Source organism: Pseudomonas sp. AP42, assembly GCF_001728935.1.
Taxonomy (GTDB): Bacteria; Pseudomonadota; Gammaproteobacteria; order Pseudomonadales; family Pseudomonadaceae; genus Aquipseudomonas; species Aquipseudomonas lactis.
Genome location: NZ_LYSO01000004.1, coordinates 1 through 114,092, shown reverse-complemented (window position 1 = coordinate 114,092; position 114,092 = coordinate 1). Strand labels below are relative to the sequence as shown.

At 61.1% G+C, this 114,092-nt stretch carries 103 protein-coding genes (1 of these 103 running past the window's edge); 47 read left to right on the top strand and 56 right to left on the bottom strand.

Features of this window, described 5'->3' with window-relative positions:
- Positions 1-568 carry the 3' portion of a restriction endonuclease gene (locus tag A7K61_RS03025; protein WP_060764093.1) on the top strand. It extends 368 nt beyond the left edge of the window, so the window shows 568 of its 936 coding nt (coding positions 369-936); the start codon falls outside the window, past its left edge; the stop codon is at positions 566-568.
- Positions 569-787: 219 nt separating this feature from the next.
- Here A7K61_RS03025 and A7K61_RS03020 read toward each other — a convergent pair whose 3' ends face one another.
- Positions 788-1,747: a DMT family transporter gene (locus tag A7K61_RS03020; RefSeq protein WP_069556921.1), complete on the bottom strand. Its 960-nt coding sequence runs from the start codon at positions 1,745-1,747 to the stop codon at positions 788-790.
- A gap of 34 nt (positions 1,748-1,781) precedes the next feature.
- Positions 1,782-2,705, bottom strand: a complete 924-nt coding sequence (locus A7K61_RS03015) for a phytanoyl-CoA dioxygenase family protein (RefSeq protein WP_069556920.1) — start codon at positions 2,703-2,705, stop codon at positions 1,782-1,784.
- A 312-nt stretch (positions 2,706-3,017) separates the two neighbouring features.
- Between A7K61_RS03015 and A7K61_RS03010 the strand changes: the two genes are divergently transcribed.
- From A7K61_RS03010 to A7K61_RS02995, 4 genes are all read left to right on the top strand, one after another.
- Complete coding sequence (locus A7K61_RS03010) at positions 3,018-3,536, top strand: cysteine hydrolase family protein (protein WP_069556919.1); 519 nt, start codon at positions 3,018-3,020, stop codon at positions 3,534-3,536.
- Between the two features lie 614 nt (positions 3,537-4,150).
- On the top strand, positions 4,151-4,405 hold the full coding sequence (locus A7K61_RS03005; RefSeq protein WP_069556918.1) for a DUF6124 family protein: 255 nt from the start codon (positions 4,151-4,153) through the stop codon (positions 4,403-4,405).
- A 106-nt stretch (positions 4,406-4,511) separates the two neighbouring features.
- Positions 4,512-5,537: a hypothetical protein gene (locus A7K61_RS03000; protein WP_069556917.1), complete on the top strand. Its 1,026-nt coding sequence runs from the start codon at positions 4,512-4,514 to the stop codon at positions 5,535-5,537.
- A gap of 115 nt (positions 5,538-5,652) precedes the next feature.
- Positions 5,653-7,086: a glycosyltransferase family 39 protein gene (locus A7K61_RS02995; RefSeq protein WP_044268749.1), complete on the top strand. Its 1,434-nt coding sequence runs from the start codon at positions 5,653-5,655 to the stop codon at positions 7,084-7,086.
- Between the two features lie 15 nt (positions 7,087-7,101).
- Here A7K61_RS02995 and A7K61_RS02990 read toward each other — a convergent pair whose 3' ends face one another.
- Positions 7,102-7,590: a TIGR00645 family protein gene (locus A7K61_RS02990; RefSeq protein ID WP_003194267.1), complete on the bottom strand. Its 489-nt coding sequence runs from the start codon at positions 7,588-7,590 to the stop codon at positions 7,102-7,104.
- 162 nt (positions 7,591-7,752) lie between these two features.
- Here A7K61_RS02990 and A7K61_RS02985 point away from each other — a divergent pair, with 162 nt between their 5' ends.
- The gene (locus A7K61_RS02985) at positions 7,753-9,576 is read left to right on the top strand and encodes a hypothetical protein (RefSeq protein WP_083263035.1); all 1,824 of its coding nucleotides are present in this window, start codon (positions 7,753-7,755) and stop codon (positions 9,574-9,576) included.
- A 6-nt stretch (positions 9,577-9,582) separates the two neighbouring features.
- On the opposite strand, the gene A7K61_RS02980 is transcribed toward A7K61_RS02985, so the two are convergent.
- Together A7K61_RS02980 and A7K61_RS02975 are read right to left on the bottom strand one after the other, a co-directional pair.
- Positions 9,583-9,900 carry a hypothetical protein gene (locus A7K61_RS02980; RefSeq protein ID WP_003194269.1) on the bottom strand — a complete coding sequence of 106 codons (318 nt, stop codon included), beginning with the start codon at positions 9,898-9,900 and terminating at the stop codon, positions 9,583-9,585.
- A gap of 299 nt (positions 9,901-10,199) precedes the next feature.
- Positions 10,200-12,638, bottom strand: a complete 2,439-nt coding sequence (locus A7K61_RS02975) for a Lon protease family protein (protein WP_003194272.1) — start codon at positions 12,636-12,638, stop codon at positions 10,200-10,202.
- Between the two features lie 263 nt (positions 12,639-12,901).
- Between A7K61_RS02975 and A7K61_RS02970 the strand changes: the two genes are divergently transcribed.
- The 6 genes from A7K61_RS02970 to A7K61_RS02945 all read left to right on the top strand — a co-directional run bounded on the left by A7K61_RS02970 (position 12,902) and on the right by A7K61_RS02945 (position 18,215).
- Complete coding sequence (locus A7K61_RS02970; RefSeq protein ID WP_003194274.1) at positions 12,902-13,390, top strand: DUF3015 domain-containing protein; 489 nt, start codon at positions 12,902-12,904, stop codon at positions 13,388-13,390.
- Between the two features lie 90 nt (positions 13,391-13,480).
- Positions 13,481-15,334: a DUF4105 domain-containing protein gene (locus tag A7K61_RS02965; protein ID WP_069556916.1), complete on the top strand. Its 1,854-nt coding sequence runs from the start codon at positions 13,481-13,483 to the stop codon at positions 15,332-15,334.
- A gap of 175 nt (positions 15,335-15,509) precedes the next feature.
- Positions 15,510-15,809, top strand: coding sequence for a chorismate mutase (locus tag A7K61_RS02960; protein WP_044268754.1), 300 nt, complete (start codon positions 15,510-15,512; stop codon positions 15,807-15,809).
- 211 nt (positions 15,810-16,020) lie between these two features.
- Positions 16,021-17,106, top strand: coding sequence for a type I restriction endonuclease (locus A7K61_RS02955; protein ID WP_069556915.1), 1,086 nt, complete (start codon positions 16,021-16,023; stop codon positions 17,104-17,106).
- A gap of 198 nt (positions 17,107-17,304) precedes the next feature.
- Positions 17,305-17,661, top strand: a complete 357-nt coding sequence (locus A7K61_RS02950) for a hypothetical protein (RefSeq protein WP_047711822.1) — start codon at positions 17,305-17,307, stop codon at positions 17,659-17,661.
- Positions 17,662-17,717: 56 nt separating this feature from the next.
- Entirely contained in the window at positions 17,718-18,215 is a 498-nt protein-coding gene (locus A7K61_RS02945; protein WP_069556914.1) for a GreA/GreB family elongation factor, read from the top strand.
- On the opposite strand, the gene gdhA is transcribed toward A7K61_RS02945, so the two are convergent.
- The 7 genes from gdhA to A7K61_RS02910 all read right to left on the bottom strand — a co-directional run bounded on the left by gdhA (position 18,212) and on the right by A7K61_RS02910 (position 26,177).
- Complete coding sequence (gdhA, locus tag A7K61_RS02940) at positions 18,212-19,549, bottom strand: NADP-specific glutamate dehydrogenase (RefSeq protein WP_032895242.1); 1,338 nt, start codon at positions 19,547-19,549, stop codon at positions 18,212-18,214. The genes A7K61_RS02945 and gdhA overlap by 4 nt on opposite strands.
- A 248-nt stretch (positions 19,550-19,797) precedes the next feature.
- Complete coding sequence (aepX, locus tag A7K61_RS02935) at positions 19,798-20,688, bottom strand: phosphoenolpyruvate mutase (protein WP_003194283.1); 891 nt, start codon at positions 20,686-20,688, stop codon at positions 19,798-19,800.
- A gap of 47 nt (positions 20,689-20,735) precedes the next feature.
- The gene (locus tag A7K61_RS02930; RefSeq protein ID WP_069556913.1) at positions 20,736-21,581 is read right to left on the bottom strand and encodes a hypothetical protein; all 846 of its coding nucleotides are present in this window, start codon (positions 21,579-21,581) and stop codon (positions 20,736-20,738) included.
- A 24-nt stretch (positions 21,582-21,605) separates the two neighbouring features.
- Entirely contained in the window at positions 21,606-22,835 is a 1,230-nt protein-coding gene (locus A7K61_RS02925; RefSeq protein ID WP_057711061.1) for a pyridoxal phosphate-dependent aminotransferase, read from the bottom strand.
- 39 nt (positions 22,836-22,874) lie between these two features.
- Entirely contained in the window at positions 22,875-24,092 is a 1,218-nt protein-coding gene (locus A7K61_RS02920) for an MFS transporter (RefSeq protein ID WP_044268774.1), read from the bottom strand.
- Positions 24,093-24,124: 32 nt separating this feature from the next.
- The gene (locus A7K61_RS02915) at positions 24,125-24,949 is read right to left on the bottom strand and encodes a hypothetical protein (protein ID WP_032900882.1); all 825 of its coding nucleotides are present in this window, start codon (positions 24,947-24,949) and stop codon (positions 24,125-24,127) included.
- 34 nt (positions 24,950-24,983) lie between these two features.
- Positions 24,984-26,177 carry an MFS transporter gene (locus A7K61_RS02910; protein WP_003194293.1) on the bottom strand — a complete coding sequence of 398 codons (1,194 nt, stop codon included), beginning with the start codon at positions 26,175-26,177 and terminating at the stop codon, positions 24,984-24,986.
- Positions 26,178-26,272: 95 nt separating this feature from the next.
- Here A7K61_RS02910 and A7K61_RS02905 point away from each other — a divergent pair, with 95 nt between their 5' ends.
- On the top strand, positions 26,273-27,202 hold the full coding sequence (locus A7K61_RS02905; protein ID WP_069556912.1) for a LysR family transcriptional regulator: 930 nt from the start codon (positions 26,273-26,275) through the stop codon (positions 27,200-27,202).
- Positions 27,203-27,268: 66 nt separating this feature from the next.
- Here A7K61_RS02905 and ettA read toward each other — a convergent pair whose 3' ends face one another.
- Positions 27,269-28,933 carry an energy-dependent translational throttle protein EttA gene (ettA, locus tag A7K61_RS02900; RefSeq protein WP_014720011.1) on the bottom strand — a complete coding sequence of 555 codons (1,665 nt, stop codon included), beginning with the start codon at positions 28,931-28,933 and terminating at the stop codon, positions 27,269-27,271.
- Between the two features lie 285 nt (positions 28,934-29,218).
- Here ettA and A7K61_RS02895 point away from each other — a divergent pair, with 285 nt between their 5' ends.
- Together A7K61_RS02895 and glyA are read left to right on the top strand one after the other, a co-directional pair.
- Positions 29,219-33,070: a bifunctional diguanylate cyclase/phosphodiesterase gene (locus A7K61_RS02895; protein WP_044268778.1), complete on the top strand. Its 3,852-nt coding sequence runs from the start codon at positions 29,219-29,221 to the stop codon at positions 33,068-33,070.
- 240 nt (positions 33,071-33,310) lie between these two features.
- A complete protein-coding gene (gene glyA, locus A7K61_RS02890) occupies positions 33,311-34,564 on the top strand; it encodes a serine hydroxymethyltransferase (RefSeq protein ID WP_003194304.1) in 1,254 nt (417 codons plus the stop codon).
- Between the two features lie 126 nt (positions 34,565-34,690).
- Here glyA and yjiA read toward each other — a convergent pair whose 3' ends face one another.
- From yjiA to A7K61_RS02875, 3 genes are all read right to left on the bottom strand, one after another.
- Complete coding sequence (yjiA, locus tag A7K61_RS02885) at positions 34,691-35,650, bottom strand: GTPase (protein ID WP_069556911.1); 960 nt, start codon at positions 35,648-35,650, stop codon at positions 34,691-34,693.
- A 156-nt stretch (positions 35,651-35,806) separates the two neighbouring features.
- Entirely contained in the window at positions 35,807-36,004 is a 198-nt protein-coding gene (locus A7K61_RS02880; protein ID WP_003194308.1) for a YbdD/YjiX family protein, read from the bottom strand.
- Positions 36,005-36,019: 15 nt separating this feature from the next.
- The gene (locus tag A7K61_RS02875; protein WP_069556910.1) at positions 36,020-38,086 is read right to left on the bottom strand and encodes a carbon starvation CstA family protein; all 2,067 of its coding nucleotides are present in this window, start codon (positions 38,084-38,086) and stop codon (positions 36,020-36,022) included.
- A gap of 174 nt (positions 38,087-38,260) precedes the next feature.
- Here A7K61_RS02875 and A7K61_RS02870 point away from each other — a divergent pair, with 174 nt between their 5' ends.
- Positions 38,261-38,629, top strand: a complete 369-nt coding sequence (locus tag A7K61_RS02870) for a PilZ domain-containing protein (protein ID WP_044268811.1) — start codon at positions 38,261-38,263, stop codon at positions 38,627-38,629.
- A 128-nt stretch (positions 38,630-38,757) separates the two neighbouring features.
- On the opposite strand, the gene radA is transcribed toward A7K61_RS02870, so the two are convergent.
- Genes radA through katB form a run of 3 tightly spaced genes read right to left on the bottom strand, consistent with a single transcriptional unit; the run spans position 38,758 to position 42,299 of the window.
- A complete protein-coding gene (gene radA, locus A7K61_RS02865; protein ID WP_003194313.1) occupies positions 38,758-40,125 on the bottom strand; it encodes a DNA repair protein RadA in 1,368 nt (455 codons plus the stop codon).
- Between the two features lie 35 nt (positions 40,126-40,160).
- Positions 40,161-40,700, bottom strand: coding sequence for an ankyrin repeat domain-containing protein (locus tag A7K61_RS02860; RefSeq protein ID WP_003194316.1), 540 nt, complete (start codon positions 40,698-40,700; stop codon positions 40,161-40,163).
- A 57-nt stretch (positions 40,701-40,757) separates the two neighbouring features.
- A complete protein-coding gene (gene katB / locus A7K61_RS02855; RefSeq protein ID WP_069556909.1) occupies positions 40,758-42,299 on the bottom strand; it encodes a catalase KatB in 1,542 nt (513 codons plus the stop codon).
- 287 nt (positions 42,300-42,586) lie between these two features.
- Here katB and mscL point away from each other — a divergent pair, with 287 nt between their 5' ends.
- Entirely contained in the window at positions 42,587-43,003 is a 417-nt protein-coding gene (gene mscL / locus A7K61_RS02850; RefSeq protein ID WP_003194320.1) for a large-conductance mechanosensitive channel protein MscL, read from the top strand.
- A 41-nt stretch (positions 43,004-43,044) separates the two neighbouring features.
- On the opposite strand, the gene A7K61_RS02845 is transcribed toward mscL, so the two are convergent.
- The gene (locus A7K61_RS02845; RefSeq protein ID WP_056792028.1) at positions 43,045-43,821 is read right to left on the bottom strand and encodes a ferredoxin--NADP reductase; all 777 of its coding nucleotides are present in this window, start codon (positions 43,819-43,821) and stop codon (positions 43,045-43,047) included.
- 447 nt (positions 43,822-44,268) lie between these two features.
- Between A7K61_RS02845 and A7K61_RS02840 the strand changes: the two genes are divergently transcribed.
- Both A7K61_RS02840 and A7K61_RS02835 read left to right on the top strand, forming a co-directional pair.
- Entirely contained in the window at positions 44,269-44,979 is a 711-nt protein-coding gene (locus A7K61_RS02840) for a LuxR family transcriptional regulator (protein ID WP_044268823.1), read from the top strand.
- A gap of 140 nt (positions 44,980-45,119) precedes the next feature.
- Positions 45,120-46,244, top strand: coding sequence for a class I SAM-dependent methyltransferase (locus A7K61_RS02835; RefSeq protein ID WP_069556908.1), 1,125 nt, complete (start codon positions 45,120-45,122; stop codon positions 46,242-46,244).
- A 131-nt stretch (positions 46,245-46,375) separates the two neighbouring features.
- Here A7K61_RS02835 and A7K61_RS02830 read toward each other — a convergent pair whose 3' ends face one another.
- Genes A7K61_RS02830 through A7K61_RS02820 form a run of 3 tightly spaced genes read right to left on the bottom strand, consistent with a single transcriptional unit; the run spans position 46,376 to position 49,001 of the window.
- A complete protein-coding gene (locus A7K61_RS02830; RefSeq protein ID WP_003194328.1) occupies positions 46,376-46,540 on the bottom strand; it encodes a DUF2474 domain-containing protein in 165 nt (54 codons plus the stop codon).
- 12 nt (positions 46,541-46,552) lie between these two features.
- Positions 46,553-47,560: a cytochrome d ubiquinol oxidase subunit II gene (gene cydB, locus A7K61_RS02825; protein WP_014720024.1), complete on the bottom strand. Its 1,008-nt coding sequence runs from the start codon at positions 47,558-47,560 to the stop codon at positions 46,553-46,555.
- Between the two features lies 1 nt (position 47,561).
- Entirely contained in the window at positions 47,562-49,001 is a 1,440-nt protein-coding gene (locus A7K61_RS02820; RefSeq protein ID WP_044268827.1) for a cytochrome ubiquinol oxidase subunit I, read from the bottom strand.
- A gap of 316 nt (positions 49,002-49,317) precedes the next feature.
- Here A7K61_RS02820 and A7K61_RS02815 point away from each other — a divergent pair, with 316 nt between their 5' ends.
- On the top strand, positions 49,318-50,556 hold the full coding sequence (locus A7K61_RS02815) for an MFS transporter (protein ID WP_047711834.1): 1,239 nt from the start codon (positions 49,318-49,320) through the stop codon (positions 50,554-50,556).
- A 127-nt stretch (positions 50,557-50,683) separates the two neighbouring features.
- On the opposite strand, the gene A7K61_RS02810 is transcribed toward A7K61_RS02815, so the two are convergent.
- From A7K61_RS02810 to A7K61_RS02795, 4 genes are all read right to left on the bottom strand, one after another.
- The gene (locus A7K61_RS02810; protein WP_069556907.1) at positions 50,684-52,867 is read right to left on the bottom strand and encodes a xanthine dehydrogenase family protein molybdopterin-binding subunit; all 2,184 of its coding nucleotides are present in this window, start codon (positions 52,865-52,867) and stop codon (positions 50,684-50,686) included.
- Positions 52,864-53,853 carry a xanthine dehydrogenase family protein subunit M gene (locus A7K61_RS02805; RefSeq protein WP_057711053.1) on the bottom strand — a complete coding sequence of 330 codons (990 nt, stop codon included), beginning with the start codon at positions 53,851-53,853 and terminating at the stop codon, positions 52,864-52,866. The genes A7K61_RS02810 and A7K61_RS02805 overlap by 4 nt, the downstream gene beginning before the upstream one ends.
- Complete coding sequence (locus A7K61_RS02800) at positions 53,850-54,374, bottom strand: (2Fe-2S)-binding protein (RefSeq protein WP_044268836.1); 525 nt, start codon at positions 54,372-54,374, stop codon at positions 53,850-53,852. Before A7K61_RS02800 ends, A7K61_RS02805 begins: the two co-directional genes overlap by 4 nt.
- 96 nt (positions 54,375-54,470) lie before the next feature.
- Entirely contained in the window at positions 54,471-54,917 is a 447-nt protein-coding gene (locus A7K61_RS02795) for a DUF4879 domain-containing protein (protein ID WP_069556923.1), read from the bottom strand.
- A gap of 188 nt (positions 54,918-55,105) precedes the next feature.
- On the opposite strand from A7K61_RS02795, the gene A7K61_RS02790 reads away from it, so the two are divergent.
- Together A7K61_RS02790 and trmA are read left to right on the top strand one after the other, a co-directional pair.
- Positions 55,106-56,401, top strand: a complete 1,296-nt coding sequence (locus A7K61_RS02790) for an NCS2 family permease (RefSeq protein WP_044268839.1) — start codon at positions 55,106-55,108, stop codon at positions 56,399-56,401.
- A complete protein-coding gene (gene trmA / locus A7K61_RS02785; RefSeq protein ID WP_044268842.1) occupies positions 56,398-57,477 on the top strand; it encodes a tRNA (uridine(54)-C5)-methyltransferase TrmA in 1,080 nt (359 codons plus the stop codon). Before A7K61_RS02790 ends, trmA begins: the two co-directional genes overlap by 4 nt.
- A gap of 114 nt (positions 57,478-57,591) precedes the next feature.
- Here the strand turns inward: trmA and A7K61_RS02780 are convergent, their stop codons facing one another.
- From A7K61_RS02780 to A7K61_RS02740, 9 genes are all read right to left on the bottom strand, one after another.
- Complete coding sequence (locus tag A7K61_RS02780; protein WP_069556906.1) at positions 57,592-58,056, bottom strand: DUF2442 domain-containing protein; 465 nt, start codon at positions 58,054-58,056, stop codon at positions 57,592-57,594.
- The gene (locus A7K61_RS02775) at positions 58,053-58,481 is read right to left on the bottom strand and encodes a DUF4160 domain-containing protein (protein WP_069556905.1); all 429 of its coding nucleotides are present in this window, start codon (positions 58,479-58,481) and stop codon (positions 58,053-58,055) included. Before A7K61_RS02775 ends, A7K61_RS02780 begins: the two co-directional genes overlap by 4 nt.
- A gap of 134 nt (positions 58,482-58,615) precedes the next feature.
- Entirely contained in the window at positions 58,616-59,944 is a 1,329-nt protein-coding gene (locus A7K61_RS02770) for a TolC family outer membrane protein (protein ID WP_069556904.1), read from the bottom strand.
- Positions 59,941-61,263, bottom strand: coding sequence for an HlyD family type I secretion periplasmic adaptor subunit (locus A7K61_RS02765; RefSeq protein ID WP_069556903.1), 1,323 nt, complete (start codon positions 61,261-61,263; stop codon positions 59,941-59,943). Before A7K61_RS02765 ends, A7K61_RS02770 begins: the two co-directional genes overlap by 4 nt.
- Positions 61,260-63,008, bottom strand: coding sequence for a type I secretion system permease/ATPase (locus A7K61_RS02760; protein ID WP_069556922.1), 1,749 nt, complete (start codon positions 63,006-63,008; stop codon positions 61,260-61,262). The genes A7K61_RS02765 and A7K61_RS02760 overlap by 4 nt, the downstream gene beginning before the upstream one ends.
- A gap of 170 nt (positions 63,009-63,178) precedes the next feature.
- Positions 63,179-63,799 carry a heme acquisition protein HasA gene (locus A7K61_RS02755; protein ID WP_003194354.1) on the bottom strand — a complete coding sequence of 207 codons (621 nt, stop codon included), beginning with the start codon at positions 63,797-63,799 and terminating at the stop codon, positions 63,179-63,181.
- 81 nt (positions 63,800-63,880) lie between these two features.
- Entirely contained in the window at positions 63,881-66,535 is a 2,655-nt protein-coding gene (locus A7K61_RS02750) for a TonB-dependent receptor (protein WP_069556902.1), read from the bottom strand.
- Positions 66,536-66,734: 199 nt separating this feature from the next.
- The gene (locus tag A7K61_RS02745) at positions 66,735-67,733 is read right to left on the bottom strand and encodes a FecR family protein (protein WP_047711841.1); all 999 of its coding nucleotides are present in this window, start codon (positions 67,731-67,733) and stop codon (positions 66,735-66,737) included.
- A 63-nt stretch (positions 67,734-67,796) separates the two neighbouring features.
- On the bottom strand, positions 67,797-68,318 hold the full coding sequence (locus A7K61_RS02740; RefSeq protein WP_003194359.1) for an RNA polymerase sigma factor: 522 nt from the start codon (positions 68,316-68,318) through the stop codon (positions 67,797-67,799).
- Positions 68,319-68,524: 206 nt separating this feature from the next.
- Between A7K61_RS02740 and aroQ the strand changes: the two genes are divergently transcribed.
- The gene (gene aroQ, locus A7K61_RS02735; protein WP_003194361.1) at positions 68,525-68,971 is read left to right on the top strand and encodes a type II 3-dehydroquinate dehydratase; all 447 of its coding nucleotides are present in this window, start codon (positions 68,525-68,527) and stop codon (positions 68,969-68,971) included.
- Positions 68,971-69,819 (top strand): shikimate dehydrogenase, encoded by an 849-nt coding sequence (locus tag A7K61_RS02730; protein ID WP_069556901.1) that lies wholly within the window; start codon positions 68,971-68,973, stop codon positions 69,817-69,819. The genes aroQ and A7K61_RS02730 overlap by 1 nt, the downstream gene beginning before the upstream one ends.
- Positions 69,820-69,998: 179 nt before the next feature.
- Here the strand turns inward: A7K61_RS02730 and A7K61_RS02725 are convergent, their stop codons facing one another.
- Positions 69,999-70,664 (bottom strand): TetR/AcrR family transcriptional regulator, encoded by a 666-nt coding sequence (locus A7K61_RS02725; RefSeq protein WP_014720036.1) that lies wholly within the window; start codon positions 70,662-70,664, stop codon positions 69,999-70,001.
- A 77-nt stretch (positions 70,665-70,741) separates the two neighbouring features.
- Positions 70,742-72,643 carry a 3-dehydroshikimate dehydratase QuiC gene (gene quiC / locus A7K61_RS02720; protein WP_044268880.1) on the bottom strand — a complete coding sequence of 634 codons (1,902 nt, stop codon included), beginning with the start codon at positions 72,641-72,643 and terminating at the stop codon, positions 70,742-70,744.
- Positions 72,644-72,869: 226 nt separating this feature from the next.
- On the opposite strand from quiC, the gene A7K61_RS02715 reads away from it, so the two are divergent.
- Positions 72,870-74,204, top strand: a complete 1,335-nt coding sequence (locus tag A7K61_RS02715; protein ID WP_003194368.1) for an MFS transporter — start codon at positions 72,870-72,872, stop codon at positions 74,202-74,204.
- On the opposite strand, the gene A7K61_RS02710 is transcribed toward A7K61_RS02715, so the two are convergent.
- Entirely contained in the window at positions 74,205-75,083 is an 879-nt protein-coding gene (locus A7K61_RS02710) for a DMT family transporter (protein ID WP_003194370.1), read from the bottom strand.
- A 199-nt stretch (positions 75,084-75,282) separates the two neighbouring features.
- On the opposite strand from A7K61_RS02710, the gene A7K61_RS02705 reads away from it, so the two are divergent.
- Genes A7K61_RS02705 through A7K61_RS02695 form a run of 3 tightly spaced genes read left to right on the top strand, consistent with a single transcriptional unit; the run spans position 75,283 to position 77,604 of the window.
- The gene (locus A7K61_RS02705) at positions 75,283-75,696 is read left to right on the top strand and encodes a lipoprotein (protein WP_032895205.1); all 414 of its coding nucleotides are present in this window, start codon (positions 75,283-75,285) and stop codon (positions 75,694-75,696) included.
- Positions 75,697-75,741: 45 nt separating this feature from the next.
- Entirely contained in the window at positions 75,742-76,629 is an 888-nt protein-coding gene (locus A7K61_RS02700; RefSeq protein WP_069556900.1) for a neutral zinc metallopeptidase, read from the top strand.
- Positions 76,630-77,604: a hypothetical protein gene (locus A7K61_RS02695; protein WP_069556899.1), complete on the top strand. Its 975-nt coding sequence runs from the start codon at positions 76,630-76,632 to the stop codon at positions 77,602-77,604.
- A 134-nt stretch (positions 77,605-77,738) separates the two neighbouring features.
- On the opposite strand, the gene A7K61_RS02690 is transcribed toward A7K61_RS02695, so the two are convergent.
- The 3 genes from A7K61_RS02690 to A7K61_RS02680 all read right to left on the bottom strand — a co-directional run bounded on the left by A7K61_RS02690 (position 77,739) and on the right by A7K61_RS02680 (position 79,921).
- Entirely contained in the window at positions 77,739-78,326 is a 588-nt protein-coding gene (locus A7K61_RS02690) for an HAD family hydrolase (protein ID WP_069556898.1), read from the bottom strand.
- Positions 78,323-79,192, bottom strand: coding sequence for an acyl-CoA thioesterase II (gene tesB, locus A7K61_RS02685; protein ID WP_032895201.1), 870 nt, complete (start codon positions 79,190-79,192; stop codon positions 78,323-78,325). The genes A7K61_RS02690 and tesB overlap by 4 nt, the downstream gene beginning before the upstream one ends.
- Positions 79,193-79,351: 159 nt before the next feature.
- Complete coding sequence (locus tag A7K61_RS02680; protein WP_014720044.1) at positions 79,352-79,921, bottom strand: GNAT family N-acetyltransferase; 570 nt, start codon at positions 79,919-79,921, stop codon at positions 79,352-79,354.
- A gap of 76 nt (positions 79,922-79,997) precedes the next feature.
- On the opposite strand from A7K61_RS02680, the gene A7K61_RS02675 reads away from it, so the two are divergent.
- Together A7K61_RS02675 and A7K61_RS02670 are read left to right on the top strand one after the other, a co-directional pair.
- Positions 79,998-80,918 (top strand): histone deacetylase, encoded by a 921-nt coding sequence (locus A7K61_RS02675; RefSeq protein WP_047711845.1) that lies wholly within the window; start codon positions 79,998-80,000, stop codon positions 80,916-80,918.
- A 171-nt stretch (positions 80,919-81,089) separates the two neighbouring features.
- Entirely contained in the window at positions 81,090-82,316 is a 1,227-nt protein-coding gene (locus A7K61_RS02670) for a TIGR03862 family flavoprotein (protein WP_069556897.1), read from the top strand.
- Between the two features lie 121 nt (positions 82,317-82,437).
- Here A7K61_RS02670 and A7K61_RS02665 read toward each other — a convergent pair whose 3' ends face one another.
- Positions 82,438-83,772, bottom strand: a complete 1,335-nt coding sequence (locus A7K61_RS02665; RefSeq protein ID WP_019818046.1) for a DEAD/DEAH box helicase — start codon at positions 83,770-83,772, stop codon at positions 82,438-82,440.
- Positions 83,773-83,820: 48 nt separating this feature from the next.
- Positions 83,821-84,717 carry a drug/metabolite exporter YedA gene (gene yedA / locus A7K61_RS02660; RefSeq protein WP_003194388.1) on the bottom strand — a complete coding sequence of 299 codons (897 nt, stop codon included), beginning with the start codon at positions 84,715-84,717 and terminating at the stop codon, positions 83,821-83,823.
- Between the two features lie 160 nt (positions 84,718-84,877).
- On the opposite strand from yedA, the gene A7K61_RS02655 reads away from it, so the two are divergent.
- Complete coding sequence (locus A7K61_RS02655; protein WP_069556896.1) at positions 84,878-85,339, top strand: Lrp/AsnC family transcriptional regulator; 462 nt, start codon at positions 84,878-84,880, stop codon at positions 85,337-85,339.
- 90 nt (positions 85,340-85,429) lie between these two features.
- Here the strand turns inward: A7K61_RS02655 and A7K61_RS02650 are convergent, their stop codons facing one another.
- Complete coding sequence (locus tag A7K61_RS02650) at positions 85,430-85,693, bottom strand: acyl carrier protein (RefSeq protein WP_044268907.1); 264 nt, start codon at positions 85,691-85,693, stop codon at positions 85,430-85,432.
- Positions 85,683-86,249 (bottom strand): hypothetical protein, encoded by a 567-nt coding sequence (locus A7K61_RS02645; protein ID WP_032873225.1) that lies wholly within the window; start codon positions 86,247-86,249, stop codon positions 85,683-85,685. Before A7K61_RS02645 ends, A7K61_RS02650 begins: the two co-directional genes overlap by 11 nt.
- 489 nt (positions 86,250-86,738) lie before the next feature.
- On the opposite strand from A7K61_RS02645, the gene A7K61_RS02640 reads away from it, so the two are divergent.
- Positions 86,739-87,050: a DUF6124 family protein gene (locus tag A7K61_RS02640; protein WP_014720050.1), complete on the top strand. Its 312-nt coding sequence runs from the start codon at positions 86,739-86,741 to the stop codon at positions 87,048-87,050.
- Between the two features lie 139 nt (positions 87,051-87,189).
- On the opposite strand, the gene A7K61_RS02635 is transcribed toward A7K61_RS02640, so the two are convergent.
- The 3 genes from A7K61_RS02635 to A7K61_RS02625 form a co-directional block, all read right to left on the bottom strand.
- On the bottom strand, positions 87,190-87,801 hold the full coding sequence (locus A7K61_RS02635) for a PolC-type DNA polymerase III (RefSeq protein ID WP_069556895.1): 612 nt from the start codon (positions 87,799-87,801) through the stop codon (positions 87,190-87,192).
- Positions 87,802-87,826: 25 nt separating this feature from the next.
- Positions 87,827-88,303 (bottom strand): NYN domain-containing protein, encoded by a 477-nt coding sequence (locus A7K61_RS02630; RefSeq protein WP_003194396.1) that lies wholly within the window; start codon positions 88,301-88,303, stop codon positions 87,827-87,829.
- Positions 88,304-88,422: 119 nt separating this feature from the next.
- Positions 88,423-89,136: a DUF2076 domain-containing protein gene (locus tag A7K61_RS02625; protein ID WP_044268915.1), complete on the bottom strand. Its 714-nt coding sequence runs from the start codon at positions 89,134-89,136 to the stop codon at positions 88,423-88,425.
- Between the two features lie 181 nt (positions 89,137-89,317).
- Here A7K61_RS02625 and A7K61_RS02620 point away from each other — a divergent pair, with 181 nt between their 5' ends.
- Both A7K61_RS02620 and A7K61_RS02615 read left to right on the top strand, forming a co-directional pair.
- Positions 89,318-89,977, top strand: coding sequence for a YciC family protein (locus A7K61_RS02620; protein WP_034133780.1), 660 nt, complete (start codon positions 89,318-89,320; stop codon positions 89,975-89,977).
- Positions 89,978-90,018: 41 nt separating this feature from the next.
- Positions 90,019-91,107 (top strand): endonuclease/exonuclease/phosphatase family protein, encoded by a 1,089-nt coding sequence (locus A7K61_RS02615; protein ID WP_047711849.1) that lies wholly within the window; start codon positions 90,019-90,021, stop codon positions 91,105-91,107.
- 124 nt (positions 91,108-91,231) lie between these two features.
- Here the strand turns inward: A7K61_RS02615 and hrpB are convergent, their stop codons facing one another.
- A complete protein-coding gene (hrpB, locus tag A7K61_RS02610; protein WP_069556894.1) occupies positions 91,232-93,742 on the bottom strand; it encodes an ATP-dependent helicase HrpB in 2,511 nt (836 codons plus the stop codon).
- A gap of 253 nt (positions 93,743-93,995) precedes the next feature.
- Between hrpB and A7K61_RS02605 the strand changes: the two genes are divergently transcribed.
- Both A7K61_RS02605 and A7K61_RS02600 read left to right on the top strand, forming a co-directional pair.
- Positions 93,996-94,415, top strand: coding sequence for a hypothetical protein (locus tag A7K61_RS02605; protein ID WP_003194410.1), 420 nt, complete (start codon positions 93,996-93,998; stop codon positions 94,413-94,415).
- Positions 94,416-94,424: 9 nt separating this feature from the next.
- Positions 94,425-95,318 carry a cation diffusion facilitator family transporter gene (locus tag A7K61_RS02600; RefSeq protein ID WP_069556893.1) on the top strand — a complete coding sequence of 298 codons (894 nt, stop codon included), beginning with the start codon at positions 94,425-94,427 and terminating at the stop codon, positions 95,316-95,318.
- Here A7K61_RS02600 and A7K61_RS02595 read toward each other — a convergent pair.
- Positions 95,315-96,196 (bottom strand): DUF6515 family protein, encoded by an 882-nt coding sequence (locus A7K61_RS02595; RefSeq protein WP_069556892.1) that lies wholly within the window; start codon positions 96,194-96,196, stop codon positions 95,315-95,317. The two genes, A7K61_RS02600 and A7K61_RS02595, sit on opposite strands and share 4 nt — an antisense overlap.
- A 427-nt stretch (positions 96,197-96,623) precedes the next feature.
- Between A7K61_RS02595 and A7K61_RS02590 the strand changes: the two genes are divergently transcribed.
- Together A7K61_RS02590 and A7K61_RS02585 are read left to right on the top strand one after the other, a co-directional pair.
- The gene (locus A7K61_RS02590; protein WP_003194418.1) at positions 96,624-97,103 is read left to right on the top strand and encodes an Lrp/AsnC family transcriptional regulator; all 480 of its coding nucleotides are present in this window, start codon (positions 96,624-96,626) and stop codon (positions 97,101-97,103) included.
- Between the two features lie 227 nt (positions 97,104-97,330).
- On the top strand, positions 97,331-97,540 hold the full coding sequence (locus tag A7K61_RS02585) for a DUF2788 domain-containing protein (RefSeq protein WP_016773053.1): 210 nt from the start codon (positions 97,331-97,333) through the stop codon (positions 97,538-97,540).
- Here A7K61_RS02585 and A7K61_RS02580 read toward each other — a convergent pair.
- The 4 genes from A7K61_RS02580 to A7K61_RS02565 all read right to left on the bottom strand — a co-directional run bounded on the left by A7K61_RS02580 (position 97,535) and on the right by A7K61_RS02565 (position 104,144).
- The gene (locus A7K61_RS02580; protein WP_069556891.1) at positions 97,535-98,170 is read right to left on the bottom strand and encodes a pseudouridine synthase; all 636 of its coding nucleotides are present in this window, start codon (positions 98,168-98,170) and stop codon (positions 97,535-97,537) included. The two genes, A7K61_RS02585 and A7K61_RS02580, sit on opposite strands and share 6 nt — an antisense overlap.
- Positions 98,171-98,241: 71 nt before the next feature.
- Complete coding sequence (gene amn, locus A7K61_RS02575) at positions 98,242-99,714, bottom strand: AMP nucleosidase (RefSeq protein ID WP_153475217.1); 1,473 nt, start codon at positions 99,712-99,714, stop codon at positions 98,242-98,244.
- A gap of 183 nt (positions 99,715-99,897) precedes the next feature.
- On the bottom strand, positions 99,898-101,550 hold the full coding sequence (locus A7K61_RS02570; RefSeq protein WP_069556890.1) for an acyl-CoA dehydrogenase family protein: 1,653 nt from the start codon (positions 101,548-101,550) through the stop codon (positions 99,898-99,900).
- 197 nt (positions 101,551-101,747) lie between these two features.
- Entirely contained in the window at positions 101,748-104,144 is a 2,397-nt protein-coding gene (locus A7K61_RS02565) for a hybrid sensor histidine kinase/response regulator (RefSeq protein ID WP_069556889.1), read from the bottom strand.
- Between the two features lie 276 nt (positions 104,145-104,420).
- On the opposite strand from A7K61_RS02565, the gene A7K61_RS02560 reads away from it, so the two are divergent.
- The 4 genes from A7K61_RS02560 to A7K61_RS02545 all read left to right on the top strand — a co-directional run bounded on the left by A7K61_RS02560 (position 104,421) and on the right by A7K61_RS02545 (position 107,954).
- Positions 104,421-105,218 carry a hydroxymethylpyrimidine/phosphomethylpyrimidine kinase gene (locus tag A7K61_RS02560; protein WP_044268934.1) on the top strand — a complete coding sequence of 266 codons (798 nt, stop codon included), beginning with the start codon at positions 104,421-104,423 and terminating at the stop codon, positions 105,216-105,218.
- A gap of 30 nt (positions 105,219-105,248) precedes the next feature.
- Positions 105,249-105,878: a thiamine phosphate synthase gene (gene thiE / locus A7K61_RS02555; protein ID WP_044268936.1), complete on the top strand. Its 630-nt coding sequence runs from the start codon at positions 105,249-105,251 to the stop codon at positions 105,876-105,878.
- Between the two features lie 11 nt (positions 105,879-105,889).
- Positions 105,890-107,173 (top strand): glutamate-1-semialdehyde 2,1-aminomutase, encoded by a 1,284-nt coding sequence (gene hemL / locus A7K61_RS02550; protein ID WP_032895176.1) that lies wholly within the window; start codon positions 105,890-105,892, stop codon positions 107,171-107,173.
- Positions 107,174-107,399: 226 nt separating this feature from the next.
- Positions 107,400-107,954, top strand: a complete 555-nt coding sequence (locus A7K61_RS02545) for a tetratricopeptide repeat protein (RefSeq protein ID WP_047711854.1) — start codon at positions 107,400-107,402, stop codon at positions 107,952-107,954.
- Positions 107,955-108,081: 127 nt separating this feature from the next.
- On the opposite strand, the gene A7K61_RS02540 is transcribed toward A7K61_RS02545, so the two are convergent.
- Positions 108,082-108,408: a DUF1820 family protein gene (locus A7K61_RS02540; protein WP_003215457.1), complete on the bottom strand. Its 327-nt coding sequence runs from the start codon at positions 108,406-108,408 to the stop codon at positions 108,082-108,084.
- Positions 108,409-108,538: 130 nt separating this feature from the next.
- Between A7K61_RS02540 and miaB the strand changes: the two genes are divergently transcribed.
- From miaB to lnt, 5 genes are all read left to right on the top strand, one after another.
- The gene (gene miaB, locus A7K61_RS02535) at positions 108,539-109,867 is read left to right on the top strand and encodes a tRNA (N6-isopentenyl adenosine(37)-C2)-methylthiotransferase MiaB (protein ID WP_044268938.1); all 1,329 of its coding nucleotides are present in this window, start codon (positions 108,539-108,541) and stop codon (positions 109,865-109,867) included.
- A 230-nt stretch (positions 109,868-110,097) separates the two neighbouring features.
- A complete protein-coding gene (locus tag A7K61_RS02530) occupies positions 110,098-111,102 on the top strand; it encodes a PhoH family protein (protein WP_019818064.1) in 1,005 nt (334 codons plus the stop codon).
- The gene (gene ybeY, locus A7K61_RS02525; protein WP_044268940.1) at positions 111,095-111,553 is read left to right on the top strand and encodes an rRNA maturation RNase YbeY; all 459 of its coding nucleotides are present in this window, start codon (positions 111,095-111,097) and stop codon (positions 111,551-111,553) included. Before A7K61_RS02530 ends, ybeY begins: the two co-directional genes overlap by 8 nt.
- Positions 111,554-111,595: 42 nt before the next feature.
- On the top strand, positions 111,596-112,435 hold the full coding sequence (locus A7K61_RS02520) for an HlyC/CorC family transporter (protein WP_003194444.1): 840 nt from the start codon (positions 111,596-111,598) through the stop codon (positions 112,433-112,435).
- Positions 112,436-112,443: 8 nt separating this feature from the next.
- The gene (lnt, locus tag A7K61_RS02515; protein WP_047711856.1) at positions 112,444-113,967 is read left to right on the top strand and encodes an apolipoprotein N-acyltransferase; all 1,524 of its coding nucleotides are present in this window, start codon (positions 112,444-112,446) and stop codon (positions 113,965-113,967) included.
- Positions 113,968-114,092 lie beyond the last annotated feature (125 nt).

Sequence of the window (114,092 nt, the reverse complement as noted above, 5' to 3'; positions counted from 1 at the left end):
GGATGAGAGCAACGACACTTCAACGCCGATTGCCCAGACCGACCTCGCCACTAGCAGCCCGCAGGAGCGCTTGAACCAAGCCATCCTCGAGCTGCGTACCAGCGTCGCGGGCGACCTGCTGGACAGCCTGCTGCAAGCGAGCCCGACGCGCTTCGAGCACATCGTACTCGATGTGCTGCATAGCCTGGGCTACGGCGCGAACCGTCAGGCGCTGCAACAAGTCGGCGGCAGTGGCGACGGCGGCATTGACGGAGTGATCTCGCTGGACGCGTTGGGGCTGGAGAAAGTCTACGTGCAGGCCAAACGCTGGCAGAGCACCGTCGGCCGGCCCGACCTGCAAGCGTTCTATGGCGCATTGGCCGGGCAGAAAGCCAAACGCGGTGTATTCATCACCACTTCCGGCTTCACCGCCCAGGCCGTTGACTTCGCGCGCTCGGTCGAGGGGCTGGTGCTGGTCGACGGCAAACGCCTGGTCAATCTGATGTTGGATCACGAGGTTGGTGTCAGCTCGCAGCTTTATAAGGTGCCGAGACTCGACAGCGATTACTTTGATGAGTCGCTTGGCTGAGTTCAAAAAGCACCATTCCATCGAAAGCCAGATCAACCAGCATTCCATCTGGTATTCCAAGCTATTTATTAGATTGATTATTAGCCAATAAAAACAGATAGATACCGACTTGTTTCAGATTACCCCGGCCCACCAAATGCACGAAAAAAGACGTCCTTGAACGTCTTTTTTGTGCCTGGAAATCCGCTATTGCCATACCCCACCCGCCAGCCCAATCACTCAAACCTGCACCTTCACCCCCTCGCGATCCCCCTGAGCCATCACCCTCACCGCAATCGAAGCACCTGCCAACAGCCCAACAATACCCAGAACCTCAAGGCCGGTAGGCAAGCGCTGTTCGGCGATCAGCCCAAAGGCGACTGCGAATATGGTTTCTACTGAAATTAGCTGCCCGGACAGGGCCATCGGTAGCCTTTGGCTGGCAAAATTCCAGGCCCATGCGCCGCCAACGGAGGCAACACAGGCCAGCGCCGTTGCGGCAGCCAGCACCGGCAGGGTGTTGCCCAAGTGCAGGTCCAAATGCGGGTAGGTGTACAGGTCCAATACGAGCCCGAACGGCACGAACACGACCACGCTCAAACCGGCGCCAACCATCATCAGGCCCGTCCATAGGCCTGCGTGTACCTTGGGGATTTTCGCCAGCATCTTCTGGTTGAGTATGCTGAACATCAGCCAGGTCAGCACAGCACCCACGGCGTAGCTGACCGCGGCCAGGTAGGAGGTCAGGTCATTGTCTAAAACGCCGACCAAGGTGCCATAGTTTGCCGCGACCAACCCGCAAACCGCCAGGATGATGGGGACAGCGAGGCTGCTCCAGGTGGTGGTGCGCTCGATCATATTGCCCGCGACCGCAATGATGACCGGTGTAGCGCTCAGGAATGCCGGTGCGATGATAGCGCCGCCATTGAGCACGCTGCCCATGATGCAACCGATGTACACCGCATAGCCAAGCACGCCCAGCAGCCCGGCGTTGAGGATTGAGCGCCTGCTTAAAGCAGGGTCGCCAGGCCAATAGATACGCAGCATCACCAGGCCGATGCAGCCGGACACGATGAACCGCAGGGTAATGAAGTCAATCGGACCGAACGCGCCCATCATGTAGGGCGACAGAAAATTAAGCGCCCAGCTGAAGGTGGCAAATACCGCAGCTGCCACCCCCAGCGCGTAGGATCTGGTCATTAGCGCTCCTCAGCAGGCGACCGTTGCGGGGGCATCAGATGACAGGCCCACAATACGTGGAAGTGCGAATTTCCTCGCCGTCATTGATGTCGATAAATTGCGAGCCATAGGCGGTTTGGGTCGGCCTGCCCCAGTTGACCCCCATTCCTACGCCGCCACCGCTTTCAGACTCGCCTTCGAACATCGTTTTGTCCAATCGTGAACGCCAATCGAGAAAACGCATGGTCACCGCCAGGCGAGTCGCTAGCGGCCCTGGCAAGAGCGGTTCAGAGCGGTGCCACATCGATTTGGTAAACAGCAGTACGTCGCCCAATGCAAAATCGTCCTGGGTTTTATACGCTTCAAACAGGTCTGTGAGCAGGCTGGGCGTTTGGAACACAGCTCTCAAATGCGCGGAAAAATCCTCCACGGCAACGCCGGCAACCATTCGTTTGGAAAGCAGGCTGGCCATCTGGAAATTCGCCTTCGCGCTATAGATGTCTTCGGCTAGATAAGCCATGCCCCCGCCCTGGCCTGAATTGTCGATAGGATCCAACGGGATCCACACGCTGAAGGCGGCGTCTTGAGGGCGAATGTACCTGAAACTCAGGGAATCGTAGTGCCAGGCAAAACCCTCTTTATGCGGGGTAAGCTCGAAACTCTGGGACTCGGTCATGATCAGCGGATGCCCGATTAACGTCACCAAGGCCGTCCTGAAAGCGATCGAGGAATAGATGTTTTTCACCGCATCGGTTGTCGCCAGATCGTAGGTCAACCGGCTGAAGGAGTCCCCGTAGGCGGACTTCGACTCCCGTGCAGAGATCACTTTCGAACGGGCCGCCTGCTTCAAGGATTGAATGGCGTGCTCAGATAAGAAGCCTTTGAGCTTGATAAACCCCTGGCGACGAAATGCTTCGATTTCGTCGCGGCTGAGCGAGAGGTTGTTAACAAGAGAGAAATCCTTTTCCTGAGATTGCATCAGCGTGGCCTCCTTTACGCCAGTGTTCGGCCTCAAGCATGCGATAGGTGGGCACTGGCGACCTGAACCCAGACGACTATTTTGCGCACTGAGGCGACATTGGACGTTGTGTTGCCAGCCGGCGGCGATATTGCTAGTGTCAGCTCATGAGTACCTATTGCCTCACCTCGACAACCACCACCACGACCGCTGAAAGCGGAGCGTGCGAGGTGTCGTGAGCCAATAACCAACGAACTTCAAAGGCCCGCCAGCGATGGACAGGGCCTTTTTTTATGCCTTGTGTCGCTGGTTCACACGCAAGGAGATGCACCCATGTACGCCCTGTTGATACTCGATATCCAAGTCGGGCTTGTTCACGGTCCGGAAAAACCCTGGCGCTGCGACGAGCTGTTGGAAACGCTCAACATCCTGATGGACAAGGCACGCAGCGCAGGCGCACCAATTTTTCTCGCACGTCACATCGGCCCCGCTGGCTCGCCAATCGAATCGGGCAGCCCGCTTACGCTGGTTGCCGAGGAGCTGAAGTTGCTGGGTGGGGAAGTGGTGTTCGAAAAGCGTCGGCCTAACGCTTTTGCAATGACTGACCTGGCGGACAATCTGCGCTCCAGCGGCGCCACCGGCGTGGTGGTAACAGGGATGAAAACGCAATACTGCGTCGACAGCACCTGCCGTGCTGCGCGTGACCTTGGCTTCGATGCGGTACTTATCGCCGACGGCCATACCTGTTCTGACACGCCCTTGATGGAAGCCGAGGCCATCGTGGCTCATCACAATGCCACGCTCAATGGGCCGTTCTGCCAGTTGGTTCGGGCTGAGGACTGGAGCTTTTAGCAGAGGTTTCCGGCGGGAAAGAATGCTGGCGCTGACGACCTGAATTCCGGTGGGAAGAGAGTCGCCAGGGCAGCGCTTCGGAATTTTCCCGCGAGATGGCGCGCTGTTGGTGAACTGGCCAAATTCGCTTGTCGCGAATAACCTGCGACTGTTGCAGCAATGGCAGCGACTGAACAAAACCCTCTACCAGCTCAGTACAGCGCGCAGGCAATTGTTAGAACCTGCCCAGCAGTCCTGAGCTTTTTTTCGCCTGGCAAAAACACACCAGTAATAATTATGAATCCAGGCTTGAACCCCGCAGGGCCGAGCTTCGGAATTTTCCCGCAAGTTGCCGCGCTGTTGGTGAACTAGCGCAAGCCACCTCACAACGCTAACTTCTTTACGTCGCTGATGATCAGCGTCCGGCTTTGACAGGCCGAAAAGTGTAACCTTTCACACCCCGTGATAAGACGGCATGCTTGCGCATTCCGCTCCGTTCATGGCGGCTGTGCGTGGGGCATCTTCGGGTGCGCCGGGTTCCTACACTTCCGGTCTGTCAACCCGCGTACAGCTGCCACCTATTCCTGTTTGACAGCAGGGGGAGGCAGCTCCTTAAACAGTGTGGGAGCTTCATCATGAAAAAAATCACCCCCAATCCCCCAACCACCCTCTTCACCCTCGCCGAAAATATCCCCCCCGAAACCCTGCTAATCCAAGCCAGCGAAACCCTCGCCTCCCTCAACGCCATGACCACCGACCTGGCTTTCGAACTTGAAGGCGCGCACCGCCACAAGCTGCTGGCCGCTCAGCAATTGATCGTTCTAGGCGAGTTACTCGTAGAACGGGTCTTGAACACCCAACCATTCACTACCCAAACGCCACAGCCTTAAAACACGAAAACGGGCGAGCTGCCTCAGCGCATCTCGCCCGCTGGCATCCCCTCACACTTCCCATTACCCTGACGGCCTTTATCGGACAATCGGAAGTCAGATACCCGTGCTCAAGCCCTTTGCCGTCATCGCCCTCTCCGTCATGCCCTTACTCGCAACAGCCGCCGATCTGGCCGGGGTTTGGCAAGGTACTTTGGGCAAGTCCGCTATCACCGTGTGTTTCAACGGCGCCGACGGCGAGCATGGCAGTTATTACTACCAGCGCATCCGTACGCCGATTCAACTGACCCAGGCCAACGACAACGCCCCGTGGGTGGAGGAAGGCAACACCGGTTTCTGGGCCCTGCAAAAACCTCAGGGCGATAACCTTTCTGGTGCCTGGAGCAAAACCGATCGCGGCACGCCGCTGCCACTGGCCCTGCGCCGCATTGGCACGGACGGCTGCGGCAGCGATGCCTATAACGCGCCCATGGAAGCCGCGCCGTTGCCGATCAAGACTGAGAAGAAGACTTTCCACAACCACACCTACCAGCTCAAGACCCAAGGCCCCCGCGTCACGCTCAAGCTGGAGGGTGACGGCCCGGCGGTGCAGAAGATCAACCAGCAACTCGCCGCGTTGGCCGTCAATGACGAAGATCTAACCGACTATTTTTATGAACGGCGTGAATACCTGGGTCGAAACGGCTCGGTCTATACCAGTGAGATCGAGGTTGAGCCCGCCTATTGGTCATCGCAATTTCTCACCGTGCGGTTCTACCGCTGGGCCGCAGGCCAAGGCGCCATGGGCATCAGTTGGGGCCTGCACTCCTGGAACCTGCAAACCGGTGACAGTGTGGACCCATGGGCCTGGCTCGGCGGCCATCAGCAATGGCATGACGCCTATTCCGGCCATTTGAAGCTGCCGGCCGCCTTCAGCACTTGGCTAGCCAAGCAAACCACCACTGACGAGGGCTGCCCGGCGATCACCGATTACTCCAACTTTCACCTGAGCTTCAACACTCAGGGCCTGCAACTCTCGACACCGGCCAATGGTGACGGTTGCGACAACGACTTGAGCTTTACCTGGGAGCAATTGGAGCCGGTGCTGACCGAACAAGGCAAAGCGGCAGTGCCCAGCTTGAAAATGCCCTGACGCGCCCGAGAAAAACCCACAGCCGTTCACCAAAGGTTAAGAATCGCGCTCGTATACTCCCTGACTACCCATGACCGGTCGCCCGATCGGTCTCATGCCCCGGTAGCCAGACTCCATGACGCGCCCCGCTCCCCTGCTGCTCTTGCTTGCTGCTCTGTTGTTCTTCTTCGCCCTCGGCAACCATGAGCTGCAAGGCTCTACCGAAGCCCGGGTGTCCGGGATCGCCATGGCGATGCACCTGGACAATGACTGGGTGGTGCCGCGCCTGTTTCGTGAACCCTTCCTGGAAAAACCGCCCCTGAGCCTGTGGCTAGACGCCGGGGCGATTCGTTTGTTTGGCGCTAGCACCGGGGCGGTGCGCTTGGCGTCGGCGTTTGCCGGGTTGTTCAGTGTGATGCTGTTGTACGGGATGCTGCGTCGGTTCGGGCGGCCGCAGACGCTGGCGTTCAGCGCTGCGTTGATCCTGGCGACCATGGCCAGTTACTGGGGCAATGTGCGAGGTGTGGGTGAGGATTCGTTGCTCAGCCTCGGTGTCACCGCCGCCCTGCTGGGGTTTTACCAGGCGGTACGGCCCGAGCGTGAAGGTTCGAGTACCTGGGCCTGGGCGTTGTTTACCGCCGGGATGGTCATCGCTACGTTGAGCAAGGGCGTGTTGGGGCTGGCGATGCCGGGCATTGTGATTTTTGTGTACCTGCTCAGCACTAGCCTGATGGATAAGCGCCTGCGGCTAGGCGATTGGCTCAAGCCGGCGCTGTTCACGTTGTTGGCGTTGGTGCCGTTGCTGATCTGGCTGGGGTTTCTGTTTCAGCGCGGCGGGATGCAGGCGGTGGGTGAAGTGTTATGGACCAATAGCGTCGGGCGCTTCAGCGGTTCGTTCGTAGAAGCCGGGCATTACGAGCCGTTTTACTATTACCTCGCCAAACTGCCCGAGGCCTTCCTGCCCTGGAACATCCTGGTGTACCTGGGCCTGTGGCACTTCCGCAAAAGCCTGGTGCGCAACCGCTACCGGTTGTTTTTCAGTGTGTGGCTGGTGGCGCAGTTCACCCTGCTGACCCTGGCGTCCAGCAAACGCACGGTGTATTTGATGGCGCTGACGCCAGCCGCGGCGGTACTGGCCGCCGAATATGCGCGGGTGTTGCTGGAGTGGGCCAAGGACCATAAGCCGGGGCTGTACCGTTATCATCGGCGCATTATTGGCGGGGTTTTCAGCCTGGCCATCGCCTGCTATCTGAGCGCGGCCTTCTGGTTTGCGCCCAAAGCCGATGTGCGCCATTCATTCGTACCGGTGATGAGTCAGATCCAGACCCTGCAAGACGAAGGCAGGACGGTGGCGATGTATCAACCCAACGAGCGCATCGACGGCGCCAGCGTGTTCTACCTGCAGGCCTACTTGCCGATCCTGAACACCGAAGCCGAACTGCGCGCCTTCCTCAGCGCCAAGCCCGGCAACGTGGCGTTGACGGACCACACCGACCGGCTGAAAGCGCCGGTTACGGTGATCAAGCAGATGGCAGTCAACCGCCAGCCTTACTACTTCGTGGAGCAGTAAGGCCAGCGCGTGGCCTTAATGCTTGGTGAGCTTGTCTAGGTAGCCCATGGCAAACGCCGAGACCACGAACGTCATGTGGATGATCACGTACCACATCAGGTGCTCTGGATCGACGTTCTTGGCGTCCATGAAGATGCGCAGCAGGTGGATGGAGGAAATCGCCACGATGGAGGCCGCCACTTTCATCTTCAGCGACGAAGAGTCCATGGTGCCCAGCCAGTTGAGCTTTTCTTTGTTCTCGTCGATATCCAGCTGCGAGACGAAGTTCTCGTAGCCGGAAATCATCACCATCACCAGCAAGCCGCCGACCAGGGCCATGTCGATCAACGACAGCAGCAGCAGGATCACTTCGGCTTCCAACATGGTGAAGATGTTGGGAATTACGTGAATGATTTCCTGGAAGAATTTCAGCGCCAGGACCAGCAAGCCTAGGGACAGGCCCAGGTAGATCGGCGCCAGCAGCCAACGCGAGGCGTACATCGTATTTTCGATAAAGCGTTCCATTGAATCTCACACAGCTTGGCTAAAAATGGCGCCGAGTATACCAGCCGCCACCTGGCCCCTGTCACCGCGAGAAAACTGACCCAAGTGGCATCTGTAAGAGAATTTTTCTGCTAGTGTCGAGACCATTCACTCGGCTCGATGATGTCGGACAGGAAGACTCAGATGATGGATGTGCGATCCCCTTTGGCCGCTTTCGGCCTGTGCGCGGCGTTGCTGATGGCCAGCGGCTGCTCCCCCAAAGAAGAGCAGAAGCAGGCGACCCTCGAAGAGAAAACCACCAAGTTCGAACAGTCCCTGGACAGCATCCAGGACCCTAAACTGCGCGATGCCATTGCGGACCTGGGCGGCTCGCTGCTGTTGCTGGAGCGCGCGCGCGTCAAGCTCGCCAGCAAGCCCATCGAAGCCGAATACGGCGAAGACAGCCTGGCCCTGCTCAAGCATTACCCTACGCCCCAAGCGCTGGTGGACACCTACATCAATGGCCTGTTCGTACTGCGCAAAACCTCGCACTCCGACTATCTGACGGATTTGCAGCCGGTCTTCCCGTTCAACTTCAACGCCCCGGACCAGTTCCCCTTCCCCCATGGCCTGGAATGGCAGTCGGTCACCCTGAGCAACGATAAAGTCATTCCCTTCCAGCCGGAATGGTCCGAAACCGACCCCGGCATCCAACTGAGCCCCAGCAGCTCCAACCTGACCAACCCCGACGACCTGACGGTGACCTACCCGTTTATTGAAGGGATCGAGACGGAAAACAAGAGCCAGCCACAACCCATCAGCCTCAAGGGCGCGGTGGAGGTGATCACCCCGGGCAAGGTGCTGACGTTCGACCTGACCAAACAAGACGTGGGCCATAAACGCACCGACGGCAACATCACCCTCAACCTGCTGACGCTGGAAAAGAACTACGCCGAGATCGAACTGACCAACAGCCAGCCCCTGGCCGCCGAAGTGGGCGATGCGTCACCCAACCCGCTGCTGGTACAGGCACAGGACAGCACCGGGCAATTTCTGACCCGCTCAGGTTCGATCAACGAGAGTGCCGCGCAAGTGGCGTTCTATGAGAAACAACTGGCCGAGATGCAGAAACAAACCGCGTGGTCCGATGCCTTCGATAAACAGCTGACCGACGCGCAAAAAGCCTTCGAGCGCCAGCAGACCAGCCATTACGCCAAGGTGTATTTCAACGGGCTGATCGATAACCTGCAGGTCAATGTGCTGGATTTCTCCAAGGCCACGCTCACCCGTAAAGACCTGGACCTACCGGTGATGCGCTTTGACAGGAACAGCCTGCAACACACCGTACAGCCCCTGCCGATGCCGGTCACGGTGTACGACGACAGCGCCGCCAGTTGGCTCAAAGATGCCTCGATGACGGAGGAGCAACTGAAAAACAGCGTCACCCTCAGCCAATCGACCGAAGACGCCAGTGCCGCAAAAATCGTGTTCGACCACCCGTTCACCTTCAATGACGACCTGGTCGGTGCCGAGCGCAACAACAGTGACGCGCCTATCACCTTCTTCACCGCCGACGACAAGGGCGAACGTGGCGAGCCCATCGAGTTGCCGACCGAAGCGTTCGAACTGAATGCCGCCAGCGGCACGCTGACGTACGACCTCAACCTGTTCCCGGAAACCCCGGCGTATGTGGTGGGTTCGGTACCGTTGTTTTTGGCCACCATCGAGAAAGCCACAATCGACGCCGCCAAGCTGCCCAAGGGCCTGTCGCTCAAGGACAACGCGCTGATCGTCGACCAGAAGGACTTCCCCGCCGACAGCTGGCGTTTCTACGCCAAGGATGCCAGCGGCAATTACCTCAAGGAGATCCTCGGTGTCAGCCACCGCGCCGAGGAATACGGCACGGCGATGTTTGACGTGCATTACTTCTACGGCCAGCCGACCACGCTGGAAAGTTACCAGCGCACCGACCTCAGCACCGTGCAATACGGCTTTGAGGTCAAGCTGGACAAGCCTGAGAGCAAATAACCGGCGCTACAGGGCCAGCCGCTCCTGACCGCCGTTGAGTTGGCGCAAATGGGCTTGCAGGTGCAGGCACCAGATCTGCGGCTCGTCCATTTGCTCGTAGCCGTGCAAGGTCAGGCTATCGACGATGGTGCCCAGCATGCGTTCTGCCACGAAAGGCCCATGGAACGGGCCCTGGGATTTGACGGTGGATGGCTGTTCGCCCGACATGCCGGCGGCAAATAGCAGCGTCCACATCCCGTTATCCCCGGCAAGAGGGCGAATGGAGCATTCGATACGGGTGACCAGGCCCAGGCACTGGCGGGTAAGGCAAAGGTTGCGCGACATGGCGGCGACCCTCGGTAGATCGGTGTTCAGCCCCAGCGCACGGCGAGGCTGTTTCTATCCTGCGACTCCTGTGGATATCCCTGACTCTGAGAATAGAATAAAAACGCGACAAACCAAGGTTGTAGAGACCAACGGGCGTTGGTCCCAGGCGAGAGTCAATTTTGTGGCAGGTTTAATAGGTCAATGTGGGAGCGGGCTTGCTCGCGAATGCGCTGGTTCAGTCACAGATGCAGTGATTGACACTCCGCATTCGCGAGCAAGCCTGCTCCCACAGTTTTGATCCCGTTTCGCCTTGGCTATCAGGTCGGCTTGGCTTCTGCCAACGCCTGCTGCGCCAGCTCTTTTTCCGCCTCCTTCAAATCCTCCTCACTGATCATCTCGGCAATCGCCCGCAAGCGCTCCACCACCCGCGCATTCACGGTGCCTTCCGGGAACTGCCCCTCGGCGTCCGGCTCGCCGGCATCTTCGCCCACCAGCAGGCTCAGCGCCTCGTCGGCCTGGCGCACCGCATAGATATGGAATTGCCCCGCACGCACAGCCTGCAACACCTTCTCGTCGAGCATCAGCGTGGCGACGTTGGCCTGAGGGATGATCGCCCCCTGCTCACCGGTCAACCCGCGGGCTTCGCAGAGGCGGAAGAAGCCTTCGATCTTCTCGTTGACCCCGCCCACCGCCTGCACTTCACCAAACTGGTTGATCGAGCCGGTAATCGCAAAGCATTGCTTGAGCGGCGTCTTCGACAAGGCCGAGATCAAGGTGCATGCCTCGCCCAGAGAAGCGCTGTCGCCGTCCACATACCCGTAGGACTGCTCCAGGGCGATACTCGCGGAAATCGCCAACGGAAATTCCTGGGCATAGCGGCTGCCCAGGTAACCGGTGAGGATCATCACGCCCTTGGAGTGGATCGGCTGGCCGAGGTTAACTTCGCGCTCGATGTCGACAATGCCGCTGCCGCCCGGGTACACCGTGGCGGAAATCCGCGCCGGCACGCCGAATGCCGAGTCGCCCACTTCCAGCACCGTCAGGCCGTTGCACTTGCCCACGGCCGCACCGGCGGTGTCGATCAGGATGACGCCGGCGAGCATGTCGTCGAGAATCCGCGCCGACACGCGGCCGGTGCGTGTGGCCTTGGCCTTGAGGGCGCGCTCGATATGCCCGGCATCGGTCATCTCGTCGCCCGCCAGGTGGCGAATGAAGTCCGCCTCGCTGACCAGCTGGAACAAATCACCAATACGCGCCGACAAGCGGCCCTGATGTTCGGCCAGGCGTGCGCTGTAGGTCGCCAGGCGCGCCACCGCGTCCGAGGTGAGCGGCGCCATGCCCTCTTCCGACGTGCGGGTTTTGAGCAACTGGGCGAACTGCTCCAGGCTCTCGTCGACCATGGGGATGTCTTCGTCGAAGTCCACCAGTACACGGAACATCTCCTGGAAGTCCGGGTCGGCGTCCTGCAAGGCGTAATACAACTGGCGCGAACCGATGATGATCACCTTGACCTGCAAGGGAATCATCTGCGGGTTGAGGGTGACGGTGGCCAGGCGGCCGAGTTCGCCCAGGGGCGACTCCATCTTCAGCTTGCGCGATTGCAGGGAGCGCTTGAGCGCATCCCACACAAAGGGCTCGCTGAGCATTTTTTCGGCTTCCAGGATCAGGAAGCCGCCATTGGCGCGGTGCAAGGCGCCGGGACGCAGCTGGCGATAGGTGGTGTAGAGCGCGCCCTGGTCGGTGCTGTATTCGATACGGCCGAACAGGTTGTCGTAGGTCGGGTGCGGTTCAAACACCACCGGCGCGCCACCGTTGACCGAGTGGCCCACCACCAGGCTCGGGCAGTACTGTTCTTCAAGCAGCTTGCGCGCCTGGGCGTCGGTCTTGGCGTCGTCCACCAATTGCTCCACCACGGTTTTGAGCAGGTACACCTGCATGGCTTGCAGGTAGCCACAGACCCCGGCGTTTTCTGCGTATTTTTCTGACAACGGCGCCAGCAAAGGCTGCAGGGCCAGAGTGATGGTTTCTTCGTTGAACTGGCGCAGTTGGTTGTTGGACTCGCGCTTCCACTGCGGCAGGCTGGCCAGCTCCTCGTTGAGGCGTTCTTCCAGCTCGGAGATATCGGTGTGGAAGCGCTCGCGATCGGCTTCCGGCAGTTGCGAAAACTCTGCTTCGTCCAGCGCCTTGCCGTCGAGCATCGGCGTGAAGGCGATGTTGGAGCTGTCGCGGTACAGCGCCACGTCTTTTTCCAGGGCCAGGCGCTCGATCACGTCCAGCGCCTTGTCGTAGCGCTGGTTGAACGCCCGGTCGATGGCGCTTTTACGCTGTTGATAAGTGGGGTGTTCGAACACCGCCGGGAAGGTGGCGACCAGGTTATCGACCAGGGCGTTGATATCAGCGATAAACGCCGCAGCGGCGCCACCTGGCAATTCCAGGGCGCGGGGCTCGCGGGGCTCATCGAAATTATTCACATAAACCCAGTCCGCCGGGGTTTGCAGGCGCTTGCCTTCGGCTTTCAGGTAGCGTTTGACGAACGAAAAGCGGCCGGTGCCCGGCTCGCCCATGACAAACACGTTGTAACCGGGGCGTGGCATGGCCACGCCGAACTGCAAGGCTTCAACCGCACGTTCCTGGCCAAGCACACCGCGAAAGGGCTCCAAATCATTGGTGGTCGAGAAGCTGAACTGTTCAGCGGAGAAAGGGCGAGTCAGCGCTTCGGGCGCTAGACGCAAGCTGGCAGCAACAGGATCAGGCATCGGGCTTCCTTACATCAGGCGGGGCAGATGGGGCATTCTGGCTCCCGGTTGAGCGCTCTGGCAAGGCGCGCTTTCGGGAAAGCATAGACACGGCACGCGTCCTACAAAAAAATCGCCCGCCACTGAATGTTTATAAAAAAACACGGAACCCTGGGAACGTGCCTAAACTCCAAACTGCGCGGGTTGGACTAATAACTGGCCCCTAGGGTGCGTTGAGCACCTGAACCCTTGTCCATTGGTTTGCACACAAAGAGAACAAAGCTATGAAACGGATCCTTCTTGGTACTCTCTTCACCGTCGTCTCCCTCAATGCAATGGCAGAAGCACCAGGTGGCCCGAACTGCGGTTGGGGCAACATGTTGTTTGAAGGCCAGCGCGGTACTCCGGCCCACTTCCTCGCCTCCACCACCAACGGTACTTCGGGTAACGCCACCTTCGGCATGACCTCGGGTACCAACGGTTGCAGCACCAACAGCGCCCTGACCTACGGCGGCAAGTCCTGGATTGCCATGAATGGCATGATGAACGAGCTGTCCGAAGACATGGCCAAAGGCAACGGCGAAGCGCTGACCACCTACGCGGTGGTACTGGGTGTTGCGCCGGAAGATCGCGATCACTTCGCGGCCGTGACCCACGAGCACTTCCAGCAGATCTTCAGCAAGGCTGACGTGACCGCTGACGACGTGCACAACAACACCATTGCTGTACTGAAAAGCGATGCCCGTCTGGCGAAATACGCAACCCAGGCTTAAGCTCGACCTGCCCGCGCCTTTCGAGGCGCGGGTACTATTTTTGGACCCGCCTCCCCTTTGGGTCTCACTTTTTTGACTTAAGTTGCCCCTATGCTCAAACGCTTTGCCTGGTTGGCACTCTTCGCCTGCGCCCCGCTGTACGCGGCCCCGCACCTTGATGATCAACGTTTGCAGCAACTGGCCAATGATCCGTTCTGGCTGTCGCTGGGGCACTACGAAGCCGGCAAAGTCAGTGGCTGGCGCAGCTATGTCAGCGACAAGAAATTCTTCCTCGCTCCCGATGGCGCACACCATCCGGACGCCGAACTCAAGGCCACCGTTGATGCGCTGTATGCACCGGCCAGCCTGGGTGAAAAGCACGCCCAATGCGTTTACCCCGCACGTACCCGCTGGCTCAAGGCGCAGTTGCAACTGAACGACCTGCCCGCGCTGGAATGCAAAGAGTTCACCCAGTGGTTCAAGGACGTCGCGCCCCATAGCGCAGTGATGATCTTCCCGGCGGCCTACCTCAACAGCCCGTCGTCGATGTTCGGCCACACCCTGCTGCGCATCGACCAGGCTGACGTGCAAAGCAACAACACCGCCCTGCTCAGCTATGCGATCAACTTCGGCGCCTATATCGAAGGCTCCGACAACAGCATCCTGTATGCCTGGAAGGGCCTGATGGGCGGTTATCCGGGCCTGTTCGCCCTGGTGCCCTACCAGGAAAAGCTCTCCGAATACCGCAGCCTCGAAAACCGCGATTTGTGGGAATACCGCCTGAACCTCACCGAGGTCGAGACCAAGCGTATGGTCGAGCACGTGTGGGAGCTCAAGCAGATCCAGTTCGACTACTTCTTCTTCGACGAAAACTGCTCCTACCGCCTGCTGGAACTGCTGCAAGTGGCCCGCCCCGGCCTGCGCCTGACCGAACAGTTCCCGCTCACCGCGATCCCTACCGATACCGTCAAGGCGGTAAAGGACGCAGGTCTGGTCGAAAAGATCGACTATCGCCCCTCCCGTGAACGTGAACTGCTGAAACGCGCCAAGCCACTCGATAGCGATGAGCAACAGTGGGTGCTGAAAATCAGCGACGACCAAAAGCAACTGCAGGAACCGGCATTCAAAGCCCTGCCCCGCGAGCGCCAGGCACTGATCGTGGATGCCGCTTACCGCCTGGGCCGCTACCGCGCCAATGGCCTGGAGCGCGATGCGACACGCTCCCAGCGCAGCTTCGAACTGCTGCGCGCGATCAACCAGAACCCGGCGCCCGACCTGAAGATCACCCCGCCTGGCCTGCCGGAAAACGGCCACGAGTCGCGCACCTGGCAAGCCGGCATCGGCACCCGTGGCGACAAAGCCTTCGGCGAATACGGCCTGCGCATGGCCTACCACGACCTCAACGACAACGCCGAAGGCTTCCCCCTGGGCGCGCAGATCGAAATTTTGCAAATGAAATTGCGCCAGTACGAGGGCAATCACTGGCAACTCCAGCAACTGGACCTGGCCACCATACGCTCGCTGACGCCACGCAATGCGCTGCTGCAGCCTTGGTCGTGGCAAGTCACCGGCGGCCTGGAACGCGTGCCGGGCAAACACGACGACGAAACCCTCGTGGCCCACGTCAACGGCGGCGCCGGTGGCACCTGGCAACTCTCCGACGACATGCTCAGCTTCGCCCTCGGCACCGTGCGCGTGGAGCACAACAACGACTTCAGCGAAGCCATCTCCCCCGCCGCCGGTTTCAATACCGGCGTGCTGTGGAAAAACCCGTTGGGCAACCTGAGCCTGGAAGCCAAGGGCGATTTCTTCACCAACGGCGAAGTGCGGCGCAGCATCAGCCTCAACCAGCAATGGGAACTGTCGCGCAACCTGGGCCTGCGCCTGAGTGCCCAGCGTGAGTTCAGCCACCTGTCCACGCCAGTCAATGAAGTGATGCTTGAGCTGAAGTGGTACCACTACTGACTCAAGCCTTACAACGTTCAAAATGTGGGAGCGGGCTTGCTCGCGAATGCGCAGTGTCAGTCACTGATTGTTTGTCTGACGCACCGCATTCGCGAGCAAGCCCGCTCCCACATTTGGCCCGTGTATAGTCAGCCGTACCGCATCGCACCTCGCCAAAATCAGGAGTTCCATCGACATGACTGTTGCCTGCACCACCCTTGAAGAAGTGCGCGAAAACATCGACCGCCTCGACCAACATATCGTCACATTGCTGGCCGAACGCGGCCACTTCGTTTCCCAAGCCGCACGCTTCAAAAAAGACACCGATGACGTGAAGGCTCCACAACGGGTTGAACAAGTAATCGCCAAGGTGCGGGCATTATCCGAGGTAGTGGGCGCCAACCCTGAGGTCACTGAGCAGGTCTATCGCGCGATGATTGCTGCATTTATTCAACAGGAATTGGCTGAGCATGCCGCGCTCGGAACAGCAGGCTGAAATTAATCAAATTTCTTTGCCTGCATGGAAGTTCTAAGCCCCTCATTAACTCTTTGAAAAACAAGTAGAAAATTTTAGCCATGTTTTGAGCCTTTTACCTGTGAAAACTTATTCCTGATGACCTAGCTTTATGAAGGTTTGCGTCTAGTCTTGGTTGGATATCAAACTGCCATCAACCTAAACACGGATCTGAAAAGGTAAGAGGCTCACTATGGATTTTTTTGAAAAGCTCACCAGTCTGGCAGCAAAGGTTCGATTGCAAGGCCCGGCCATTCAAACAGAAGAGGCTACAAAAAATGCCTTCGTAATGCCTTTTATCAACGCGGTGCTGGGCTACGACGTGTTCGATCCACTGGAAGTGATGCCTGAATTTGTTTGTGATGTTGGAACGAAGAAAGGCGAGAAGATCGATTATGCGATCATGAAGGACGGTGAGGTGCAAATACTCATCGAATGCAAAAAGATCGGCGAGTCCCTGAGTATTAATCACGCCTCGCAGCTCTTTCGATACTTTCACGTCACAAGCGCAAGAATTTCCATCCTCACCAACGGTCAGGTCTACAGGTTCTTTACCGACTTGGACGCCCCCAATAAAATGGACGAAAAACCGTTTTTGGAACTGGACTTACTGGATATTGATGAATATTCGGTACCTGAACTGATCAAGCTCACCAAATCAGCGTTCGATGTCGACTCAATCATCAATGCTGCTGGGGAATTAAAATACGTCAGCCAATTGAAAAAGCTCATCGGTACCCAAGTCAGCAAACCAGAAGATGATTTTGTGAAGTTTTTCGCCTCCCGTGTCTACGAGGGCGTAATCACACAAAAGGTTCGCGAGCAATTTTACGAACTGACCCGTAAAGCATTAGCCCAGTTTCTGAATGATCAAATCAACGATCGTCTGAAGTCCGCAATGAGCGGCGTTATTCAACCCTCGCTAGCATCAATACCCGTTACAAACAGCGCGAAGGCAGACGCACAAGACCGAGATGAAACAGAAGATAAAATCCTGACGACGCTGGAAGAGCTGGAGGGTTATCACATTGTCCGAGCCGTTGTACGCTCAGTGGTCGATGCAAAACGAATCGTACAAAGGGATGCGCAGAGCTATTTTGGAGTGCTGCTAGATGATAACAACCGTAAGCCGATTTGCCGTCTTCACTTCAATCGCAGCCAGAAATACCTCGGGATATTCGACGAGGAAAAAAATGAAACGCGGCATGCGATTTCGTCCATCGATGAGATTTACGAATACGCCGATCAACTGAAAAAGACAGTGGGTTATTACGACTGACACCTGACAGCAGGCTGGTATTAGCGCAACCCCACACCCTGTACCTATGGCGAGACAGATTGCTCCATCTCCATAGGTACAGCGTCGACTTCGAACGGCGAGTGAACCAAACGCCCTTCTCACCTTTTCTTCACACCGCCCCAACAAATCCCCTTCTAGACTCTCCTTATCAGCCGTAAAACGGCCAGGGAGTACGCCATGTGGCGGTATGCGGTCATGCTGTGCGCGGTGGTGGGGTTGTCGGGTTGCCAGTCAACCCATCAGGAATTACTGGCCAAAGGTTATCCACCGGCCTTCGCCGACGGTTTTGACGACGGTTGCAGCAGCGGGCGCCAGGCCGCTGGGGTGATTACCGGGGCGTTTCGCAAGAATGTGCCGCGCTATCTGAAAGACCGGCCATACGCCGAAGGTTGGGAAGATGGGTTTCGTCAGTGCAAGGCCATGCGCGAGAGCCAGGAACTGCGCGATTACGAGGAAAACCGCAGGGACGACCGCGAACACGATTGGCAGCAGGAAAAAGATCGCGACGCCGCCAAAGCCTATCGCTCACGCTGATCGTGGGAACGATCAGCCCGCGAACGTGGCCCAACTTCCATAGGAAGGAGAACGCCATGAGCCGAGCTTTTGTAAATGAAGACAACGCGGCGGCCCAGGCCGATCAGCCGGTGGAGCGCCAGGTCAGCGAGCAGCCCAACCGCATGACTGCGCAAGGGCTGGCGCAGTTGCAGGCCAAGGTGGCGCATTTACACGCGGAGCACAGCGACGAAGCCGCCAAAGGTGAGCAGGCTGATAAACAGCGCCAGGCTGACCTTGAGCGGGATTTACGCTACTTCAACCAGCGGGTGCAGAGCGCCCAGGTAGTCGTGCCGGCCACGTCCACCGACAAGGTACAGATCGGCAGTTGGGTCACGTTCGCCAACGAGCAGGACGAACAGCAGCGCATCCAGTTGGTCGGTGAAGACCAGGCCGATGCCAACGCGGGCTTGATCAACTGGGGCTCGCCTCTGGGCCGTGCCTTGTTGGGCGCCCAGGTGGGCGACGAGGTGCTGCGGCAGCGCCCCGTCGGCGATCAATTGATCGAAGTGTTACGCGTCGAACCCGAGATTTAAACGATGCCTTGGGCCAGCATCGCGTCAGCCACTTTCACGAAGCCTGCGATGTTGGCGCCCTTGACGTAGTTGATGCGGCCGTTTTCTTCACCGTAATGCACGCAGGCATGGTGGATCGACTGCATGATGTTGTGCAGCTTGCTGTCCACCTCCCCTGCGGTCCACAGCAGGCGCATGGCGTTCTGCGACATTTCCAGGCCGCTCACCGCCACACCACCGGCATTGGACGCCTTGCCCGGCGCAAACAGGATGCCCGCGTCGATAAAGATATCCACAGCCTCCAAGGTGGTCGGCATGTTCGCGCCTTCGGCCACGCAGAGGCAGCCGTTGCGCAGCAAGGTGCGCGCAGCGTCGGCGTCGAGTTCGTTCTGGGTGGCGCAGGGCAGCGCGATATCGCAGGCCAGTTCCCAAGGCGTCTGGCCTTTGCGGAACTCCAGGCCGAAACGTGTGGCCAGTTCACTGATACGCCCGCGCTGTACATTCTTCAACTCCAGCAGCGCCGACCATTGTTCTTCGGTCAAACCGCTTTCGGCGTACAGGGTGCCTTCGGAGTCCGACAGGGAAATGACCTTGCCGCCCAGGTCCATGACCTTGCGCGCCGCGTACTGCGCCACGTTGCCAGAGCCGGACACCGCCACCCGCTTGCCTTCGACGCGCTGGCCTTGGCGCTTGAGCATTTCCTCGGCGAAATACACACAGCCAAAACCGGTGGCTTCCGGGCGGATCAAGCTGCCGCCGTAAGTCATGCCCTTGCCGGTCAGCACCGAGGTGAATTGATTGCTCAAGCGTTTGTACTGGCCGAACAGAAAGCCGATTTCCCGCGCGCCCACGCCGATGTCGCCGGCCGGTACGTCCACGTCCGCACCGATGTGGCGGTACAGCTCGCTCATGAACGCCTGGCAGAAGCGCATCACTTCGGCGTCGCTTTTGCCCTTGGGGTCGAAGTCCGAGCCGCCTTTGCCGCCGCCCATGGGCAGCGAGGTCAGGGAGTTCTTGAAGGTCTGTTCGAAGGCAAGGAATTTCAGCACGCCCAGGTTGACCGAAGGGTGAAAGCGCAAGCCGCCTTTGTAGGGCCCAATGGCGCTGTTCATCTGGATACGGAAACCGCGATTGACCTGGACCTTGCCGTGATCATCCACCCACGACACCCGGAACGTGATCGCGCGCTCCGGCTCGCAGATGCGCTCCAGGATGCCCGAGGTCAGATAGTGCGGGTTGGCTTCAAGAAAGGGCCACAGGCTGCGCAGGACTTCTTCTACAGCCTGGTGGAATTCCGGCTGGTCCGGGTCGCGTTTCTTGAGGCGGGCAAGGAAGGAGTCGACGGATTCGGTCATGAAAAGTCTCGGCAAATTGATTGTTGTTAAACAGAGATTGAGCCGGACTTTATCAATTCGTTTCGCACCGCGACAGGGCAAAATGTCGCCTTTGCGAAATTAAATGGTGCAATAAGTATAAATAACTGCCTTTTTTTGCCCTTAAATGGGGATTTCGCTCTGAGTTTTGCACCAACAGGTAGGCCGTTATCGCAGGCAAGCCAGCTCCCACATGACCGGTGTACTCGATCAAATGTGGGAGCAGGGTACTAGCGCGTACCCGGCACCAGGTCGAGTATCTCGTCGATGCCCAGGCAACGTGGCTCCAGCTCCAGCGTCCTGCCATTGGCGAGTATGCCGACGGCGGTATCGCGCATGGCCAGGTAGGCACTGCGCAACATGTGATTGGCATAAATCACCGCGTTGAAACCTGCTCGCTCCAGCACCTCGAACTTCAGGTGAACATAGCTGGTCGGCACGCAAATCAGCGGCACCTTGGGCCGCTGCCGGCGAAACTGCCGGGCGAACTCCAGGATTTCCAAGCCATCCTGCTTGCGGCTGTGGATCATGATGCCGTCCGCCCCCGCCTCCACATACGCCAGGCACCGCGCCATCGCCTCTTCCATGCCGCGATCCAGGATCAAGCTTTCACACCGGGCAATCATCATCAGCCCTGAGCCGTTGCGACTCGCACAGCCGGCTTGGAGCTTGGCGCAAAAGGCCTCGATGGACTCCTGCGCCTGGTCGACCTCGATGCCCAAGAGTGAGTTCTTCTTCAGGCCGCACTTGTCTTCGATCACCACCGCCGAGACGCCCGCGCGCTCCAGCATCTTGATATGAATCGCGAAATGTTCGGCCTTGCCGCCGGTATCGGCATCGAAGATCAGCGGCAGCGAACACACATCGAAAATTTCGCGAATCCCCGGCAATCGGTTACTGGGCGAAAGAATTTCGATGTCGGGTAACCCGCGCTGGGTCGAGTCGGTCAGCGAACTCGACCAGATGGCGTCGTACCCCACCGTATGCCCGGGGCTGATTTCCAGCCTGGCGCGCTGCGCGAGCAACGCCGATATCGGGCTATGGGCTTCGAGTACGCGCAGGCAACGGTTGCTATCCAATAGCGCCGACAGAGGGCGTCGGCGCGCTTCGGTATCCATCATAGGGTTCAGGCTCCTTATCAGCGGCACAACGGGGTTATCGGACAGCCTCAATCCCAGGCGGGCTGTTCGCACTTGAGCACCGACGCCATCTTTTGCAGATGCTCACAGGCCCTGGCCACGTACTCCCTGGAGAGCCGTGCGATACGCGCGTAATCCACCGCCTGCCCGGTGGCGCTGGCATACAGCCGCAACGCCTCTGCGGCATGCTTGAAGTGGCGTGCTTCCACGCTGCCGCAATGCACGCTGAGAAAACTCGCGACGCGGCTGGCCTCGCCGGCGCTATAGCCCCGCACATCGCGCAACCACTGTTTCCACAGCGGGGTCATCAGGTTGTATTCGCCGGTATTGAACAACTCCGTCATGGCCATCATTTCCAGCGCTTCGATGAGTTGCGGCGCCAACGGGCGTTTTTCCCCCACCCAACCGGAGAATTCTTTGGTGATCGGGTTAAGGAATTTGTCTTGCAGGCGCCAATCATCGGAGCCGCAGATGGCCGAAGCCATGCGGTAATACAGCTTGGAATGGTGCGGATGCCCATGCATTTCACCCAGCCCGATGTCCTCGACAATGATCTCCCCACAATGGGCCGCCGCTTCGAGCATTTTCAACCGGGCGTCATCCGTCAACGATGCCGACTCCTGGAGGATGCGCACGATGATGCTCGACACGGCATGGGCGGCGCCGTCCGGGCTACGCCAGCCACAGAAGAACGTACACAGTGACGACTCGCTCCAATTACTGGAGGTCATGTCGACATAGGTCTCGCAGTACGTGTCCAGCGCGGCGGTCTGACTGTTGAAACCGCTGAGCAGGGCCTGGGCCAGATGTCCGTCCTCGACATCCACCAGCGCCTGGTTCACGTACCCGATAAATTGGCGGCTCAGATTTTCCACGGCTCATATCCTTTTAAGGTGGGGTTAATGCGCAACGATTTCTGACATGAAACGAGCGAAGCGTGTGAGGCCCTCAATCAGCGCTTCACGCTCAACGGCGTAGGAGATGCGGATGCTGTTTTCGTCGCCACAGCCAGAGCCGGGCACCACCGCGATATGGGCCTCGGTCAATAACAGATCGGCCAAGTGGTCGACGTCACGAATAACGGTGCCCAGGTAGCGGCCACCCAACTTGCGGGACACGTCGATAAACAGATAAAACGCCCCTTCCGGCGGGGCGCACCGAATGCCGTCGACATGCCCAAGGCAAGTGCAGGCCGCGAGCAATTGCTGGTCGAGGAAGGCATTGACCTGGCGGGTAAAGTGCGGCGCGTCCGCCATCAGGCTGCCGAGCGCGGCATATTGGGACAGGCTGCTGGGGTTGGACGTCGTATGCCCTTGCAGGTTGTGCATGGCGGCGATAACTGGGGCCGGCGCGCACGCATACCCTACCCGCCAGCCGGTAACCGCGTGGCTCTTGGAAAACGAATCGACCAGTACCGTCTGATGTTTGAGCGGCGCAAACAGCGACACGATGTTGTGATGCTCGTGGGGCGCGCGCACCAGTTTGCGGTAACACTCGTCGAACACCACCCAAAGCCTGTGTGCGAAGGCGAGCCGGGCAATCCCCAGCAGTTCTTCGCGCTGATAAACCGTGCCCGTCGGATTGTTCGGGGTGTTGATCACAATCATCCGGGTGCGCGGGGTCAAGGCCTTCTGGACCGCTGCGCAGGTGAGGCGATAGTCATCCGCAGCCGTGTCGACATAGACGGGGACGCCGCCGGCCAGCTGGATCTGGGTGGGGAAGGTTTCCCAGTACGGCACCGCGACGATGACTTCATCCCCCGGATTGAGCAGCACCATCGCGGTGTTATACAGCGCCTGCTTGGCACCGGCGGTCACCGCTATTTCATCGGCGACGTACTTCACCCCGCAGCGCTGAGTGACCTGCTGCGCCAGCGCGTGGCGAAGCTGGGGCAGGCCGATGGGCGGCGTATAGCGGTTGCGGGCAGTGGCGAGCGCCTCGGCCGCGGCGGCTTGCATGACCGGGCAGGCATCGAAGGACAATTCGCCCGCGGCAAAGTTGACCACATTGACGCCGGCTTCTTTCAAGGCATTGGCTTTGCTGCGCATGCTGGACGTGCCGGGTGCGCTGAGACGTTGCGCACGCTGGGACAACGGCAATGACACGGCAGAGGGCTCACTGTTATTCATTGTTATACCTGCCAGAACACGTTGGAACGTTCGTTCGCCCTACCGGGCTTGGGCCTCCAACCCTTGCTGAACCCGCCAGGACAGCGGCAAGGTCAGCAACAGGGTGGCGGCCAGCAACAGGACGGCCATGGGCACACCGGTGGCATCCCCAAGGCTGCCGAACAGCACCGGCGCCAAGGCGCCGCCACCGATGGTGCCGGTGTAGAACACGGCGAACGCCTGGTCGCGCTTGCCCGGCCCTGCCAGGTCCGGGACTGCGCCGTACAGCACCGACGACGTGCCGTTCAGCGCCAGCCCCAGCAGCGGCAACATCACCATCAAGCCGGCGTAGGGCAAGTACACCGCCATGACGATCAGCACGGCCGTGGTGAACTCCGTGGCCCACACCGTTTTCATCATGCCGATGCGCGCACCGAGGTAACCGCACAACAATTTGCCGAAGGCGCCCCCCACGAACAGCATCGTCAGCGCCAGGCCGATGCCCGCAGGCCCGGCGCCCTTGGCCTTGAGCAAAAACGGCAGGAACGTGAGAAACCCCATGCGCACGGCGCTGTCCAGCGTGCCGGTCACGATCAGCGCACGCAGGCCGCTCGCAGAACCGGCGCCGCCGCCCGTACGGGTAGCTTTCACCGGTGCTGCCGACGCCTCGGCCCGTGCCGGGATCAGCCACCACAACAGGCCTGCCGCCAGCAGCCCGAGGACACCCAGCAGGGTGACACTGGCGCGCCAACTGATGACCGCCAGCAACAGGCCGATCAACCCCGGGATCAGGGTCTTGCCGATATCGCCGCTGAAGTTGTACTGCGACAATGCTTGTTTGACGCCCCCGCCTGCCTCATGCGTATCGGTGATCAATGACGAGGCCAGCGGGTGCTGCGTACTCGCGCCGAGCCCGCCCAGCAGCAGCGCCAACAGCAACACGCCCAGCCCACCGGCCTGGCCGGCCAGCAGGTAGGCCAGGCCTGCCAACGCCGTGCCACCTACCAGCAAGCGTTCACGCCCCCAGCGCGCGGCAGCGCGGCTGGCCAGTAACTGAAAACCGGCCATCATGCCCGCGTAGGCACCGCGCAACAGGCCGATCTGGGCGTAGCTGAGGCCGAACTGCGCTTGCCAGATCGGCAACAGCACATAAATCACATCGGTCAGCCCGTCGTGCACGGCATGCGCGCCGCAGCCGGCCACCAGAGCGCGGCGACGCACGGTGACCGGGTCAGGCGGCGACAACGATGGCGCTGCGGTCTGCTTCAGGGTGTTCATCTGGGTCAGAGGCTCTCAGGCAAAACGCCGGGTTAACCCAGCAACTGCGCACAGTCGCTCATCACACTGGCTTTACGCTGCAGGTATTGGGCAAAAATGTCGCGCGCGGTGGCGGGGTCCACTTCAATCTGCATGGCAGTGGTGAACTCATTCACCGCCGCCACCGCATGGGCGAAATGGTTGCTCTCGGTACCGCCGGTGTGCACCGTGACCCAGGCCACTGTCGCACGGGATTTCTCCGGCGGCACGCCCATGTCCCGCACGAACCACTGTGAGTACAACGGGTGGATGAATTCCACTTCGCCGTGGGTGTACACCTCGTGGATCAACGTGGTCAGCAACCCCTGCAGCAGGTCGCGATCACGCAGGCGGCGGGTGTCGGTCCAGTCTTTGAACGCCTGCGCCGAGGGCAGGCAATTGTCCTTCAAGATCCACTGGTCATCGCCGCACAGCGCGGTGGCCATGGTGTAGAACAGGTCTGCGTGCAAGGTGTTGCCCAACGCGCCCAGATCTTCATCGGTGATGCGTTGCAGGCTGCCGCAGGCGCGGTACAACTGCGCGGCGGCGGCGGAGCCTTCATCGGAGCGCGCCAGCAAGGTAATGCGGTTGGCCAGGCCGGACACACTGGCTGCCGAATTATTGGTCTTGGACCAACTGGCGAAGAACTTGCGCAGTACCGCCGGCGAATGCCGACGCGAGGTGAGCCGTGCAAAAGCGTCTTCGATACTCACCAACGCCTCCTCCTGCGCCCAGAAGGCTTCGAACAGCGCGTGGCGCAAGGCACTGGCCGGCATGTCGTTCAATACCGGTTCGATGAGCTTTAACAACTGGCTGTGCTTGATCACGGTGTTAGTCATGTTCACCTCTCATAGTCCTTTATTGGATGAAAAATCAGGCTGGTTTGCCGCGCTGTCCGGCGATCAGGGCCTGGGGCGTTACCGGTTTCCAGCCCAGCAGGGCAATCGCCAGCGACAACAGCTGAAAACCTGCGACCAACGCCACGCAGCCCGGCCAGCCCCATTGATTCCAGAGCATGGCCGGGACCACGGCGCCGGCGCTGCCGCCCAGGTAATAGCCGGTCAGGTACAGCCCCACGGCGCCGGACTTGTCCGGGCCCGCCGTGGTGGCGATATACGCATTGGCGGATGCCTGCGCCAGGAATACGCCGGTCGAGCTCAGGGCCAGCCCCAGCACGATCAGCCACAGGGACGGCAACAATGTCAGCGCCGAGCCACAGATGCCGAGCGCCACAGCGCCGGTCAGTAACTGCGATTGTGGTCGCGATTTGCTCAAGCGCCCCGCAATAGGAATGACCACCAGCGCCAGCAGGAATACGGCATACAAAGTGCCCAAGGCTGCGGCGCCCAGGTTGAACGGGGCCTGGCTGAGATACAGCCCGGCATAGGTAAAGGTTGCGACTTGTGAGAACAGCACGCAGAAACCGACGCCATAGGCCGCCAGCAAGGGTTTGCGCAGAAGCCGGCGCACCCCGTGCATGCCCACGGCCGCGACGCCGGGCCGCGCCACCGGGTTGGCCGGCAACAGCCACACAATCAGCAGGCCGACCAGCAGGCTGATCACCGCCAACAGTTCGAAGGCTTCCCGCCAGCCCACATATTGGGTCATGACACCCGAGACAAAGCGCCCGGCAAACCCACCGAGCACCGTACCCGCGACGTACAAACTGGTGATCTCGGTAACGCTGGCCGCACGCCAGCGATCGCCGATATAGGCCACGCTGGTGGCGAACACCACGGGGATCAACATCCCTTCGACAAAACGCCACACCAGCAGCTCGGCAAAACTGTCCACATAGGCCGTCAGCAGCGTCGGCAGCGCCAGCAGCAACGCGGCCACGGCAATCACGGTGCGTTGCTCGAAACGTCCGGTCAGACGCCCGACAAACGGCGCGGTCAGCGCCACGGCCAGCGTGGTCACCGTGATGCTCCACCCTGCCTGCCGGGCGCTCACCTGGAAGCTTTCGGCAAACGCAGGCAGGATGCTCTGTGTCGCATAAAGATTCAGAAACGCCGCACAGCCACACAGGAACACGGCGAAGCGGGCGTGATGCATGCGCGGGTTCATGTGGCCTCTCGTCTTATAGTCGAGGATGTTTATAGAATACCCAGCGCAGGGAACACCAATACCGAATTCGGACCGATCAATACCCAGGAAACAGAATGCTTGATCTACGCAAGTTACGTTACTTCCTGACGGTCGCCGAAGAGCTGCACTTCGGCCGTGCGGCCCAGCGCCTGCACCTTGCCCAGCCGCCCCTGACGCGGCAGATCTCGGCCTTGGAAACCGAGCTTGGCTTTCGCCTGTTCGACCGCACCAGCCGCACGGTCACACTGACCGCCCAAGGCCAGCACTTTTTGCCCTATGCCCGCGCGGCGCTGGAGCACGCCAGGCTTGCACAAGACATCGCCGCCAAGCTGGCTGCCGGCTCGACCGGCCAACTGGTCGTAGGCTATGCCAGCTCGATCGCGTTGTCGGAACTCTTCAGCCAAACCCTTCAAGCCTTCGCCCAGCGTTTTCCCGATGTGCAACTGACCTTGGTGGAGAGCGCTTCCGGCAGCCTGCACACGCACGTGCTGGACGGGCGCATCGACGTCGGCATGAGCCGCCTGCTGCCGGAGGCCGGGCAAACCGGCGTCGAGGCTTTGTCGTTGGGGCAAGAACCGCTGGTGGCAGCGCTTTGCAGCGACAACCCGCTGGCGGAGCAGGACGAAGTCACCCTCGCCCAGCTCAGTGAGTACCCGTTGATTCTGTTTCCCAGCGATTACGGTTCGGGCCTCAACGGCTCCATCGAGCACCTGTATCAACGCCGCGGCCTGGCGCTACGCCCGGGCCCAGCGGGGCGCCAGATTACCTCGATCATCGCCCTGGTGGCGGCAGGCCAAGGTGTCTCGCTGGTGCCCCAGTGCACCCGCACCCTGGCCAGGAAAGGCGTGGTCTACCGCCCCTTGGCAGACCCCGAAGCCTGGGTACACCTGCTGATACTCACGCGCTCACCATCACGCTCATTGTTGGTAGAGGCCTTTATGGGAGTGGTCGAAGAATTGCTGCGCAGCCGCCCGGCGCTGGCGCCCACGACTCTCCCGGCGTAACGCGGGCAAAAAAATACCCCTGCGTGAGGGGTATTTTTTCAACAGGCTGCTGCGGCTATTGCAGCATCAGGCCAGCTTTTTGTGACGCACACGGTGCGGCTGGGCAGCGGCCTCACCCAAGCGCTTCTTACGGTCGGCTTCGTACTCGGTGTAGTTGCCTTCGAAGAACACCGCCTGGGAGTCATCTTCGTACGCCAGGATGTGGGTCGCGACGCGGTCAAGGAACCACCGGTCGTGAGAGATCACAATGGCGGCGCCCGGGAAGTCCAGCAGGGCTTCTTCCAGGGAACGCAGGGTTTCAACGTCGAGGTCGTTGGACGGTTCGTCGAGCAGCAGGACGTTGCCGCCCTCTTTCAGGGTCAGGGCCAGGTGCAAGCGACCACGCTCACCACCGGACAGGTCCTTGACGAACTTCTGCTGGTCGCCGCCCTTGAAGTTGAAACGGCCGACGTAGGTGCGCGACGGGATTTCATAGTTGCCGATGCGGATCTGGTCGGAACCGTCGGAGATCTGCTGGAACACGGTCTTGCTGCCGTCCAGGTCGTCGCGGCTCTGGTCCACACAGGCCAGTTGCACGGTGTCGCCGATCTCGATGCTGCCGGAGTCCGGGGTTTCCTTGCCCATCAGCATGCGGAACAGTGTGGATTTACCCGCACCGTTACCACCAATAACGCCGACGATCGCGCCTTTTGGCATGGCGAACGACAGGTTGTCGATCAGCACGCGGTCGCCATAGCCTTTGGTGACGTTCTTGAACTCGATGACCTTGTCACCCAGGCGCGGGCCGGCCGGGATATAGATCTCGTTGGTCTCGCTGCGCTTCTGGAATTCCTGCGACTGCATTTCTTCAAAGCGTTGCAGACGGGCCTTGGATTTGGACTGGCGGGCCTTGGCGCCTTTGCGCACCCACTCCAGTTCTTCCTTCATGGCTTTTTCGTGGGCCGATTGCTGCTTGGATTCGGCGGCCAGACGGTCGGACTTGGCTTCCAGCCAACCGGAGTAGTTGCCCTCGTAAGGGATACCGGCGCCGCGGTCGAGCTCCAGGATCCAGCCGGCGACGTTGTCCAGGAAGTAACGGTCGTGCGTGATCGCAACCACGGTGCCCGGGAAATCGTGGAGGAAATGCTCCAGCCAGGCGACAGAATCGGCGTCCAGGTGGTTGGTCGGTTCGTCGAGCAGCAGCATGTCAGGGGCCGACAGCAGCAGGCGGCACAGGGCCACACGGCGCTTCTCACCACCGGACAGGTGCTCGACCTTGGCATCCCAGGCTGGCAGGCGCAGCGCATCGGCGGCGACTTCCAGTTGGCGCTCCAGGTTGTGGCCATCGCCCGCCTGCAGGATCGCTTCGAGCTTGGCCTGTTCGGCGGCCAGCTTGTCGAAGTCGGCATCCGGCTCGGCGTAGGCGGCGTACACCTCATCGAGGCGGGCCTGGGCGTCCTTGATCACGCTGACGGCTTCTTCGACCACTTCACGCACGGTCTTGGTCGGGTCCAGGATCGGCTCTTGCGGCAGGTAACCGATGTTCAGGTCCGGCATCGGGCGGGCTTCGCCTTCGAACTCGGTGTCGACGCCCGCCATGATTTTCAGCAGGGTGGACTTACCCGAACCGTTGAGGCCGAGCACGCCGATCTTGGCGCCAGGGAAGAAGGACAGCGAAATGTTTTTCAGGATTTCCCGCTTCGGCGGAACAACTTTTCCCAGCCGATGCATGGTGAAGACGTATTGAGCCATGGTGAACCTAGCGTCAGTGACTGATGAATTAAGCGGACGAAGCCCGTGCCAGGCCATGCGCCGCGCGGGCCTTTGACTATCATCAATGCCAGCGAGCAAAAAAAGCCTGAATGTCTGGGGCTGGAACGCCCCCGCGTAACCGGCAAAGCTACCTGAATGCGCTGGGGCAGTCCAGCCAGGCAGGACTGGCACTTTGCCACAACTCAAGGCATGCTAGCCGCCCTTCGGGCGTCCGGCTTATAGTGCACGTCGCGCGCCAGTCCAGCCAAACCGCAGGATCACAGTTTGTCCAACGTCACGCCGCCCACGCCCTTGCGCGCCGCTCATATTGCGCCGGGAGCGCCCCTGCACGGCACCTTGAAAGGCGCGTTGGCGACGCTTGTCCTGCTGTTGCTCGCCTTGTTGTTCTGGCAACTGCTTGACCAATTGCAGCAAAACCAGAAAAACCAACAGCAATACACCATCGACTACAGCGCCGACCTGGCTGAGCAGATCAGCCAGAACATGGCCCTGAGCGCGCAGATCGCCCTGAATCTGCTGCCCATCCTTGAACCACCGCGCACCGCCGAACAGCAACAGGCCTTGATGCGCTCTCTGCAGCGCTCCCTGCCGGATTTGCGCAGCTTCGCCCTGCTCGCCCCCAGCGGCGCCCTGATCAGCGACACTGCCCAAGGCAGCCGAGACAGTGCCCTGCTCGAAGACCTGGTCAAGCGCAGTCACGCCCAGTCCTACTACCTGAGCAACGACAATGACGGCACGGTCATCTATCTGTTGCTGCACCAACCCAGCGGTGGCTCCAAGGTGTACTGGGCCTTGCGCCTGGCGCCCAATTATCTGGCCAACCTCACGCGCCAGGATGTTCAGGGCCAGCGCCCGATGTGGGCGATCGAGAACAGCCTGAACCATCGTGTGGTCAGCCGTGACAGCGGGATGCCGGCGCAGTGGTCCGGCGCCCTGACCCCGGAAGAATTGAACCGCAGCGTGCTGGTCACGCCGTTGAGCAAAAGCGATTGGCAACTGCGCGGCATGTTTGACCGCGGTGCGGTGCTGGAACAGCTGCTGCCGGCCTTTATCGGCAAGTGCCTGCTTGGCCTGGCGTTTTCGCTGATCCCGGTGATCGTGCTGCTCAACATGCGCCGCCGCCAACGCCAGGTGAATGAAGGCCGGCGGCGCTATCAGGACATCTTCGAAGGCACCGGCGTGGCCTTGTGCGTGCTGGACCTGTCGGGGCTCAAGGCGTTTTGCGACAAAACCCAGGTGCAAAGCCGCGAGCAGTTGCACGCCTGGTTGCAGGCCAACCCCACGCAGCGCAAGCAACTGCTCAAGGAGTTGCGCGTCACCGAGGTCAACCAGATGGCCGTGCGCCTGCTGAACGTCGCGTCCTGCGAGCAAGCCTGGGAGCGCCTGATCGATGATTGCCCGAGCAATGCTACGTCCATCGGCTATCAGGTGCTGGAAGCCGTACTGACCCGGCAAAAACAGCTGGAGCTGGAAATCCAGCTCAACGACGTGGCCGGCAACGAACAGTACCTGTGGCTGGTGATGCGTTTGCCGGAGCAGCAAGATGACGTCAAGGCGGTGATCCTCAGCATCAGCGACATCACCAGCCGCAAGCTGATCGAACTGTCGCTGGTGGAGCGTGAAAGCTTCTGGTCGGATGTGGTGCGCACGGTGCCCGATCACCTGTATGTGCAGGATGTGATCAGCCAGCGCATGATTTTCAGCAACCATCATCTGGGCCACACCTTGGGCTACAACAAGGCCGAACTGCAGCAAATGGGCGAGTACTTCTGGGAAATCCTGCTGCACCCCGAAGACGCCGAGCATTACCACGACTTGCGTCAGCAGCAACGCCAAGCCGCTTACACCACCCAACTGCACTGCCAACTGCGCTTTCGCCACCGCAATAACCAGTGGCGCCGCTTCGACATCCGCGAGCAGGCCCTGGCCCGGGATACGTCTACGGTGGTCACTCGGATCATCGGCGTGGCCAAGGACATCACCGACCAGATCGAGGCCAGTGAATCGCTGCGCGACAGTGAACAGCGCTACCGGATGCTGGCCGAAAGCATCAGCGACGTGATCTGCTCCACCGACAGCCAACTGGCGCTCAACTACATCAGCCCCTCGGTCAACACCGTGCTGGGCTATGACGTGGACTGGGTGTTCAAGAACGGCTGGCAGTCAATCGTTGCCAACCCGCAGCAGTTGACCGGCATTTACAGCCTGATGGAGCAGGTCAGCCGCGCCCTCGGCAACCCCGACGCCTTGAACACCTTGCGCGATGAAGTGCAGACCCAACTGTTTCTGTTCGACTGCCTGCGCGCCGACGGACGCAAGGTGCCGATAGAGCTGCGCCTGGTGCTGGTGTGGGATGAACATGGCGCGTTTGAAGGCATCCTCGGCGTGGGCCGCGATATCAGCCAGCAACGCCGCGCCGAAAAAGACCTGCGCATGGCGGCCACGGTATTCGAACATTCCACCTCGGCGATCCTGATCACCGACCCGGCCGGTTACATCGTGCAGGCCAACGAGGCGTTCAGCCGGGTCAGCGGCTATGCGGTGAGCGATGTGCTCGACCAGTTGCCCAATATGCTCACCGTCGATGAGCAGCAGGAAGCCCACCTGCGTTATGTGCTCAAGCAATTGCACCAGCACAGCACCTGGGAAGGCGAGGTGTGGCTCAAGCGTCTCAATGGCGAGCATTACCCGGCCTGGGTCGGCATTACCGCGGTGTTCGACGACGAAGGCGACCTGGCCAGCTACGTGTGTTTCTTCAGCGATATCAGCGAGCGCAAGGCCAGTGAGCAGCGCATCCACCGCCTGGCCTACTACGACGCCCTGACCCACTTGCCCAACCGCACGCTGTTCCAGGACCGTCTGCACACCGCGCTGCAGTCCGCCGAACGGCAGAAGTCGTGGGTGGTGCTGATGTTCCTCGACCTTGACCGCTTCAAGCCGATCAACGACTCCCTCGGCCATGCGGCCGGCGACCGTATGCTCAAGGAAATGGCCACGCGCCTGCTCGGCTGTGTGGCCGAAGACGACACCGTGGCGCGCATGGGCGGCGACGAATTCACCCTGCTTTTGCAACCACGGGTCAGCCGCGAAATGGCGCTGAACCGTGCGATCCATGTGGCCGAGCAGATCCTCGCCAGCCTGGTCAAACCCTTTGTGCTGGAAGGCCGCGAGTTCTTCGTGACCGCCAGTATCGGCATCGCCCTGAGCCCGCAAGACGGCAACGAGCTGAGCCAACTGATGAAAAACGCCGACACGGCGATGTATCACGCTAAAGAACGCGGCAAGAACAACTTCCAGTTCTACCAGGCCGACATGAACGCCAGCGCCCTGGAGCGCCTGGAGCTGGAAAGCGACCTGCGCCACGCCTTGGACCAGAACGAATTCGTGCTCTATTACCAGCCGCAATTCAGCGGCGACGGCAAACGCCTGACCGGCGCCGAAGCCCTGCTGCGCTGGCGCCACCCGCGTCGCGGGCTGGTGCCGCCTGGGGATTTCATCCCGGTATTGGAAGAACTCGGGCTGGTGGTGGATGTCGGCGACTGGGTGATCAGCGAAGCCTGCCGCCAGCTCAAGGCCTGGCACCAGAACAAAGTGCGCGTGCCTAAAGTTTCAGTGAACATTTCGGCACGGCAGTTCTCCGACGGCCAGTTGGGCACGCGCATCGCCACCATCCTCAAGGACACCGGCCTGCCGCCGGCGTGCCTGGAGCTGGAGCTGACCGAAAGCATCCTGATGCGCGAAGTCAACGAAGCCCTGCAGATCCTCGCCAGCCTGAAGAACCTGGGCCTGAGCATCGCGGTGGACGACTTTGGCACCGGCTATTCGTCGCTCAACTACCTCAAGCAATTCCCCATCGATGTGCTGAAGATCGACCGCACCTTCGTCGACGGCCTGCCCTCGGGTGAGCAGGACGCGCAGATTGCCCGGGCGATCATTGCCATGGCCCACAGCCTGAACCTGGCGGTGATTGCCGAAGGGGTGGAAACCCATGAGCAGTTGGACTTCCTGCGTGAGCATGGCTGTGATGAGGTGCAGGGTTACCTGTTCGGGCGGCCAATGCCGGCGAATCGGTTTGAGGTGCAGTTCAGTAATGATGCGCTGTTCATGTTTGACTGAGATTTTGCGGTGTAGTTGATGACCCCTTCGCGAGCAAGCCCGCTCCCACACTTGACCGCGTTCCAACGTTGAAATGCACTCGAATGTGGGAGCGGGCTTGCTCGCGAAGGGGCCAGTCAACACAACGCCCATCCCCAGATGAGCCCCACTTGTCCGCGACATGATGTCCTTTCATATGCCATCTAAAACCCATTGGGTTAGAATGCCCTCCTTTTCTGCCCCCGATCCTTGAGGACCGCCATGTTCAGCCGTGATTTGACTATTGCCAAGTACGACGCCGATCTCTTCGCCGCCATGGAGCAAGAAGCCGTGCGCCAGGAAGAGCACATTGAGCTGATCGCTTCGGAAAACTACACCAGCCCTGCGGTGATGGAGGCTCAAGGTTCGGTTCTGACCAACAAGTACGCCGAAGGCTACCCAGGCAAGCGCTACTACGGTGGCTGCGAGTACGTCGACGTGGTTGAGCAGTTGGCCATCGACCGTGCAAAAGAGCTGTTCGGCGCCGATTACGCCAACGTCCAGCCACACGCCGGCTCCCAAGCCAACAGCGCCGTGTACCTGGCCCTGCTGCAAGGCGGCGACACCATCCTGGGCATGAGCCTGGCCCACGGCGGTCACCTGACCCACGGCGCCACGGTTTCGTCCTCCGGCAAGCTGTACAACGCCGTTCAGTACGGTATCGATGCCAACGGCCTGATCGACTACGACGAAGTCGAGCGTCTGGCGGTCGAGCACAAGCCAAAAATGATCGTGGCCGGTTTCTCTGCCTACTCGCAGATCCTGGATTTCCCACGCTTCCGTGAAATCGCCGACAAGGTGGGTGCCTACCTGTTCGTCGACATGGCCCACGTGGCCGGTCTGGTAGCTGCGGGCGTTTACCCCAACCCAGTGCCTTACGCTGACGTGGTCACCACCACGACCCACAAGACCCTGCGCGGTCCACGTGGCGGCCTGATCCTGGCGCGTGCCAACGCCGAGATCGAGAAGAAGCTCAACTCCGCCGTTTTCCCGGGCGCCCAAGGCGGCCCGCTGGAGCACGTGATCGCGGCCAAGGCGATCTGCTTCAAGGAAGCACTGCAGCCTGAGTTCAAGACCTACCAGCAACAAGTGGTCAAGAACGCCAAGACCATGGCCAGCGTGTTCATCGAGCGCGGTTTTGACGTGGTGTCCGGCGGTACCGAAAACCACCTGTTCCTGCTGTCGCTGATCAAGCAGGACATTTCCGGTAAAGATGCTGACGCTGCCCTGGGCAAAGCCTTCATCACCGTGAACAAGAACTCCGTGCCAAACGACCCACGTTCGCCGTTCGTCACCTCCGGCCTGCGCTTCGGCACTCCGGCTGTAACCACCCGTGGCTTCAAGGAAGCCGAGTGCAAGGAACTGGCCGGCTGGATCTGCGACATCCTGGCCGACCTGAACAACGAAGCCGTGATCGACGCGGTACGTGAGAAGGTCAAGGCCATCTGCAAGAAGCTGCCGGTATACGGCGCGTAATACCAAGAAGCCCACTGTAGGAGCGAGCTTGCTCGCGAAAAACGTCAACGATAACGCGTGCATCTTGGGTGCACGCGCTGCCTGTGAGTTCTTCGCGAGCAAGCTCGCTCCTACAAGTGGGCTTTTTTATGCCTGGTAGACCCGCGCAAAGCCTTGGCGGATCTTGTCTTCGGGCAGCTCATCGGCAATAAACACAATCACACTCTCCCGCGCCTCGCCCTCGGCCCATTCGGTATCCCAGTCGAAGCCATACAGCTTCAACACGCCCTGGAACACCATGCGTCGATCCTCCCCGGCAATATTCAACACGCCTTTGTAACGCAGCAGTTGCTTGCCATGATCTTCCAGCAGTTCGTTCATGAACTCGCTGAGGCGGTCGATATCCAGCGGCTGGTCGGTGCGCAGCACCAGGCTGGAAATACGGTCGACCGACGGCGCTGCACTGACCGGGCGCAGGCTCATGCCGGCGTTGAGGTTGAAACCGCGCACATCCAGCAATTCGGCCAGGTCAATCTTGCCGTGGTCCACCACCCGAATCGGCGCACGGCGGTTGATGCGGGTGAGGCGCTGGCTGAGGGCGTCGAAGGCGGCATCGTCCACCAGGTCGCGCTTGCTCACCAACAGGCGGTCGGCAAAGCCGATCTGGGCCTGGGCGATGGTCTGGGTCAGGTGATGCTCGGCGTGGGCCGCATCCACCAGGGTGATGATGCCGTCGAGGATATAGCGCTCGCGCAGTTCTTCGTCGATGAAGAAGGTCTGGGCCACCGGCGCCGGGTCGGCCAGGCCGGTGCATTCGATCACCAACCGGTCGAAGGCGATCTCGCCGCTGTCCAGGCGTTCCAGCAGCAGGTACAGGGCTTTGGTCAGGTCGGTGTGGATGGTGCAGCACACGCAGCCGTTGGACAGGGTCATCACTTGCACCGGCTCGTCGCCCAGCAGTTGGGTGTCGATACCGGCATCACTGAATTCGTTTTCGATCACGGCGATTTTCAAGCCGTGCTCGGCTTTGAGCAGGTGGCGCAGCAAGGTGGTCTTGCCGGCGCCGAGGAAGCCGCTGAGGATGGTGACGGGGATGGGAGAGGACAAAGAGATTCTCCTGAAATATGAGGGCGCAAAAACAACTGTAGGAGCGAGCTTGCTCGCGAAGAACGTCAACGATAACGCGTGCTGTCTGGATGCACGTGGTGTCCTTGCGTTTTTCGCGAGCAAGCTCGCTCCTACAGGTACAGCCGTTTTACCAACTTAGCAGCACTTGGGCCCACCCTTGCCGCCGTAACGGGCTTCCTGGCGCTCCCGGAAGAACGCCTTGTAGTCCATCACCGGCTTGTCCGGGTGTTTGGTTTGCATATGCTCGACGTAGGTGTCGTAGTCGGGCATGCCGACCATCAGGCGGGCGGCCTGACCGAGGTATTTACCGAGGCGACTGATGTCATTGAACATGTTTGCAATCCTCGTTTACGCGTCCGGTACAGCCTGGAACGGGGCTTCTTTATCCGTACGCTCTTTGTTGCCCCAGGCGGCGACACCCACCTTGAGCGCATAGAACAGGATGCTGAACACCACGAACAGGAACAGCGCCGTCAGCGTTGCGTTGGTGTAGGCGTTCCAGATCACGTGCTGCATCTGGTCGATGCTCTTGGCCGGGGCCAGGATCTGGCCGTTAGCCAGGGCATCGCTGTATTTCTTGGCCAGCGACAGGAAGCCGATCGCCGGGTTGGCGTCGAACAGCTTGATGAAGCCCGCAGTGGTGGTGCAGATCAACAGCCACACCGCTGGCAACATGGTCACCCAGATGTAGCGCTGGCGCTTCATTTTGATCAGCACAACGGTCGCCAGCATCAGCGCGATACCCGCCAGCATCTGGTTGGAGATACCGAACAGCGGCCACAAGGTGTTGATACCACCCAGCGGGTCGATCACACCTTGGTACAGCAAGTAGCCCCACATGGCCACGCAACCGGCCGTGGCGATCAGGTTGGCGGTCCAGGACTCGGTACGTTTGAGCGCAGGCACGAACGAACCCAGCAGGTCCTGCAGCATGAAGCGACCGGCACGGGTACCGGCGTCGACCGCCGTGAGGATGAACAGCGCTTCGAACAGGATTGCAAAGTGGTACCAGAACGCCATGGTGTTTTCACCCGGCAGCACACTGTGCAGGATCTGCGCGATACCCACTGCCAACGTCGGCGCACCGCCGGCACGCGCCAGGATGGTGGTTTCACCGATATCGTGGGCAACGGCCGACAGCGCCTCAGGCGTAATGGTAAAGCCCCAACTGCTGACCGTCTGCGCCACGGTAACCACGTCGGTGCCGACAATGGCGGCCGGGCTGTTCATGGCGAAGTACACACCAGGCTCGATCACCGAGGCGGCAACCATCGCCATGATGGCCACGAACGACTCCATCAGCATGCCGCCGTAACCGATGTAACGGGCATGGCTTTCGCTGGCCAGCAGCTTGGGCGTGGTGCCCGAGGAGATCAGCGCATGGAAGCCGGAGACCGCGCCACAGGCAATGGTGATGAACAGGAACGGGAACAGGCCGCCCTTCCACACCGGGCCGGTGCCGTCGATGAACTGGGTGAGTGCCGGCATTTTCAGGTCAGGCATGGTGACCAGGATGCCAATCGCCAGGGCGATGATGGTGCCGATTTTCAGGAACGTCGACAGGTAGTCGCGGGGCGCCAGGATCAGCCACACCGGCAGCACAGCGGCCACGAAACCGTAGCCGATCAGCATCCAGGTGATCTGGATGCCGGTGAAGGTGAACGCCTTGGCCCACACCGGGTCAGCGGCAATCTGCCCGCCCAGCCAGATCGAACCCAGCAGCAACAGCACACCGATGATCGAGATTTCACCGATGCGGCCCGGGCGGATGTAGCGCATGTAGATGCCCATGAACATCGCAATCGGGATGGTCGCCATCACCGTGAAGATGCCCCATGGGCTCTCGGCCAGGGCCTTGACCACGATCAGCGCCAGCACCGCGAGGATGATGATCATGATCAGGAAGCAGCCGAACAGCGCGATGGTCCCGGGAATGCGGCCCATCTCTTCGCGAACCATGTCCCCCAGGGAACGGCCGTTGCGACGGGTGGACAGGAACAGGACCATGAAGTCTTGCACCGCACCGGCCAGCACCACCCCGGCAATCAGCCAGAGGGTGCCGGGCAGATAGCCCATTTGCGCCGCCAGCACCGGGCCGACCAACGGGCCTGCACCGGCAATCGCCGCAAAGTGGTGACCGAAAAGAATGTGTTTGTTGGTCGGCACATAGTCCAGACCATCGTTGTTGACCACCGCAGGGGTTGCCCGCCGAGGGTCGAGTTGCATCACGTTGTTGGCGATGAACAGACTGTAGTAACGGTACGCAACCAGGTAGATGGCCACTGCAGCGACCACAATCCACAAGGCGTTGATCGCCTCGCCGCGGCGCAAGGCCACTACGCCCAAGGCGCACGCTCCTACGATTGCCAGCACCAGCCAGGGTAAGTGGCGTAGCAGGCTATTATTATTTTTCATTTTTATATTCCAGCCAGGGTGGACAGAAAGGACAGCCAGCCCGAGTTTAGCGCTACTGGCCTTAAAGACCAGCCCCCTACGTTGGTCTAGAGCCTTCAACCGGTAAAAAAAGCCGAAATAATCACCCCTTGATGGCCCGGGGCTACACTCCTCCCATTCACAGAGGGCTTTACCATGACCGAGCATGCGTCTGAACGTCGCCGTTTTCGTCGGATTGCCTTTGATGCCACGGCCGAACTTCGGCAAAACGGCAGCGAATGGCCGGTGAAACTGCTGGATCTATCACTCAAAGGTTTACTGGTGGAACGGCCTGACGACTGGAAGGGGAATAAAGCGCTGCCCTTTGACATCGACATACGCCTGGACCAGAAGACGCATATAAAGCTGCAAGCGCGGCTGACCCATGAAGATCAGGGTCAATTGGGCTTTGTGTGCAAACACATTGATCTGGATTCGATCAGCCATTTGCGCAGGTTCGTTGAGCTGAACCTGGGTGATGAGCAAGAGCTGGAGCGCGAACTGGGCGCCCTGCTGGAGATCTAGCTGCCAACATGAATCAAGGGTGGGAGCTGGCTTGCCTGCGATGGCGGTGTATCAGACAAGGATGGGTAAGCTGACCCGCCGCTATCGCAGGCAAGCCAGCTCCCACAGGGGTTCAGCAGTGTTGCGGATTATTCGAACAGCGCATCCAACGCCTGTTCTAAGCGTGTCACAGCAATAATCTGCAACCCCGGCGGCGCCTCCTTCGGCGCATTGCCCTTGGGCACAATCGCCCGTTTGAAGCCATGCTTGGCCGCTTCCTTCAAGCGCTCCTGCCCACTCGGCACCGGGCGCACTTCGCCCGACAACCCCACCTCGCCAAACACCAGCAAGTCATGGGGCAACGGCCGGTTACGCAGGCTGGACATCACCGCCGCCATCAGCGCCAGGTCAGACGCAGTCTCCAGCACCTTGACCCCGCCCACCACGTTGAGGAACACATCCTGATCGTGAGTCGGAATGCCGCCATGCCGGTGCAGCACCGCCAGCAACATCGCCAGGCGGTTCTGGTCCAGGCCCAGGGTGACGCGCCGTGGGTTGGCCAAATGGCTGTCATCCACCAGCGCTTGGACTTCCACCAGCATCGGCCGGGTGCCTTCCCACGTCGCCATCACCACACTGCCTGGGACTTCTTCCTGGGCGCGGGTGAGAAAAATCGCCGAGGGGTTCGAGACTTCTTTCAGCCCACGGTCGGTCATGGCGAACACACCCAGTTCGTTGACGGCGCCAAAGCGGTTCTTCACCGCCCGTAGCAGGCGCAGGCGACCGTCGGACTCCCCTTCGAAATACAACACGGTGTCGACCATGTGTTCCAACACCCGTGGCCCGGCCAGTGCGCCTTCCTTGGTGACGTGGCCGACCAGGAAGATCGCCGTGCCGCTCTGCTTGGCGTAACGCACCAGCAGCGCCGCGCTTTCGCGCACCTGGGACACGCCGCCAGGTGCCGATTGCAGTTGTTCGGTGAAAATCGTCTGGATCGAGTCGATAACCATGACTTTGGGCTTTTCGATGCGCGCCGTGGCGATGATGCTTTCGATGCAGGTTTCGGTCATCACCCGCAACTGATCCTGAGGCAAGCCCAGGCGCCGGGCGCGCATGGCCACTTGCTGCTGGGATTCTTCGCCGGTGACATACAGCGCTGGCATGCGGCTGGCGATGCTGCACAGGGTTTGCAACAGGATCGTGGACTTGCCGATGCCTGGGTCACCGCCGATCAGCACCACCGAGCCGTCCACCAGGCCGCCGCCCAGTACCCGGTCCAGCTCGCCGGAGGCAGTGGAAAAACGCGGGATCTCTTCGACGCTGACTTCGGCCAGGGTCTTGATCTGCGCCTGTTGCCCGGTCCAGCCGGCACGGCCGGTGGGGGCTGCGGCACCGCCGCTCTCGATCATGGTTTCAGTCAGGGTGTTCCACGCGCCGCATTCGGAGCACTGGCCCGCCCATTTGGGAAAGGTCGCGCCGCACTCCGTGCAGCCGTACATGCGCTTGGCCTTTGCCATATGAGAACCTCCAACCGAAAAACCGCGATGATAGCTCAGCGCGACGCTGGGGTCCGGATTTCGCCATTAGCCAAACGTGAAGCGCTGTTACCGACGGGGTCTTCGGCGTTCAGGTCGGCGCCTTTGGCTTGCAGCGCCCCCAGCAACTCGACGCGCTTGAACAGCCCGGCGTACATGGCGGCGGTCTGCCCTGCGCCGTTGCGTTGGTCAGGGTTACAGTCGGTGGCCAACAGGCGCTGGGCGATTTTCAGCTCGCCTTTGAAGATGGCGCCCATCAACGCTGTGTTGCCGCGTTGATCCTGCACACAGGCGTCGGCGCCGGCATCGAGCAGACGCTCCACGTACGGGCCCTGGCCGTGATAAGCAGCCAGGATCAACGCGGTGTAACCCTTGTCGTCCTGGGTATTGAGACCGTAGCCGGACTCAATGAAGGTGTTGAGCATGTCGAGGTCGCCACGACGGGCGGCGTCGAAATAGTAGTCCTGCAACTGCGCCTTGAGCGCCACCGGGTCGGGAGACTCGGCATGGGCAGCGAAGGCCAGCATGGCCATCAGTAAACCGATAGAGATGCGCATAGGGTGTTCTCCTGCCAAAGGTCGACGCCCGTGAAGGCGCCGACCGCAACCAACGAATCAGTCAGTCAGTTTTTGCGCCAGCGCCTTCACGCGAGCCAGGTCGCCCTTGGCGACTTTGGCTACGCCGGTGCCGTATTCCGGATCCGCCTTGTAGAGGAACGACAGGATGATGTGCTTGCTCTCGTCATCGGTGGTGGCCAATGAGCCGCCGAAGTTGTTGATCAAGTCCTCGCGCTCTTTCTTGGTGTAGGAACGGTACAGGTCACCGGCCTGCTTGAAGTTCTGCTCACGCTGGATCTTGGCCTGCTGGGTGCTGCCCGCCAGCGGCGCCTGGCTGTAGCGCGCGGTTTGTGGCTCTTCGCGTGGCAACAGGCGGCTTGGTTGGTAGTTCACACCGGTGGTGGTCTTGCCGAAGTTCATCGCGCCGTCCTGGTTGCCGTTGTTGACGGTGACCCGTGGAGCGTTGATCGGCAGTTGCAGGGCGTTCGCGCCCAGGCGGTACATCTGCGTATCGGCGTAGGAGAACACCCGGCCTTGCAGCAAGCGGTCTTCCGACGGCTCGATACCCGGTACCAGGTTGGCCGGGGCCATCGCCACTTGCTCGGTTTCCTGGAACACATTGGCCGGGTTGCGGTTCAGCACCATTTGCCCGACTTTGCGCTCGGGCACATTCGGCCAGATTTTGGTGGCATCCAGTGGGTCGAAATCAAACTTGGCCAGGTCTTCAGGCTTGAGCACCTGCACATACAAGTCCCACTTGGGGAAGTCGCCTTTGTTGATGTGCGTGACCAAGTCATTGGTCATATGGCTGTAGTCACGGCCTTGCACTTCGCTGACTTGTTTTGGATCCAAATTCTTGATGCCCTGCAGGCTCTTCCAATGGAACTTGACGTAGTGCACTTCACCTTTAGTGTTAATCAACTTGTAGGCATGTACACCATTGCCGTCCATTTCGCGGTAACTGGCTGGGGTGCCGGAGTCCGAGTACAACTCGGTCAGTGTACGAGTGGACTCTGGAACATGGGAGAAGAAGTCGAAACGACGCGAGTCATCGTCCAGGTTAGTGCGCGGGTCCGGTTTAAAGGCATGGACCATGTCCGGGAACTTGATGGCATCGCGAATAAAGAACGTGGGGAAGTTATTACCGACCAGGTCCCAGTTACCTTCGGCGGTATAGAACTTGGTGGCGAAGCCTCGTGGGTCGCGCAGGGTTTCCGGGGAGTGGTTGCCATGCACCACAGCCGAGAAGCGCACGAACACCGGCGTGGTTTCACCGGCGGCGAATACCTTGGCCTTGGTCAGGTCGCTGAGGTTGTCGGTCACGGTGAAGGTGCCATGGGCGCCCGTGCCGCGTGCGTGCACCACGCGCTCTGGAATGCGTTCGCGGTCGAAGCGCTGCAGCTTCTGGATCAGTTGCACGTCCTGCAGCAACACCGGGCCATTGGCGCCGGCGGTCTGGGAGTTCTGGTTATCACCGACGTTGGCCCCGTTATCGCGGGTCAGGTTGGCGGCTTGCACAGAGAGGGAAAGCAGGCTGGCGGTCACCAGGGCCAGCGCGTGGCGCGCCGACACGGGCCTGCGGCTGATTGGAGTGTTCATCGAGGTTTCCTCTGGTTTTTTTAATGCACATTCAGTTGTGCTTGCCAGAGGCTAGTGACCTGCGAGTCAGAAGATAAATAGAAAAACACCACAGGCCCGATTAAGAAAAAAATCTGGTAACTCGCTGAAATAGCCGGTAATTCGCGCGCGATTGATGGCACTTTGCAAACTATTTGCGATTTAATGTGTCGATAAAAACCGACAGTGTTAACAGTTGTGTCGAGCAAGCGCTGTTCGACTGAATTACACTGACCTCCACCCTCCTCAACTGTAACAAGGAATAACCTATGGGCGTGATCAGTGAGTTCAAGGCCTTCGCGGTCAAAGGTAATGTGGTCGACATGGCCGTCGGTATCATCATCGGTGCTGCCTTCGGCAAGATTGTTTCCTCATTTGTAGGCGACGTGATAATGCCTCCCATCGGCCTGCTGATCGGTGGTGTGGACTTTGCCGATCTGGCCATCACGCTCAAGGCAGCACAGGGCGATGTCCCCGCGGTTGTGCTGGCGTACGGCAAGTTCATCCAGAGCATCATCGACTTTGTGATCGTCGCGTTTGCAATCTTCATGGGCGTGAAGGCGATCAACCGTCTGAAGCGCGAAGAGGCCGTGGCCCCAAGCCTGCCGCCGACGCCGAGCAAGGAAGAAGTGCTGCTGGGCGAGATCCGCGATCTGCTCAAGGCACAGAACAACAAGCCGCTTTAACCTGCGGATGCAAAAAAGGCGCCTCGCAAGGCGCCTTTTTTCTACCAGTAGTTTTCTACCGCCACCTGGCCAGGCCGTCGGCTCAGGCTCAGTTGCATGTCCCGCTGCTTGAGCAACTGGCGCGTGTCATCGACCATCTGCGGGTTGCCGCAAATCAGTACGCGCGAATCCTGCGCCGTCAGCTCCACGCCGGCGGCCCGCTCCAATTCGCCATTTTCGATCAGGGCCGTAATACGCCCGTTCAACGCGCCCGGATGCAGCTCGCGGGTGACGATGGGAATGTAGGTGAGCTTGTGGGCGTAATCGGCCAGGTACTCACGCTCACCCAGTGTGTTGATCAGCGACTGGTAGGCCAGTTCCTTGGCTTCCCGGGCGCTGTACACCAGGATGATGCGCTCGAATTTTTCCCAGGCTTCGAAGTCCTGCAGGATCGACAGGAACGGCGCAATGCCCGTACCGGTTCCCAGCAACCACAGGTCACGCCCGTCGACAAAGCGGTTAAGGGTCAGAAAACCCGTGGCCTGGCGCTCTACCAGCAAGGTATCGCCCACCTTCAGGCGGCTCAGTTCACTGGTGAACTCACCACCGGGGACCACGATGGAAAAGAAATCCAGATGCTCGTCAAACGGCGAAGACACGATGGAATAGGCACGCCAGACGGTGCTGCCATCCGCCTTGGTAACGCCCAGGCGCACAAACTGGCCGGCGGTAAAACGAAAACCGGCATCGCGGGTGGTGCGCAAGGTGAACAGGCTGGGGGTCAGCGATTGCACATCGAGCAGGGTCTGGCGGGTAAATTTCTCAGCACTGGCCGTCATGGGGGGCTCCGTTTTGCACAGGCCGTTAGTGTCCCTCAAAACAGACCGCGCAAACACCGATGATTGGTACTGGCTTTGCAATCGCTGAAGGCTCGCGCAGCTGGCGCGCACGTTGTTTGAGCCAGCCAGGGGCTAAACCATGAGCGCCTCACTGGAACTAATTATTTGGCTATTAATGCCCCCCGAACACCTCACTAGATGAAACGGCACTTACAACGACATCATTTTGATACTGTTTTTAAGACATTAAAAATATTGAAAAAAAAGCCGCTGCCAAGCGCTCTTATACAAAGCCCAAAGTCTTGTACAAAGCCGGCGAGCGAAACAAACCCTGTAAGTAAAATATTATTCAGACTCAGTTGTAGGACTTCCCCTACACTTGTTTTCGAGTTGCATTGGGAGATCAGGACGTACCCAAGTCACACAGAAACCTATGGAGAGTCACCGATGGTCAATTGGCATAACACCCGGCTGCCCAAGCTGGAAGGCGAGAGTGAAATCACCAGTGTGTTTGAGATGGTGATTAACCACACCTATGAGCTGGGTTTCGAATATTGCTCTTTTACGATGAGCTCCCAGTCACAAGACACTCAAACAAAACCCATTCTATTCAATAACTATCCAAACGAATGGAGCCACATTTATAAACAAGCACACTACTTCGATGTAGACCCCGTTGTAACCCACTGCAAAAGTTCGGTATTGCCCATTCTCTGGGAACCAAAAACCTTTGCCAACACGCCCCAGCTGTGGGAGTTGGCCCAGTCATGCGGGGTGCATTTAGGCTGGACCCAAGCCGTGCATGATTTCCAAGGTGTGTTCAGCATGCTGACCCTGGTTCGCAGCAAGGGCGAGGTCAGCCCTGAAGAGCTTTACGAAAAAGCCGGCCAGGTGTTGTGGCTTTGCCATGCGATGCATGCGGTCGTCGCGCAGAAGTACGCCGACGCGCCCGACATCAAAGCGCCCAGCAAATTGACCGCCCGGGAAACGGAAATTCTCAAGTGGTCCGCGATGGGCAAGACGGCCTCCGAGATTGCCGCGATTCTTTGCCTGTCCGAACGCACGGTAGGCTTTCATATCAGCAGTACCTTCAAGAAGCTGGGCGTGCACAACAAGATCCAGGCGGTGCTGCGCGCCGCTAAAGCCGGGCTGTTTTAGCCTACGCAAAACACCGCATGTCATCGCGTTGAAAAAAACGTAACATTTACGGCCAATTCTGAGTGTTGAGGGTGCGCTTCCCATGGTTGCCCCGCCGTTCACTCAGACGGTCCGTCGATTACCCAGAGCCTTGCCCCGCCATGCCCCTGCTTGACAGCCCTTTCGCCCAGCTCGACCTGATTCGTCAGCCAGAGCAACACAATGATCCGCTGCAAGCCTTCGATGCCGCCGACGAATACCTGCTCAGCCACCTCGCCGCGCAACAGCCCACTGCCGCCACCCGCGTGCTGGTCCTCAATGACAGCTTCGGCGCCCTGGCGGCCAGCCTTCACGGCCAGGTGCAGGTGACCTCCAGCGGTGACTCGTTCCTCGCCGCTCAGGGCCTGGAAAAAAACCTGATGCGCAACGGCAAACCCTTTGATGCCGTGCCCTTCATACCGGCCAGCCAGCTTGCGACCGGGCCGTTTGATCGCGTGTTGATCCGCGTGCCGAAAACCCTGGCGTTGCTGGAAGAACAACTGATCCGCCTGCAAGGGCAACTGGCGCCCGGCGCCGAGGTGATCGCAGGTGCGATGGTCAAGCATTTGCCCAGGGCCGCAGGCGAGTTGCTGGAGCGTTACATCGGCCCCATGCACGCCTCATTGGCGGTCAAAAAGGCGCGGCTGTTGATCGCGAGCGTCGAGGCACGTCCTGCTGCGGTCTCGCCCTACCCGACCCGCTATACCCTGGATGCTCCGGTCATCGAGTTGCGTAACCACGCCAACGTGTTTTGCCGCGAAGGCCTGGACATCGGCACCCGCGCCTTCCTGCCGCACCTGCCAAAAAACCTGGGCAGCGCCCGCGTGGCGGACCTGGGCTGCGGCAACGGCGTACTGGCAATTGCCAGCGCCCTGCACAACCCCGACGCGCATTACACCTTGGTGGATGAGTCGTACATGGCGGTGCAATCGGCCGCCGAAAACTGGCAAGCCGCCTTGGGTGAGCGGGACGTCACCGTGCAAGCCGGCGACGGCCTGGCCGGCCAGGAGCCGCAGTCGCTGGACGTGGTGCTGTGCAACCCACCGTTCCACCAACAACAAGTGGTCGGTGACTTCCTCGCCTGGCGCATGTTCCAGCAGGCACGCGAAGCGCTGGTGGTCGGTGGCGCCTTGTACATCGTCGGCAATCGTCACCTGGGCTACCACAGCAAGCTGGCGCGGCTGTTCCGTGGCGCCGAGCAAGTAGCCGCCACGCCCAAGTTCGTCATCCTCAAAGCGCGAAAATAAAAAACCCCTGCTTACTTGTAGGAGCGAGCTTGCTCGCGAAAAACCTGAGAATACCGTGGGGCGCCAGGCACCCCGCGTTATCATTGACGTTTTTCGCGAGCAAGCTCGCTCCTACATTATTGGTATGGGTGTCAGTGGGTGCTCAGGCCTGCCGCATTCATGAACATGCGCATCAGGCTGGCCACCACGAACAGGGCCAGCACGCTGCCGGTCCAGATCATCGCCAGCCACCCCAGGCGCCGCCACAATGGCTGCTTCTCGGCCTGTTCAATCTCGTGCAACGAAGGTTTGGACATGTTTCAACCCTCCTAGTGATAGCCATCTTCGTGGGTGACCTTGCCGCGGAACACGTAGTAGCTCCAGAAGGTGTAGCCCAGGATGAACGGGATGATGAACAGCGTGCCCACCAGCATGAAGCCCTGGCTTTGCGGCGGCGCGGCGGCATCCCAGATCGATACGGACGGCGGGATGATGTTCGGCCACAGGCTGATCCCCAGGCCGCTGTAGCCGAGGAAAATCAGCACCAGCGTCAACAGGAACGGCGTGTAGTGCGCGTTACGTGCCACGGCGCGGATCAACCCGTACATGGTGACCAGCACCAGGATCGGCACCGGCAGGAACCAGAACAGATTCGGCAGGGTAAACCAGCGCGAAGCGATTTCCGGGTGGGTCAGCGGCGTCCAGATGCTGACGATACCAATCACCGCCAACACCACAAAGGCCAAAGGCCGCGCCAGGTTGTGCATCTGCTCCTGCAACTTGCCTTCGGTCTTCATGATCAGCCAGGTGCAGCCGAGCAAGGCATACGCCACGATCAGCGCCACGCCGCAGAACATCGTGAACGGCGTGAGCCAGTCCAGTGAGCCGCCGGCGAACTGGCGGTCGACCACCGGAATACCGTCAATAAAGGCGCCCAACGCCACGCCCTGAAAGAAGGTCGCCGCCAGCGAGCCGCCAATAAACGCCTTGTCCCACAGGTGACGCTTGTGGTCCTTGGCCTTGAAGCGGAACTCAAAGGCCACGCCGCGGAAGATCAGCCCGATCAGCATCAGGATCAGCGGCAGGTACAGCGCCGACAACACCACCGAATAGGCCAGCGGGAACGCGCCGAATAACGCCGCGCCGCCAAGTACCAGCCAGGTTTCGTTGCCGTCCCATACGGGCGCCACGGTGTTCATCATCACGTCACGGTCGACTTTGCCCGGGATAAACGGGAAAAGAATGCCGATCCCCAGGTCGAAGCCGTCCATGACCACGTACATCATGATGCCGAAGATGATGATCACGGCCCAGATCAGCGGAAGATCAATACCCATCTCAATTCCCCTTGTGCTGGATGTGGTCGTGGTCGTTATCACTGCCATCGTCGGCAGCAGACAACGGACGTGCCGGGGTGCGTTTCTGGCCAGGGCCACCATGGGCCGGCTCGGTACTGTCGTGGGTCACGGGGCCTTTGCGCACCAGGCGCATCATGTAGCCCAGGCCCGCGCCGAACAGCGCGAAGTACACCACCACGAACAACACCAGGGTAATGGTCATCTGCGTCAGGCTATGCCCGGAGGAGGCATCCGCCGTGCGCATCAACCCGTAGACCACCCAGGGCTGACGACCGATTTCGGTGGTGAACCAACCGGCCAGAATCGCAATCAGGCCAGATGGGCCCATCCACAACGCCAGGTACAGGAACGGCTTGGACGTGTACATCTTGTCGCCCCGGCGCAACCACAGGCTGAACAGACCGGTGAAGATCATCAGGAACCCCAGGCCGACCATGACCCGGAACGACCAGAACACAATGGTCGAGTTGGGACGGTCTTCAGGCGGGAACTCCTTGAGCGCCGGCACCTGCTTGTCCAGGGAGTGAGTCAGGATCAGGCTGCCCAGGTACGGAATCTCGACGGCATATTTGGTTTTCTCGGCTTTCATGTCCGGCCAGCCGAACAGGATCAACGGCGTGGGCTCGTTGCCGATATTTTCCCAGTGACCTTCAATCGCCGCGATTTTGGCCGGCTGATGTTTGAGGGTATTAAGGCCATGGAAGTCGCCGATCACTGCCTGGATGGGCGCAACGATCAGCGCCATCCACATCGCCATCGAGAGCATTTTGCGGATCGCCGGGTTGTCCTTGCCGCGCAGCAGATGCCAGGCCGCCGACGAGCCGACGAAGAACGCCGTGGCAACAAAAGCAGCCGTGGCCATGTGCATCAGGCGATAGGGGAACGACGGGTTGAAGATCACCGCCAGCCAGTCAGTCGGTATCACGCGGCCATCGATGATTTCAAAGCCCTGGGGCGTCTGCATCCAGCTGTTGGAGGCAAGAATCCAGAACGTGGAGATCAACGTACCCACGGCCACCATCACCGTGGCGAAGAAGTGCAGCTTGCGCCCCACCTTGTTCCAGCCGAACAACATCACGCCCAGGAAACCGGCCTCGAGGAAGAAGGCCGTGAGCACTTCGTACGTCAGCAACGGCCCGGTGACAGAGCCGGCGAAGTCCGAGAACCGGCTCCAGTTGGTGCCGAACTGGTAGGCCATGACCAGGCCCGATACCACACCCATGCCGAAGTTGACGGCAAAGATCTTCGACCAGAAATGGTAGAGGTCACGGTAGGTGTCGTTGTGGGTCTTGAGCCACAAGCCCTCCAGCACCGCAAGGTAACTGGCCAGGCCGATGGTGATCGCCGGGAACAGGATGTGGAATGAGATGGTGAACGCGAATTGAATTCGGGCGAGATCTAGCGCCTCCAAACCGAACATAAGTCTTCCTCTGTCAGGTAATACCGGCTGCTGGCTGGGAGCCTGCACCCACTGCCCCCACGGATATGGAGTGTGGCGAATTTCAATTCGTTTCTTTTATTACCCATCGCGTGGGGAATCTGGCCTTGCGGCCGCCAGAACAATCCCGGGGCAGGTTTTGATCTGGATCAAGCATCGTTGAAAGAGTAGTCCCATTTTTGCTGTAGGACTGTGTGGTCTTTTGCCGCGTGACAGCTTGCCTCAGCTCAGTTCTTGCAACTATTTGTTACAGCTTGATGCTAATCTCGCCCTTCTCCCGTTGCCGACCTGATTGCCGATGCCCAGTGAACCTGCGTTGCTGTTACGTCACCACCGCCCTTTCATCGCGTTCTGGCTGGCGCGGATCTTTACCGCCAGCGGCTTCCAGATGCTCACCGTGGCGATCGGCTGGAACCTCTACCAACTGACCGGCAATGTGCTGGACCTGGGCCTGGTCGGCCTGGTGGAATTCATACCGCGCGTACTGTTCATGCTGCACACCGGGCACGTGGCGGATCGCTATGAGCGCCGCCGGGTCGCGGCCATCTGCCAGACCTTACAAGCGCTGATTGCCTTGTCCTTAGCCATCGGTGGCCTGACCGGCAACGTGACCCGCGAGATGATCTTTATTCTCGCCTTCCTGCTGGGCGCCGCCCGTTCGTTTGAAATGCCCACCACCCAGGCGCTGTTGCCGAGCATCGTGCCCAGCGCGCTGTTCCCCCGCGCCGTGGCCGCTTCGCAATCGGCCCAGCAACTGGCGACCATCGTCGCACCGGCCCTGGGCGGCCTGCTTTACGCGTTTGGCAGCGTGTGGGTGTACGGCCCCACCGTGGCGCTGTACCTGATCGCCTGCGTGCTGACCCTGAACCTGCCCGCACGCCAGACCCCGCTGAACAAAGCCAAGGCCACCCTGGACTCGCTGCTGGCCGGCATTCGCTTTATCCGCAGCCGCCCGGACATTCTCGGCGCCATCTCCCTGGACCTGTTTGCCGTGCTGCTGGGCGGCGCCACCGCGCTGTTGCCGGTGTTCGCCAAGGACATCTTGCTGACCGGCGCCTGGGGCCTGGGCCTGCTGCGGTCGGCGCCGGCCGTGGGCGCGTTGCTGATGTCACTGTGGCTGGCGCGCTTTTCGGTGGACCGCCAGGTGGGCCGCGTGATGTTCACCGCCGTCGGCGTGTTTGGCGTAGCAACCATTGCCTTCGGCCTGTCGACCTCATTCTGGTTTTCCCTGGCGGTGCTGGTGGTACTGGGCGCGGCGGACATGATCAGCATGGTGATCCGTGCGTCGTTCGTGCAGTTGGAAACGCCTGATGAAATGCGCGGGCGGGTGAGTGCGGTCAATGGCCTGTTTATCGGCGCCTCGAATCAATTGGGCGAGTTCGAATCCGGGATAACCGCCCACTGGTTTGGCACCGTGCCTGCGGTGGTGATGGGCGGGGTTGGCACGCTGGTGGTGACTGGGGTGTGGATCAAGCTGTTCCCGACCCTGGCTAACCGGGATCGCATGCATGTGCCGGTGGAAGAAACCAAGTTATAGGCTTCACCGCCCGACCTGAGGTTGGAATACAGTCAATGTGGGAGCGGGCTTGCTCGCGAATGCAGTGTGTCATTCAGTACATCACTGACTGAACCACCGCATTCGCGAGCAAGCCCGCTCCCACATTTTAAATCACCTTATCCAAGGTAATCGGAAACTCCCGCACCCGCTTGCCGGTGGCATGGTAAACCGCATTCGCCACCGCCGCCGCCACCCCGACAATGCCGATTTCCCCCACGCCCTTGGACCCGAGCGCATTGACGATCTCGTCGTGCTCTTCGACAAACAGCACATCAATCTCGCCAATATCGGCGTTCACCGGGATGTGGTATTCGGCCAGGCTGTGGTTCATGTAGCGTCCCAGTTGGTGGTCGACCTGAGTCTCTTCATGCAGGGCCATGCCAATGCCCCATACCACGCCGCCGAGGATCTGGCTGCGGGCCATCTTGGGGTTGACCACGCGCCCGGCGGCAATGGCGCTGACCACACGGCTGACCTTGATGGTGCCAAGGTCTTCATCCACCCGCACTTCGACGAACACCGCCGAGTGAGTAGCGCTGGCATAACCCTCGCGCTTCTTGTCGGGCTGGCTGTCGACCTGTACCTCCAGGGCCTCTTCACCGCTGTCCTTGACCAATTGCGCCAACGACACGCTCACGTCACCGCTGTGTAGCTGGCCGTCTTCAAACCGAACCGAATCGGCCTCCTTGAATACCGGGTAAGTCTGCCGGGCGATCTCCAGCAACTTGGCATTCAGCGCTTCGCACGCTTGCTGCACGGCAGTGCCGACAGACGAGACGGTAAACGAGCCACCCTGCAACGGCGCAGTGGGCAACGACGAATCGCCCAGCACAAAGCGCACGTCGGCCATCGCCACGCCACTGGCCTGGGCGGCGATCTGGGTCATCACGGTATAGGTGCCGGTGCCAATGTCGGTGGTGGCGCTGCTGACGGTGAGCGTGCCCTCGGCATCGAGGCGCGCCTTGGCGCTGGCCTTCATCTGCATGGCTTCCCACACGCCGCCGGCCATGCCCCAGCCGATCAACTGGCGGCCGTCGCGCATGCTGCGCGGTTCCGGGTTGCGCTGGCTCCAGCCGAAGCGTTCGGCGCCTTCGCTGTAGCACTCGCGCAGGGCCTTGCTCGACCAGGGTTTGTCTTCGTTCTGGTTACGTTCGGCGTAGTTGATCAGGCGCAATTGCACCGGATCGATGGCCAGGGCGCAGGCCAGTTCGTCCATGGCACATTCCAGGCCGATCACACCCAGTGCCGCACCGGGGGCGCGCATGTCCAGTGGGGTAAACACGTCCAACGGCGCCAGCTTGTAGGTCAGTTGCACGTTGTCGCAGTGATAGAGCATGCCGCTCCACTCCACCACGTGCTCGCTGAAATCCTCGAAGCGCGACGTCTGGCCAATCGCGGTATGCCCCAGCGCCAGCAAGCGCCCATTGGCGGCGGCGCCCATCTGCAAACGCTGCAAGGTGCGCGGGCGATAGCCGAAGGTGAACATCTGCTGGCGCGTCAGGGTGACGCGCACCGAGCGCTTGAGCGCCATGGCCGCCATCACCGCGAGCGGCAATTGGTATTGCGGGCGCAGGCCCGAACCGAAGGCGCCACCGACGAAAGCGGCAAAGATGCGCACCTGGCTCTTATCCAAGCCGAAGACTTTTTGCACATAGGCCTGGCAGTTCTGCGGGCCTTGGGTCTTGTCGTGAATATGCAGGCTGCCGTCGGGCTGATACAGCACGGTGCTGGCGTGGGGCTCCATCGGATTGTGATGCTCGATGGGCGTGCTGTAGTGCAAGTCCAGACTGATTGCAGCACCGGCCCATTCAGCCTCGAAGTTGCCTCGCGGTTTGGGTGGGCTCTGGGGCGACGGGTGCGCCGCCGCTTGCTGGGTGAGCAGGTCGGTTTCGAAGGCTTCAGGCGCGTAGTCGATCTGCACTAGTGAGCCGGCATGCCGCGCCAGTTCAAGGTTATCGGCGATCACCAGGGCCAGGGGCTGGCCGCTGTAGAGCACGCGGTCGTTATACAGCGGGCGAAAGGGCGAGCCATCGGCCGCATCGGCATCAGCGAACGCCTCGTCATAGCTGGCGATATTCGGCCGGTTAAGGTGATGGATCACGTCCACCACACCCGGCAACGCCAACGCCTTGGACGCATCGATGCGCACCACCCGGCCTTTGGCGATCGAACTCGACACCACGCTGCCATGCAGCAGGCCGTTCTCGGGAAATTCACCGGCGTAGCGCGCTTGGCCGGTGACCTTGAGCAGACCGTCGACGCGGTCCAGGGGTTTGCCGATAGCGCTCATGGCTGTTCTCCTGCGACGGCGGCGTCGCTCAGGGCACGAATGATTGCGCGCCGCGCCAGCTTGACCTTGAAGCCATTGTGTTCCAACGGTTCGGCGTCTTGCAGCAGGGCGTCGGCGGCGGCGCTGAAGGTTTCGCGGCTGACCGTGCGGCCGATCAGCAAGGCTTCCACTGCGCGGTCACGCCAGGGTTTATGCGCCACACCGCCCAAGGCCAGGCGGGCGTCGATGATTTCATCACCGTCCAGCTCCAAGGCGGCAGCCACCGACACCAAGGCGAAGGCATAGGAGGCACGGTCGCGGATCTTCAGGTAATGGCTGTGGCGGGCCAGGTGATCGGCGGGCAGTTCAATCGCGGTGATCAGCTCATCGTCGGCCAATTGGTTGTCGCGTTGCGGCGCATCGCCTGGCAAGCGGTGGAAGTCGGCGAACTCGATCACCCGGGGGCCGCCACGGCCTTCTACATGCACCTGCGCCTGGAGTGCCGCCAGGGCCACGCACATGTCCGAAGGATGGGTGGCCACGCACTGTTCACTGGCGCCGAGGATCGCATGGATACGGTTCAAACCGTTGCGCGCCGGGCAGCCGCTGCCGGGCTGGCGTTTGTTGCACGGCACCGCGGCGTCGTAGAAGTAATAGCAACGGGTGCGCTGCAACAGGTTGCCGCCGGTACTGGCCATGTTGCGTAACTGCGGCGATGCCCCGGCGAGGATGGCCTGGGACAGCAACGGATAACGCTGCTCGATCAACGGGTGCCAGGCTAGGTCGGCGTTGCTTACCAGCGCACCGATACGCAAGCCACCTTCGGCAGTTTCTTGAATGTCATGCAGCGGCAAGCCGGTGATGTCGATCAGGTGCTCTGGATGGCTGATGTTTTCTTTCATCAGGTCCAGCAGGTTGGTGCCACCGGCGATAAAGCGCGAGGCGGCGCTGCTCATCTGCACGGCCTGCTGCACCTCGGTCGGCCTGCTGTAGTGGAAGGGGTTCATGACTCACCTCCCTGGCGGCGGCAGGCCGGCAGCGCGTCTTCGATGGCATCGCGGATGTTGTTATAGGCGCCGCAGCGGCACAGGTTGCCGCTCATCAGCTCTTGGATCTGCGCACGGTCGTTTGCGCGGCCTTCATTGACCAAGCCTATGGCGGAACAGATCTGGCCCGGCGTGCAATAGCCGCACTGGAACGCGTCGTGCTGGATAAAGGCCTGTTGCATGGGGTGCAGTTGGTCGCCGTCGGCCAGGCCTTCGATGGTGGTCAACTCGGCGCCGTCGCACATCACGGCCAGGGTCAGGCAGGCATTCACGCGCTTGCCGTCACGCAACACGGTGCAGGCGCCGCACTGGCCGTGGTCGCAGCCTTTTTTGCTGCCTACCAGGTCCAACTGTTCGCGCAGCAAGTCCAGCAAGGTGGTCCAGGGCAACACGTTCAGTTGGCGAGCCTGGCCGTTGAGTGTCAGGCGTATCGGGTGGGCGACGAACGGCTGGGCCGCCGCGCCATTGGGGGTCGCGCTCATAAACACCTCACGGGTTGGTGTACGTCCGCGGCGTTCAGGAAAATCGCCGTCTCAGGGGTACGACTTCCGGGTGTTTTGAGCGTTCAAGATGATTGATCAGCGGATATTGAGCTGGGCTTTCAGGGTGTTTTTCGGTGGGTTGATCGAGGTATTGATGAATTCGAACCAGCCCTGGGCCTGGACGTTCAGGTCGAACACATAGATGTAGCCCATCAAGGTGCCCACGCCGTTGCACGCCTCACTGATGTTGCCGACCTGGCAGACCGCCGTGCGCTGGCCGTTGAGTACCGCGCCATTGAATTGACCGACGGGATTGTTGCCCAAGCCGACCTCCATCACTGAAACCTTGGTGGGCCCGCGGTGCTCGCACATCTGGGTGGTGTTGACCCGCTCCGGGATCGCTTCGCTGCACTTGGCCGATTCCACCTTGAACACCCGCACCTCGCTCAAGGCCGGTGCAGTCGCGCCCCACGCCGGTGCCGCACCCAGCCACAGGCCGATACTGGCGATCAGAGCTAGACTCCACGGGTTGGCTTTTTTCATGCTGTCGATGACCGGCTGTTGAACGTCGGCGCAGTATGCCTCAAGCCCATGCGCCACACAGCCTCGGCTGCTGGTATGATGCGCCGCTTTTTCCGATCCTCTCTGAATCCACAAGCGCTTGGCGCAGTTTGTGCTTTGACTTAGAGGTCAACAAATCACGACGCACACTAGCGTCACAGGGAGCCGGCATGCTGGAAAAGCTGTTTCAACTCAAAGCCCACAACACCAATGTGCGCACCGAGATTCTCGCGGGGATCACCACCTTTCTGGCCATGGCCTACATCCTGTTCGTGAACCCGAGCATCCTCGGCGAGACCGGCATGGACAAGGGCGCGGTGTTTGTCGCCACCTGCCTGGCGGCGGCCATTGGTTCGACCGTGATGGGCCTGATCGCCAACTACCCGATTGCCCTGGCACCGGGCATGGGCCTCAACGCGTTCTTCACCTACACCGTGGTCTTGCACATGGGCCACACCTGGCAGGTGGCGCTGGGCGCGGTATTCATTTCGGCGGTGCTGTTCTTCCTGCTGTCGATCTTCCGCATTCGTGAGTGGATCATCAACGCCATCCCCCTGCCCCTGCGCTCGGCGATTGCCGCCGGCATCGGCCTGTTCCTGGCGCTGATCGCCCTGCATAACGCCGGTATCGTGGTGAGCAACCCGGCCACCATGGTGGGCCTGGGCGACCTGAAACAACCGGCGCCGATCCTGGCCACCCTGGGTTTCGTGCTGATCGTCGCGCTGGAAGCCCTGGCCGTACGCGGCGCGGTGCTGATCGGCATCCTGGCGGTGACCGTCGCCTCCATCGTCCTGGGCTTCACGCCGTTCATCGGCGTGACTTCGGTACCGCCGTCTCTGGCCCCGACCTTCCTGCAGCTGGACATCAAGGGCGCGCTGGACATCGGCCTGGTCAGCGTGATCTTCGCCTTCCTGTTCGTTGACCTGTTCGACAACTCCGGCACCCTGATCGGCGTCGCCAAGCGCGCCGGCCTGATGGGCAAGGACGGCCATATGCCGAAAATGGGCCGTGCGCTGATTGCCGACAGTACCGCTGCCATGGCCGGTTCCCTGCTGGGTACCTCGACCACCACCAGCTACATCGAATCGGCCGCAGGCGTGAGCGCCGGTGGCCGCACCGGCTTGACCGCCGTCGTGGTCGCGATCCTGTTTTTGCTGGCGTTGTTCTTCTCGCCACTGGCCGCCAGCGTGCCGGCCTATGCCACCGCGCCAGCCTTGCTGTTTGTGGCGGTGCTGATGAGCCAAGGCCTGGCCGAAATCGACTGGGACGACATTACGGTGGCAGCGCCGGTGGTGATCACCGCCCTGGCGATGCCCTTCACTTACTCCATCGCCAACGGCATCGCCTTCGGTTTCATCGCCTGGACCGCCATCAAGCTGCTTTCGGGCCGCTACCGTGAGCTGAACCCGGCACTGGTGATCCTGTCGATCCTGTTTGTGATCAAGCTGGGCTGGTTCAACGCATGACTTTTGACGCCGCAAGCTACACCGCTCAACTGCAAGACAAGGTCACGCGCTTGCGTGACCTGCTGGCACCGTTCGACGCGCCCGAGCCGCAGGTCTTCGACTCGCCGCTGCAGCACTTTCGCCTGCGTGCGGAGTTCCGCCTGTGGCGCGAAGGCGGCGAGCGCCACTACGCGATGTTCTCCCAGGAGGACAAGCGCACGCCGATCCTCATCGAAGAATTCCCCATCGCCAGCCAGCGCATCAACCAGTTGATGCCGCAACTCAAGGCCGCCTGGCAAGCCAGCGCTGCCCTGAGCCACAAGTTGTTCCAGGTGGAGTTCCTCACCACCCTGGCCGGCGACGCGATGATCACCCTGTGTTATCACCGCCCGCTGGATGAGCATTGGCACACCGCCGCGAACAAATTGGCCGCTGAGCTGAATGTAAGCATCATCGGTCGCTCCAAGGGCAAGCGCGATGTGATCGGCCATGACTATGTGGTGGAAAAACTCGACGTCGGTGGCCGCACCTTCAGCTACCGCCAACCCGAAGGCGCGTTCACCCAGCCCAACGGCACGGTGAACCAGAAGATGCTCAACTGGGCCTATGAAGCGCTGGGCGACCGCCCGGACGATTTGCTGGAGCTGTATTGCGGCAACGGCAACTTCACCTTGCCGCTGGCGACCCGCGTGCGCAAGGTGCTGGCCACCGAGATCAGCAAGACCTCGGTGAATGCGGCCCTGAGCAACCTGGATGAGAATGGCGTGGATAACGTCACCCTGGTGCGCCTCTCCGCCGAAGAACTCACCCAAGCCCTGAATGAAGTGCGCCCGTTCCGCCGCCTGCACGGCATCGACCTGAAAAGCTACGAGTTCGGTAGCGTCTTCGTCGACCCGCCCCGCGCTGGCATGGACCCGGACACCTGCGAGCTGACCCGGCGCTTCGACAACATCCTGTACATCTCCTGCAACCCGGAGACGCTGGCGGCGAACATCGCGCAACTGCACGACACGCATCGGATCACCCAATGTGCAATGTTTGACCAGTTCCCGTGGACGCACCATATGGAATCGGGTGTGTTGCTGACCCGCCGATAAACCTGCGGAGTAGGCGCGAGCTTGCTCGCGAAAAACGTCAACGATAACGCGTGCTTCCTGTAGGAACGCGGTGCCTGTGGGGTTTTCGCGAGCAAGCTCGCTCCTACTGTTTATTCAAGTGTCTGTGGTCTCTGGGGGCTGCGGGACTTCCTTGCGTGGCCGCCCACCCTTCTTGCCATTGGCGCGAGCCGCTGCGGTTTTAGCCGCGCTGCTTTTGCGGCCATTGCGCGATGCCACCAGGCTGGTTGCCAGGTCCATCAGCGGCTGGCTTGTAGCGATCAGGCCTGTGATCGAAACATCCAGGTCCTGAGCCTCACAGCTAATCGCCTTGCCACCGAACGTCACTTCCAACTGCTGGAAATCCTTCGCTGAAAACCCTTCGAACTCCGGCAGGCCAGCCACCGGCAACACGACGCGGCTGCCATCGCTGAAGCCAATGGAGAGGCTGTCGTTTTCATAACGTACGTTGCTGGCGTTGGCGTACAGGCGTTTCAACTTGCGCCCACGGGCGATTGCCTTGTCAACGTCGGCTTCAGTGAGAGGTACATAAGGTGTGACTTTGGCTTTTATGATTTTCATAAATTAATCCCCACGCAATCTGGCGCTCTTACCAGATTCAAAATTGTCCGTTGCGCTACGACGTCGTGCCTGGCGCTCGCGATGACGTAGACACCTTGTCGAATGACCAACCCCGGGACCAACTCGTCAGCGTCCCAATTCCAGAAATGATTCTCCAGGCAAACCGTCTGAAGTTTTTCCCACCAAATCCTGCGTGCCCGCGCCAAGTAGTGCCGCTGCATGATCGCCCCGCGTATCTCTTTCAGAAGTGCTATGGGTGGCCGCCTCCGTTCAGACTCTACGTCCCACAACTCAACTTCCCCATCCAGGAAACTGAAACGAAACCGCGCATCCCATCCCTTGCCCCTGACATGCACATGGGGCGGGCAATGCTCATCCCTGATAAACACCGAAATGACATAGCCTTTGTAAGCACCTACTCTCATCGTAACCCATCCGTTAGGTTATTTTCCGCCAGGTAACAATTTCCCTCTGCCACCCGACAACCGGCTCCTATTCCCGAAGCTGTTTCACAGATTAGTCACCACAAAAAACCCGGCGAATGCCGGGTTGTAACCACTCATGCCGAGGGTTGGAAATACCCGGCCAGCGCCCGCAAGTCCTGCTCGCTCAGCAACCCCGCGTAATACTTCAACTGAATGCGCGCCAGCAGGTACGCATGACGCGCATTGGCCAGGTCGCGGCGGGCGGTGAACAGTTGCTGCTCGGCGTCGAGCACGTCGAGGTTGACCCGCTCGCCGCCACTGACGCTTTTCTTCGTGGCGCTCACCAGCGCCGTGGCGGAACTCACTGCCATTTCATAGGCGCGCACCTTGGCCGCGCCGCTGGTGTTGAGGTTGAATTGCTTGCGCAACTCCACCAAGGTCGCAGCGGTTTGCGCGTCCAGCTCGTATTGGGCCTGAGACAGTTGGTTAGCCGCCTGACGGGTGGAGGCCGAGACCGAGCCACCGGCAAACAGCGGCAGGCTGACCTGGATGCCGACGCTGTTGGTGTCGTACTTCTGGTTGTAGCTGCTTTCTGAATCGGAACTGGTTTTGCGACTGGTCGCGTACAGACTGACCTTGGGCAGGTGCCCGGCGCGCTTGCGCTCCACCTCATACGAGGCCACGTCAAGCGCGTGGTACTGGGACTTGAGTTCGGGGTTATTGGCCATGGCCAGTTCACGCCAGGTTTCAAAACGATGGGGCTCAAGCGGCGCGATCTCGAATTGACGCGCCAGGGGCGCCAGCTCTTCGATGTGCAGCGGCTGGCCAACAATGGCTTCCAACTCACGCAAGGCACTGTCCTGGGCATCCACGGCTTCGATCTCTTCGGCCTGGGCCAGGCTCAGTCGCGCCCGGGTTTCGAGCACATCGGTCCGCGTGCCCTCACCGCCTTTGAGCAGGCGATCATTGAGTTGCAGGCGCTCGGCAAACGCACGTTTCTGGGCACGGCTCAGCTCGATGCGCTCTTGGGCCAACAATGCCTGGCTGTAGGCGCCCAGCACCCGCACGGCCAGCTCCTGGCTCTTGCCGCGAAAACGCTCATCGGCCATCAACGCCTGGGCGGTGCCTTGGCGGAAACGCGCATAGGCTTCGTAATCGAGCAGCGGTTGCTGCAAGGTCAGGGCCGAGGCGTAGCTGCGGTAATTGCGGTCGCTGGTGACGTTACCCAGCGCCGTGCTCTGGGTGACTTCGGACTCATTGCGCGAGTTGTTGTAGCTCCATGACAGGTTCGGCAGCAATGCCGCCCGACCGATCACGCGGTTTTCTTGCCCGGCCTCCCGCGCCTGAATCGCCGCTTGAAAGGTTGGATCGTTGCGCAGCGCCAAGTCGTACACATCCAACAACCCCAGGGCGTGCGCCGCCGGTGTACAGCTTAAACAGAGGGTGAACAACAATGCCTTCATTCTTCCACCAGGGCCATATGGGTGCGATCCAGCAAGGGTTTGAACAGATAGTTGAGCATCGAACGCTCACCGGTCTTGACGAAGGTTTCCACTGGCATGCCCGGGCGGATCTGCACGCCGTGCAGTTGCTGCATACCCGCCGCGCTGACCTGGGCCCGCAGCGTGTAATACGGCTCATCGGTGCGCTCATCGACCTGGCGGTCGGCCGAGACCAAGGTGACTTCGCCCGCCACCCGTGGCGTGGTGGACTGGTTGAACGCCGAGAACATCAATTCAACCGGCAAGCCTGGGTGCACCTTGTCGATCATCTGCACCGGCACCCGTGCTTCCACCAGCAGTGGCTCGCCTTCGGGCACGATGTCCATCAGCGTCTGGCCGGGCTGGATCACCCCGCCTTCGGTGTACACCTGCAACCCCACCACCACGCCAGACGCCGGTGCGCGGACCAGGCTGTTGGCCAGTTCGAATTCGGCAGAGGCCAGGCGATTGCGCAAGTCGTCGCTGCGGGTGCGGGTCTCGGCCAACTGGCTGCGCAGGTCTTTCTGAAAGTCCTCGCCGAGCTGGCGGATGCGCAGGCGCAGTTCCAGTACCTGGCGCTGCAACTGGCCGATACGGCCAAAATCCTCAGCGATGGCACCGTCGATTTGCGCGTACAGCCGCTCGCTGTCGAGCAGGCGATTGCGCGGGATATAACCCTCACGCGCCAACTCGCGCAGCCCCTGAAGCTGCTCATTCAACGCCGCGCGCTGCAAAACCTTGCTTGCCTGGGAGGCCCGCGTGCCGCGCAACTGCGCTTCAAAGCCAGCGATAGTTTCACGCAGGCCCGCCTGTTCGGTAGCCAGTGCCTGGGCACGGCTGTTGAATAGCTGGCGTTGCAGGCTCAGGGTGTTCGCGGCGTCGGGATCGGCCAGCAGCTCGGGGCTGAACACAATGGTCTGCAAGCCTTCACTCTCGGCACTCAAGCGCGCTTCGCTGGCCAACGACGCCAGGTATTGGCTGCGCAATGACTGCATCTGCCCGCGCAACGGGGTTTGCTTCAACCGCAACAACACCTGGCCCGCGCTGACCCGGTCACCGTCACGCACCTGGATACGCTCGACGATCCCGCCCGATGGGTGCTGCACCGTCTTGCGATGCCCCGACACCATGACCTTGCCCGGCACCGCCACGCCCTTGTCCAACGGCGCCAGCGCCGCCCAGCCGAGGAACCCGGCAAAGCCGCCGAGCACCAGCCACCAACCCAGGCGTGAGTATTTTTTGTCATCCAGCGCCAGCACGTTAGACGGGTCACTGAGCAAAATGGGCTTGCTCTGGCTCATGCGGGTTTTCCTGCACCGAGGCGGTAGCTCATGCTCATGGTCGAGACCGGTTTGTTTGCCGCAGTTTTTTGCCGCGCCTCCAGCACTCGCGCCGTAGGGCCGAAGGCCTGCATCTGGCCGTCCTTGAGGATCAGCAACTGGTCGGTGAGGCTCAGCACGTTGGGTTTGTGGGTAATCAGGATCAAGGTGCGGCGCTGCTGCTTGAGCTGGGCAATGGCCTGCAACAACGCCTGTTCGCCCACTTCGTCGAGGTTGGCGTTCGGTTCGTCCAGCACGATCAGTGCCGGTAACCCATACAGCGCACGCGCCAGGGCCACCCGTTGCTTTTGCCCGCCGGACAAGCCCGCGCCGCCCTCCCCCAGTTGCGTGTCGTAGCCCTGGGGCAGTTGCAGGATCAACTCATGCACGCCAGCCATCTGCGCGGCGGCGAGGACGGTATCGGCCTCCACCGCTTCAAAACGCGCGATGTTCTGCGCGATGCTGCCGGCGAATAATTGGATGTCCTGGGGCAGGTAACCGATATGCGGGCCGAGTTGTTGCTTGTCCCACAGGGCCAGGTCGGCGCCATCAAGGCGCACCTTGCCGGCCAAGGGTGCCCAGGCCCCCACCAGCACCCGCGCCAGGGTGGACTTGCCGCACCCCGATGGGCCGATAACACCGAGTACATCCCCCGCCGGCAGGCTGAAACCCAGGTTTGCCAACGCCGGACGTCGGCTGCCGGGCGCGCAGGCGCTGATCTGCTCCACGCTCACCTGGCCCTTGGGCACGGGCAGGCTCATGCGCACCGGCCGCGCCGGGTTGTCCTGCAGCATTAACGACAAGCGCTCATAGGCCAGGCGCGCCGAACCCCATTGTTTCCACACGCCGATTAACTGGTCGATGGGGCTGAGCACACGTCCCATCAGGATCGAGCCGGCAATCATCATCCCCGGCGTTATGTCGCCGTTGACCGCCAACCAGGCGCCCAGGCCCAGCACCAGCGATTGCAGGGCCAGGCGTACGCCCTTGGACCAGGCCGTGACCACCGCAGTCTTTTCACTGGCCAGGTTCTGCTGCACCAGAAACGCCTGGTGCTGGCTGAACCAACGCCCGCGCAAGGTGGCGAGCATGCCCATGGCTTCAATGGTGTCGGCGTTGCGCAGGTTGGCCGTGGCCTGCTGGCTGGCGCTGATCGACAGTTGGCTGGCCAGGGCCATCGGTGCCTGGCTGACATAATGATTAGCCCAGGCCAATGCGATCAGAAGCAACGCCCCACCCAATGCCAGCAGGCCCAGCCAGGGGTGGAACAGGAAGATCACCAGCAGGTACACCGGAAACCACGGCGCATCGAAAAAGGCGAACAACGCCTGGCCGGTGGCGAACTGGCGCAAGGTGGTCAGGTCGTGCAGGGCCTGGCCCGCCGCCTGGGTGCCGCCCTTGAGCTGGGCTTCATAGGCGGCGTCGAATACACGCTGGTTCAAGCGCATGTCCATCTGCGTACCGAGGCGAATCACCACCTGGCTGCGCACCCACTCCAGCGCGCCCATCAAGCCGAAGAGGCCGAGGATCATCAGCGTCAGCATCAGCAGGGTCATCTGGTTGCCCGAGGCCAATACGCGGTCGTACACCTGCAACATGTACAGCGCCGGGGCCAGCATCAGCAGGTTGATCACCGCCGAGAACAAACCAATGTTGAAGAAGGCGCTTTTATAGGCGGTGAGTGCAGCCAGCATCTCATTCGCGCGCTTGGCACCGGGCCGAGTCATGAAGGGCATCCCATTGAAGAGTCAAGCAAGGGCCCGCCCGGTGCGTTGACAGCACCTGTGGCGCGCCCACAGAATTTGCAGCCGCCGCCGCCCTGGCCTGCAAGCACTCGGGCGGCGACGGTGTTCGAGCAAGGCCGATGAAAGAGCGATCTTTCATCGGCTTTTTTGCATCAGGCGGCCAGGGCGAAGTCGTGCGGCGCGTCCTGAATACCCACCAGGCCCACATCGGCAGCTGCAAATGCAGCCGGCTCCTGATGGGCCACACCGGCAGCGGCCAGTTGATCGAAGGTGGAGTTGACCGACAGGCTTGGGTCGATGCCCTTGAGCAGGGTGTCGATGGCCGAGGCCAGCGCCGAACTGTCGCCACTCATCAGGCCGTACACGATTTTGTGCACCTGGCCATCGCGGCCTTCGGATTGCAGGCTCGACAGGCCCAGGTTGGTGAAGCTGACCTCCTGGTTGGCGATGGTGTAACCACCGCTGCTCGCGCCGCCGGCGAGGGTATCGCCCAGGGTCAGGCCGTCGAGCGAACCCCACAGCGTGTGGGTCGGCGGATTGAACAGGGTGTAATGCAGGCTGCCTTCAGCCACCACTGCCGCATCGCTGACGCTGCTTGTCACGCCATATTGGGTGCCATCGAACGGCCCCGGGTTGAAACCACCGGTGTTCACACCCTCTTTCACCGAACCTTCACGGTGGTTGAGATCACCAAAGTAAGCCGACCAGTCGTTCAGGTATTGGGCGACGGTGCTGGCGGCGTAGGTCGTGCTGTATGAAATAGAAATGCTCATGCAAAACTCCAAGTCATTGGGTGGTCACTCCCCAGCAAGCCGGTGCCTGCTGTGGTTTTGCCCGTCACTGGGCAAAAGCGGTCAGAACTGATATTCAACGGTGCCCTGCACGGTGCGCCCACGGCCCAGGGTGAAGGCCAGCACATCCCCGAGCGGCACCAGGTAGGCGCGGTCGGTGACGTTTTCCATGGCCAGGCGCAGGGTCAATTGGTCGGTGGCGCGGTAGCTGCCATACAGGTCGTAGACGGTGTAGGGCTTCCAGTCAGCGGGGTAGACGCCGGTTTGCGAGGTGGTTACCCCGGCGGCGCCCTTGACGTAGTAGCCGGCGCTGTAGCGGGCACGCACACCCACGTCCAGCTTGCGTTCAAAGAACCGCGCGCCCAGCGTGGCGGTGCCGCGGTCCATGGGCATGTGTTCGGAGGAGCCGAGGATCGCGCTGCAACCCACGCCGGCATTGGCTGCGTCGTCCGGCACCATCGCGTCCACCGGGGCACGGTTACCCGGGCGTTTCTGGGTCTTGGTCACGCCGCCCAGCCACGCGGTTTTGCTGCAGAACTGATTGCTGCCAAGCATGCGCGTGTAGTTGAACTGGCCGTAGGCAAAACCGGCGTCGTAATCGAGTTGGTATTCAAGCCCCCGAAAACGCGTGGTCTCCAGGTTGTTCACATAGGCCGCACTGCCGATATTGACGTTGCCATAACCCGGCGGCTGCACGCCCAGGGCCATATAGGAAAAGTCATCGACCCGGGTGTTGAAGTAGGACACCTTCATGCCCATGCGATCATCGGAAAACAGCAGGTCTTCCTTGAGCACATTGAAGCCGACTTCCCACGCCGTGGACCGCTCCGGCTTCAGGTAAGGGTTGGGGAAAATCGACTCCGAACCGCCGCCGTGGGGCCGGCCACTGACCATGGTTTCGGTCACAGCCGGCGGGCGCCAACCCTTGCCATAGGTGGCGAAGAGTTGCAGCCACTCCACACCCGGCTTGACCGACAAGCCAAACGTCGGCGAAAAACGGCCCTCCTCGCGATCCACGTCATAAGTGGTGGGCACACTGATCTGGCGAGTGGTGCCAATGATGAAGGTACGGGTGTTCAAGCCGGTATCGCCGCGCAGCCGATAACGGTCATAACGCAAGCCGGCGTTGAGGTTCAGCCAACCGTCGTAGTCGAAGTCCAGGCGCCCGAACAGGCTGCCCATGGCGCGATCACCTTTGGGCGTGATGCTCTCTGCCGCCGAAGCCGTCAGCGCCGAGCCCGCCTCTACCCCCTGGTTGGAGTCCGGTCGGACCTTGTCGTAGAAAAATTCCAACCCATAGTTGGCCTTGAGGGTGGCCAGCTCCGTAAGGGCAAAGGTCGAGATGTTCTGCGCCTGCGCGCCGTAGGTATTGGTTTGATAGGTGACGTCGTAAGCCTTGTTGATACCCCGGGCCAGGGTGGATTGGTCGTTGCGGGTATCCACATGGTAGAGCTTGGCCTTGAAGTCGATCAGCGGGTTGTCTGGCGCATAGCTGTAATCGAGCGCGAAGTTCTGCGCCTTGACGTTGCTGCTGCCGAGCTTTTCCCATAACTGGGGCTTTTCGGCGGTCATCATATTGACGTCGTCGTAGTCGACCTCGGTGACCAGGTAGCTCAGTTGCAGGCGCTGCTCAACCGGAAGATTGAGCCCCAGCTTGAGCAAGCGTGAACGCATCACCGAGCCCGAATAGGCAACGGTGGTGTTTTTGATCCGCTCCTCACTCGCCGGCATGTACGCCGCGCCAGTACGCAACTCGCCAATGCTGCCCCGGGTACCGGGGTTGTAATCACCGAGGTGACGCTCGCTGGCGGCCACCAGCATGTCCCAGACATCGGTGCCCACCGCAAACGCCGAACTGCCGATAAAGTGCGTGCCGTTGCTGCGCCCACCCAGCCCCGAGGTGAGCCGAATGCGCCCGCCGATTTGCTTGCCATCCTTGAGCAGGTCAGCGGCTTCAAGCGTGCGGAAGTTCGCCACCCCGCCAATCACCCCCGCACCGCCCTGGGTGGAGGTCGCGCCCTTTTCGATCACCACCTCGGACAGCAACTCCGGGTCGACATACAGCGTGCCATTGCGTTGCTGGTGACCACTTTGCTGGTAATTCTGGCGCATGCCATCGACCGACATATTGACCCGGCCATAGTCCTGGATACCGCGGATATTCACCGACAACCCTGGGTCTTGCTGACTGACGGCGGAGTAGACGCCCGGCGCCTCTTCCAGCATCTCGGCGGCATGACGCGGCGGGTTGCGATCCAGCTGTTCGCGCCCCACCACACTCACCGCGCGCGGAGTTGAATACACCCAATCCTGCGGGTGCAGGCCGGTGACCGTGGTGGTGGCCAAGGCCAGGGCACCGGCCTGTTGCTCGACCCGGGTGAGGGTGACCTGGCGATCGCCGGTAAAGCGATACTCCACCGGGGCGGCACCCAGCAGGCGGCCCAGGCCTTCCTGCACGTCAAAGCGCCCCTTGAGCGCGGTGCTGCTCAGCCCGTGCAGACGCTGGCTGTCGAACAGCACTTGCAGGCCGGCCTGGTCAGCGAACGCCAGCACCGCACTGCCGAGGGATTGCGCAGGGATATCGAACGTCAACACGGCGGACTGAGCCGTGGCAGCTGGAGGCTGCGCATAGGCCGGTACGGCCACGGTGAACAACCCCAGGTGAATGGCCAGGGCTAAGCGGCTGCCGGTGGTACGCCCCTTGGTGAGTGCTGACATTGGTGGTGATCCCTGCGCTGAGCATTTTTTGTTTATGCGAATACTTCTCACCTAGCAAGACGTGCGAGGCGCGGGAAGTCAGTAATATTTTTTGCAGGAGCGAGCTTGCTCGCGAAGAACGTCAACGAAAACGCGGTGCCCTGGTATTTTCGCGAGCGAGCTCGCGCCTACAGGGGCATCGGTTTTTAACGGGGGAAGGTCAGTAGATCAGGCTGAGGCCAGCCAGCTCCACGCGTTGCACTTGAAGCTCTTGGGTCAGGGTGGCCAGGGCGCTGTCGAGCATGTCCAGGCGGAAGACGCCGCTGACTTCGCGCTCGCCCAGGTCCGCGTTAGCCAACACCACCCGCCCGGGGCGGTAACGGTTGAGTTGCTCGATGACCTTGGCCAGCGGCTGCCGGTCGAAGATCAACACACCACGGTGCCAACTGGTGGCGCGATCCACATCAAACTGATCCAGGCTGACCACCCCGTCCTGGGGGCTGTAGCGCGCAGCCTGGCCCGGTTGCAGGACCTGCTCGGCAGGGCCGTTTCTGGGTGACGCCGGCACTGACACTTCGACGCTGTGTTGCAGCACGCCCACCCAGGCCTGGCTCTCGCGCTCACGTTCGACCACAAACCGTGTGCCCAGTGCCCGGGTCTGGCCGCCGGCACTGTGCACCACGAACGGTCGGGTTTCTTCGCCGGCCATCGGCGCCACCTGAAAAATCGCCGAGCCCTGGAGCAGGTTGACGCCGCGCTGTACGCCGTCGTACTCAAGGCGAATGGCGCTACCGGAATCCAGCTCCACCACGCTGCCATCGGCAAGGTGCACCGTGCGCACTTCGCCTTTGTGGGTGACGTAGTCGGCCTGCAAGCGCAGCAAGGCATCCGGCCCGCGTACCCAGCCGATGCCCGCCGCCACCAGCACCAGCGCCACGGCGGCCGCACGTTGCCACGGCCTTCGACGTTTGGCGCGGCGCAAGGGTATAGCGGGCGCGGGCGGGCGCTGTCTGTGTACACCCTCGTCCTTGTGCACCTCGCCCAGCGCCGCCCAGGTCTGCTCGGCAAACCGCAGGGCCGCTTCGTGGCGGCTGTCGCGGGCGATCCACTGGCGCAGTTCGGCTTGTTCCTGTTCGCTCAAGGCACCGGCGTGCAGGCGCACCGCCCACTCGGCGGCCGCCTCGGTAATGCTGTGCTGTTGCGGTCCCTGGCTGTTCACGTGTGAATCTCGAATTCTCGTTATATAGACGCTGTGACGTCTGGCCTGGCGTTTTTCGGTAATTCATTCGTCGGATGGCGTCACCTCGCCTTCCTGCAAGCGCTGCATCACATAGGCCAGGGCCTTGGCCAGATGCTTTTGCACGCTGCTGTCGCTGATGTCCAGATGCCGGGCGACCTGAGCGTGGGTCATGCCTTCGATACGGTTCAAGCGGAAAATCTGCTGGGTGCGCGCCGGCAATTCCGAAAGCGCCTGCTTCAATGCCTGCCGCTGTTGCTGCGCCATTGCCTGAGCCTCCAACCCGGCCACGTCATCTTCAATCTCGGCCAGCGCCTCGTGGGGCACGGTGTCGGTCTTGCGCCGTGCTTCCTGGCGAATATGGTCGATCAGCAGATTGCTCGCCGTTCGATAGAGATAGCCCTGGGAGTTGTCGATACGCTCACCGGCCGGTTTTTCTGCCAGGCGCAGGAAGCTCTCCTGCACCAGGTCTGCGGCCAATTGCGGGTCCCGTACTCTGCGGGCCAGATACCCGCGCAGCGTATCAGCGTGCTTGAGAAACAGGCCCTTGAGATCCACGTCCGACAAACCGACTCCCTGGAATGTTAAGGAAACAGGCGGGCATCTTAAGCGTTGTCGAGAATGGTTTTCAATTGATATCTAATCCGATTGAGCCGAGCGTTTGCCTTGATTAAACGTTCGATCACCGAACAGATCCGCTGCCATCCATTGACCAAATTAACCAATCAGTACATTTTGACTCCACAACCAATAAGAACTGTGGAGAAGCCTCTATGCCGCCCATCGTGCTGGTGCTCAACGGCCCCAACCTCAACCTGCTCGGCACCCGCGAGCCTGCCACTTATGGCCATGAAACCCTGGCCGACATTGCCGCCCTGTGTGGCCGCAGCGCCGACAAACTCGGGCTGACCATCGAGTTTCGCCAGACCAACCACGAGGGCGAATTGCTCGACTGGATCCACGCCGCCCGCAACCGCTGCGCCGGTATCGTGATCAACCCGGCGGCCTGGACCCACACCTCAGTCGCGATCCGTGATGCCCTGGTAGCCAGTGAAGTGCCGGTGATCGAAGTGCATTTATCCAACGTGCATGCCCGTGAAGCCTTTCGTCATCACTCGTTTGTGTCACCGATCGCCAAGGCCGTGCTGGCCGGGTTTGGCAGCCATGGCTACCACCTGGCCCTGGAACATTTCAGCCATACGCTGAAGGGACGCACCTGATGAAACCACGCATTCTCGCCGGCCTGATCGGCGCCGGTATCCAGGCCTCACGTACCCCGGCACTGCACGAACAGGAAGGCGACGCCCAGGGCTTGCGCTACCTGTATCGCCTGATCGACCTGGAGCCGTTGCACCTGGACCTCAACGCCCTGCCGGAACTATTGCGGGCCGCCGAGCTGATGCACTTCACCGGGCTGAACATTACCTACCCGTGCAAGCAGGCGATCCTGCCGCTGCTCGATGAACTCTCCGATGAGGCCCGGGGCATTGGCGCGGTCAATACCGTGGTGTTCAAGGATGGCAAGCGCATTGGCCATAACACCGACTGCCTGGGGTTCGCCGAAGGCTTTCGGCGCAACTTGCACAACGTGCCGCGCCAACGCGTGGTGCAGATGGGCGCCGGTGGCGCGGGCGCGGCGGTGGCCCATGCACTGTTGGCAGAAGGTGTGGAGCAGTTGAGCATCTTCGACGTCGACCGCACCCGCGCCCAGGACCTTGTGGATAACCTTGCCCGGCAGTTCGGTGCCGGTAGCGCTCAAGTCGGCAGCCACCTGGAAAACGCCATGGCCGAGGCCGATGGCCTGGTGAACACCACGCCGATGGGCATGGCCAAGCTGCCCGGCACGCCGGTGCCAGCGGCGTTGTTGCGGGCCGAATTGTGGGTAGCGGAGATCGTGTACTTCCCGCTGGAAACCCAACTGCTGCGTGACGCTCGCGCCTTGGGTTGCCGTACGTTGGATGGCGGCAATATGGCGGTGTTTCAGGCGGTGAAGGCGTTTGAGTTGTTCAGCGGTGAAGTGGCGGATGCAGACAGGATGCTGGCGCATTTCCAGAGCATGAATATCTAGGGATGCAACCCCATCAAAATGTGGGTGTGCCCCAACGCTGTAGGAGCGAGCTTGCTCGCGAAAAACTCACAGGCGCCGCGTTCATTCAGCAAGCACGCGTTATCGTTGACGTTTTTCGCGAGCAAGCTCGCTCCTACAACATTGGGGCAAGCTGAATTCGGTCTTGAAAACGGGTGTTCTCAGGCTTGCAGGTAGCGCAGCACCGACTCGCAAATCATCTCCCGATGGCGCTGCTTGATCGCCTCATCCGACAGCTCGATCTGGAAAATCTCGCTGAAGGTGTGCCGGTTGGACACCCGATAAAAGCTGAACGAGTTGATCAGCAAGTGCACATCCAGCGGCTCCAGCCCTTCGCGAAACAGCCCCAACTCAGCCCCGCGGCGCAAGGTCTCCCCCAGCCCTTCCAGGATTTTGCTGTTCATCGCCTTGATGGTCTCGGTGCGCTTGACGTACTCGGCGTTGTGGATATTTTCGATGCTGACGATGCGCACGAAATCCACGTTCTGGTCGTGGTGATCGAAGGTGAACTCCACCAACCGGCGAATCGCCTCACGCGGCTCCAGAGCCGTGAGGTTCATGCGCGTTTCGGTGTTGCGGATATCGCCGTAGAGCTTCTCCAGCACTTCGACGTATAGCTGCTCCTTGCTGCCGAAGTAGTAATAGATCATGCGCTTGGAGGTATGGATGCGCTCGGCGATGGCGTCCACACGAGCGCCGGCCAGGCCCTGCTGAACAAACTCGACAATGGCTTCTTGCAGAATATTTTCGCGGGTCTTTTCCGGATTGTTCTTGCGACTCTTGCGCGGTGCGTCAGCTACCGCGGGGAGATCGGGACTCGAGGTCATGGTGCGCTCACGGCCATTGTTGTGCAGGCGCTGATTATGGGCCGCGGCGCTCCCCGAAGGAAGCACCCACCCTGCCCTTATAAACGGGCCTGGCGCACCGCACCGCTGCGTGACTTGGCCATCGCCGCCAGACGCACCGCCACGTTGGCCGCGCCGTAGCCGGCATAGCCGTGCTTGCGCTGGATGATCTCGAAGAAAAACCGCCCTTCGAACGGCTCGGTGTACACATGAAACAGCTCACCGCCCTGGGCGTCGCGGTCGTACAGCACGTTGTAGTACGCCAGCTCGCTGAGGAACTCATCGTCAAAGTCGAAGCGCGCCGCCAGGTCGTCGTAGTAATTGAGTGGGATATCCAGCAGCGGCACACCGGCTTCCTTGGCCCGGCGTACTTGCGCAAAAATGTCCGCGCAATCAAACGCAATATGGTGCACGCCCGAACCGCGATAGCTGGAGAGCGCGTGGGAAATCGCGGTGTTGCGGTTTTCGGAGATGTTCAGCGGCAGGCGGATCGAGCTGCAGCGGCTGCGCAATGCACGGCTTTTCACCAGGCCGTAAGGGTCGGGCAACACCACTTCATCGTCGGCTTCGAAATCCAGCAGGCTCTTGTAGAACAGCACCCAACTGTCGAGGCTGTCGGCCGGCAAGGCCATGGCCATGTGGTCGATGCGCAACAAGCCGCCGCTGGCGGGTGTGGCCGCCTGCAGGTTGAAATCGGTGTCGTACAGCCCGCCTTCGCTGGGGTCGACCAGGTAAATCAGGCTGCCATCCGGTGCACGCACGGCGGCCAATTCCAGCTCGTTGGGGCCGACCAGGCCGCGATAAGGCTGGCCCTTGTAGGCCACCGCCCGCTCCAGGGCCTTGGCACTGTCCTTGACCCGCACCGCCGTGGCACACAACGACGGGCCATGGGCCTCGAAAAAGTTGTGGGCGAAGGAATAGGGTTCGCAGTTGAGGATCAGGTTGATATCGCCCTGGCGCAACAGGCTCACATTCTTCGAGCGATGCTGGCCGGCCTTGGCGAAGCCCAGGCGCTCCAGCCAATTGCTCAGCTTGGCGCCGAGGCTTTCATCCACGGCAAATTCCAGGAATTCGATCCCGTCGTACTCGCTGGCCGCCGGGGTTTCAAACAGGATGTCCACCGGCGCTGCGGGTGCTTCTTGCGCCAGGCGCTGGCGGGTTTTCTCTTCCAGGTACAGCAACGAGCGCAAGCCGTCCGCCGCATTCGCGCGGGTGGGCGCGGCGCGGAAACCATCGTTGAAAATTTCCAGGGACAAGGGCCCGCTGTAGCCACTTTTGATGATCGGCGCGAGAAAGCCCGCCAGGTCAAATTCGCCCTGGCCTGGGAAGCAACGGAAATGCCGGCTCCACTCCAGCACATCCATGGCCAGGATCGGTGCGTCGGCCATCTGCACGAAGAAAATCTTGTCGCCCGGGATCTGCGCGATGGCACTCGGGTCGCCCTTGAGCGACAAGGTGTGGAAGCTGTCGAGCAACACACCGAGGCTTGGGTGGTCGACTTGGCGCACCAGGTTCCACACCTGCTGCCAGGTGTTCACATGCTTGCCCCAGGCCAAGGCTTCATAGCCGATGCGCAGGCCGCGCTTGCCCGCGTGTTCGGCCAGCAGGCTCAGGTCATCGAGCAGAATACGTTCGTCGCCCACGCTGTCGGCCGAGGCGTTACTGCACACCAGCACCAGGTCGGTGCCTAGCTCTTGCATCAAATCGAATTTGCGTTCGGCGCGCTCCAGGTTGCGCGCCAGGCGATCGCGGCGGCAGCCTTCGAAATCGCGAAACGGCTGGAACAGAGTGATGGCGATGCCCAGGTCGGCGCACATCTGCCTAACCTCGCGCGGGCTGCCGTCGTAATACAACAAGTCGTTCTCAAAGATCTCCACCCCATCAAACCCGGCGGCGGCAATGGCTTCGAGTTTTTCCGGCAGGGTGCCGCTCAAGGACACAGTGGCAATAGAACGTTGCATGGAAGACTCCCGGCAATTGTTGTTTGTGGCAAATTATTCGCCCCTAGCCTACAGGCAGCAATTAAAATGTACGAACCGGTTAGTTTTTGGTGCGATTATCGAACACTAAGCCCCTTTGGCGAATTGACGACTTTTTAACCACTGCGCACCATCGACCGGGCAATTCGTTCACGTAACAAAGACCCAGAACACACCATAAGAATTTCAAAAAACGGGTACAAACCTCATGCCTCTGCAAAATCCAGCCCTGGCCGCGCGCCCGGGCAACCCGCACGCCGGTATCGGCGACAAGATCCGCGGTGCCCTGGCCGTGGGTAAAACGCGCTGGGGCATGCTGGCCCTGGTGTTCTTCGCCACCACCTTGAACTACATCGACCGCGCCGCCCTGGGCGTGATGCAACCGATCCTCGCCAAGGAAATGAGCTGGACGGCGATGGACTACGCCAACATCAACTTCTGGTTCCAAGTCGGCTACGCCATCGGCTTTGTGCTGCAAGGCCGCTTGATTGACCGGGTTGGCGTCAAACGCGTGTTCTTCTGCGCCGTGCTGCTGTGGAGCCTGGCCACCGGCGCCCATGGCCTGGCCACCTCGGCGGTCGGCTTTATGGTCTGCCGGTTTATCCTCGGGCTGACCGAAGCGGCCAACTACCCGGCCTGCGTCAAGACCACACGTTTGTGGTTCCCGGCGGGTGAACGTGCAGTGGCCACCGGCATCTTCAACGCTGGCACCAACGTCGGCGCAATGATGACGCCGATGCTGCTGCCGTTGATCCTGCACGTGTGGGGCTGGCAGGCGGCGTTCCTGTGCATGTCGGCACTTGGCGGGATCTGGCTGGTGCTCTGGGGCTTGAAGTACTACAACCCGGAAGACCACCCCACCGTTAAACAATCCGAATTGGATTACGTGCAACAGGAAGTCGAACCGGAACAACCCCGTGTGCCGTTCAGCCGCATCCTGCGCATGCGCGGCACCTGGGCCTTCGCCCTCGCCTACTCGCTCACCGCGCCGGTGTTCTGGTTCTACCTGTATTGGCTGCCGCCGTTCTTGAACCAGCAATACAACCTGGGCATCAACGTGACGCAGATGGGCATTCCGCTGATCATCATTTACCTCACCGCCGACTTTGGCAGCGTGGGCGGCGGGATCCTGTCGTCATTCCTGATTGGCCGTGGGATGAACTCGATCAAGGCGCGGCTGTTGTCGATGCTGCTGTTCGCCTGCTGCATCGTCGGCGTGATCATGGCGGCCGGTTCCAGCCAGCTGTGGGTCGCGGTGTTTGCCATCTCCCTGGCCATCGGCGCGCACCAGGCCTGGACCGCCAACATCTGGAGCCTGGTGATGGACTACACGCCCAAGCACATGATGAGCACGGTGTTCGGCTTCGGCGGCATGTGCGCGGCCATCGGCGGCATGTTCATGACCCAGATCGTCGGCCACATCCTCACGGTAACCAACAACAACTACACGATCTTGTTCACCCTGATCCCGGCGATGTATTTCATCGCACTGGTGTGGATGTACTTCATGGCGCCGCGCAAGATCCCCACGGTAGACGTTTAACTAACGCCGCCGCTGCTGCCAGGCAGCGGCCAACCCGCTCATGCAGATCACCCCGATACCCACCACCGTGGTCATATCGGGGGTATGGCTGAACACCAGCCAGCCCAACAACCCCGCGAATACGATCTGGCAATAGCCAAACGGCGCCAGCAAGGCCGGCGCCGCGAAGCGGAACGCCTGGGTGAGCATCAGGTGCGCGGTCATCCCGCAGGTGCCCAGCGCCAGCATCATCACCGCGTGCCACAGCGTCGGCACTTGCCAGAAGAACGGCACCATCGCACTCATCACCAAGGTGTTGCACAGGCCGGCGAAGAAGTTGCTGGTGGTGGGGCTGTCGTATTGGCTGAGGATGCGCGTGAGCAACTGGTAGAAGCAGAAGAACAGCGCCGAGCACAGCGGCAGCAATACCGCTGGGGTAAACAACTCGCCGCCGGGGTGGATGATGATCACCACGCCGATAAACCCGCAGATCACCGCCAGCCACTGGCCACGGGTCACGTGCTCACCGAGCAACGGTACCGACAGCGCCGTCACCAGGATCGGCGCCAGGAAGTTCACCGCCGTGGCTTCGGCCAACGGGATGTAATGCAGCGCCGTGGTGAAGAACAGGCTGGTGCCCAACAGGCATAACGCCCGCACCACCTGCATGCCCGGCCGCTTGCTGCGCAACACACGCAGGCCCGATTGCGGCAGGAAGATCCCAGCCATCAGCAAGGTGTGCACCATGTACCGCGCCCACACCACCATCACGATCGGGTAAAACCCGGCCAGGTATTTGGACAAGGCGTCGTGGCTGGAGAACAGAAACGTCGCCAGCACAATCAGCAGGATGCCTTTGAACGGATGGTTGACGCCGGAGAGCGGGGTACTGACAGTCATTGAATTCTCTTGTGTGGCGAGCGGGACGCTGAGCACTGAACCAAGTAGCGCTCAACCCGGTAATCTAGCAGCCGGGCCGGAGTCTGCCCCAAGAGCATAACCAAACACCGGGCGAACAGCGCACTAAATCGATGGATCCGAGTCCAACGCTGCACGCTCGCCCCGGCGTTGCACACTTTTTAACCAAGGCCTTGCCGCTATGAAAAAAATCCTCTTTGCCCTGTCTGCCCTCGCCCTGCTCGCTGCCTGCGACAAAGCCCCGAAAGAAGCCCCCAAGCCCGCGCCCGCTTCCGTGCAAGCGACTCTGGTGCCAGAGACCCCGCCCACCGATAAATGGGTTGGCAAGTGGATCGGTGTCGAAGGCTTGCACCTGACCATCGCCAAAGACGACAGCATTGGCCGCGGCCACTACCTGCTGACCATGCAATACGGCCTCGATGCCGATGACGCTGGCACCTTCAAAGGTGAGGCCACTGACGACGGCATCGCCTTCACCCGCCCCGACGGCCCGCAGCTGTTGCGCGCTGGCGATGGCGCCGCCACCGGTTTGAAGTGGCTGGCAGATAAAAAAGACTGCCTGATCGTTGCTACTGGCGAAGGCTATTGCCGTTAATACCGACCATAATCAATCACGGTTAGCACACAGAGGATTGCTCCCATGCTATGGAAAAAAGGCCGACGCAGCGACAACGTGGTAGATGCCCGTAATGACAGTGGCGGCGGCGGTGGCGGTATGCGCTTCGGCGGCGGCAAGGGCCTGAGCCTCACGGCCATCGTGCTGATCGTCGGCATTGGCTGGCTGACCGGCCAGGACCCGATGCAGATCCTCGGCCAATTGACCGGCCAGATGGAACAGGCGCCGTCGGTCAGCACCCAGACGCGTCAGGCACCGCCGGCCAACGATGAGCAAGCCGACTTTGTGCGCGCTGTGCTGGGCGATACCGAAGACACCTGGGGCCAAGTGTTCCAGCAAAACGGGCTGGCGTATAAGAACCCGAAACTGATCCTGTTCCGTGGCCGGGTGAATTCAGCCTGTGGTGGCGCCACCTCAGCCAGCGGCCCGTTCTACTGCCCGGCTGACCAGCAGGTGTACCTGGACCTGGATTTTTTCCGGGAAATGTCGCAACGCTTCCAGGCCGCCGGTGACTTCGCCCAGGCCTACGTGATCGCCCACGAAATCGGGCACCACGTACAAACGTTGCTGGGCATCTCGTCCAAGATCCAGGCGGCGCGCCAACAGGGTCGGCAGATGGAAGGCGACGGTGGCCTGCTGGTTCGCCAGGAACTGCAAGCCGACTGCTTTGCCGGCGTGTGGGCCAACCATGCGCAAAAACGCCTGAACTGGCTGGAACCCGGCGATATCGAAGAAGCCCTGAACGCAGCCAATGCCATCGGCGACGACCGTTTGCAGCAGCAGGGCCAGGGGCGCGTGGTACCGGACTCCTTTACCCACGGCACCTCGGCCCAACGCGTACGCTGGTTCAAGACCGGCTTCGCCCAGGGCCAGATCACTCAATGCGATACCTTCGCGGCCAAGAGTCTCTAAATGATCAAACGATTGGGGTTACTGCTGGGTATGCTCGTGTCCTGTTGCACCTTCGCGGCCGAACACGGCGTCAAGGTGGTCAGCCCCGATCGCTTTCATCTGGAGGCCGGCGACCTCAGCCTGGGCCTGAGCCAGGATTGGCGCCAACCGCTGCCCAAGGTCACGCGCGCATTGATCATCGTGCATGGCCGCCTGCGCAATGCGCAAACCTACCTGCAAAGCGGCATCGACGCCGCCGAGCATGCCGGGGTGGGCGGCAGTACGCTGGTGATCGCACCGCAGTTTCTCAATCAAGCCGACGTGAAGCGCAACCACCTGAGCAACGACGTATTACGTTGGAAGGGCAACGACTGGATGGCCGGCGACGCGTCCACCGGCCCAGGGCAGATCAGCTCTTATGGCGCTCTGGACCAGATCATCAAGCACTTGGGCAACCGCAAACTGTTCCCGGCGCTGAAAGAAATCGTGGTTGCCGGGCATTCTGGCGGTGGCCAAGTGGTGCAGCGCTTCGCCCTCACCGGCCACGACCACCCGCTGCTGAACACCGAAAGCATCCGCCTGCGGTATGTGGTGGCTAACCCGTCGTCCTATGCGTACTTCAGCCCGCAACGCCCGGTGAAGTTCGATGCGACCAGTTGCCCAGGCTTCAACGACTGGAAGTACGGCATGCAAAACCTGCCGGATTACGTGGGTGACCGAGGCGCCCAGCAACTGGAACAGGCCTACGTGTCACGGGATATCACTTACCTGCTGGGCCAGCAGGACACCGACCCCAACCACCCGGCGCTGGATAAAAGCTGCGAAGCCGAGGCCCAGGGTGCGTACCGGCTGATACGTGGGCACAACTACTTTGACTATCTCAAGCAGCGGCATCCGCAGTTGGCTCACAGGCTGGTAGAAGTGCCGGGGGTGGGGCATGACGGGGACGAGATGTTTACCTCGCCAGAGGGAGAAAAGGTGCTGTTCGCCCAGTAATCACTGACGAAACCCAATAAAAATGTGGGAGCGGGCTTGCTCGCGAATGCGGTGCACCAGTCAACCTATCTGGCGACTGACACTCTGCATTCGCGAGCAAGCCCGCTCCCACAATTGGATTTGCGCTAGCCGATTCAAATCATTCGGCGCAGCGCCGCACAATCCTCGGCATGCCAATCCGCCAATTCCGGCCACGGGTTCTCCGGCAAGTTCACCAACACCGTCTTGGCCCCCGCTGCCCGACCACAATCCAGGTCAAAGCGATAATCCCCAACCATCACCATCTGGCTCGGTGCTACGTCCCAAGCCGCCGCCAGCTTCAGTAACCCACCCGGATCCGGCTTGTGCGGCGCATCATCGCGCCCCAGCACATCCTCAATGGCAAAGCAGTCCGCCAGGCCTATCGCCTCCAGGGTGATATGCGCCAGCTCCCGCGCATTGCGGGTCAGGATGCCCAGGCGATAACCGCGAGCGGCCAATTCCTGTACCAGCTCCACCGCGCCCTGCGCCGCCACCGAACCCAGGGCCAGCTCGCGCTCGTGCTCCAGCAACCAGGCATGCTTGGCCGCGGCCTCCTGCGCCGGCAAGGCCGCCAAGTGCGTGAGGATGTCGTCTTCGGGTGGAATGTCCAGCGCCTCGCGGATAGCCGCAAAGTCATGCACCGCCACCGTGAGCGTGCCGTCCATGTCGAACACCCAGTGCTTAACGTCGCAGAGGCTCATGCCCAATCCTTGCGATGGCGGATCAAACCTTCCTGGGTCACCGACGCCACCAATTGCCCGGCGCGGTTGTACACGCTGCCCCGGGAGAAACCCCGGGAGTTGCCGGCCCACGGGCTGTCCATGGCGTACAGCAACCAGTCATCGGCACGCAGGTCGGCGTGGAACCACAGCGCGTGATCGAGGCTGGCGACCTGCATGTCTTTCTGCCACACAGTCTTGCCATGGGGCAGCAACGAGGTGGTCAACAGGCCGAAGTCCGAGGCATAGGCCAACAGGTATTTATGCAGCGCCGGCGTGTCCGCCAAGGCCCCGTCGGCACGAAACCACACGTACTTGACCGGGTCGGACGGCTGCGGGTTGAACGGGTCTTTTTCGGTGACCGGGCGCACTTCGATGGGCTTGGGGCACAGCAGCTTGTCGCGCATGTGCTCGGGGATCAGGTGCGCACGCTGCTGGGTCAGCTCCAGCTCCGACGGCAGGTTTTCCGGGCCCACTACCACCGGCATGGTGGTCTGGTGCTCAAAGCCTTCTTCGTCGTACTGGAACGAGGTCGTGCAGGTGAAGATCGGGTTGCCCTTTTGAATCGCGGTGACACGACGCGTGCTGAAACTGCCGCCATCGCGCACGCGGTCCACCGAGTACACCACCGGCAAGGCCGCATCGCCAGGGCGCAGGAAATAACCGTGCAGGGAATGCACATGCCGCGCTTCGTCTACGGTCTGGCTGGCCGCTGACAGCGACTGGCCGAGCACTTGGCCGCCGAACAACTGGCGAAAGCCCAGGTCCTGGCTGCGGCCGCGAAAGAGGTTTTCCTCGATCGGCTCCAGGGTCAGCAAGTCCACCAGATCTTCCAATACTTGGCTCATTGAAACTCTCCTCAAAGCAAAACGGTATCTACCTGTAGGAGCGAGCTTGCTCGCGAAGGTCGTTAACGATGACGCAGCGCTTCTGGTTTACCGCAGCGCTCTTGCGTTCTTCGCGAGCAAGCTCGCTCCTACAGGTTTCTGTTGAGCATGACCGCCTGCTTATCCGTGCAGCGTGTCCAACCATTGGGCGCGGGTGATGCGGTATAAAACATGAGGGCGCAGCGGGTCACCGGCTGCGACTTTCGGGTGTTCAAAATCTGCCTGCGGATCGTAATGCATACCGATGGCCTGCATGACTTTTTGTGAGGGCAGATTGCTCTCGGTGGTGAAAGCCAGGATTTCGTCCAGTTGCAGGCGGTCAAAACCACAGCGCAACGCCGTCCAGGCGGCCTCACTGGCATAACCCAGGCCCCAATGCTCACGGGCCAGGCGCCAGCCGATTTCCACCGCCGGGGTAAAGCCGGCTTCGAAGCTGACATTCGCAAGGCCCGTCAGGCCGATAAACTCACCGGTGTCCTTGCGCTGCAAAGCCCAGAAACCAAAGCCATATTCAGCAAAATGCCCGCGTATCCGGCCGATCAGCGCCGCGCTTTCCAAGTGGCTCAATTGCGCCGGGAAGTAGCGCATCACCTGCGGGTCGGCGCACATGCGCGCAAAGTCCGGCAAGTCGCTGTCGCGCCATTGGCGCAGCACCAAGCGTGCACTTTCCAATTCCAGTATCGGCTCCATGGGTCCCCCTGCCTTGCCATGTGCGTGAGTGTACAGCGCTGTTAAGATCCTTCGCAGGTTCCCGTCAGAAAATCCCATGCCCTTGCCATTGATCTACCACGAAGACTACAGCCCTGAGTTCCCGGCGGACCACCGGTTCCCCATGGACAAGTTTCGCCTGTTGCGTGACCACCTGGTGGACAGCGGCCTCACCGAAGACAGCCAATTGCTGCGCCCGTCGCTGTGCCCGGCAGACATTTTGGCCCTGGCCCATGAACCTGGGTATATCGAACGCTACATGGGCGGCGAACTGTCCCGCGAAGACCAACGCCGCCTCGGCCTGCCCTGGAGCGAAGCCCTGGCCCGGCGCACGGTGCGGGCGGTGGGCGGCTCGATCCTGGCGGCTGAACAGGCCCTGGAACATGGCCTGGCCTGCCATTTGGCGGGCGGCACCCACCATGCCCATTACGATTATCCGGCCGGTTTCTGCATTTTTAATGACCTGGCGGTGATCAGCCATTACCTGTTGGCCAGCGGCCGGGTCAATCGTGTGCTGATCTTCGATTGCGACGTGCACCAGGGCGACGGCACTGCACGCATCCTGCACGACACGCCGGATGCCATCACCGTGTCGCTGCATTGCGAAAAGAACTTCCCGGCCCGCAAGGCCCAGAGCGACTGGGATATCCCGCTGCCCATGGGCATGGGCGATGCGGACTACCTCAAGGTGGTGGATGACGCGCTCAACTACCTGCTGCCGCTCTACCAGCCAGACCTGGTGCTGTACGACGCCGGCGTGGATGTGCACAAGGACGACGCCCTTGGTTACCTCAAGCTGACAGACGCCGGCGTCGCCGCCCGTGATGAAAGCGTGATGCGCCACTGCCTGGGCCGCGACATTCCAGTGATGGGCGTCATCGGTGGCGGCTACAGCAAGGACCGCCCCGCCCTCGCCCGCCGCCACGGCATCTTGCACCACAGCGCACAACGGGTATGGACGTCATCAGGCTGTCATTGAAGTGTGAGCGTTACCCACAATGCCTGTGGAACGGCCTGTGGATAACTTGAGCGTAAGCGGCTGCAAGCGTTTGGCCGTATGGCCTGTAGGAAAGTGTACGTTTTTTGATCAGGCAGCGCCGTCGTGGTCGGGTAGAATGCTCGGCCTATTCATATCACCGTAGCCCTGCCCATGCCTCAGACTTCTGTCCACCACGTCTCCATTATCGGCGGTGGCCCCGCCGGGCTGATGGCCGCCGAAGTCTTGAGCCAGGCGGGCGTGCGCGTGGACCTGTACGACGGCATGCCATCGGTGGGGCGCAAGTTCCTGCTGGCAGGCGTGGGCGGCATGAATATCACCCACTCCGAGGCGTACCCGACGTTTCTGTCGCGCTATGCCGAACGCGCCCCGCACATGGCACCGCTACTGCGCAGCTTTGGCGCCGAGGCGTTGTGCGAATGGATTCATGGCCTGGGCATTCAAACTTTTGTCGGCACCTCTGGCCGCGTATTTCCTACCGATATGAAAGCCGCGCCCCTGTTGCGCGCCTGGCTCAAGCGCCTGCGGGAGCAAGGTGTGGTTATCCACACCCGGCATCGTTGGACGGGTTGGAATGCCGAGGGCGATTTACTTATCCACAGCCCGGAGGGCGAAAAAGTTGTCCACAGCGACGCCGTGCTACTGGCCCTGGGCGGCGGCAGTTGGTCGCGCCTGGGCTCCGACGGTGCGTGGCTTAACCTGTTTGAAGGCAAAGGCCTGCCCTATGTGCGGCTGCAACCGACCAACTGCGGGTTTGAAGTGTCGGCATGGAGCGAGTTGATGGTCAGCAAATTCGCGGGCGCACCGTTGAAAAACGTCGCCATTGGCTTGGCAGACGACAAACCTCGGCTGGGCGAGTGTGTGATCACTGCCACCGGTATTGAAGGCAGCTTGATCTACGCCTTGTCAGCGCCGATTCGCGAAGCGATCAACCGCGACGGTGCGGCCACGGTGCATATCGATTTGCTGCCCAGCAAGCCGTTGGACAAGGTGCAGGCCGCATTGGCCAAGCCCCGTGGCTCGCGGTCGATGAGCAAGCATTTGCACAGTCAGTTGGGATTGGATGGCGTGAAGGCGGCGTTATTGCGCGAGCTGACGCCCGCTGAACACTTCACCGATCCGGCGCAATTGGCGGTGGATATCAAAGCGTTGCCGCTGACGCTGGTGAGGACGCGGCCGATGGATGAGGCGATCAGCACGGCCGGTGGTGTGCCGTTTGAAGCGCTGGATGAGCGGTTGATGCTCAAGCCATTGCCTGGGGTGTTCTGTGCGGGGGAAATGCTCGATTGGGAAGCGCCGACCGGTGGGTATTTGCTGACCGGCTGTTTTGCCAGTGGCCGGGCGGCTGGGCTGGGGATGTTGGAATGGCTTAACCGCTGAGCGCTGCGGTGGACTTAAGGCCGCCATCGCAGGCAAGCCAGCTCCCACCTTTGACTGTGTTCACAATTCAAAAGGTGGGAGCTGGCTTGCCTGCGATGAGGCCATCAGCCACAGCGCAAAATCACTTCTTCTTACGCGGCCCGGTATTAAACACCGGCACCTTGCGCACCGGCTTGATCGAAGGCTCAGCTGGGGCCACTTCCCCACTGTCCACCCACTTGCCCAGGTTGCGCTTGCCGCCACCGCCAGAGGCCTTAGGCTTCTTCGGCTTTTTCGGTTTCTTCACCACCTGCCCGCTGGCATCGGTATCCGGCACGCGGTGCTCGGGCTCGAAGTCCGGTTCCATTTTGCGCGTGAGGGTCTGGCGGGTCAGCATCTCGATGGCCGAGAGCATGTTCACCTCATCGGCACACACCAGGGAAATCGCCTCACCGGTGTTGCCCGCACGCCCGGTACGGCCAATGCGGTGGATGTAGTCTTCGGCCACGATCGGCAGGTCAAAGTTGACCACCAGCGGCAGGTCTTCGATATCCAGGCCACGGGCCGCCACATCAGTAGCCACCAGGATCTGCACGTCGCTGGCCTTGAAGCGGTCCAGTGCGCGTTGGCGGGTGGCTTGGGGTTTGTCGCCATGGATGCCGTCGGCGTTGATCCCCAGGCCCTGCAACTTGTCCACCAAGGCGTCTACGCCGTTGCGGGTCTTGGCGAACACCAGCACTTGCTTCCAACGGCCCTTGCGCATCAGGTGCACAAACAGTTCCGGCTTGCGCTTCTTGTCCACCGGCACCACCCACTGCTTGACGGTGTTGGCGGCGACGTTGCGCGGGCTGACTTCGATGCTCAGCGGGTCGTTGAGCATTTGCCCGGCCAGCAGGCGGATGTCATCGGAGAAGGTCGCGGAAAACAGCAGGGTCTGGCGCTTTTTCGGCAACATGCGATAGATGTTCGCCAGTTCTTCGGAGAAGCCCAGGTCGAGCATACGGTCGGCTTCATCCAGCACCAGGGTTTGCAGCTGGTTGAGCTTCAGCGCGTTCTGGCGGAACAGGTCGATCAGGCGTCCAGGGGTGGCGACCAGAATGTCCACACCCTTGCGCAGCTTCATCATCTGCGGGTTGATGCTCACGCCGCCGTACACCGCGTAAGTGGTCAGCGGCAGGTGCTGGGCGTACTCGGCAACGCTGGCGTGAACCTGCTCGGCCAGTTCACGGGTGGGGCACAGGATCAGCGCACGCGCCGAGTTGGCGGCGACTTTCGGCCCTTCCATGGTCAACAGTTGCAGCAGCGGCAAAGCGAAACCTGCGGTCTTGCCGGTGCCGGTCTGGGCCGCGGCCATCAGGTCGCGACCGGCCAGCACGGCCGGAATGGCTTGGGCCTGCACCGGCGTCGGGGTCTGGTAGCCAAGCGTCTCAAGGGCGCGCAGCAAGGGTTCGATCAGGCCAAGGGTGGCGAAAGTCATGTAGTTACCGTAGGAAAAATTCAGCGCAAGGGCGTAATGCGCGGCAGTTTACCTTATTTCGGGTTTGGGCTTGCGCCATTGGGGCAGGCTGATCAGCAACACCGCGCTGATGATCACCAGCATTGCCAGGGCTTCTTCCAGGCCGATGCTCTCACCCACGAACACAATCCCCAGTAACACGGCCACGGCCGGGTTCACATAGGCATAGCTGGTCGCCGCCGCCGGGCGGACGTGCTTGAGCAAGTACATATAAGCGTTGAAGGCAATGATCGAGCCGAACACCGTGAGGTACGCCAGGGCCAGCCAGCCTTCCAGCGGCGGCATGGCCTGCAGGTGCTCGCCAGACAATGCGCTGACGATCAGCAGCGCCACGCCAGCCACGAGCATTTCCGCGGCGCTGGCCATCGCGCCTTGGGGCAGCGGCAAGTGGCGGCTCCACACCGAGCCGAAGGCCCAGGACGCCGCCGCCATCAACAGCAACACCGCGCCCAGTGGGCTCGACTGCAAGGTACTGCCCATGTTGAGCATGGCAATGCCGATGATCCCCAGCAGCACCCCGGCCCATTCCAGCCGTGTATTACGTGCGCCCCAGAAAAACCCACACAGCAAGGTAAACAGCGGCACCGTCGCCACCGCCAGCGCGGCCACGCCGGATGACACGCCCATATGTTCGGCCACACTCACGCCACCATTGCCCACGGTGAGCAGCAAAATGCCGATCATCCCGGCCGCCTTCCACTGCGGCCAGGTCGGCGCCGGCACCCCGCGCCACCTGAGAAAGCCGTACATCAAGGCGCCCGCCGTGCAAAACCGAATGCCCGCCAGCAACAACGGCGGCCAGTACTCCACGCCAATGCGGATCACCAGGTAGGTGGAACCCCAGATCACATACAACGCAAAAAAGGCGGCGATCAACGGTAAGGGAAAGCGACGTGGGCCAGGCATTGGGCGGCTCTATGACAGGAAATGGGAGACTTATTCTAGAAACGAAGGTGGATAAACTTAAGTTACAAAACCTGTTTAAAACGCCAATACACTTCTCAAACCATGGTTATCAAGGCTATAAACCGTGCTTTCGAAAGCGATGCGCAACCGGAGCCTTATCATGGACAAATACGACCGCATGCTCCTCAGCGCCCTGCTTGAAGATGGCCGCGCTTCCTACGCGCAACTGGCACGCACCGTAAACCTCTCCGCCCCCGCCGTGGCCGAACGCGTGGCCAAGCTTGAGGCCAGCGGCGTGATCACCGGGTACCAAGCCAAGGTGGATTTATCCAAAGTGGGTTTGCCGATTCAATGCGTGATCGAGTTGCGGCTGACCAACCATGGCAGCCAAAAGGTGTACGACGCCCTGGCGGAAATACCCGAACTGACCGAATGCCACCGCGTCACCGGCGACCCGTGCGTGATCATGCAAGCGGCGGTGGGCTCGATGCCCGAGCTGGAAAACCTGATTAATCGGGTAGCGAAGTTCGGCTTCAGCAAGACCTCGATTATTTTGTCCAGCGCTATAGAGCGGCGGGTGCCGTTGGGGCAGTTGGACACCAATGGCAAAAATGGTGGCTGAGCGATCGCCATCGCAAGCAAGCCCGGCTCCCACAGGGATCGCGTACTGCCAACTGTGGGAGCTGGCTTGCCTGCGATGGCGTCAGTGGCCTCACCGAAGAGTCGAACGCTGGACGATCAAATCGACTATCTGCTCGATGGTCGTGATGTGATCCCAATCCTCCTGCGTCGCTTGCAGCTTGAACTGCCATTTGATCTGCATGACAAAGCACGTCAGGTCGTCATCAATGATGTCGAAGTCATGGATGAAATCGGTTTGCTCCGTCACATCGCTTCGGTCGATAAAGCCGATGATATCGACGAATAGCTGGATCACTTTTTCGCTGATGACGGCTCTGGTCAGGCTACCTTCCATTTCTCGCCTCATAGGCACACTTACCAATACTGACTAGGTCAAAGACTGCAAGCCCGGCAGCGACGAAGGGGATGCCTCGCCCGATGATGCCAAATACCCGGACGGTGCCAAACGTTGCCTTTGCCATTCTGGCCATGGTGGGTTGCCTGATCAATGTACGAGGAAAAAAGCGCATGCCGATCAGGCTAGCCAGGTTCGTGGTTTTGCTGGAGCCGACGTGAACCCAAGCACCCACCGCAATTTTGCTTATCGGTATGCCCGCCGCGCCAGTGATCACGGTGGCTGCCGTGAGGCCGTAGTGTTGCTGTGTACATTTCCAGAGTTCATCAAACGTCGTATCCGGCACAGCGGGGTCAGCATGAATCGGCTTGAGTAACTGGTAATGAGGGCCATGACTCCAACCTGGCGAACTCGGCAACACCATGACTGCCGGGCAGCTTGTCATCGTGTTGCCCACATGAAATGCCATGCTTGAACTGGAGCCCAGATCAATGCCATTTGATTCAAGTTCCAACTTGCTTCGCATAATCGCTGTATGAAGATCGCTTTCCTGCATGACTGTAATCCCTGTGCATGAGTGACAGAGGGGATGGTAGGTCGCAGTAAGACGCGATAGAGGAGTAAAGAGGAAAACCAGAAAGGTCCTAGGTTATAGCCGGATTTGGCCTACCGACCATTCAGCGCTCAGGTGAAAGAGACCTCAAAACCTCCGTGTTTCAGTGGCCAGCAAGACCGATCCCTTTCATTTGCGGGACGTTTCCGAGAGAATTCCACGGCCTTGTTTCCGTCGGATTCGGTAGCTAGTCTCGCCCTGTCATCGAATGTTCGGTGACCGGACGTGCAAGTCCGACGACGGTAATATGCATAGCCTTAACTCTCTACGCCTGGGTTTTATCTCAGGCGCTAAGTGTCATGGCAGCTGTACGCGGGAGATCTTCGGATCTACCGGACTCCGTCTCGGTCTTGCACACCTGCGTACTGCTGCCACCCTAATTCGTGTGCAAGCGAACGGTTGCAGCTTCTTACCTGACGGAGAAGTTTCACCATGGTCAAAAAAGTCACCCCCGATCCACCCCAGCCCAAAACCGACTTCCTCAGCGAAGACGCCCTGCTCCACCGTCGAGCCATCGACTATTACCTCAAGGCATCCGCCCCGGATGCGCCGATCTTTATCCTGAATGACAACCTGAGCTTCGAAGACGCCCTGGCCCATGCGGCGGAGTTGTTGCACTGCGCGGTGGAGACAGCGAATGCGTCGGGTGAGGTGATGAAGGCGCCGCAGCGGGCGGTGATGCATTTGGTGGAGATGGCGAAGGGGGTGGTGGACCAGGCGCTGGAGTGCGCACAGCCTCGATAGGCCACGCATAACCCCATGTGGGAGCGGGCTTGCCCGCGATAGCGGAGGGTCACGCAATAAATGGCTGGCTGATACACAGCTATCGCAGGCAAGCCAGCTCCCACATTGGAACTTCAGTGTTCTTGAGGGGGTGGCTGGATCAGAACCCGCGATGTTTCTTCAGGTGTTCATTGATCTTCGCCGCCGGCACTTTCTGCAAGGTGCACAACAGGTCATGGGACAGTTCACGCAGGCCGTGAGTCTGGCGCAGTTCCTGGGCCAGGTGCGCCGTGAGGTTGGCGGCCATTTCCGCGTCCGCCAGCGCCCGGTGAGCCTGGCCGGTGTGGGGCAGTTTGGCGTAGGCGTTGAGGGTGCCGAGCTTGTGGTTGGGCGCCGCTGGCATGAGGCGGCGGGCCAGGAGCAGGGAGCAGGCGAATTTCTGCAGGCGGGTGCGGCGGATCAGGCCGAGCTCAAAGTCCCAGAACTTCTGGTCGAACGCGGCGTTGTGCGCCATCAAGGGCGTGGGGCCGACGAACTCATTGACCTCGTTCATCACCCGCTCAGCCGGTGGCGCGCTGCGCAGCATGGCGTTGCTGATGCCGGTGAGCTGTTCGATAAACGCCGGTATGCGCACGCCAGCGTTCATCAGGCTCTGGTAGCGGTCCACGATTTGCCCGCGCTCAAGGATGACCACGCCAATCTCCGTGGCCCGGCAGTGGCTGCTGGGGGTGATGCCGGTGGTTTCAAAGTCGATGACCGCTATACGTTCCAAACCTGTTCCAACTCCGTTCTACGATCTATTTGAGCAACAACGCGCCTTCGATCGGCACATAGTGACTGGCGGCGCGTATCAATGAGTTGGCCGTCAGCCCCGGCACGCCGTAGGCCACGGCCCGCACGCCATGCTTGTGGATGATGCGCTCGAGCAGCATGTCGAAATCACCGTCACCGGAGGCCAGCACGACTTCGTCGACATGGTCGGCGGCGTCCATGATGTCCAGCGTGATGCCCACGTCCCAGTCGCCCTTGGCCGAGCCATCGCTGCGCTGGATATACGGCTTGAGTTTTACCGTAAAGCCCAGGTTGCGCAGGATCTGCTGGAATTGCTGCTGCTTGCTGTCGCCGCGGTCGATGGCATAGGCGTACGCCTCGACAATCTGCCCGCGCGCGCTGATGTCAGCCCACAGGGCGGCGTAGTTGAAGTGGCAACCATAGGCCTGGCGCACGGTGTAGTAGAGGTTTTGCACATCGGCGAACACCGCAATTTTTTTCACCGCACTTCCTCATGGACAGCCAGGCGCCAGCGCCCGGAAAGGGCGCCAGTATGCCAGCCAAGGGAGTGTTTCCGGGAAAAAATCAGACCGGAGCGCCGCAGCGTTCCGGTCTGCGTGGGTCAGACGAAAGAATCGTCGTCGCCAAAGGATGAGGAATCGTCCGAATAATCGCTGTCGGTGTTATCGCTGCCCCAGCGGTCATTACCGGCGAACTGCTGGTCGTCGTTGCCCCAGTTGCCTTGATCGCTGGCCGGTGCCGGTTGTTCGATGATCTCTTCCACCACCTGGGGCTGCGAGTTGTGATGGAACAGGCTGCTGATCCCTTCGGCCAGCAACACACCACCGGCCACGCCGGCGGCGGTCTTCATGGCGCCACCGAGGAAACCACTGCCGGCTGGTGCGGCGACCGGTGCTTGAGGTGGCTGGTAGTTCTGTTGCGGCGCTGGCTGGCCAAAAGCGGGCCGCGCCGGCTCACGCCAGCCGCCACCTGAGTTGCTCGGCGCAGGCTGTGGGTCACGGGAGCTGCCGCCAAAGATGCTCGACAGGAACCCACCACCGCTGGCCGGCGCAGGTTGCGTGGCCTTGGCCCGTTGCAGCTCGTCCTGCAATTGCTGGATCTGCTGGGCCTGTTGCTTGTTCTGCGCGTCGAGGCTCTGCAGCGCATGTTCCTGCACCAGAATCGACTGGGTCATGTAGTAGCCGACGGCGGGTTGACGAGCCATATGCTCCTTGATCCGCGCTTCGGCCTGGGCGTCGCGGGGGGCTGAGTCCGTTTCGGCTTGTTGCAACCGTGAAAACAGTCCATCGATCAGGGTTTGCTCTTCGCTGTTCATGGCGACCTCGTAGATTGCCGATAAAAAATTCTCGTCCCGCCTGTGATCAGGCCAGGGGCGTTTCAGTTATGGGGATGTTACGAGTTGTTTCAATGGTCTTTACTCAAGGTTTACGTTTGCGCCCCTTTGAGCCTGATCGGTTAAAGTGTCGCCCTCTGCTTCCAGGCCTGTGATGACCCTGATGAATCCGTTAGACGTTTTGCGCGACTCTTTCCGCTTTACCCAGCGCAACCTGGGCGCCATCGTCCAGCTATGCCTGCCATTGGTGATCCTCGAAGCCTTGCTGCAACAGGTGCTGGACCACACGCTGGGCCCGGATGCGTTTCCCGGCTACAGCGTGGTCGTGGGTTTGTTGGTGTACCCGCTGTACACCGGCGCCTTGATCCTGTTTCTCGACGCCCGCACCCGGGGCGAGTCGCCGCGCACCAAGGATGTGTGGGCCATGGCCTTGAGCCTGTGGCCGCGTTTTGCCCTGCTGACGGCCATGAGCACCTTGCTGATTTTGCTGGGGCTGTCGCTGTATTTCCTGCCGGGCTTGTGGCTGATGGTGGTGTTGGCGTTTGCCGAATACCTGCTGGTATTGCGCGGCATGCCGGCGTTAGCGGCGATGAAAGAAAGCCTGCGCCTCACCCGTGGGCATTTCTGGCGCATCCTGGTGTGCCTGCTGTGCGTGATGACGCCGTTGTGGCTGCTCAAGGGCGCCAGCGTAGCGGCGTACCCTGAGCCGGCGCCGTTGCTGGGGCTGCTGATGGACAGCGCCCACAGCTTCCTGCAACTGTTTACCAGCGTGGTGTTGTTCCGTTTATTCATGCTGATCGGTGGCGACGCCGACGTGCGGTGATATGCTCCGTGGCTCTTCTGACACGCACATAAGCCGAGCCGATGACCCGTTTATTGCGCATCACCCTGTTGAGCCTGTTGATCATCGCCGGCCTGCTGGCCGCGCTGATCTACAGCCTGACCTGGCGCCCTGCCGACAAAGAGACCCTGCCTGTCAGCTGCGTGGCACCCCGCGCGCCGACGCTGTTGCCGGGGCAGGCGCTCAAGGTCATGACCTGGAATGTGCAATACCTGGCGGGCAAGAACTACGTGTTCTGGTACGACACCCCGGATGGCAGCGGCCCGGACGATCGCCCCACCGTCGAAGACATGGCGTTCAGCCTCGACGAAGTGGCGCGGGTGATTCGCGACGAACAGCCTGACGTCCTGCTGTTGCAGGAAGTCGACGAAGGCGCCAAGCCTTCCCACTATCAGGACCAGCTTGCGCTGTTGCAGGAGCGCCTGGTGGATCTGTACCCGTGCAGCACTCAGGCGTTCGACTGGAAGGCCGACTTTGTGCCCAGCCTGCCTATCTTCGGCAGCGTCGGGCGCAAGCTGGCGACACTCAGCCGCTACCAGATCGAGCACGCCGAACGCCTGCAACTGCCGGCCGCCGAAGCCAACTTCATCAGCCGCCAGTTCCAGCCTAAACCTGCGTTGCTGCTCACTTACCTGCCCTTGAGCGATGGCGGCCAACTGGCCGTGCTCAATACACGCCTGGACGGCGGCGCACCTGGCCGCTCGGCCGCGCAACAACAGGTGCAAGCCACAGCCAAACTGCTGGATAAATTCGAAGGCCGGGGCACGCCCTGGTTGATCGGCGGGGATTTCAACCTGCTGCCACTGGGCCAATACCTGCGCCTGGACGCCGCTAAGCGTGGGCAGTATTCGCCGGACAGCGAGTTGCACCTGCTGTGGGACAAGTACCCGATGATCCCGCGCAATAGCGAATCCAGCGGGGTTGATCGCGAAAAATGGCTGACGCACTTCCCCAACGACCCAAGCCTGGACGGGCCGGATCGCACCTTGGATTACCTGTTCTACAGCCCGCGCATCAAGCGGGTAGAGGCAAAGGTGAGGCAGGAAGACACGTTGCGCATCTCCAACCATTTGCCGGTCATTGCCCGCTTCCTGTTGCCTGCCGCGCAATGAGCGTTGACACGCCCCCCCTGTGGGAGCGGGCTTGCTCGCGAAGGCGTCGTGTCAGCTAATACATGCACTGGCTGACACACCGCCTTCGCGAGCAAGCCCGCTCCCACCTATTGGATCTTTGTCGTTAGGGTTTGCGAGGCTTGATCCGAGCCGTCGCTTCGGCCACCAACGGGTCATCCGGCCAGTAATGCTTGGGGTAGCGCCCTTTCAAATCCTTCTTCACCTCGGCGTAGGTACTGCGCCAGAAGTTCGCCAAATCCTGCGTGACCTGCACCGGCCGCCGCGCCGGGGACAGCAGGTGCAGCTTCACGGCCAGGCGCCCGCCGGCAATGCGCGGGGTGTCTGCCAGCCCGAACAATTCCTGCAAGCGCACTGCCAAAATCGGCGGCTGCTCGCTGTAGTCCAGGCGCACTGAGGAGCCCGACGGCACTTTCACATGCTGCGGCGCCAGCTCTTCCAGGCGTTGGGGCAAGGGCCAGGGCAGCAGGTTGTGCAGGTAGCTGGAAATATCCAGATTGGCGAAATGGCTGAGGCGCGAGACCTTGCCCAGGTAAGGCATCAGCCAATGCTCCAGGCTGGCGAGCAGGGCCTTGTCGCTGAGGTCGGGCCACTCGCTGGTGTTGCCCGCATCCAGTTGGCGCAGCAACATCACACGGGCTTGCCATTGGCGCAGTTCCGGGGTCCAGGGCAGCAGTTCCAGGCCTTTGCGGCGCACCAGGTTGACCAGCGCCTGGCTGCGGGCGGACTCGTCGAGGCCGGTCAAGGGTTCACGGCTGAGTACCAACTCGCCGACTTTACGCTGGCGCTCGGCGCGCAAGACGCCTTCGCGCTCGTCCCAGTCGAGTTGGTCGACGTTGCGCACTTGCTCGGCCAGCACCGTATCGAACAGCGCCGGATCAAAATCCGCCGCCAGGTAGATGCGTTCTTCGCGCTGGCCCTGGCGGCTGCCCAGGTCGGCGATCACCAGCCAGGGTTGTTTCATCAGGCTGTCGGCTTCGGCAAACAGCGCCGCTCGGCCATTGGCCAGACGGTATTCAGCGCCACCGGGGCGGCGTTGCTGGGCGACGCGGTCTGGGTAGGCCAGTGCCAGCAAGGCGCCGAGCCAGCGCGGGTGGTCCGGGTTATCCACCGGCTGGGTCGCCTTGCCGCGCAGGTAGCCACGGTATTGCCGGGCCAGTTGCTTGGCGCGCTGCACGCCACCTTGAGTGCCGCGCGCACGCTCTTCTCCGGACATCAGCGCCAGGCGGCTGTGCAAATCGGCACCGCCGCCGCGCAAGATGTCGCGCTCGCCTAACAGGGCTGCCACGTCACAGGCGGTGGCGGCGAGACCCAGGTCCTGGCCACGCAATAACAGATGGGCGATACGCGGGTGAGCCGGCAACTCCGCCATCTTCTGGCCATGGGCGGTGAGGTTTTCTTCGTTCAATGCACCGAGGCGTTGCAACAGGTCCTGAGCCTGGGCATATGCGGCCGTCGGTGGCACGTCCAGCCACACCAATTGGTTGGGCGTCACGCCCCAACGGGCCAGTTGCAAGGCCAGCCCCGCCAGGTCGGCGGCGAGGATTTCCGCACTGCCATAAGCGGCCAGACCGTCGTGCTGGTCTTCAGACCACAACCGGTAACACACCCCCGGCTCCAACCGCCCTGCCCGGCCGGCGCGCTGGGTGGCGCTGGCGCGGGAGATGCGCTGGGTGTCGAGGCGGGTCATGCCGCTGCCGGGGTCGAAACGCGGCACCCGCGCCAACCCAGCGTCGATCACCACACGCACGCCGTTGATGGTCAGGCTGGTCTCGGCGATGTTGGTGGCCAGCACCACTTTGCGCTTGCCGGCCGGCGCCGGGTCGATGGCGGCGCGCTGGGCATTGAGGTCCAGCTCGCCATGCAGGGGGCACAACAGCACCTCAGGACTATCACCCAGGGCGTCGGCCAATTGCTGGTTGACCCGGCGAATCTCCGCCTGCCCCGGCAGAAATACCAGCACACTGCCGGTCTCGTCATGCAGGGCTTCGAGGATGGTTTGCACCACGCGCGGCTCGATAAACTCCCCAGCCTGGTACGGCCGGCCCCAGCGCATCTGCACCGGGAACATGCGCCCTTCACTGCGCAGGATCGGCGCGTCATCCAGCAAGCCCGCCAAGCGCTCGCCCTCAAGGGTGGCGGACATCAGCAGGATCTTCAGCGGCTGCTCGTCGCGAAACAGCTCGCGACCGTTAAGGCTCAGGGCCAGCGCCAGGTCGGCGTCGAGGCTGCGCTCGTGAAATTCGTCGAAGATCAACAAGCCCACGCCATCCAGCGCCGGGTCGTCCTGCAGGCGGCGGGTGAGGATACCTTCGGTGACCACCTCGATGCGCGTATTAGGGCCGACTTTGCTGTCCAGGCGAATGCGGTAGCCCACGGTCTCACCGACCTTTTCGCCCAGCTCACTGGCCAGCCGCTCGGCAGCAGCACGGGCAGCCAGGCGCCGGGGTTCGAGCATCAGGATGGTTTGCCCGGCAAGCCACGGCTCATGCAACAAGGCCAAGGGCACGCGGGTGGTTTTACCGGCGCCGGGGGGCGCTTCCAGCACGGCTTCATGGCGATGCGCCAAGGCGTCACGCAGGGCGGGTAAAACATCATCGATCGGCAACGAATTCATACTGGCTCCAAAGCAGAGCGGCGAGTATAACGGCGAACTGCCGAGTGCCGATGCGGGTCTCAAAAACAGCCACTCTTGGGACTGGGAATGCAGTCAAAGGTGGGAGCTGGCTTGCCTGCGATAGCGGTATGACAGTTGCCACTGTATTCCCCGAGCCGACGCTATCGCAGGCAAGCCAGCTCCCACATTGGTTCATCGGCGCCTGGCCGATCTGGCTTATAGTCACCCTTAAATCTGTTCAGGAGACTTTTTCATGCGTATCGCTTCCCGTGTCATCGGCGGTGTCCTCGCCGTTACCCTGCTGAGCCAACTTACCGCCTGCGGGTCGATTTTCTACCCCGACCGTCGTGGCCAGATCGACGGCAAGATCGACCCGACCATCGCGGTACTCGATGCCCTCGGCCTGTTGTTTTATGTGATCCCCGGCCTGATCGCCTTCGGTGTCGACTTCGCCACGGGCGCCATTTACTTCGAACCGGGCAAGACCGCCCAGGTCGCCCCCGAGAAACTGCACGAAGCCATCGGCGCCGACGGCACGGTCGATAACGCCAAGCTGCAAAGCATCATCCAGAAGGAAACCGGCCGCACCTTGCCGCTGGATGACCCGCGCCTGATCCAGTTCAAGGGCAGCGTGCAGCAACTGGCGGCCCTGGGCCTGCAGCCTGCCGCGTAAGGGCTGCCTATGACCAGCAGCCCCGAACACGCCAGGCTCTTGCGCCTGGCCACCCGCGCCTCGGTGGGCGTGGCCTGTGTGCTGATTGTGACCAAGGCCATCGCCTGGTGGCTCAGCGGCTCGGTGAGCATGCTCGCTGGGTTGACCGACTCACTGCTCGACGGCGTGACGTCGCTGCTAAATTTGCTGGCAGTGCATTACGCCCTGCGCCCGGCCGATGACGATCACCGCTATGGGCATGGCAAGGCGGAGTCATTGGCGGGAATGGCGCAGGCCTTGTTTATCGCCGGCAGTGCAGTGCTGATTGCGCTGCAGGCGTATGAACGGCTAAAGCATCCGGAGCCGGTCGGCGCACCGTGGTTGAGTATCGGCGTGATTATCTTGTCTCTGGCACTGACCGTGGCCCTGCTGATGTTGCAGCACCGCGTGGTACGCGAGACCGGCTCCAACGCGGTGCGCGCCGACTCGCTGCATTACCGCTCGGACTTGCTGCTCAATGGCAGCATCCTGATTGCGCTGGTGTTGGCAGGCTTTGGCTTTCATCAGGTCGACGCCTGGTTCGGCATGGGAATCGCCGCCTACATCCTGTGGAGCGCGATCCAGATCGCCCGGGAAAGCTTTGCGGTGCTGATGGATGAAGAGTTACCGCCAGACGTCAGCCAGCACATGCTGGAACTGGCCCGGGGCGTGCCCGGCGTACTGGGTGCCCACGACTTGCGCACGCGGGTTTCCGGTAACCACTGGTTTGTGCAGTTGCACCTGGAGTTACCGGGGGAATTGACGCTGTCGGTGGCACACGGCATCAGCGACCAGGCCGCCGATGCCATTCACCGGGAATACCCGAAAGCCGAAGTGCTGGTGCACGCCGACCCACGGGAAGTGGTCACCGGCAGCAAGGCCTAGTACTGCACCTGATACCCGCGACTGCCCAGGCAGTTGCCCTGGGCCTGGCGGTAGGTTTGCACCACTGCCGGATCGGGGGCGTAAGTCACGGTGCGCGGGTCGAAGCCACTTTGCTGCACCGCCCAGCGATAACAGTCGTAGCCGTCCTGCTGGACCTGGGCCGGGGATTGGCCATTGGCCGGGTAAGCCACTACGTCATAACCGTTGCCTTGAGGCGCCGGCGGGGGTGATGGCACCTGCGTCGGCGGCTGCACCACTACGTATTGCTGGGTGCTTTGCTCATAGGCGTAATACGCGCCTGCGGCGAGGAACAACAGCGAGCCCCCTACCCACACTTCACGCGCGTAGTCCGGCAGGTAATGCACGCGGATGCCGTAGGGCGGCGTCACCACCACGTAGCGCGGGCCTTGGGGGCGATACCAGTAGCCACCGGAGAAAAAGTAGTCCTGGCCACGGTAAGGCACGCGGTAATTGCGGTCGGGAAAACGGTCGATGACATAACCAGGGCGATGTTGCGGGCCAGGGCCCCAGCCGTTGCCATGCCCGTCGGGGCGGCCTGGCCAGCGGTTATCACCGGGGCGATCGTTACCCGGACGCGAACCAGGGCCGCCGGCCTCCCAATGCCGATTGTCATCGGGGCGTCTGGGAATATCACGGTAATAACCCTGGCGCGGCTCCTGAGTCTGACGCACGGCATCGGGCCGGCCCTGGATCGGCAGGTTATGCTCCGGCCGCGGCCCACCTTCGGGGCCCCGTTCATGCTGCCCCTGCGGCCCACGCCCCGGGCCCGGTGAGTTATCGCGTTCGTCGGCCATCGCCTGGGAGCCGACGCTGACCACCAGCAAACCAACACCTGCCATACGCCAGATGCGCTTCATGCTTTTCCTCACTGCGGATTGGGGCTTGATCATGAGACTGGAAAAGCCTCGCCCGGTTCTGAGACAGGTTATCAGTCACGAGAACTATTTTCTGAAGGCAAAACGCACACAAAGAAAAAGGGGTGACCCGTCGGCCACCCCTTGAGAATTTCGTCCTGGCTCAACGCTTTTGACGTTGGCTCACCTCACGCCGTCTTGTGGACAGTGTGCAGCCTGGAGGCCGGCTCAACCCTGCTGGGGCGGCGGCCGCAACGGGCCTGATTGGGCGCGTTGCTGTGGACTGTTGTCCAGGCGGTGATTCTGTTGGTAATCATAGGCGTGCCGGGCGGGCAGAGGATTGCGAAGATTGCGTCAATAAACAGTGCTTGCGCAATTTTTAACCCTTCATGGATAATTCACCGCAATAGTTACGACAAAGGCCAACCCAATGAGCAAGCTTGACCGATACGACCTGAGTATTCTGGCGGAATTGCAGCGCGACGCGAGGATCTCCAACCAGGAGCTGGCCGAGCGCATCGGCCTGTCGCCTTCGCCCTGCTCACGCCGGGTCAAGCAGTTGGAAGACGACGGCTACATCGCCCGCCAGGTCGCCCTGCTCGACCGCAAGATGCTCGGCCTGAGCCTCACGGCTTATGTATTGATCGGCATGGACCGTCACACGCCGGAACGCTTCGAAAACTTCGAAGCCGCCATCCGCACCCTGCCGCAAGTGCTGGAGTGCAGTTTGGTGACCGGCATGGATGCGGACTATCAGTTGAAGGTGGTAGTGCCGGACATGGACCATTATCAGAAGCTGCTGCTGGGCCACCTGACGCGGATTGAAGGCGTGACCAGCGTGCGCTCCAGCTTTGTGCTCAATCAGGTATTGAACAGCACCGAACTGCCCCTCACCCACCTGCGCACCTGAGAACAACGATGTCCAACTGTAGGAGCGAGCTTGCTCGCGAAAAACGTTAACGATAACGCCTGCCTTCTGAATGAACGCGGCGTCTGTGAGTTTTTCGCGAGCAAGCTCGCTCCTACAATGGCATCAGGCCCCCCGCCGTTTGACCGTGCAGGACTCAGGTCAATGTTGCCGGTGTGACGCTGCCGTATACTGCTCGCTTGTCTTGTCGGAAGAGCCCCATGAACAACATCGATCCCGCCCTGTTTGAAGAATGGATGATGACTGGCCTGGTCAGCATCCTGATCATTTTCATGGGCTTTATCGTCTGGGACCTGGCGAAGAAATCCAAGGCCGGGCGCTTTGGTTCGTTCATCCTGTTTTTCGTGCTGGGGCTGGGCGTGGCGGCGTTCATCATCAAGAGCGTGGTGATCGGCCTGATTGAATCCGGCGCCTTATAAGCGCGCCGGCACCGCCTTCCACTGGCCTTGATCCAGGCCGTCGATCGACCACTCACCAATACGCACGCGCACCAGGCGCAGGGTCGGCAAGCCTACTGCCGCGGTCATGCGCCGTACCTGGCGGTTACGCCCTTCGCGAATCACCAGTTCCAGCCAGTGGGTGGGCACGCTTTTACGAAAACGCACCGGCGGGTTGCGCGGCCATAATGCCGGTTCATCCAGTTGCCGTGCCTCGGCCGGCAAGGTCATGCCGTCGTTGAGCTCCACGCCGTCACGCAGGCGTTGCAGTTGCTCTTCGGTGGGCTCGCCTTCTACCTGCACCCAGTAGGTTTTCGCCAGTTTGTGCTTGGGGTCGGCAATCCGCGCTTGTAGCTGACCATCGTTGGTCAACAGCAGCAGGCCCTCGCTGTCCCGGTCCAAGCGCCCTGCCGGGTAAATACCGGGAATATCAATAAAATCCTTGAGCGTCGCACGCCCGCTTTCGTCGCTGAACTGGGTCAGCACGTCGAAAGGTTTATTGAACAGGATCAACTTCGGCTCGGCCGGTGGCGCCTTGGCAACGCGGCGAGCGGCAGAGTGCGGAGGTTTCACGCCAGGGCGGCGTGAATCGGGACGGCTGGGACGGGACATGGCAAAGGAACATCTAACGGTCAGGACCGACAATGCTAGTGGCCTGACCGCTAAATGACCATCCCAACCGCTTAGCGGAACGGCGGCTCGTCGAAGCTGCGCAGTTTGCGCGAGTGCAAGGAGTTGAGTTCGGTGCGCAACAGGTCGACCGCTTCGATGCCGATCTTCAAGTGCTGGCTGACCGCACGCTCATAGAACGCGTTGGCCGAGCCCGGCAGCTTGATCTCGCTGTGCAAGGGTTTGTCCGATACGCACAACAAGGTGCCGTAAGGCACGCGCAAACGGTAACCCTGGGCAGCGATGGTGCCGCTTTCCATGTCCACGGCCACGGCGCGGGACAGGTTGATCAGCGGCCGCTCCTGAGCCCAGCGCAGTTCCCAGTTACGGTCGTCGTAGGTCAGCACGGTGCCGGTGCGCAGGCGTTTTTTCAGCTCTTCGCCTTTTTCGCCAGTGACCTTGGCCGCCGCCTGCTGAAGCGCCAACTGCACTTCGGCCAGGGCCGGGATCGGGATGTTCGGCGGTACTACACGGTCCAGAATCCCGTCGCGGCGCATATAGGCGTGGGCCAGTACGTAGTCGCCGATGGTCTGGGATTGGCGCAAGCCGCCGCAGTGGCCGATCATCAGCCAGCAATGCGGGCGCAGTACGGCCAGGTGGTCGGTGATGTTCTTGGCGTTGGACGGGCCCACGCCGATGTTCACCAGGGTCACGCCGTGGCCGTCAGTGGCCTGCAGGTGATACGCCGGCATCTGGTAGCGGTGCCACACCACGCCGGCGGCAATGGCCGAGGCTTCGCCGTGGTCCATGCTCTTGTCGATCACCACGTTGCCGGGCAGCACCATGCGGATGAACCGCGGGTCGCTGCGCAGTTGTTCTAGGCCATGCAGGATGAACTGGTCCACGTAGCGGTGGTAGTTGGTCAGCAGGATCCACGGCTGCACATGGCGCCAGTCGCTGCCGGTGTAATGCACCAGGCGACGCAGGGAAAAGTCCACGCGGGCGGCATCGAACAGGGCCAGGGGCAGCGGGTCGGTGTTTTCCCAGTCGTACAGGCCATCGGCAATGCCATCGGTGGCGGCAGACAGGTCGGTACTGGGGAACACGCGAGCCAGGGTCGCGGCAGTGACGCCGGAGCCGGCCAGTTCATCGCCCTGCTCCACCACATAGGGGTACGGGATGTTCTGCTGGCTGACGCCCACTTCCACCGTGACGGTGAAGTCGTGCATCAGCGGCACCAGTTGCTCCAGCAGGTACTTACGGAACGCGGCCGGGTGGGTCACGGTGACGCTGTAGGTACCCGGCAGTTGCACCTTGGCATACGCCCGAGTGGTCTGTGGCACTTCACCGTGGCAGTGGTAGGTCAGGCGCAGTTCCGGGTAGCGAAACAATGCGCGCTGCGCGGCGTCGGGCTCGACGCGGTCCTTGAGGTATTGCTTGAGCGCCTGGTTGAGCGCGCCAGTGGCACGCTCATGCAGCGCCGCCAGCCGGTCCACGGCTTCTTCGGCGGTTTTAACGACAACAAAAGCTTCGGTCACGGTAAGCATCCTGTGTTCTGACTTGCAGGCCTTTATCTTGCCTGTATCCAAGCGTCACCGAAACCACAGGATTGGAATGCGGTAAATAATGTGGGAGCGGGCTTGCTCGCGAATGCGGTGTATCAGTTACCTATTCAGTTACTGACCCCCCGCATTCGCGAGCAAGCCCGCACACATTTGGATTGTGTTTATTCAGAGCGATTGCGGGGTTGAGCGGGCGACAATTGCTTCCACGTCGACGCCACGCGGCAAGGTGCCATATACGCGCCCCGACGATTCACCCAGCCGGCTGGCAATAAACCCATCGCTGACCGCCGCATTACCCGCCTCCAACAGCAACTTGGCCTGCAACGCCAGGGCAATGTCCTCGGTCAATTGCCGCGCCCGATACTGGATGTCCTGGGTGTCCATGAACGCCGCCTTCAACTGCTCGATATGCCGCGCCAACTGTTTGTGGCCGTGGCCATCGCCCAGTTCGACAAACAGCACCTCAAGCACACCGGGCTCTTTGGACAGTGCACGCAATACGTCCAGGCACTGCACATTGCCGGAACCTTCCCACGTCGAATTCACCGGTGCCTCGCGGTAAAGGCGCGGCAGGATACTGTCCTCCACATACCCGGCACCGCCCATGCATTCGGCGGCTTCGTTGATCATCGCGGGTGCGCGCTTGCAGATCCAGTATTTGCCCACGGCCGTGACCAGCCGGGCAAATTTGGCTTCATGCGCATCATCGAGATGATCCAGGGCGCGGCCCATGCGCAGGCTCAAGGCCAGGGCCGCTTCGCTTTCCAGGGCGAGGTCGGCCAGCACGTTCTGCATCAGCGGCTGCTCGCTGAGCACGCGGCCACCCACCTGGCGATGGGCGCAGTGATGGCTGGCCTGGGTCAGCGCCTGGCGCATCAAGGCGCTGGAGCCGACCATGCAATCGAAACGGGTCATGGCGACCATTTCGATGATGGTTGGAACGCCGCGGCCTTCTTCACCAACCATCCACGCCAGGGCGCCGCGGAATTCCACTTCGCTGGAGGCGTTGGAGCAGTTGCCGAGTTTGTTCTTCAAGCGCTGGATGTAGAACTCGTTGCGCGTGTCATCCGGGCGGTGCCGAGGCAGCAGGAAACAGGTCAGGCCCTTGTCGGTCTGGGCCAAGGTCAGAAAGCCATCGCACATCGGCGCCGAACAGAACCATTTATGCCCCACCAGTTCGTAGGCCTGGCCGGGGCCGCCCGCGCCCACGGGGTAAGCGCGGGTGGTGTTGGCGCGCACGTCGGTGCCGCCCTGCTTCTCGGTCATGGCCATGCCGATAGTGGCGCCGGCCTTGTGGGCGATGCCGACATTGCGTGGGTCGTACTGGGTATTGAGGATCTTCGGCAGCCAGAGGTCCGCCAACTCCGGTTGCAGGCGCAGGGCCGGGACGCAGGCGAAGGTCATGGTCAGCGGGCAACCGCTGCCGGCTTCGGCCTGGCTGTGCAGGTAGGTCATCGCCGCACGCGCCACATGCGCGCCGGCCTGCGGATGGGCCCACGGCAACGACGGCAGGCCATGTTCGACGGCGGTGCGCATCAGTTCGTGATAAGCCGGGTGAAACTCCACCAGGTCGATGCGATGGCCATAACGGTCGTGGCTGCTGAACACCGGCTTGTTCTGGTTGGCCAGGAACCCGGCTGCCATCAACGGCCCACCCGCGAGCGCGCCGTAGGCATCCATGCGCGACTCGGCCCAGCTAGCGCCAAAGCGGCGCGACCATTCCTGCAAAGGCAAGTCGATGCGATACAGGTTGGTGCCGTCCAGGGACGGTGGCTGGTTGGTGACGTCGTGGGTTTCGGCAAACTGATGCAGGTTCATGACGGGCCTCCTGGAAAAAAGGCCGCATCGATTTCAGGCTGCCTGTAGGAGCGAGCTTGCTCGCGAAAAACCTGAGCGCAACGCGCTAACCCAGGAGGGGCGCGTTATCGTTGAGGTTCTTCGCGAGCAAGCTCGCTCCTACAAAAAAACACAGATCGATTGAGGCCGGTTTTTTCAGTTAAGCACTGCCACTGCGCTTAAAAAAGTGGCATACGCGCCGAATGTTCGGCGCTTTCACCCTCATCCGCGCACAGCACGCTGCGCTCAAGCGCCGCCTGCAAGGCATCGAAACGCACCGGCTTGGCCAGCCGATCCGTCATACCAATACCATGGCAGCGCTCACGCTCCGGGCCATTGGGCGAAGTGCTCAGGGCGATCACCGGCAATTCACCGCAGCCAGGTAACGCGCGAATCTGACAGCACAACGAGAAACCACCCTCTGGCACATCCAGCAGCACGGCGTCGAAGCTGTGCCCTTGCAATGCAGCGAGGGCTGCCGGGCCGCTGTCCACGGTTTTGACCCGGTAACCGAGCTTGAGCAACATGCCACGCACCGCCAGTTGGCCCACGCTGTTGTCGTCCACCAGCAGCACCGTGCATTCCTGAGGCGCACGCTGTGCAGGCAGCGTTTGCGTGGCGGGCGTGATCTGCTGCGGCACCGAGACGTCCACTTCCAACTGGAAGCGGCTGCCTTTACGGGGTTCCGAATGGTGGGTCAGACGCCCGCCCAGCAGTTCGATCAACTGCCGGCAGATCGCCAGGCCAATGCCCAGGCCGCCGTATTCACGCGTCATCGAGCCATCGAGCTGGAAGAAGCGCTGATACAGCGTGGCTTCATCGAGAAAGGCAAAACCGATACCGGTGTCGGTGACGATAAAGCTCAGGTGCAAGGCGCCGTCCCCTTGGGGCACGCCCACCACGCGCAAACGCACCGCGCCGACGTGGGTGAATTTGAAGGCGTTATCGAGCAGGCAATCCAGGCACTGGAGCAGTTTGTCGGCATCGCCGATCAGCCGATCCGGCACCTCATCGGCTATATCAATGGAGAACGCCAGGCCCTTGCTCTGGGCGCTGCCGGTGAACTGCTGGCGCAAGGTGTCGAGCGTGCCGCGCAGGCTGAACACTTGCGGCTGGGCCACCAGGCGACCGGCCTGCAACTCGGTGAGGGTGAGAATGCCGTTGACCATGCGCATCATGTCCCGCGCCGAGCCGGCGGCGGTTTGCTGGTACTGCGTCATGTCATCGTCCAATGACACGGTTTGCATCAGCTCCAACGAGCCGATCACACCGTTCATCGGCGTGCGCAGTTCGTGGGTCAGGGTGGCGAGAAATTCGTCTTTGAGGCGGTTGCTGCGGGCCAGTTGCTGGTTGAGCGCTTCGAGTTTCTGGCTGGCATCGAGCAGAATCTGTGCCTGTTGTTCGCGCATGCCGTTGATGCGGTCGGCCAGGGCCAGGGACAACAGCGCCACTTCAATGGCCGAGCCGAGCTGGCTGGCGTACATGGTCAGGAACACGTTAGGCAGGTAACCCAGCACCATCAGGGTATTGACCACCCCGCCGAGCAGAAAGGCCGACCAGGCGATGATGAAATAACGCGCCATCCTCTGCCCGCAGTACCAGGCCTTGATGGCCGCCACGAAGATGGTCACGGTAAACACCAGCGCCAGCGCAGTGGCCAGGCGCAGAGCCACGGCGTAACTGGTCAACAGCGCCAGCGCCATCACCACCCCACCACAGGCCGCCAGCGCCAGCAGAATACGGTTGAGCCAGCGGCTGTGCTGCGCGGTGTGCAGGAAGCTGCGCGCGAACAGGCTGCCGAACAAGGACGCCGAGCCGATCAGGAAGGGCACCGCGGCATTCGCCCACCACGGGTTGTTCGGCCAGAAGTACTCCACCGCCACACCATTGACCGACAGCTGATACAAGCCGAACGAGGCGATATAGAGGATGTAATAGAGGTAGCTGGTGTCGCGCACGCTCAGGTAGATGAACAGGTTGTAGATCAGCATGCCCAGCAACACACCGTAGATGGCCCCGAGCACGTACAAGCGCAGCGGCTGCTCCTCCATGTAGGCGGTGCCGGCCCACAATGTCAGCGGTGCCTGGATCGAGCCTTGGCTTTGCAAGCGCAGGTAGACGGTTTGTTGCTGGTCGGGCAAGAAGCTGAGTTTGAACAGGTAGTTGCTCTGGCTCACCTCACGGCTGGAAAACGGCAACGCGCTGCCGGTTCGGGCGGTGAGGCGGTAATTCCCGGTGCCGTCGTCCTGGTAAAGGTCCAGGCGATTGAGCGGCGGGTAGGCCAGTTCCAGAAACCAGCTGCGTGGTGCGCGGGGATCCGTGGCGATGTAGTGCAGGTTGACCTTCAGCCAGAACACCGAGCGCGAATAGCCGGCATTGAGGGTGTCTTTGTCATGGGTCTTGAACTGGGCGGCATAGGCGGGAGAGCTGACATCGGCGATGGTCAGGGCATCGGTTGGGTCTTCGAGCACTTGCATGACCCGGCCCAACGGGAGGCTTCGCGTGTTCTGGTTGAACTCGACGGCGCTGGCGAGCATCGGCAGCCCGCACAATAAAAAAATCAGCAAATAGCGCATAGAGCCCCAGCGTAGCCTGGTCCGGTTGTGTCAAAAGCCCCCCATTCCTTTTGAGAAGACGTACACCGGCGATACAGTAAGTTGTTTGGATGCACTTTAGCATAGCCAGTAAAAGCCATTAGCCACTGTCAGAACTTTTTTTAGAACGGCTCTAGGGCAATGCTTTCAGACCACTTCCATTGCGGTTTTCAGCCACGCAAAGCGACACCGCAGCGGCAAACTTCTGCCATTGCCATACAGCCACGCAAAAAGCGTTTGGTGGTAAGCTCGCGCACCATGAATATCTACTGCTCTCGCCCCGTTGTCCTCTGTCTCTCCGGCCACGACCCCAGTGGTGGCGCCGGCCTGCAGGCAGATATCGAAGCCCTGCTCGCCCAGGGCTGCCACGCGGCCCCGGCCGTCACCGCGTTGACCGTGCAAAACACCGTCAATGTCAGCGACTTCCGCGTGCTTGACCGTGAGTGGGTACTGGCCCAGGCCAATGCCGTGCTCGGCGACTCTGAAGTCGCGGCGGTCAAGCTGGGCATGCTCGGCTCCACCGCGATGGTCGACACCGTGGTCGAACTGCTGCAGGCGCACCCGCATTTGCCAGTGGTCTGCGACCCGGTGCTGCGCGCCGGCGGCGGCGGTAGCCTGGGCAAGGACGAGGTCGGTTATGCGATGCGCGAGCGGCTGCTGCCCTTGTCATTGATCGCCACCCCCAACCTGCCCGAAGCGCGGATCCTCGCGGAACTGCCCGACGGCAGCGCCGACGACTGCGCCGAGAAGCTGCTGCCGTACATCAAGCACCTGCTGATCACCGGCGGCCATGGCGATGAGCACGAAGTGCACAACCGCCTGTACAGCCGTGACGGCACGCGCCAGACCTTTACTTGCCAGCGCTTGCCGGGCAGTTATCACGGCTCGGGTTGCACCTTGGCCAGTGCACTGGCCGGGCGCATTGCCCAGGGCGAAGGCCTGGCCAGCGCCGTGCAAACGGCCCTCAACTACACGTGGCGTACCCTGCGCGATGCCGAACAACTCGGCCAGGGCCAGTTCGTGCCGCGCCGATTGCCGCTGGATTTCTGCTCGTAACTTATCGCTCGTCAGCAAGGGGTTTGCCCGATGAAACTACGCGGCCTTTACGCCATTACCGACAGTCAGCTGTTGGCCGGCAAATTCCTCGCCTACGTCGAGGCGGCGCTGGATGGCGGCGTCACCCTGTTGCAGTACCGCGACAAAAGCAGCGACGAAGCACGGCGCCTGCGTGAAGCCGAAAAGCTGCATGAGCTGTGCTCGCGCTACAAGACTCAATTGATCATCAACGACGATGCCGAACTGGCCGCGCGCCTGGGCGTCGGCGTGCACCTGGGCCAGACCGACGGCCCGCTGACCTCGGCCCGGGCACTGCTCGGCGCCAAGGCGATCATCGGCGCCACCTGCCACAGCCAGATCGAACTGGCCGAACAGGCCGCCAAAGAAGGCGCCAGCTACGTCGCCTTCGGCCGCTTCTTCAATTCCACGACCAAACCCGGCGCACCTGCCGCCACCGTTGACATGCTGGCCCAGGCCCGCAAGCGCCTGCACCTGCCGATCTGCGTGATCGGCGGCGTCACCCTGGAAAACGCCGAGCCGCTGGTGGCCCACGGAGCCGACCTGCTCGCCGTGGTCCACGGCCTGTTCGGTGCCGACAGCACCCAGGAAGTCACCCGCCGCGCCCGTGCGTTCAACGACCTTCTTAAATCTTCAGTTTAGAGAGCCCGACCATGTCCCGTTCCGAAACCCTGTTTGCCAACGCCCAGAAACACATCCCCGGCGGTGTGAACTCCCCCGTGCGTGCGTTCAAGAGCGTGGGCGGCACGCCGCTGTTCTTCAAGCATGCCGAAGGCGCCTACGTCACCGATGAAGACGACAAGCGCTATGTCGACTACGTCGGCTCCTGGGGCCCGATGATCCTCGGCCACAGCCATCCGGACGTGCTCGACGCGGTGCGCCAGCAACTGCAACACGGCTTGTCTTACGGCGCCCCGACCGCGATGGAAACCGAGATGGCCGACCTGGTCTGCTCGATCGTGCCGTCGATGGAGATGGTACGCATGGTCAGCTCCGGCACCGAAGCGACCATGAGCGCGATCCGCCTGGCCCGTGGTTTTACCGGCCGTGACAACATCATCAAGTTCGAAGGCTGCTACCACGGCCACTCCGACAGCCTGCTGGTAAAAGCCGGCTCCGGCGCGCTGACCCAAGGCGTACCCAATTCCGCTGGCGTACCTGCGGCGTTCGCCAAGCACACCCTGACCCTGCCGTTCAACGACATCGCGGCCGTCGAGCAGATGCTCAGCGAAGTCGGCCAGGACGTCGCGTGCATCATCGTCGAGCCAGTCGCCGGCAACATGAACTGCGTCCCCCCGGCCCCGGGTTTCCTTGAGGGCCTGCGCGAGCAGTGCGACAAGCATGGCGTGGTGCTGATTTTTGACGAAGTGATGACCGGTTTCCGGGTCGCCCTTGGTGGCGCCCAGGCTTACTACGGCGTCACGCCGGACCTGAGCACCTTCGGCAAGATCATCGGCGGCGGCATGCCGGTAGGCTGCTTCGGCGGCAAGCGCGAGATCATGCAACACATCGCCCCGCTCGGCCCGGTCTACCAGGCAGGCACCTTGTCGGGTAACCCGCTGGCAATGGCCGCCGGCCTGACCACCCTGCGCCTGATCAGCCGCCCGGGCTTCCACGCCGAGCTGACCGACTACACCACGCGCCTGCTCGACGGCCTGCAACAGCGCGCCGATGCCGCTGGCATCCCGTTCGTGACCACCCAGGCCGGTGGCATGTTCGGCCTGTACTTCAGCGGCGCCGACGATATTGTCACCTTCGATGACGTGATGGGCAGCGATGCCGAGCTGTTCAAGCGCTTCTTCCACCTGATGCTCGAAGGCGGCGTGTACCTGGCACCGAGCGCCTTTGAAGCTGGCTTCACCTCGATCGCCCATGGCGAAGCCGAGCTGAAATTGACCCTGGATGCTGCCGAACGCGCCTTCGCGGCCCTGAAATAAGTGACGGCAACCTTCTGACGTTGCCCCTGGCAGCGTCAGATTTGCTACTTTGCTTACAGACAATTCCTGGTTTTTTCGAGAATTGCCCTGCAATCCGGCAGATAACTTGCCCAAGCAGCAGAAAAACGAGTAAAGACTTTGTAAGCAGAGGCCTGCTTATTTCATAATGCGCGCTTATTGGACTCCCCCGAGGGTCCCGCGCCCCGTCAGAGGTAAGTCGATTCCCATGAAACGCACCGGCCGCACCCTGGTTCTGGGCTGCCTGTTGCTCCTTCAACCGCTACTGGCACATGCCCAGGCCGGCGGCAACTCGTTGTTAATCCCAGCGATGGGTCGTTGCACCCTCAATACCCAGCCAGACAGCCAGGCCGAAGCCCTGAGCGCGTGCCAGAAACAGGCCGAGGACGGGGATGCGCAGGCGCAATACGAGTTGGGCGAGTACTACCACGACAGCAAGAACCCGGCCGTTGACCTCAACAAAGCGTTGAGCTACTTCGAGAAAGCCTCGTTGCAGGGCCACGCCCAGGCGCAATATCAGTTGGGCAACATGTTCTTCAAAGGCGAAGGCGTGCCGGCCAACAACATTCAGGCGTACATCGTGCTGAAAATGGCCGCGGTCAATGGCGCCGAAGACGCGCTGGACACCGCCGACGAAGTCGCCGAGCACATGCAGCGCGATGAACTGGAAGTGGCGACCCAGGTGCTGGGGCAGATTTTCCGCAACTACCTGCAAGAATTGCAGAGTGCTGATGGGCGTTCGCCGTTCTCACCCCTTCCCTGATTTTTTGTAGACCTTACATCGCTATCGCAGGCAAGCCAGCTCCCACATTCGACCGTGTTTCAATGTTGGAATGCAGTCAACTGTGGGAGCTGGCTTGCCTGCGAAGGGCGCGACTCGGTCTAAAGCCCTACTTCTCAGGCATCGGCATCGGAAACGGCATCACATTGCTCATGCCCCGAGCCTCACTGATCTTCGGCGTACCCAGGCGCTCGACCTCATCGATGCGCACAATCGAATGCATCGGCACAAAGCTGCGCACCACGCCTTCGAACTGGGCCTTGAGCTTTTCTTCGCCCGGATCGACCACCAACTGGGTGCGCTCGCCAAAGACGAACTCTTCCACCTCCAGGAAGCCCCACAGATCACTTTGATAGATCTGCTTGGCGTACATTTCGAACACCTGGCCCTGGTTGAGGAAAATCACCTTATAGATTGGAGCTTCACGTTTGGTCATGGTGGGCGAACAACACATGGGGATATAAAAGAGGGCGCGAACTATAGCATGGCACCCGATGCACAGCGCTAGGAACCAATGGGCATGCCCCCTATAATGCGCGGTTCTTTACCACCAGTTGACGATTCCCATGGCCAAGAAGCTTTACATCGAAACCCACGGTTGCCAGATGAACGAGTACGACAGCTCGCGCATGGTCGACTTGCTGGGCGAACACCAGGCCCTGGAAGTCACTGCCCGCGCCGAAGATGCCGACGTGATCCTGCTCAATACCTGCTCGATCCGCGAGCGGGCCCAGGACCGTGTGTACTCGCAGCTGGGCCGCTGGCGTGAATTGAAACTGGCCAACCCGGACATGGTGATCGCCGTCGGCGGTTGCGTGGCCAGCCAGGAAGGCGCTGCGATCCGCGACCGCGCGCCCTATGTCGATGTGGTGTTCGGCCCGCAAACGCTGCACCGCCTGCCGGAAATGATCGACGCCGCACGCGTCACCAAGCTGCCGCAAGTGGACGTGTCGTTCCCCGAAATCGAAAAATTCGACCATCTGCCCGAACCGCGCATCGACGGGCCGAGCGCCTATGTGTCGGTGATGGAAGGCTGCAGCAAGTACTGCACCTTCTGCGTGGTGCCTTACACCCGTGGCGAAGAAGTCAGCCGACCGTTTGACGATGTGCTGGCAGAAATCATCCACCTGGCTGAAAACGGCGTGCGCGAAGTGACCTTGCTGGGCCAGAACGTCAACGGCTACCGCGGCCTGACCGATGACGGGCGCCTGGCCGACCTGGCGGAATTGATTCGCGTGGTCGCCGCCGTCGACGGCATCGAGCGCATCCGCTACACCACCTCGCACCCGCTGGAGTTCTCCGACAGCCTGATCCAGGCCCACGCCGAAGTGCCAGAGCTGGTCAAGCACCTGCACTTGCCGGTGCAATCGGGTTCGGACCGCATTCTGTCGGCGATGAAGCGCAACCACACCGCGCTGGAATACAAATCCAAATTGCGCAAACTGCGCGCCGCCGTGCCAGGCATCTGCATCAGCTCGGACTTTATCGTCGGCTTCCCGGGTGAAACCGAGAAAGATTTCCAGCAGACCATGAAGCTGATCGAAGACGTCGGTTTCGACTTCTCTTACTCGTTCGTCTACAGCCAGCGCCCGGGCACCCCGGCTGCCGACCTGCTGGATGAAACCCCGGAGGCGTTGAAAAAAGAGCGTTTGAACGCGCTGCAACATCGCCTCAATCAACAGGGCTTTGAAATCAGCCGACAAATGGTCGGTTCGATCCAGCGCATTCTGGTCACCGATTATTCGAAAAAAGACCCGGGTGAATTGCAGGGGCGTACCGAGAACAACCGAATCGTCAACTTCCGCTGCGACAATCCCACGCTGATCGGCCAGTTTGCCGATGTGCACATTGATGCGGCGCAGCCACACTCGTTGCGTGGCTCGCTGATCAACTGATCTCGCTGACCGGATGAAGATCAAAATGTGGGAGCTGGCTTGCCTGCGATAGCGATGTATCAGTGCCCAATGTGCCAACTGACCCACCGCTATCGCAGGCAAGCCAGCTCCCACAGGGGTTCTTCAGGGTTATCGAGAGTGGGGCCAGGCTATTTAAGTGCTTTCGCACACCGGCGCCTGGCGTTATTCTCTCTCTCACCTCATCAGCCAAAGGGCGGCTAAAAGCAACCTTGAACGCACCCATAGCAGAACCCCATCGTTTTATCCTCGAGCCTTTTGAGGCTCGCCGTTTCGCCAACCTGTGCGGCCAGTTCGACGAGCACCTGCGCCTGATCGAACAACGCCTGAGCATCGAGATCCGCAACCGCGGCAATCAGTTCGAGCTCATTGGTGAACCTCAACACACCACGTCTGCAGAAAACCTGTTGCGCCGCCTCTACCGCGAAACCAAGGGTAGCGAGCTGTCGCCGGAGACCGTGCACCTGTACCTGCAGGAATCGGCTGTGGAAGACCTGGCCAACAACCCGGTGGCCGAAGCCAGCGTGGCCTTGCGTACCAAAAAAGGCATGATTCGCCCACGCGGCTTGAATCAGCAGAAGTACGTCAAGGAAATCCTCGGCAACGACATCAACTTCGGCATCGGCCCGGCCGGTACCGGCAAGACCTACCTGGCGGTGGCCTGCGCCGTCGATGCCCTGGAGCGCGAGCAAGTGCGGCGCATCCTGCTGGTGCGCCCAGCGGTCGAGGCCGGCGAAAAGCTCGGGTTCCTGCCCGGCGACCTGGCCCAGAAGATCGACCCGTACCTGCGCCCGCTCTACGACGCGCTGTACGAAATGCTCGGCTTTGAATACGTGGCCAAGCTGATCGAGCGCCAGGTGATCGAGATCGCCCCGCTGGCCTACATGCGTGGCCGTACGCTCAACAACAGCTTCATCATTCTCGACGAAAGCCAGAACACCACGGTCGAGCAGATGAAGATGTTCCTCACCCGTATCGGTTTCGGCTCAACCGCCGTGATCACGGGCGACATCACCCAGGTCGACCTGCCCAAGGGCACCAAGTCGGGCCTGGGCCAAGTGATCGAGGTGCTCAAGGACGTGCCGGGTATCAGCTTCACGCATTTTATGCCCAAGGACGTGGTACGCCACCCGCTGGTGCAGCGCATTGTCGAAGCCTATGAGCGTTTCGAACACCGCGACGACGCGCCCGCCAAGGACGCTCGCCACGATGCTTGAGCTAGACCTGCAGCTGGCCACCGACGCGCCCGCCCCCAGCGAAGCCCAGTTTCGCCAATGGTGTGAGCTGGCCTTGCGCCAGCGCACCGCCGACTCGGAGCTGACCATTCGTCTGGTGGACGAGGCCGAAGGCCGTGAGCTGAACCACACCTGGCGCCAGAAAGACTACGCCACCAACGTGCTGTCCTTCCCCGCCGATGTGCCCGACGAATTGCTGGATATCCCGTTGCTGGGCGACCTGGTGATCTGCGTCGCGGTGGTCGAGCGAGAAGCGGCGGAACAAGGCAAGGAACTTGAGGCCCATTGGGCCCATCTAGTCATCCACGGCTGCTTGCATCTCTTGGGTTACGACCATATAGACGATGACGAAGCCTGGGAAATGGAAGCGCTGGAACGAACGTTGCTTGCAGAACTGGGTCACCGCGACCCGTATGCAGACGACGAAAGCTGATCAACACTCAACTGTCATATCAAAGGATTTAGAGTAATCGCTATGAGCGAAGACCGATCGAGCAACGGGCAGAAGTCATGGCTGGGTAAACTGACCCAGGCTTTTGCCCACGAGCCGAAAAACCGCCAGGAGCTCTTGGAGCTGCTGCGCGATGCACACCAGAACAAATTGCTGGACAGCGAAGCGCTGGCCATCGTCGAAGGCGCCATTCAGGTGGCTGACCTGCAAGTGCGTGACATCATGGTCCCGCGCTCGCAGATGATCAGCATCAAGGCGACCCAGACCCCACGGGAATTCCTCCCGGCCGTGATCGACTCGGCGCACTCGCGCTACCCGGTGATCGGTGAAAGCCATGACGACGTCATGGGTGTCCTGCTGGCCAAGGACCTGCTGCCGTTGATCCTCAAGGAGAACGGCGACAGCTTCAACATCAAGGACCTGCTGCGCCCGGCCACCTTCGTGCCCGAGTCCAAGCGCCTGAATGTGCTGCTGCGCGAGTTCCGCGCCAACCACAATCACATGGCCATTGTGATTGACGAATACGGCGGCGTGGCCGGCCTGGTCACCATCGAGGACGTGCTGGAGCAGATCGTCGGCGACATCGAAGACGAGCACGACGTCGAAGAAGACAGCTACATCAAGCCGCTGCCCAGCGGTGATTTCCTGATCAAGGCGCTGACGCCGATCGAGAACTTCAACGAGTTCTTCGACAGCGAGTTCTCGGACGATGAGTTCGACACTGTCGGCGGCCTGGTGATGAGTGCGTTCGGGCATTTGCCCAAGCGCAATGAAACCACCGAGATCGGTGCCTATCGCTTCCGCATTTTGAATGCCGATAGCCGTCGTATCCATCTGATCCGTTTGACACCTATTGCCCGCTAAGGACTGACATGCGCCGTCTCACCGCACCCGGCTGGCCCGGTAATCTGCTGGCCGTGGTGGCCGGCGCCATCACTACCCTGGCGCTGGCGCCGTTCGATATCTGGCCGTTGGCGCTGGTAGCGGTCGGCCTGTTCTATATCGGCCTGCGGGAACTCTCGCCCCGCCAGGCCCTGGGCCGCGGCTGGTGTTTCGGTTTTGGCCTGTTTGGCGCCGGCACCAGTTGGATCTACTACAGCATCCACCACTTCGGCGGCGCTTCGGTGCTGTTGGCGGGGTTCCTGATGCTGCTATTCACTGCCGCCATCGCCTGGTTCTTTGCCCTACCCGCCTGGCTGTGGGCGCGCTGGTTGCGCCGTAACGAAGCACCGCTGGCGGACGCATTGACGTTCGCCGCGTTGTGGGTCGGCCAGGAAGCCTTTCGTGGCTGGTTCCTTACCGGTTTCCCGTGGTTGTACTCCGGTTACAGTCAACTCGATGGGCCGTTGACCGGCCTCGCGCCATTGGGCGGAATGTGGCTGATTTCCTTCGCGCTGGCACTCACCGCCGCATTGCTGTGCAACCTGCCGCGCCTGCTGGCGAGCAAGCGCAATGCCTTCATCGGCGCAGGCCTGTTATTGCTGGTTGCGCCTTGGGCCATTGGCCTGGCGCTCAAGCATCACGCCTGGACATCGCCGTCTGGCGCGCCGCTGAGCGTGGCCGCGATCCAGGGCAACGTCGAGCAAAGCATGAAGTGGGACCCGGACCAGCTCAATGCACAGTTGGCGCTGTACCGCGACATGAGCCTGAGCTCCAAGCGTGTCGACCTGCTGGTATGGCCGGAAACCGCCGTGCCGGTGCTCAAGGAGTCCGTGGAGGGCTACCTGGGCATGATGGGCAAGTTTGCCGCTGACCGGGACACCGCGCTGATCACCGGGGTACCGATTCGACAAGAAGTGCACCACCAGAAGCGCTACTTCAACGGCATCACCGTGGTGGGTGAAGGCGACGGCACCTACCTCAAGCAAAAACTGGTGCCATTTGGCGAGTACGTGCCGCTGCAGGACATGCTGCGTGGGCTGATTGCCTTCTTCGACCTGCCCATGTCGGACTTCGCCCGCGGCCCTTCTGACCAGGCCATGCTGCAGGCCAAGGGTTATCAGATTGCGCCGTTCATTTGCTATGAAGTGGTGTACCCCGAATTCGCCGCCGGCCTGTCGGCCCAGAGCGACCTGCTGCTGACCATCAGCAACGACACCTGGTTCGGCCGCTCCATCGGCCCGCTGCAGCACCTGCAAATGGCGCAGATGCGTGCATTGGAGGCTGGCCGCTGGATGATCCGCGCCACCAACAACGGCGTGACCGGGCTGATCAACCCGTTCGGGCAGATCACCGCGCAGATCCCGCAGTTCGAGCGCGGCATTCTCTATGGGGAGGTGGTGCCGATGCATAACCTCACGCCGTACCTGCAATGGCGTTCGTGGCCGTTGATCATTGTGTGCCTGGCATTGTTTGGCTGGGCTCTGCTGGCCGCACGAATGTCCAAAACGCTCTGACCTGTGGCGGCTGGCTTGCCTGCGATGGCCATAGGTATCTACACAACACTGTAACGCTCAACGGTAACCACGATGCGAAGCGAGTCGCTCTTGATCTTGATCTGCTTTTGATCTCAGGCGCCCCG

What these genes read in the sequence shown, in the direction of transcription:
- A7K61_RS03020 (WP_069556921.1), bottom strand. Translation starts at nt 1,747, where the DNA reads ATGACCAGATCCTACGCGCTGGGGGTGGCAGCTGCGGTATTTGCCACC.
- A7K61_RS03015 (WP_069556920.1), bottom strand. Translation starts at nt 2,705, where the DNA reads ATGCAATCTCAGGAAAAGGATTTCTCTCTTGTTAACAACCTCTCGCTC.
- A7K61_RS03010 (WP_069556919.1), top strand. Translation starts at nt 3,018, where the DNA reads ATGTACGCCCTGTTGATACTCGATATCCAAGTCGGGCTTGTTCACGGT.
- A7K61_RS03005 (WP_069556918.1), top strand. Translation starts at nt 4,151, where the DNA reads ATGAAAAAAATCACCCCCAATCCCCCAACCACCCTCTTCACCCTCGCC.
- A7K61_RS02995 (WP_044268749.1), top strand. Translation starts at nt 5,653, where the DNA reads ATGACGCGCCCCGCTCCCCTGCTGCTCTTGCTTGCTGCTCTGTTGTTC.
- A7K61_RS02990 (WP_003194267.1), bottom strand. Translation starts at nt 7,590, where the DNA reads ATGGAACGCTTTATCGAAAATACGATGTACGCCTCGCGTTGGCTGCTG.
- A7K61_RS02985 (WP_083263035.1), top strand. Translation starts at nt 7,753, where the DNA reads ATGATGGATGTGCGATCCCCTTTGGCCGCTTTCGGCCTGTGCGCGGCG.
- A7K61_RS02980 (WP_003194269.1), bottom strand. Translation starts at nt 9,900, where the DNA reads ATGTCGCGCAACCTTTGCCTTACCCGCCAGTGCCTGGGCCTGGTCACC.
- A7K61_RS02975 (WP_003194272.1), bottom strand. Translation starts at nt 12,638, where the DNA reads ATGCCTGATCCTGTTGCTGCCAGCTTGCGTCTAGCGCCCGAAGCGCTG.
- A7K61_RS02970 (WP_003194274.1), top strand. Translation starts at nt 12,902, where the DNA reads ATGAAACGGATCCTTCTTGGTACTCTCTTCACCGTCGTCTCCCTCAAT.
- A7K61_RS02965 (WP_069556916.1), top strand. Translation starts at nt 13,481, where the DNA reads ATGCTCAAACGCTTTGCCTGGTTGGCACTCTTCGCCTGCGCCCCGCTG.
- A7K61_RS02960 (WP_044268754.1), top strand. Translation starts at nt 15,510, where the DNA reads ATGACTGTTGCCTGCACCACCCTTGAAGAAGTGCGCGAAAACATCGAC.
- A7K61_RS02955 (WP_069556915.1), top strand. Translation starts at nt 16,021, where the DNA reads ATGGATTTTTTTGAAAAGCTCACCAGTCTGGCAGCAAAGGTTCGATTG.
- A7K61_RS02950 (WP_047711822.1), top strand. Translation starts at nt 17,305, where the DNA reads ATGTGGCGGTATGCGGTCATGCTGTGCGCGGTGGTGGGGTTGTCGGGT.
- A7K61_RS02945 (WP_069556914.1), top strand. Translation starts at nt 17,718, where the DNA reads ATGAGCCGAGCTTTTGTAAATGAAGACAACGCGGCGGCCCAGGCCGAT.
- gdhA (WP_032895242.1), bottom strand. Translation starts at nt 19,549, where the DNA reads ATGACCGAATCCGTCGACTCCTTCCTTGCCCGCCTCAAGAAACGCGAC.
- aepX (WP_003194283.1), bottom strand. Translation starts at nt 20,688, where the DNA reads ATGATGGATACCGAAGCGCGCCGACGCCCTCTGTCGGCGCTATTGGAT.
- A7K61_RS02925 (WP_057711061.1), bottom strand. Translation starts at nt 22,835, where the DNA reads ATGAATAACAGTGAGCCCTCTGCCGTGTCATTGCCGTTGTCCCAGCGT.
- A7K61_RS02920 (WP_044268774.1), bottom strand. Translation starts at nt 24,092, where the DNA reads ATGAACACCCTGAAGCAGACCGCAGCGCCATCGTTGTCGCCGCCTGAC.
- A7K61_RS02915 (WP_032900882.1), bottom strand. Translation starts at nt 24,949, where the DNA reads ATGACTAACACCGTGATCAAGCACAGCCAGTTGTTAAAGCTCATCGAA.
- A7K61_RS02910 (WP_003194293.1), bottom strand. Translation starts at nt 26,177, where the DNA reads ATGAACCCGCGCATGCATCACGCCCGCTTCGCCGTGTTCCTGTGTGGC.
- A7K61_RS02905 (WP_069556912.1), top strand. Translation starts at nt 26,273, where the DNA reads ATGCTTGATCTACGCAAGTTACGTTACTTCCTGACGGTCGCCGAAGAG.
- ettA (WP_014720011.1), bottom strand. Translation starts at nt 28,933, where the DNA reads ATGGCTCAATACGTCTTCACCATGCATCGGCTGGGAAAAGTTGTTCCG.
- glyA (WP_003194304.1), top strand. Translation starts at nt 33,311, where the DNA reads ATGTTCAGCCGTGATTTGACTATTGCCAAGTACGACGCCGATCTCTTC.
- A7K61_RS02880 (WP_003194308.1), bottom strand. Translation starts at nt 36,004, where the DNA reads ATGTTCAATGACATCAGTCGCCTCGGTAAATACCTCGGTCAGGCCGCC.
- A7K61_RS02875 (WP_069556910.1), bottom strand. Translation starts at nt 38,086, where the DNA reads ATGAAAAATAATAATAGCCTGCTACGCCACTTACCCTGGCTGGTGCTG.
- A7K61_RS02870 (WP_044268811.1), top strand. Translation starts at nt 38,261, where the DNA reads ATGACCGAGCATGCGTCTGAACGTCGCCGTTTTCGTCGGATTGCCTTT.
- radA (WP_003194313.1), bottom strand. Translation starts at nt 40,125, where the DNA reads ATGGCAAAGGCCAAGCGCATGTACGGCTGCACGGAGTGCGGCGCGACC.
- A7K61_RS02860 (WP_003194316.1), bottom strand. Translation starts at nt 40,700, where the DNA reads ATGCGCATCTCTATCGGTTTACTGATGGCCATGCTGGCCTTCGCTGCC.
- katB (WP_069556909.1), bottom strand. Translation starts at nt 42,299, where the DNA reads ATGAACACTCCAATCAGCCGCAGGCCCGTGTCGGCGCGCCACGCGCTG.
- mscL (WP_003194320.1), top strand. Translation starts at nt 42,587, where the DNA reads ATGGGCGTGATCAGTGAGTTCAAGGCCTTCGCGGTCAAAGGTAATGTG.
- A7K61_RS02845 (WP_056792028.1), bottom strand. Translation starts at nt 43,821, where the DNA reads ATGACGGCCAGTGCTGAGAAATTTACCCGCCAGACCCTGCTCGATGTG.
- A7K61_RS02840 (WP_044268823.1), top strand. Translation starts at nt 44,269, where the DNA reads ATGGTCAATTGGCATAACACCCGGCTGCCCAAGCTGGAAGGCGAGAGT.
- A7K61_RS02835 (WP_069556908.1), top strand. Translation starts at nt 45,120, where the DNA reads ATGCCCCTGCTTGACAGCCCTTTCGCCCAGCTCGACCTGATTCGTCAG.
- A7K61_RS02830 (WP_003194328.1), bottom strand. Translation starts at nt 46,540, where the DNA reads ATGTCCAAACCTTCGTTGCACGAGATTGAACAGGCCGAGAAGCAGCCA.
- cydB (WP_014720024.1), bottom strand. Translation starts at nt 47,560, where the DNA reads ATGGGTATTGATCTTCCGCTGATCTGGGCCGTGATCATCATCTTCGGC.
- A7K61_RS02820 (WP_044268827.1), bottom strand. Translation starts at nt 49,001, where the DNA reads ATGTTCGGTTTGGAGGCGCTAGATCTCGCCCGAATTCAATTCGCGTTC.
- A7K61_RS02815 (WP_047711834.1), top strand. Translation starts at nt 49,318, where the DNA reads ATGCCCAGTGAACCTGCGTTGCTGTTACGTCACCACCGCCCTTTCATC.
- A7K61_RS02810 (WP_069556907.1), bottom strand. Translation starts at nt 52,867, where the DNA reads ATGAGCGCTATCGGCAAACCCCTGGACCGCGTCGACGGTCTGCTCAAG.
- A7K61_RS02805 (WP_057711053.1), bottom strand. Translation starts at nt 53,853, where the DNA reads ATGAACCCCTTCCACTACAGCAGGCCGACCGAGGTGCAGCAGGCCGTG.
- A7K61_RS02800 (WP_044268836.1), bottom strand. Translation starts at nt 54,374, where the DNA reads ATGAGCGCGACCCCCAATGGCGCGGCGGCCCAGCCGTTCGTCGCCCAC.
- A7K61_RS02795 (WP_069556923.1), bottom strand. Translation starts at nt 54,917, where the DNA reads ATGAAAAAAGCCAACCCGTGGAGTCTAGCTCTGATCGCCAGTATCGGC.
- A7K61_RS02790 (WP_044268839.1), top strand. Translation starts at nt 55,106, where the DNA reads ATGCTGGAAAAGCTGTTTCAACTCAAAGCCCACAACACCAATGTGCGC.
- trmA (WP_044268842.1), top strand. Translation starts at nt 56,398, where the DNA reads ATGACTTTTGACGCCGCAAGCTACACCGCTCAACTGCAAGACAAGGTC.
- A7K61_RS02780 (WP_069556906.1), bottom strand. Translation starts at nt 58,056, where the DNA reads ATGAAAATCATAAAAGCCAAAGTCACACCTTATGTACCTCTCACTGAA.
- A7K61_RS02775 (WP_069556905.1), bottom strand. Translation starts at nt 58,481, where the DNA reads ATGAGAGTAGGTGCTTACAAAGGCTATGTCATTTCGGTGTTTATCAGG.
- A7K61_RS02770 (WP_069556904.1), bottom strand. Translation starts at nt 59,944, where the DNA reads ATGAAGGCATTGTTGTTCACCCTCTGTTTAAGCTGTACACCGGCGGCG.
- A7K61_RS02765 (WP_069556903.1), bottom strand. Translation starts at nt 61,263, where the DNA reads ATGAGCCAGAGCAAGCCCATTTTGCTCAGTGACCCGTCTAACGTGCTG.
- A7K61_RS02760 (WP_069556922.1), bottom strand. Translation starts at nt 63,008, where the DNA reads ATGACTCGGCCCGGTGCCAAGCGCGCGAATGAGATGCTGGCTGCACTC.
- A7K61_RS02755 (WP_003194354.1), bottom strand. Translation starts at nt 63,799, where the DNA reads ATGAGCATTTCTATTTCATACAGCACGACCTACGCCGCCAGCACCGTC.
- A7K61_RS02750 (WP_069556902.1), bottom strand. Translation starts at nt 66,535, where the DNA reads ATGTCAGCACTCACCAAGGGGCGTACCACCGGCAGCCGCTTAGCCCTG.
- aroQ (WP_003194361.1), top strand. Translation starts at nt 68,525, where the DNA reads ATGCCGCCCATCGTGCTGGTGCTCAACGGCCCCAACCTCAACCTGCTC.
- A7K61_RS02730 (WP_069556901.1), top strand. Translation starts at nt 68,971, where the DNA reads ATGAAACCACGCATTCTCGCCGGCCTGATCGGCGCCGGTATCCAGGCC.
- A7K61_RS02725 (WP_014720036.1), bottom strand. Translation starts at nt 70,664, where the DNA reads ATGACCTCGAGTCCCGATCTCCCCGCGGTAGCTGACGCACCGCGCAAG.
- quiC (WP_044268880.1), bottom strand. Translation starts at nt 72,643, where the DNA reads ATGCAACGTTCTATTGCCACTGTGTCCTTGAGCGGCACCCTGCCGGAA.
- A7K61_RS02715 (WP_003194368.1), top strand. Translation starts at nt 72,870, where the DNA reads ATGCCTCTGCAAAATCCAGCCCTGGCCGCGCGCCCGGGCAACCCGCAC.
- A7K61_RS02710 (WP_003194370.1), bottom strand. Translation starts at nt 75,083, where the DNA reads ATGACTGTCAGTACCCCGCTCTCCGGCGTCAACCATCCGTTCAAAGGC.
- A7K61_RS02705 (WP_032895205.1), top strand. Translation starts at nt 75,283, where the DNA reads ATGAAAAAAATCCTCTTTGCCCTGTCTGCCCTCGCCCTGCTCGCTGCC.
- A7K61_RS02700 (WP_069556900.1), top strand. Translation starts at nt 75,742, where the DNA reads ATGCTATGGAAAAAAGGCCGACGCAGCGACAACGTGGTAGATGCCCGT.
- A7K61_RS02695 (WP_069556899.1), top strand. Translation starts at nt 76,630, where the DNA reads ATGATCAAACGATTGGGGTTACTGCTGGGTATGCTCGTGTCCTGTTGC.
- A7K61_RS02690 (WP_069556898.1), bottom strand. Translation starts at nt 78,326, where the DNA reads ATGAGCCTCTGCGACGTTAAGCACTGGGTGTTCGACATGGACGGCACG.
- tesB (WP_032895201.1), bottom strand. Translation starts at nt 79,192, where the DNA reads ATGAGCCAAGTATTGGAAGATCTGGTGGACTTGCTGACCCTGGAGCCG.
- A7K61_RS02680 (WP_014720044.1), bottom strand. Translation starts at nt 79,921, where the DNA reads ATGGAGCCGATACTGGAATTGGAAAGTGCACGCTTGGTGCTGCGCCAA.
- A7K61_RS02675 (WP_047711845.1), top strand. Translation starts at nt 79,998, where the DNA reads ATGCCCTTGCCATTGATCTACCACGAAGACTACAGCCCTGAGTTCCCG.
- A7K61_RS02670 (WP_069556897.1), top strand. Translation starts at nt 81,090, where the DNA reads ATGCCTCAGACTTCTGTCCACCACGTCTCCATTATCGGCGGTGGCCCC.
- A7K61_RS02665 (WP_019818046.1), bottom strand. Translation starts at nt 83,772, where the DNA reads ATGACTTTCGCCACCCTTGGCCTGATCGAACCCTTGCTGCGCGCCCTT.
- yedA (WP_003194388.1), bottom strand. Translation starts at nt 84,717, where the DNA reads ATGCCTGGCCCACGTCGCTTTCCCTTACCGTTGATCGCCGCCTTTTTT.
- A7K61_RS02655 (WP_069556896.1), top strand. Translation starts at nt 84,878, where the DNA reads ATGGACAAATACGACCGCATGCTCCTCAGCGCCCTGCTTGAAGATGGC.
- A7K61_RS02650 (WP_044268907.1), bottom strand. Translation starts at nt 85,693, where the DNA reads ATGGAAGGTAGCCTGACCAGAGCCGTCATCAGCGAAAAAGTGATCCAG.
- A7K61_RS02645 (WP_032873225.1), bottom strand. Translation starts at nt 86,249, where the DNA reads ATGCAGGAAAGCGATCTTCATACAGCGATTATGCGAAGCAAGTTGGAA.
- A7K61_RS02640 (WP_014720050.1), top strand. Translation starts at nt 86,739, where the DNA reads ATGGTCAAAAAAGTCACCCCCGATCCACCCCAGCCCAAAACCGACTTC.
- A7K61_RS02625 (WP_044268915.1), bottom strand. Translation starts at nt 89,136, where the DNA reads ATGAACAGCGAAGAGCAAACCCTGATCGATGGACTGTTTTCACGGTTG.
- A7K61_RS02620 (WP_034133780.1), top strand. Translation starts at nt 89,318, where the DNA reads ATGAATCCGTTAGACGTTTTGCGCGACTCTTTCCGCTTTACCCAGCGC.
- A7K61_RS02615 (WP_047711849.1), top strand. Translation starts at nt 90,019, where the DNA reads ATGACCCGTTTATTGCGCATCACCCTGTTGAGCCTGTTGATCATCGCC.
- hrpB (WP_069556894.1), bottom strand. Translation starts at nt 93,742, where the DNA reads ATGAATTCGTTGCCGATCGATGATGTTTTACCCGCCCTGCGTGACGCC.
- A7K61_RS02605 (WP_003194410.1), top strand. Translation starts at nt 93,996, where the DNA reads ATGCGTATCGCTTCCCGTGTCATCGGCGGTGTCCTCGCCGTTACCCTG.
- A7K61_RS02600 (WP_069556893.1), top strand. Translation starts at nt 94,425, where the DNA reads ATGACCAGCAGCCCCGAACACGCCAGGCTCTTGCGCCTGGCCACCCGC.
- A7K61_RS02595 (WP_069556892.1), bottom strand. Translation starts at nt 96,196, where the DNA reads ATGAAGCGCATCTGGCGTATGGCAGGTGTTGGTTTGCTGGTGGTCAGC.
- A7K61_RS02590 (WP_003194418.1), top strand. Translation starts at nt 96,624, where the DNA reads ATGAGCAAGCTTGACCGATACGACCTGAGTATTCTGGCGGAATTGCAG.
- A7K61_RS02580 (WP_069556891.1), bottom strand. Translation starts at nt 98,170, where the DNA reads ATGTCCCGTCCCAGCCGTCCCGATTCACGCCGCCCTGGCGTGAAACCT.
- amn (WP_153475217.1), bottom strand. Translation starts at nt 99,714, where the DNA reads ATGCTTACCGTGACCGAAGCTTTTGTTGTCGTTAAAACCGCCGAAGAA.
- A7K61_RS02570 (WP_069556890.1), bottom strand. Translation starts at nt 101,550, where the DNA reads ATGAACCTGCATCAGTTTGCCGAAACCCACGACGTCACCAACCAGCCA.
- A7K61_RS02565 (WP_069556889.1), bottom strand. Translation starts at nt 104,144, where the DNA reads ATGCGCTATTTGCTGATTTTTTTATTGTGCGGGCTGCCGATGCTCGCC.
- A7K61_RS02560 (WP_044268934.1), top strand. Translation starts at nt 104,421, where the DNA reads ATGAATATCTACTGCTCTCGCCCCGTTGTCCTCTGTCTCTCCGGCCAC.
- thiE (WP_044268936.1), top strand. Translation starts at nt 105,249, where the DNA reads ATGAAACTACGCGGCCTTTACGCCATTACCGACAGTCAGCTGTTGGCC.
- hemL (WP_032895176.1), top strand. Translation starts at nt 105,890, where the DNA reads ATGTCCCGTTCCGAAACCCTGTTTGCCAACGCCCAGAAACACATCCCC.
- A7K61_RS02545 (WP_047711854.1), top strand. Translation starts at nt 107,400, where the DNA reads ATGAAACGCACCGGCCGCACCCTGGTTCTGGGCTGCCTGTTGCTCCTT.
- A7K61_RS02540 (WP_003215457.1), bottom strand. Translation starts at nt 108,408, where the DNA reads ATGACCAAACGTGAAGCTCCAATCTATAAGGTGATTTTCCTCAACCAG.
- miaB (WP_044268938.1), top strand. Translation starts at nt 108,539, where the DNA reads ATGGCCAAGAAGCTTTACATCGAAACCCACGGTTGCCAGATGAACGAG.
- ybeY (WP_044268940.1), top strand. Translation starts at nt 111,095, where the DNA reads ATGCTTGAGCTAGACCTGCAGCTGGCCACCGACGCGCCCGCCCCCAGC.
- A7K61_RS02520 (WP_003194444.1), top strand. Translation starts at nt 111,596, where the DNA reads ATGAGCGAAGACCGATCGAGCAACGGGCAGAAGTCATGGCTGGGTAAA.
- lnt (WP_047711856.1), top strand. Translation starts at nt 112,444, where the DNA reads ATGCGCCGTCTCACCGCACCCGGCTGGCCCGGTAATCTGCTGGCCGTG.